The following is a 93,349-nucleotide window of genomic DNA, read 5'->3' as shown; positions in this document are numbered from 1 at the left end:
AATCGTCTCATCCGACGCCGCCAGACCGTCCGCCAGACTCAACTGACCCAAAACACGATCCGCCATCCCGAATCTCCCTGCTCCAACCTTCACCACAGAATCACCGTTCGGCTTCTGTGCAAAGGTCTCCTTGTGGGAGAAGGTGTCGCCGAAGGCGACGGATGAGGGGTGTTCCAGCTTGGCAACGACGGCGCTCCGTCCAACACCCCTCAACCGTCTTGGCGCTGCGCGCCAATCCACCTTCTCCCACAAGGGGAGAAGGGAGAAGGAAGTCTACGCAGCCCTCACTTCGCGTCGTGGAAGATGATGCCGACGGTATGGCGCATGCCGGAGCGAAGCCTACTGACGGCTTGAGGAACGCGGCATGCTCGTCCGGATAGCGCTGGGCGATGCTCATGCGCTGGTTCCAGTCGTTGGCGACCGCGGCGAGGCGCGGATAGAGCGCGGTGCGCAAGCCGCCGATCAGCTCGGGCAAGGGATAGCGGAAATAGCGGTACTCGCCCTTGCCGAAGCCGTGCCGCGCCATATGGACATGGCTGCGGAAATGGCTCTCGTCCGGGTAAAGCCCGGCGACCTCCCGGCATTCTTGCGGCGTCAGCAGCTTTTCCATCACCGCGCAGCCATAGCCGCTCATCTCCCCGGCCAACGCCTGCCAATCATATGCGGCGACGCGCGTCTCCGCCGATCGGACCGCTGCCCTCGAACCTATCGAATGAATGGTCATGGCTTTGCCTCCTCTGGCTTCGTCCTGCCCATCAGATGGGTGACACAGCGCGAGCAAACCACCCGTTTCCTGCCAATGGGTTGCGCATAGTTCGGTGTGTCGCGTCTCACAATCTCAAGCACCGGTGGCGCCGTTTTCGGGCGCTGACCTGATCGCTCCGCTCCCCGAAGTAGCGAGGTAGAGGGCGGCGGCCAGCATGATCGTTGCCCCAAGCATGCCGACGAACGATGTCCGCTCGCCCAGGAAAAGTGCCGCGCCCAGGGCGCCGAACACGCTTTCGGCGCTGACGATTACCGCCGCGTGGCTGGCCGAGGTGAAACGCTGGGCAATCGTCTGGATGCCGAAGCAGACGGCTGTAGAGAATACGCCGAGCACAAGCAGTTGCGGCCAGGCATCGAACGCATTGGCAGGCGACAGATTGCCATGGAAGAAGCCGAGCGGCAGGCTGATCACCGCCGCGCCAAGGAACTGCGCCGCCATGGCGGTGAACGGGCGTCCATAGGTCTGCGCATGACGACCGAGCTCGACCATCCAGTGCGCGTAGCAGCCCGCCGACAGCATGATCGCCACATCGCCCTGGTTGAAGCTGGCGATGCCGCCGGACAAGAGCAGCGCGCCGACCAGCGTCAGGCCGGCGGCGAGGCCGACGGCCGCTGTCAGCCGCTCGCCGATCAGCAGCCACGCCGCGAAGGGCGTCATCACAGTCGCCGTGCTGACCAGAAAGCTGGCATTCGTCACCGACGTGCCGAGATAGCCGATCTGCTGCAGGACGATCGCGATTGCAAACAGCACGCTGACCCTTGCCAAGCTCGCGCGATAGAGGCCGCCTGGCGGTCGCCGGGGTTCGGTGGCGATCAGCGGAAGCACCAGGATCCAGCCGATCAGGCAGCGCATGCCGACCGCGCTCAACGGGTCGAGATGGTCCAGAATGATCTTCTGCGGAACATTGCCGAGACCCCACAGTGCCGCGGCGAACAGAAGCAGAAGATTGGCATGCAGCTTCGACATCGGTCTTCCCCTCGCTTTGGACGTCGAGGGAAGGCTGGCTGAACCCCGCTTACGGATCGCCTACGCGTTGGAAATCGGACGGGGCGTTGCCCTGGATCAGCTTACCCCGCCGCGAAGTGTCATGGATTTCGGCAAAATCCAGCCCATATCCTTGATATGGAGCTTTGAGCGTGAAACTCGCGCGTGTAGCCCTGATTGCCGCGGCTTTTGTAGCCGCTGTGTTCGTTTGTTTTTCTTCCGCAACCGGAGAGGCGAACGGCCAGGAGAGGATTGCGCTGCGCGTCGAGATAGACGGCGCCATCGGTCCGGCGAGCGCCATGCAGCTCGAGGAAGCGCTGGCGGTAGCCGCGCAGCGGAACGCCGAGGTTCTCATCCTGCAGATGAACACGCCCGGCGGGTTGGTCACCAGCATGCGCGAGATCATCGCCGATATGCTCGCCTCGCCGGTTCCCGTCATCGGCTATGTCGCGCCCGCCGGCGGTCATGCGGCGAGCGCCGGAACCTACATCCTCTACGCAACCCATGTGGCGGCGATGGCGCCCGGCACCAATCTGGGTGCGGCAACGCCGATCGAGATGGGCGGACCGCTGCCATCCTTTCCCGGTGGCGACGACAAGAACAATGGCCCAGGAGCCGGCAAAGACCAGAAGAACCCGCCAGCGGGCGATGCGATGATCGCCAAGGCGACAAACGACGCGGTTGCGTTGATCCGCAGCCTGGCTGAGCTGCGCGGGCGCAATGCCGAATGGGGTGAAAAGGCCGTGCGCGAGGCGGCCAGCCTGTCGGCCAACGCGGCACTGCAGGAGCATGTCGTCGACTTCGTCGCCCGCGACACCACCGAGCTGCTTCAGCTGGCTGACGGCCGCACGGTGGAAATGGCCGGCAGGAAAGAGGTGCTGGCGACGAAAGGGCTGCCGGTTGAAACGCTGGAGCCCGGCTGGCTCATCCGGCTTCTCGCTGTCATCACCGACCCGAACATCGCCGTGATCCTGATGCTGATCGGCGTTTATGGCCTCGTCTTCGAGTTCACGAGCCCGGGCGCGGTCGCGCCCGGCGTGATCGGCACGATCTGCCTTCTGCTCGGACTCTATGCGCTCAATCTCCTGCCGATCAGCTATGCCGGCCTTGCCTTGATGCTGCTTGGCATCATCTTCCTCGTCGTCGAGGCCTTCAACCCCACAGTGGTGCTTGGGCTGGGAGGCGTGGCTGCCTTTCTGCTGGGCGCTGCCATGCTGCTCAGGATCGAGGGGCCCGGCTTCGAGATGTCGTGGGCCGTCATCGGCACCGCCGCCGCCCTGACGCTCGGCCTGGCGCTGTTGACCGGCAGCTATCTGTGGACGGCCCGCAAGAACGTTCCGCGTGTTGGCGCACAGGCCATGCAAGGGCTGCCGGCCAAGGTCCTCGACTGGGAGGGCCGCGAGGGCCATGTGCTCGCCCGGGGCGAGCGCTGGCGGGCGAAGGCCGACGAACCCTTTGCAGTGGGCGACAACGTCGAGGTGGCTAATGTCAGGGGTCTCGTGCTGACGATACGGCGCCGCAATGCGGGAAGCGATGGAGCAAGGCAATGATCATCGGTTATGTGGCCTATCTGGTAGCAGCGCTCGTCGTGCTCATGTTCCTGTCCGCGGCCGTTCGCATCTTGAGGGAATATCAGCGCGGCGTGGTCTTCACGCTCGGCCGCTTCACCGGGGTCAAGGGTCCCGGCCTGATCATCCTCATCCCCTTCGTGCAGCAGATGGTGCGGGTCGATTTGCGGGTGGTGGTTCAGGACGTGCCGCCGCAGGACGTGATCTCGCGCGACAACGTCTCGGTGAAGGTCAACGCGGTGCTGTATTTTCGTATCGTCGACGCCGAGCGGGCGGTGATCCAGGTCGAGGACTTCATGGCCGCGACCAACCAGTTGGCGCAGACCACATTGCGCTCGGTGCTCGGCAAGCATGAGCTCGATGAAATGCTGGCCGAGCGTGACAAGCTCAACAGCGACATCCAGGAGATCCTCGATCAGCGAACCGATGCCTGGGGCATCAAGGTCTCCGATGTCGAGATCAAGCATGTCGACCTCAACGAGAACATGGTCCGCGCCATCGCCAAGCAGGCCGAGGCCGAACGGCTGCGGCGTGCCAAAGTGATCAATGCCGACGGCGAACAGCAGGCGGCGGCAAAACTCGTCGAGGCCGGCAAGATGCTGGCCGAGGCACCGCAGGCCATGCAGCTGCGCTATTTCGAGGCGCTCCACGACATCGCCGGTGAGCGCTCGTCGACGGTCGTGTTTCCGGTGCCGATGGATCTCCTCGCTCATTTCATCAAGCAGCAAGGTGGAGGCGGAGGCGGCTGAGCGCGTAATCTCCCCCCTCGAGGGGGAGATGGCCGCGAAGCGGCCAGAGGGGGTCGTCTCACATAAATCGCCGACGCCTTCCTCTACGAGAGACGGCGCTGACGCCCCACGCGCGGCGACCCCCTCTGTCGCCTTCGGCGACATCTCCCCCTCAAGGGGGGAGATTAGCACCCTCTCCGCCACGGCGGCTCTGGCGCAAAGCGCTTGCCGATCCAGTCGGCGAAGGCGCGCGTCTTGGCCGCTTGCCCCTTGGCTGAAGGCATCACGATATAGACCGCGCCCTCGTCGGCGAGCGTCCAGTCCTCCAGAACAGGCACCAGCCGTCCGTCGGCGAGTTCGCGTCCGACCAGCCAATCCGTGCTCATCATCAGCCCGACGCCCTGCACGGCGGCTTCGACCAGCACCTCGGCATCGTCGGTGACCAGCGGCCCGGAAACCTCGATACGGACGCGACGGCCCGTGCTGTCGGTCATCTCCCAGGCGGGAAAGGTCTGGAATCCGGTGAAACCCAGGCAAGCATGCTCGACAAGCGCCTGCGGCGTGGCCGGCGTGCCCGCGCGAGCAAGGTAGGACGGTGCGGCGCACAGCAGCCGGCGCCGCGTCGCCACCTTGCGTGCCACCAGGCGCGAATCCTCCAGCGCGCCGAGACGGACGGCGACATCGAAATTCTCGGCGACGAGGTCGACGAAACGGTTGGAGAACTCGGCCTCGATGCGAACGTCTGGAAATTCGGCGAGAAATTCTGGCAGCAGCGGGCCGATCCACATGCGCCCGAACGATCCGGGCAGCGCCAGCCGCAACACGCCGCGCGGCCCGCCGCCGGCATGCGCCGACGCAGCCGCCTCGGCTTCGTCGACCGCGGCCAGGATGGCGCGGACGCGGACGAGGAACTCGGCTCCGGCCTCGGTCAGCGATACGCTGCGCGTCGTCCGGTGCAGCAACCGCACGCCGAGCCGCTCTTCCAGCGACGCGAGGCGCCGCGACAGGATCGTCGCATCGCGCCCCACCCGCGCCGCCGCTTTGGTGAAGGAGCGTGCCTCGGCGATCGCCGCAAAGGCGGCCATTTCGGCGAGTGCTGCCGGTTCACTGGATTGCTGCATCATACGCAGGACTCAAATGCAAAAGCCAAGGATTATGCAGGAATAGCGCAGCAGCTAGTTTCACTCAATCCCCATCAACCGGGCCATCGAACGGAGTGAGACCATGAAAGCCATCGAACTGACTGCACCCCGACTGGACGCCTTTCGCGCGGCAACCGTTGCCACACCTGAGCCGCAGCGCGGCGAAGTGCTGATCCGCCTGCGCGCCGCGAGCCTCAATTTCGTCGATGTCGCGGTGGCGAGCGGCAATTATCCTGGTCCGAGCTTTCCGCTCATTCCGGTCGTCGACGGCGCCGGCGAGATCGTTGGCATCGGCGAAGGCGTGTCGAGGCTCGCCGTTAACGACCGCGTCATCGCTCATGCAAAACCGCGCTGGATCGGCGGCCGTCCGCGCCCCTACGAGACGACCGAGATGCGCGGCGTGACGCTGCCCGGATCGCTCGCCGAATATGTCGCGCTGCCGGCCAATGCGGTGGTGCCGGTGCCGGCGCATCTGTCCTTCGAAGCGGCGGCGACGCTGCCGATCGCCGGGACCACCGCGTGGAACGCGATCCGCGCCGCCGATGTCGGGCCGGGGTCGGTCGTCGTCCTGCTCGGCACTGGCGGTGTCTCGATCCTGACCCTGCAGCTTGCCAAGGCGGCCGGCGCCACCGTCGTCATCACCTCGTCGTCGGACGACAAGCTGGAGCGCGCCAAGGCACTCGGCGCCGATCATCTGATCAACTACCGCACGACGCCGGACTGGGACGCCAAAGTGCTCGAATTGACCGACGGCATCGGCGCCGACCTGATCGTCGAGACCGGCGGATCGGCCACCTTCGCCCGCTCGATCAACGCCGCCGCTTCGGGCGGCACGGTGTTCACCATCGGCTTCGTCACCGGCACCGAGGCCACCGCAAACCTGCTGCCGATCATCGTCAAGGCGCTCAAGGTGGTGGGCAACAATACCGGTTCGGTATCCGACCTGCGCGACGCCGCCCGCGCCATCGCCGCTGCCCGTATCGAGCCGGTCATCGACACGGTGTACAGCCAGGACCAGGCAGCCGAAGCCTACGCACACATGGCGGCCGGCGGCCGGCATTTCGGCAAGCTTGCCTTCACACTGTCGTGGTGAGTCTGGACAGGGCGCCGTAGTTGAAGCTGCCAATCTCCCCACGACGGGGAGATCGACAACTTCACGGCCTCCGCTAAATCAGCTTCTCCAGCGTGATCGGCAGATCCCGCACCCGCTTGCCGGTGGCGTGGAACACCGCGTTGGCGATCGCCGGCGCCACGCCGACGATGCCCAGTTCGCCAACGCCCTTGCCACCGAGCAGCGAGGAATGCAGGTCGGGGATGCCGACCGAGATCACCTCGATGTCGGGGATGTCGGCATTGGTCGCGATGAGATAGTCGGCCAGATTGTTGTTGACGATGCGGCCATGGCGGCGGTCGACGATGCCTTCTTCCAGCAACGCCTGGCCGATGCCCATGATGATGCCGCCCTTCCATTGGCTTTCGGCGAGCTTGGGATTGTAGAGCCGGCCCGAATCCAAAGCCGACACCACGCGCGACACGCGGACCGTGCCAAAGTCCTCGTCGACGCGCACCTCGATGAAATGCGCGCACCAGCTGTGGCGGGAATAGTCGCCCTCGGTATGCGGCAGCGCCATCGTTATGGTCGTATTGTTCTTGTAGCGATCCTCCGCCGTCCAAGTGGCCGGCGTGGTATCGCCCATCGCCTCGATCTGCTCGCGTCTGACGCTGCCGAGCAGCTCGGCGATCGAGACATCAGGGCCATCGCCGCGCGGCGACTTTATGCGGCCATTGGCGACCACCAGCGTGTTGGCCTGCAGGGCATGGAACGGCGAATTTGGATCGCTGATCGCCAGCCCGACCAGCTCATCGAGCGCGGCAGTCGCCGCCTTGTGCACCGCGCCCGTCATCACGCCGGCCAGCCGCGACCCGCCGGTGACGCCGGCGCGGGCGTAGCGCGAGTCACCCAGCTTCACCACGACGTTCTCAGCCGGCACGCCCACCACTTCGGCGGCAGTCTGCGCCAGGATCGTATAGGTGCCCTGCCCCATGTCGATGCTCGAGCTTTCGACCTCGACGGAGCCGTCGGTGAGGATGCGCACCATCGCCTCGCCATAGGCGCGCCGCACCGGATAGGTGCCGGCGGCAACACCCCAGCCGATCAGCTGATTGCCGTCGCGCATCGAGCGCGGCTCGCGTGGACGCTTCGACCAGCCGAAGGCTGCCGCGCCAACCGCGAAGGCCTCCCGCAACTGCCGCGTCGACCACGGCTTCTTCACCTCCGGATCCTGCTCGGCATAGTTCCTGAGCCGGATTTCCAGCGGATCGATGCCGACCTCATAGGCGAGCTCGTCGATCGCGCTTTCGATGCCGAAGGCGCTCGGGTTCTCGCCCGGCGCGCGCAAAGCGCCCGGCATCACGGTGTTGACCCGCACGACATTCTGCCGCGACGAGAAATTCGGCGTCGCATACATGATCGAGGTGACCGAGCCGAGCGGCTCGACCCACATGCCGTCGACCGAGGTCTCGTTGACGCCGCGATGCACGACCGACTGGATCCGTCCCTCCGCGTCGGCACCGAGCGCCACCGTCTGGCGCGTTGCCGCCCGTCCGCCATAGGCGGTGAAGGTCTGCGGCCTGGTGACCGCCAGTTTCACCGGCCGCCCCAGCATCTTCGCGGCCGTCGCCGCCACCGCGCCGTGGCCGTAGGCGAACGCCTTGGAGCCGAAGCCGCCGCCGATATAGGGCGAGACCAGGCGCACATTCTCGAACGGCACGCCGAACCATTCGGCATAGGTCCGCGCCATGCCGTCGAGCCATTGGCTGGGCTCCCACACCGTCAGCCGGTCGCCTTGCCAATGCGCGATCAGGCCATGCGGCTCCATCGGCGCCTGGTATTCGCGCGGCGTGTTGTAGGCGGCGCAGATGCGCACCGGGGCGGCAGTGAAAGCCGCTTGTGCATCGCCCCATTCCTTGGTCATCGTGTCGACCGGAATGCCGTCGCCGGCCTTTGGATCGTCGAGATCAACGATGGCCGGCGTCTCGTCATAGCTGACCTTGACCAGCGCCGCGGCCGCGACCGCCTGCTCGAAACTCTCGGCAACCACCGCCGCGACATGCTGGCCGCTGAAGGTGATGTCGCGCGCCAGCGGGCAATAGGGAACATCCGGCGGCGGCGTGCCCAGCCAGTCCGTCGCGGTGTTGAGGCGCAACACATTGTCCGGCGTCAGCACCAGAAGCACGCCGGGTGCGCTTTCAGCGGCGGCGGTGTCGATCGACCGCACCTTGCCGGCGGCAATCGTGCTCTCGACGAGAACGGCGTGGCTGAGCCCTTCGAACTGCTGCTCGACCGCGTATTTCGCGGCACCGGTGATCTTGGCCGGGCCATCGACGCGCGACAGCCGCCCGCCCACTGCCTCTGCAAAGATGGCGCCGTCCGATGCGTCGCCCCTCTTCGATTCACTTTGTCGGGTTCTGATCTCGTGAACGGTCATGCCGTTTCTCCAACTTTAAGGATGGCGCGGGCGACGATGCGCGGCGCCAGTTCGATCTTGTAATGGTTGGCGCCGTGGTCGACGGCGCCCTCGATGGCGAGCAGGCTGGCTTGCTTGACGATATCAGCCTCCAGCAACTTGCCTTTCAGCGCCTCTTCCACGGCGCGTGCCCGCCACGGCTTGGTGGCGACACCGCCAAGCGCCACACGCAAATCTCTGATCGTGCGGCCGTCGGCCTCGAATTCGACGCCGACAGCAGCGCTCGCCGCGGCAAATTCGTACGACTGGCGGTCACGGACTTTCAGATAGGTCGAACGTCCCGCAGCGGCGGAAGCAGGAATGCTGATCGCGGTGATCACCTCGCCTGGCTCGATCGCATGCTCTCTGTCGGGCGTAGCGCCCGGCAGGAGAAAAAAGTCGTCGGCCGCGATCTGGCGGTCGCCGAGATGGACTGTTGCGTCGAAGGCGACCAGCGCCGTCGCCAGATCGCCCGGATAGGTGGCGATGCAGGCCTCGCTGGTGCCGAGCACGGCATGGCCGCGGGTGACGCCGCCGATCGCCGAGCAGCCACTGCCGGGCGTGCGCTTGTTGCAGGCGGGAAAGTTCGCCGGATCGCGGAAATACGGGCAACGCGTGCGCTGCATCAGATTGCCGCCGATCGTCGCCATGTTGCGCAGCTGCGCCGAGGCCGCTTGCCACAGCGCTTCCGAGACAGCAGGGAATCGGCTTTTTATCTCGGCATGGTCGGCGACGCTGCTCATCCTTGCCAGCGCGCCGATCGTGACGCCCCGGTCATCGACCGTGATCACGTCCAGTCCCTTGAGATGGGTGATATCGACCACGGTTTCGGGTTCGGTGACGCCGCATTTGGCGAGATCGATGAGCGTGGTGCCGCCGGCAAGCAGCATGGCGCCCGGCAGCGCCGCCGCCTGGCGTGCCGCATCGACGGAATTGGCGCGCAGATACGAAAAGTCCCTCATGACGCGACCTCCAGTGCCGCTTGGCGCACGGCGGCGACAATGTGCGGATAGGCGCCGCAGCGGCAGAGATTGCCGGCCATGTATTCGCGGATCTCGTCATCCGAACCGGCATGGCCCTCGCGGATGCAGGCGACCGCCGACATGATTTGGCCCGGCGTGCAGTAGCCGCACTGGAAGGCGTCCTGTTCGAGGAAGGCGGCCTGCACCGCGTGCAGCGTGCCGTCGCCGGCAGCAAGCCCTTCGATGGTGGTGATCGACCGGCCCTCAGCTTGGGCAGCAAGCGTCAGGCAGGCCAGCACGCGCTGGCCGTCGACATGCACGGTGCAGGCGCCGCATTGGCCCTGGTCGCAGCCTTTCTTGGTGCCGGTCAGGCCGAGATGATCGCGCAAGGCGTCGAGCAGTGTGACGCGCGGCTCGACCTCCAGTTCATGGCGATGTCCGTTGATGTGAAGTTGGATGGGAATTCGGGTTTTGCTTGTCATGGGGCGTCTGGCTCCATTTGCTTGACGCGGAGGGGGTGATCTGGTTCCCAGCCGGCGAGCGGCAAGGTCACCAGGTGGCTAGGTCTGGCGGCTCCCCGGTGATTGGCGAAAGCGGCGGAGCGCATAATCTCCCCCCTTGAGGGGGAGATGGCCGCGAAGCGGCCAGAGGGGGTCGCCTCGCATAGAGCGCCAACCTCCATCTGCCGTAGGAGGCCGCGCCCGGTCGAACCGACCCCCTCTGTCGCCTTCGGCGACATCTCCCCCTCGAGGGGGGAGATCACGCTTTTGCCGGCTTGCAAGCTTTCAACACGTGACATACCGGTTCCCCTGATTATATGATAAGGGCGCTCCACTAAAACGGAGGCGCCTCCGTTTATTACGTGGGGGCTGACCCGGTCGGGTTCAAGCCCCGTATTCGAGAGTGGAGAAAAAATTGGCTTCGCAGCCGCCCGCAACCGCCAGAGACAAGCCCGACGCGACAGCGGCAAAACCGTTGCGCGCCGATGCGCAGCGCAACCGCGACGCGCTGGTCGAGGTTGCGGCAGTGGCCTTTGCCGCGCACGGCGTCGATGCCTCGCTGGAGGAGATCGCGCGCCAGGCCGGCGTCGGCATCGGCACGCTCTACCGGCATTTTCCGACGCGCGAGCATCTGGTCGAGGTGGTCTACCGGCGCGAGGTGGAAAGCCTGTGCCACGCCGCCGACGAGCTTGCCCTTCACCATCCGCCTGATATCGCGCTGGAACAATGGATGCAGCGCTTCGTCGACTACATCGCCACCAAGCGCGGCCTGGCGACCAGCCTGCGCATCCTGCTCAACACCAATTCAACCCTGTTCTCGGACATGTCCGGCCGGGTGTCACTCGCCTTGCGCCAGCTGATCGAAGCGGCGGTGGCCGACGGCTCGATCCGCGGCGACGTCGACGCTTCCGACGTGCTGCACGCGCTGGGCGGCATCTATTCGGCGCCCGACACCGACGACTGGCGCGACCGCTCGCGTCGGCTGGTATCGCTGCTGATGGATGGGCTGAGGTTTGGGGCGGGCAGGTCGGCGAAGGATAGCGGGTGAAGGCTGGGCCGCCGAAAGCGCGGCGCTGGGACGAAGTCCGCTTTGCGCCGGCAGCTGCCTCACCCAAGGACTATAAATACTCGCGGACAAACATGCCCGCGCTCTGAAGAGCGCGCCTACCGGCACTCAACCCCGCATTCCAAACCGGCCAAGCGTGAATCATATGCGGCCAAATTTCGAGACGTGCTTTGACGTCAGCCGCGCCAGTGGCTTCCGCGAGCCGAGTTGCGTCCGACAACAGCGTCTCGGCCGAACCGACTTGTATCAGCATTGGTGGAAATCCGCTCAGATCGGCGAACAACGGCGAGATCAGGGGATCGCGCCGACCAACGCCATAGGGAACATAGGCGGTTGCCAGTTCCTCCAAATACGCCCGGTGGATGATAGGGTCGATCGCGTCCTTAGTTGATAGTGTCGCGCCGGACATCGAAAGGTCCGTCCAGGGCGAAACCAGCCAAAGACATCGCGGCAGCCGCTCCCCTGCCGCGCGCAATATACCGGCCAAGCACAGGGTGAGGTTGCCGCCCGCACTGTCTCCGCCGATCACGATGCGATCCGGCGCGATCCCTTGCCGGCTCAGAAAGCGCCATGCGGTGAGTGCATCTTCATGTTGCGCTGGGAAAGGATGTTCCGGTGCGCGCCGATAATCGATCGCGAGGGTGCGCATTCCCATTGCTCGACCTGCCTCGGTCACCATTCGACGATGACTTTTGAGCGAGCCTGAGCAGTAGCCACCACCGTGGAAAAAGAGCAGAACCTTATCCCTGTCGCTCTCAGGCGCTAGGGACCACTCTCCCTCGAGGCCATCGAAAACCGCATCCTCGCATCGGATGTCGTCCGCAATCGGCCACACCGAACCAACCTCGTCGAGCCGTGCCCGGCGTCCGTCCCAGCTCATCGGTCGCGGCTTTGACGTCAACAACCTGCGGACGGCGTTGATCTCCGTCAGATCGAGGTGTTCGTCCACATCGCTCATTTTGCTTCCCTAGCCTCATCAAGCGTAGAAAACCGGCGGACGGCAGCAGCCATACGCATCCAACAAAGCGCCAATGCCAGCGCTGGAAATTTTTCGTTACAATTGAATACATGGGACGACAGTTCGCCCGCAAACCCGCTCGTCGTCTTTTAGCACTGACCCACCTTTTAGCACTGACCACCCCCGCACATGGTCGAATATTTCCATCTGATACTCGGCCGCTTCGGTCACAAAGCTGTCGTTCAAGATGAAACATGGTACTCGGGCGGCGCGCGAGAGGCTGGTGTTCGAAAGCGACGCCTAAGGGGCCTAATCGAAACGCCAGCCTGTCGCCTTGCGCGGACGGCCGATGCGGTTCGCCGAAGGCATTATCGGGTCGAGGCTCGGATCGTCGATATTGCCGAAAAAGGGCATCGGCTCTATCTGCATCTGGAGTCCAAATACTGGAGGACAGCACAATGAAGCACGTTCTCGCATTTGCACTCTTCATCGGCGCCGGATCGCTGTTTGCCACGGCAGCCTATGCCGAACCGCCGGACCATGCCCGCAACGATGACGCATCGCTCCATCCCGGTCATCAAGGGCACCTGTCGAGCGGCCGGGAATACCCAGGAAGACCTGCCACTGAGTTCCACGAGAGCCTAGAGGCGGAAGGAGAGCCGAGCTTTCCGACCGGTCCGGGTGGGTGGGCCGAGCAACAGAGCGACGGCGCTAACGCCCAGCGTAGCAGCGCCGACGCAACGGCCGAGGGCAGGTAAACACAGGTCCTGACGGGTAAATCGGCAATGGCCGGTGCATGCACCGGCCGTGATCCCGATCGCGGGAGAGCAGGAAGAAAATGACTGCGGCATGGATCGCAGGTCCATGAGGCCTAAACGGTGCTGATCGTTGATCGTGCGAAGGTGATCGATGACCGGCTGACGGTCGTACATGAGAGCCGCGCGCTTGCCGCGCCGCGATGACATCCTCAACCTCGGCTGAATGCGGCTGTTGCCCTTATCGATAACGGAATGCCAGCGGAGCAAGAACGAGTAACTCCGGCCTGAATTGCGTCAGATGCGAAATCCTATGCGAACAAGCCGACTGCTCGATCGTAAAAATGGTCGAGAGCGCAGCGCCTGGCGGCAATCCGGGCGGCTTCAAGCAATTCCTCGCGACCCGAGGCGCCGTCCTTGTAGGTTGCGATCACCGCGCGCGCGATCATTTCGGCGTCCTCGTTGTCAAGCTCCGCTTCGCCGGACCGCAAAATTTCGCGAACCACACCCCTCAAGAGATCCAGTTCAATGGTTGAAAAGACGCCCATATGGGGCGCGGATGTGCACTCCACCGCCATCTGAATTCCTCCCGTCGTCACGATATCAAACGCGTGAGAGATTACAACTAAAGTATTAGGCGGGCGCTTCGGAGATCGTTCGGCCGCTGCAACCTTGCTATGCCGCATTTGCCCGAACTGCCGCGAAATGCTTTTGTCACGTTGGGCTAACAGAAATGGTGCCATCTCATTGCCGAAGCGTCCGCAGACAACAATCGACGTCGAGGAGATGGACGGTCGCTGGTATATTAAAGTGAACGTCGAGGGTCGCGATAGGCGGCCCTGGCCCCTTCAAATCACGTGAAGATGCACGGCGAACGAGCAGCGCGATCGATTGAGAGATGAAGGCAAGTATTAGCGTTTGAGGCGGTTGCCGGACGCAACGCCTGACTGAAACACGTTGCGCCGCATGACGTGCAAACGTCGCTAATGCGATCAGACCGGCTATCGGTGGAGTACTCATGAAGAAGACTGTCGTTAGGGTTGTCTGTGCCATCGGCCAGGCAGGGCAGCTCGGCCTCAAAGGCGGCCTCCCATGGGAAGGCAACCGGTCGCCGGAGTTCGTGGCCGACGTTGCACGGTTTTTCGACCTCACCAGAGGACACGTCTTGCTCGCCGGCCCCAAGACGATCGCGAGCGTTCCGGATTTTGCTCGCGCGGATCGGGAACTTGTCGTTGTTCGCTCCAGCATGGATCCCGAGGACACGCTCCAGCGCTTTGCCGGCCGTGTCGTTTTCATCGGCGGCGGTCCACCGGTGTGGGACGCCTACGCGCGCTTCGTCAGCCACCGGGATGTCACCCGGCTGCCTTATGACGGGCCGGCGGACCGCTGGTTCGATGCCAGATGGCTTACCGGAGGTGGCGAGGTTGCCAGAAATCACCGCGACCAATGAAGGCTCGGCTCGTTTCGATCCGGGGAACATTTAGACCACGTCGCGACCCAAGTTCCAGTCCGCGTTTTCTGCGACTTTGACCCTAGGGTGATTTCCAGTCGTTGACGCCCCTACGAAAACGTAGGTGTTGAAGCGGAATGGTATTAATCTGCGCGGTCTGGGGCTTCAGGGACGCGGCAAAAGAATGGATTTCAACTCAGGGCAAAGCTATTTCCTCATCGGCGGCCTCATCCTGGTCGGTGCTGGGCTTCTGATCCTTTCGCTGATCGTCAATCTTCGTGTGGCACACAGCGTGCGCCACGATATGCGCCATCGTGAAAAGCTGCTGGAATATTATCGCAACATCTTTTCCCAGCTTGGCGTGATCCTGATCGGTATTGGCGTTTCTCTGTTCATCTTCTTTTTTCAGCAGAATTATCAGGACCAGCGCAAACGCGAAACGGAGCTCCAGCTGGTTCTCGCCAAATTGGCCGCGCGCATTGCTCGCGGCGCCGCCGTCGTCGAATACCTTGGCGAATTCGATGCGTTGCTGGATGATGGCGGGCCCTACGTCAGCCCGGAACTCGGTGGAACGAACACTGCGATCAGCGCACACGGGGCGGAACTCGGCAAGCAGGTCGCCAGTATCTTTTTGGTTGAGCGCGACGTTGAGGTTCAAGCGTTCGAGATCCTGAATTTGTCGCGCGATTTCGAAGCATCGTTCGTCGTCAACGAACTTGATCCCTCGCTGTGGTTCAACATCGTCCGGGATGAGAGCGAGATCAAATATGCCACCACGCAGCTCGCCCTCGACTACAAGGACCTGCAGGATGCGATCGGCGGAGACTCAATCGCGGTTGCGATCGCAAATCCTGGAAAGGAGGCAAAGATCAAGCAGGAGGTGCTCGACATCTTTTATGATGCCGACCTCTTGCGCCAGCGCAGCAGGAGACTTCTCGGCCGTGCGTGCTGGCTTTTCAGCGAGGGGCGGAACTTCGTCAACCTTGGACCGGTCAACGAGATCGAAGCCGATGCCAAGTCGCACCAGGAGTGGATCGACCGGTCGAAACCCTTCCTGACGCAGTTGAAATCGGGAAGCGGCGATTGCTTCAAATTGCTCCAGTTCGGCCCGGCGTCCTGAGTTGAGACCAGCGGTCATTCTCCACCGAACATCGATAACCATTGGAGCCCGAGAAAATGATCTCATCCGGATACTGCCGACTTATGGCCCGTTACAACACTTGGCAGAATACCTCTTTGGTAACCGCCGCTGATGGGCTCACGAATGTGGATCGCTGGAAGGATCGAGGTGCGTTCTTCCAATCGATCGCAGCTACGTTGAACCATCTTTATTGGGCTGATGCCCTGATTCTACAGCGAATAAAGGGGAACGAGCGCCCAGAGGAAATCATCAAGCACTCCCTCACAAGCCCATCGGATTGGGATGACTTCAAGACGCTTCGTTTGCAACGGAACGAGGAAATCGAAGAGTGGGCAGCACGATTGCTCGACGCGGACCTCAACGGGATGGTTGTTTGGTATCCTGGGGGAGGTTCAACGCGGATCGAGAAGCCAAAGGCTCTCTGTGTTGTTGAACTCTTCAACCATCAGACCCAACACCGGGGTCAGGTCCACGCGATGTTAACAGCAGCGGGTGCAGAACCAGAGCCAACTGACCTTTCGATGCTGGCATAGCTTGTCCGCTATGGGCTGATTGCGGGCGAGTGCTTTGTCGCGAAACTCCCGATTAAAACGACAGTTCTGCACCCGACTTCTGCGACAGATATGATCCATGACGACGGCCACCTGCAAGGTCAGCTTTCAGAGCCGTCACTTCCTGACATGAACGGCCGAGATGGGATCGAACTCGGTCGTTCAGATTGATCGGGTTTTGACCCTAATCTCCCACGCGCCGCAGTGTGCCGAGATGATTGTCGTCGAGAAACTCTATGGTCATGGCCGACGCCTTGCCGTCGGGGCCGACGACAAAGCCTACGCCGGCGGGCCTGTCCGGCGTCTCGGCGTCCGGGAAGGTCAGGAAGAGGTCGCCGTCGAAATGCTTCAATGAATAGGACCGGGCGCCGGCTGGCCCGACCTTGAGCACAAGAGCGTCTCCCGCACTCGACACGACCGCATCGCCGATGAAGTCGTTGGAATAACGGCCTGCATAGGCGCTGGCCGGTCCGGCTGGCCTTGCCGGAGACGGTGGCGCGGCATAGGTGGCCTTGGCCCTCGCGACCGCCGGGCCGAACAGGCTCGCATAGGTGTCATCCCATGCCTTGACCCAATCCTTCTCGACCGTTCCGTCAAAGGCGAGATCGGCGAAGCTGTCGGACAGCCCTTCCGGCACGCCTGTCGAAAAGGCATTGGCGACGATGACGATGCCAAGCTTCTCCTCCGGAAAAAGTGTCACCAGGGTGCGGGCGCCGACGCTGAAGGCGCCGGCATGGCCCCAGCTCAGGCCATGCCGGCCGAATTCGACATTCCAGCCGAGGCCGTAGAAGGACGTGCCGCCTGAGACGGGGTTCTTGCCGCGGGCCATCAGGGGAACATGCGTCTGGTCCAGCGCGTCGGCTTTAATGAGTGTCTCACCGGCATAGACCCCATTGCCGAGCACGAGGCGCACCCATTGCGAGAGATCGCGTGCCGTGGAGCTGACGCCGCCTGCGGGCGCCTGCGCATCCGGGTCGCGCTTTACCTTCGCGGTCCAGACGCCGTCGATCTTGACGTGGAGCGCGGCGCGATTGGCGTGCTTGATGAAGTCCGCATGACGGGAGCTGGTCGAGGCCATTCCAAGCGGTCGGTAGAGCTTCTCCTCGGCGATCTCCTCCCAAGGCTTGCCCGTTGGCTTCGCGGCCGCGACGGCACCCTCGGTCAGTCCGAAATTGCTGTAGGAGTAGCCGGCACGAAAGCTCGACGATGGTGACACGAACCGCAGACGACGCAGGATCTCCGCGCGGTCGTAGCCAATGTCCTCGAGGTCGTCGCCGGCGGTGCCGGGAAGTCCGCTGCGGTGGGCGAACAGGTCGCGGACCGTGAGCTCACTGGTCGGATAGGGCTCGGCGAGCCGGAAGGCCAGATCGAGATCGGCGATCTTCGCATCCCAGGAAACGATTTCCCCGCTGACCAGCGCCGCCACTATCGTTGCGGAGACCGGCTTGGAGAGGGAGGCGATCTGGAACACCGTGTCGGCGTCGACGGCCTCCGGCTTGCCGGCCTCGCGATGCCCGAACCCCTTGAGGAAGACCACCTTGTCGCCGTGGACGACCCCGATGGCGAGACCAGGCACCCCACCATCCGCGACGACGCCTTCGGCAAGCGCCTCGAGCTTCGACAGGGCTGCCGCGATCCGGTCTGGCGTAATGGTGTCGGCCGACGCCGCATGCGGCGAAAGCATCATGACGGCGATGAAGGCCCACATCCCCCAACGGCGGAGAGTCCGATCCGGTCGCACGCTCCAGCTCCTCCCCTGCATTCACCGTTCATAGTACAGGCCCGCGCAGGAAAGGCCAACACTCAGGATGATCCAATGTGGCAAAGCTCCGCGATGGTCCGGATTGTGTCACGACCGGACCTTTGCCGGCGCGAAGCTCGCCCCGAGCCTTTGCGGTCGTTCAGTTTCAACGGCAGGTTTCGCTCCTGATGGACGGCCTGCGCCTCGGCGCTGCGAAGTCTGCGAAGACCGTTAGCCAATTCCATAGACCAGGCTCACGCGCCCATCCGAAAGCTGCCCGACCTTCCGCAATTCGAGCCCACGACGATTTTGCGTCGTCGCAAACAGCGCCTTCCCGTCGCCGACGAGCAGCGGATAGACGATCAGCCGGAGCTCATCCACCAGCCCGGCATCAATGAGGCTCGCCGCAATTTGGGCGCCGCCCATGAGATAGATGTCCTTGCCGGGCTGCTGCTTGAGGGCAGCGATGTCGTCGAAGGTGCGCACGAAGCGCGTCTTCGGCCAAAGCGCCGAAGTCATCGTGTTCGACAGCACATAATGCGGGGTCCGTTCGGCAAAGCGGGCCCATTCGAGCTCGGCCGGCGTCGGCAATTTGCCGGTCATCGGCAGCGGCGTGTCCGGCTCGTTCTGTATCGCGGTCCAATAGCGCTCGTAGCCGGCATACATGGCCCTACCGAGCAGGCAGGCGTCGATTTGCGGCATCAGGCCGTATTCCTCCGACCATGCGTCGACCCAATCCGCGTATCCCTCGGGTCCCTCCATCTTGCCGTCGAGGGAAATCTTCATTCCGGTGATCAATTTGCGCATGACTTCCTCCATCGGGCTTGCGAAATGCAAGCACGTCTCATCGTCGGTTCGTTGCTGGTGTGCGAGCTTTCCAGGGGCGGATGCCGGTAGAGGCTCGGCGGTGACTTCAGGGCTGGCCGACGCGATCGTGTCAGGCCGGCAGGCGGCGGTCGTATTCTTCGCGCAGGCGGCTCCAGCCATCCCAAAACGAGGTCGGCGTCTTGCCCGCGAGGCGGGCGGCCAGCATGTCGAGGTGCATGTGCCAGCCGGCGGTGACGTTGAGCTGGGTTGCGCGTTCCGGCAGCCGGCGATGGATGACGGTGAGCAGCACATCATTGCCCTCCGGCTCCAGCAAGAAGGAAACCCCGCCGGTGTTTCCCCAGGTGATCGCGAGCTTGCGCGGCGCATCGAGTTCGGTAATGCGGCCCTCCATCCGATGCTCTTCGGGAAAACCTGCGGGGCGCTGGCCAGGCGGATCGGTCAGCTCGTCGTTACGCCAGACGAGCTCGAACGACGTGCCGGCCTTCATTTCCATCTGGCCCGCAGCCATCCACTGCCGACGCAAGTCACTCTCGGTGAGATAAGCCCAGACGCGCTCGATGGGACCGGGCAAAAGGCGTTGAATGGTGAACGTGACGGGCTCGGTCAGCTCGCCATAGGCTTCGATGCTTTTCATCTGGTTCACTGGTCGTCTCCTTCTTTTGAGTTGGGCGATTTCTTGGAACGATCCTGGGCTTTGCGTGCGTCCTCCTCGCGAAGGAGGCGTTCGAGAACGTCGAGACGGCTGGTCCAGAAGCGCTCGTAGAAGCCTAGCCACTGATGGGCGCTGGCCAGCGGTCCGGGTTCGAGCCGGCAGACATGCGTCCGGCCCCTCACCTCTCGGCGGATAAGCCCTGCGTTCTCCAACGCCTTGATGTGCTTGGAGGCGGCGGCAAGCGACATGGCGAAGGGTTGCGCCAACTGGCTCACCGTTCGCTCGCCGCCGGCGAGATCGCGAAGCATGTGCCGGCGGGTGGCGTCGCCAAGCGCGTGAAAGACCGAGTCCATCTGGGGTGTCTCTAATTCAACCATGTAGTTGAATATAGACGCGCGCTTTCAGACAGTCAACCATTTGGTTGAATGATTTTGGAAGAGGACTCCACAGGCGACCTGCGGCGATCGAGGACTCGGCTAGCGCAAGACCACGGACAGGGTCACTGCGGCGGAAGCGGTGCGAAACCTTCACTTACCTTCGAAGAAAGTATGAATCGAGGTTTCCAGCTTTTCGATGAGTTGAGGGTTATGGCAGCTTCCAGCCCAGATCAGGGCGTTCAGTCTCATATCCTTGTTGAGAAAGTTCATTTTCCGAGAATCAAGCAGGTATCCCGCGACGTCGTAGTGCCGTCCCTTGATAGCCTCGATAAGCGCGTTGTTTCTTCCGGTCTTATCACTCAGATTCACGTCGGCGCCATTCTCGACAAGCAGCTTAACGACATCCAGATGCCCGTTCTTTGCTGCTTCGATAAGGGCCGTCCTGCCGTAGTATTCGGCTCTTGCATTGATCTCTATTTCGGGATGTTTCACGAGAGCTAGAATGGATGCGTAGTGGCCCTTGGCCGAAGCGAGGCTCAAAGGCGTGCTCTTCCATGTGTTTCTGGAGTTCACATCGACAGCTGGGTGTTCGATCAACGCCTCGACCGCCGCGGTGCGGGCGTTGAGGGCTGCGAGATGAAGTGCTGACCAGCCGCCGCCGTCCGCCTCGTTGATATTGGCGCCGGCCGCCAACTCCGCTCGAACAGCCTGCGCATCGCCCCGTTCTGCCGCGAGCAGCAGATTCGACCAACCTCTCGCCCCTTCGGCTTCCAAGCTCTCGGTCAATGCAGTCGCCTCTCCGAATGCTCCCGCAGAATATCATTGTTCCGGTTCGGCCGACATCCATCGAATGACAGGCTTCCAGCGAAAAGTCTTCTCATTCGACAGCCCTATCGGATAAGGTGAGAAGCAAGATGCGAATTGGACGTCGGCGATTTCTGGTCCTGTCGCTCGGAGCGGCGGCCTTCGGCAAGGCACAAGCCTCCGAGCCACTTTGGGCAGCCCTGCGATCCGGAAAAGCTATCGCCTTGTTGCGCCATGCTGCCGCCCCGGGCTCCGGCGATCCCCCTGGCTTCAGGCTCGGTGATTGCAGCACACGGCGGAATCTGTCGGCAGAAGGTCGTGCGCAGTCCCGCGCGATCGGCGATCTGTTCCGTGCAAATGGTATCTCGTCGGCAGCCGTCTATTCGAGCCAGTGGTGTCGTTGCCTCGACACTGCTCGCCTGCTCGGTTTGGGCAAAGTTGTGCCTCTTGAGTTGCTCAATTCGTTCTTCGGCGACAGTGCGGCCGCAAAGGAGCACACCGCTGCCCTTTCGGCCCGGCTCCGCGGGCAGCGTTTCGGTGGACCAGCCGTTCTTGTCACGCATCAGGTCAACATCACCGGCTTGACCGGCGAGGTGCCGGATAGCGGCGAAATGATCATCGCCCGTATTCATGAAGCTGACCCCGTGCAGGTCATCGGGCATGTTGCCACGCCAGCTTGAGCATCATGGCCTTCGACCCCATCTCGTGCAGCGTCGCTTCAGTCGTGGAACAACGACGCGCGAGGAGAGATCAAAGGGAGTGATGGCATGGCTATCGATTTCAACCACACGATACTGTCGGCCCGCGACAGCGAGACGTCGGCAAAATTCCTGGCGGAAATGCTCGGCCTTCCAGCCCCGAGGCGCTGGGGACCTTTCCAGATGGTCACGACCGAAAACGGTGCCAACCTCGACTACATGGATACCTCAGGCGAAATCACGCCGCAGCATTATGCGTTCCTGGTCAGCGAAGCCGAATTCGACGCGATATTCGGTAGGATTCGTGAACGGGCGCTCCCCTACTGGGCTGACCCTGGCCGGGCGCAGCTGGGCGAGATCAATCACCACGACGGCGGCCGCGGTGTTTATTTCGAGGACCCGAGCGGTCACCTTCTCGAGATCATTACCCGTCAATACGGCAGCGGCGGATGGAACCCGTGATCGCTCGGTGACGTAGCCAGGCGGCGGACGCACTCAACTAGGTCATCATTTGATCGAACGGCCGATGCCGAACGCGCTCGTTTCGCGTGGGCACCTTGTGTTCACTCCAAGCCTGCGAAATCCGCGACAACAGTAGTATCAGACCGATTGGTGCTCCAATATGGACAAGTAGAGTTGCCTTCGAACGTCCCGTGAGAAATGGCATCCAGGCAATGATAGGCCGCCGGAGGGCAGCCCGCCAGAGGGGGGAATAAATGCGTCGCATCGCTCGGACCTCGCTTGCCATCATCCTTTCGCTAGCCGTCGCAATCCTGACTGCCTGGGCCGGACTTGCCATGTGGTATCGCCTGCCCGTGGCCGAGCTTGGACGGGCTGTGGGCGGCGTCCTTTTCATCTTGTTCGGCCTCGCCACCGTCATTGCGCTCTTCAGCCGATTTCGCATCAGGGCGCTTGTCCTGTTTGTGGCTGCGCTTGCTGTGGTTCTGGTTTGGTGGAGCACCATCAGACCTTTCGACCACGCGGACTGGGCGCCCGATGTCGCCCGTCAGGTGACCGGCACCCGCGACGGGAATCTGTTGACGCTGACGGACGTGCGCGACTTCGAATGGCGTAGCGACACTGATTTCACCGAACGCTGGACAACGCGGACCTACGACATCTCCAACGTTCAGACGGTCGACCTATTCATGTCTTATTGGTCCGGGACCAAAATCGCCCATGTCATCATAAGCTTCGGCTTTGCAGGAGGTGACTACCTTGCCTGGTCGATTGAGGTGCGGCGCCGTGCAGGCGGCAAGTTTTCACCCATGGCAGACCTGTTCAAGAGCAATCCCCTGGTCATTATTGCGGCTGACGAGCGAGACGTCGTCGGCGTCAGGTCAAACGTTCGGGGAGAGGATGTTCAAATTTATCGGCTAAAAGTGTCACCGGACGCGGCCCGGGCGCTCTTGCTGGAATACGTCATGGACGCAAATGCACTTTCCACGACGCCGGAGTTCTATAATTCCATCACGACGAACTGCACGACCACGATCGTCAAGATGATGCGAGCCGTCGGTGACGTGGTCCCGCTTGACTGGCGCCTGATCGTTAATGGCTATCTTCCCGAATATGCGTATGCACGGGGTGCGCTCGATAGCCGCTTGCCGATGTCGGCTTTGAGGGAGTTGGCCCACATTGACGGCCGTGCGCGGGAGTCAGGCCTTTCGCCAGATTTTTCAAGATTGATCCGGATTGGCGTGCCATCTCCCGTTCCAATTTATTGATCTCCAGGACCGTGTCACGGCGCATTTCCACTTTCTCCGCCTGTCGACTCGCCTTGGCGGACACCGAGCCTAGATAAGCACTGCGCTGGGGCGAAGCGATGCAGAAGGACCTGAGCATGCCTGAACAAAATACCCTGAATAAGCCTGAACAGATCACATTGAACGATGGCTCAGCCATTCCCCAGATCGGCCTTGGCGTGTGGCAGGTCGATCCAGCCATCACGAGCAAGGTGGTGAGTTGGGGAATCGAGGCCGGCTACAGGTTGATCGACACCGCCGAAGGCTACCAGAACGAGGAAGGCGTCGGGCAGGCGATCCGCACGGCTGGCGTGCCGAGAGGCGAGTTGTTCATCACCTCCAAGCTGCGCAATGGCGCGCATCAGCGTGACGCCGCCCTTCGGGCTTTCGACGAGACGATGAGCAAGCTCGGGATCGAAAAGATCGACCTGTTTCTGATCCACTGGCCAGTGCCCAGCCAGGATAAATATGTCGAGGCGTGGAAGACCCTGATCGAACTCAGGCAATCTGGCCGAATCAAGTCGATCGGCGTTTCGAATTTCAACCAGGACCATCTGGAGCGGATCATCGGCGAGACCGGGGTCACGCCCTCGGTCAACCAGATCGAGCTTCATCCCCGGTTTCAACAGCGCGGCATCAGAGATTTTCATAGCACGCACGACATCCGCATCGAAAGCTGGAGCCCGCTGGGCAGCGGCCGGCTATTGAGCGACCCGACCCTTGAAAAGCTCGCCGGAAAACATCGCAAGTCCGTGGCGCAGGTGATCATCAGATGGCACCTTCAGGAAGGGCTGATCGTCATACCAAAGTCGGTCCACCAGAACCGGATCGCCGCCAATTTCGATGTCTTCGATTTCGAGCTGGACGCGGCAGACCTTGCGCTCATTCGAGGCATGGACTCATCAGACGGTCGCACCGGGCCGAACCCCACCACGGCAGCGTTCCTGTTCTGAGGGAGCCGACGGCGAAGCTGCCAATCTCCCCCTCGTGGGGGAGATGCCAAGTTGGCAAAGAGGGCAGGACAGAGGGGGCGCTGTCCCGCCGGCCCGTTGAAATTGGCCCTTCCCGCTCACCTCATATCCCCGATCCATCCAGCAGCGGGACATCTTCTTCGTCCCAGGGGCTCGGCAATGAACCCTTGCTCAGATTGGCTGTCGGCAGCGGCATCCAGCATTTCAGCTCGGGTTCGGCGTATTCAACCACGCGTCCCGGGGACGAGTCGGAAGCACGCCACCCTTCGCTGCCGAACTGGTCGGCTCGAGACCAGTAAGCCAGGTCGACTTCGGCCGGTCCCTGCTCGGACGGCCGAACCGTGACAAGGATTCGGCTGCCATCCCTTGGCGCGTTCGACATGTGACGCCACCGATCGGGCTCGTCCATCGTATCTCCTCCTGACGCCGGCATGACGACCTCTTCTGTCCAGGCGAATAGTCGCTTCGCGTGCAAGGCCGGTCAACCCGAACTTTGCGCAGGACAGTCTATAGTTGGCAGCCTGCCGGTCCGTCGCGACATGGACTCGCGATCATCAGCGAACCTTGGCCTTGACCGCCCAGGCTCTGGTTTTCAGGGGAATGGACCCGTCCTCGCCGCGCGGCAAACTATCGCGGAGCCTCTCCATCAATTTCTGGCGAGCTGCGGGGGCGAGGCTCATGCAATAGCCGGGTGCGGGTCCCGCACCCAGGGTGAAGGGGTGCCAGTAGTCGTCAAAATCCTTGAATACGGCCGGCATTTCAAGCCGGGTGGAGTCGACGGAAACCAGACCGGCCTTCCTGGCGAGATCGGTCAATCCGTCTTGTGTGCAGAACGGAAAGCGCCTGTCCTCGGTAAGGTCGACAGCACCGGGGTCAAGCGCCGCCGCAGCGGTCCAGAAGGCCCGCATGAATTCCACCCCGCCGCCAGGATAATCCCAGACATAGAACCCAATCGTCGCGTCGCGGCGGGCCACCCGCCCCATCTCCGCGAGCGCCTTTTCCTTGTCGGGGATGAAGTTGAGAACAAGCGCCGACACGACCATGTCCTTGCTGCCCGATTCGGCAGACAGCGCCTGCGCATCGCCTGCGAGAAATTCGACGCGTTTGTCCGGCACGTTCGCCCGCGCCTTGGCGAGAAAACCCTCCGATGGGTCTATGGACACCAAGCCCCTGGGGTTGCAGCGCGCCAGGATGGCTGCCGACAGCGCTCCGGTTCCGCAACCCACCTCCAGCCAATCCAGCCCCTCCGTCGGATCGAGCCAATCCAGGAACAGTGGAGCGATCTGACGGCTCCATCGCCCCATATAGAGGTCGTAGCTATCCCCCGCCTGCCAGGCGTCGTGACGCGTTGCCTGAGCCATCGCAATCTCCTCCCCGAGATAATTTCAGAGCATTGGTCGGCAGCAAGAATACGCCCGCCGCAATCCCAGGAACAGAGGCGCAAGAGTGCGACTTGAGCTCGAAATGCATAATCAGAAGGATCGGACGCTGGACCTCTCCGGTCCCGAGGGAAATCGCCTGCTGACGCAGGCGATCGGTCGGCTGGTTTCGTGCGGCTCTCTGGACCGCTCGCCGACTATCGCCGCGTTGCCGTTCTGGGAAATTCCACCACGTCTGCGGGCGGACGCTTGTACTGGGCTGCAACAATTGCATCGATCAGAACATCCAGAGCCGCACGAGCCGTGCTGCTCGTCTCGTCATCGCCGCGCAAATAGTGGCAGGCTCGCTCAAGATGGAGGTGGGCGGCGGCAAAGTCGCTAGTCATGGATTCTCCTTTTGCCCGCCGTTCGACAAGGATGGCCCATTTCGATTTACCCAAAGGCGAATATCCACAGGTGGATTTGAATCAATTTTGGCCGGTTAACCAGATCTTCAGCATCTCAAGGCGACCTTGCTGTGCGGACATGTGTTGAGTTCCGCCTCAGGCAACAGACCCGCTCCGGAGGCCGGGGCGGGTTTTTGCTTGAATGTCGCCTGGGCAGAACTTGACATGGCGCGACGGCTGGAGGTCCGCCATTCGTCCAGGTTGGGCCAACCGGAGCAAGCATGCCTGACGTGGAAACCAGCCGCTACGCGCGCGCTCTCTTTCGCCCGACACCAGCAGATCGACGAGGGCGCGCACCCGGTCGGCCTAAAGCGCGCCGCATCAGCCGTAGTATCGATGCTACACATGCGTGCCAGGCTAGGGCAGCCGGGCCCGGCATGGCCCTAGCCTGGGTTACTGTTATAGCTACAGGTATATTAGTGATTTCTTGACAATCGCTTGGAGCTCTGCTTTCCTTGATTCATTGATAATTAAGTAAATCGTGCGTTTTTTTGGGGACGGTGTTCGCATGTCAACCTTGGTTGTTGCGGACCCGCGGGGAGTCTATCTCGCCGGTCTGGAGTGGGTTCTGCGGAAGGCTGGCCACAGCGTTGTGGCAAACTGCCATCGCATAATTGACGTTGTCCCGCATGTGGAGCGCCATCGGCCTGATATTGTCGTCATAGGCGTGGACATCGCCAGTCAGCAGACGGCCAGTCTCTCCTCTCGACTGAGAACTATGAACAGCGCGCTGGGCATAATTTTCATCCTGCAACCAAACGGCGGGTTCGGCGTCAAGGACATACAGGAGCTCGACGCCGACGGCTTGCTGCTGGACGGCATCAGCCATAGCTATCTTGTCGAATGCGTAAATGTCGTGGCGGCCGGTCGAAAATGGGTCGACAACAACATCCTCCAGCATCTCCTGATGCCGCGATCGCTGCCCCAGGCCGCACACAAGCTCACAGGGCGCGAGAAGGAAGTCGCCGACCTGGTTTCGCGTGGCTTGCGCAACAAGACCATCGCGCAACGGCTGCATGTTTCCGAAGGCACGGTGAAGATGCACTTGCACCACGTCTACGAGAAGCTCCACCTCGGCAGCAGGGCAGAGCTGGCCTGGGCGGCACATGGCAAAGGCGCTCGGGAATAGGCCACAAGAGCGGCCTTTGATCTTCACTTTCGGTCAGGCGGCGAGGCTGCCTGCGTCAGCGCGATACCGGCAGCAGGCCGGGAAACCCCCGCATATCGATCGCCCGTACGCCAACACGGTCATCCGCAAGCGCCTGTCGCGGCTCAATCTATCGAAGGATGTATATCGTTCGATCAGGTAGGGGCATTGACCATAACACTATCAAACCGCGAATGGACGCGTCCTCTTCATCGGCGGCACAGTGAAGTTGGAGGGCTGCATTTCAGTACGCGATCTTCCTTACAGAGGGGAAGGGGTCTTCCCAAAACAAACAGTGAACGTGGACTCCGCGTGAGTCCGAGCCGTGTGCATAACTGCTGCTACGGTGAATACGATGTGTAGAACTAGTCAACCATCCGGAAAGGATGAACATTATGGCTACCACTATCATCAACGGCGATTTGATACTTGACCAGACTTCCGGTCTACAGACCGGCTTGGACGGCGACGACGTCCAGATTGACGTCGTAGGCACCAGCATATCAGGCGGACTCTCCGCTGCCTTTCTCACTTACCTCAACGATCTCGGGCTCGACGCGGCTCAGTTGGCTTACGCCGACGACGTGGAGGCGGCGAGCCAGCCCGATCTAGTCAGTGTGATCCACGGTGCGGACGAAACTATCGCCCTCATGGAGTTCGGTTCCGTCGACGGTTCGCAGGTCTTCCTTGATGACCTCAACACTATCCCGATGACGACGGTCGACGGGGACAACGTCTTTTTGTGGCGTGACCCTAACAACCATAACGTCGTGCTCGCCACCTCCGGTGCTATCACCGACCCGGTTATCGCGGCCTTCTACCTCGACCCCAACGCCACCAACACATCGGCCGCGGTGCAGTCGATCACCTTCGAGGCGCTGGCTCACCCGGCCAACCCCAACCCCGACGATACAGTAGACTTCGGTGACATCCTCAAAATCCGTGTGTTGGCCGAAACCAACACGCCGATCGGCGATGACGTCAACGTGGACGACGATGGCCCGTCGGTCGACACGACCGGTTCTGCGCCGACTCTCGAGGTCGACGAAACTATCCTGAGCACCGACGCCAACGGCAGCATCGCCGACAATTTCACGCCTAGTTTTGGCACCGACGGCGCGGGCAGTTTCGCCTACGCACTCGGCATCAGCGCTGACGGCGTGGACAGCGGTATTGACGACACGGCGACCGGCGACAACATCCTGCTGCGCATCGACGGCGACGGCAACGTCGAGGGTTATCTGGCGAACCACACCACAGATGTGGCGTTCGAGATCACCCTTGACGAAGCCACTGGTGCTATAACTCTCAACCAACTGCGGGCAGTGGTCCACCCGACCAACGACCCGAACGAGCCGATCAACCTGAGTGGTTCCGATCTCATCACCGTGACGGCGAACATCACCGACGCGGATGGCGACCCGGACTCGGCCACCCTCGACGTTACCCAGAGCTTCGTGTTCCGAGACGACGGCCCGAGCATCTCGGCAAACGGCACACCGCCGACGCTCACGGTGGACGAAACCAACTTCGGTACCGACGACGGTCCGACGAGCTTTGCCGGCATCTTTACGCCGCATAGCGGTGGTGCTGACGGTGCGGCAAGCCCTGTCGAGATCACATACGCACTGGCCGCGTCCGGCGCATCCGGTTTGACTGACACTCTCACCGGTCTGTCAGTCGGCCTGTCGGTCGATGCTAACGGCGTCGTCCTCGGCACAATCACCGGTGGAATCGAAGTGTTCCGGATCAGCATCGACGCTGACGGTCTCGTGACATTCAACCAGTCCCGTGCGGTGCTTCACGCGAACGCTGCCGATCCGAACGACACCAGGACGTTGACCAGCGCCAGCCTTATCCAGCTGACGGCGACCATCACCGACGGCGACGGCGACACGGCTCAGGCCACCGCCAATATCGGCACGAGCTTCGTCTTCACCGACGACGGCCCAACGATCACGGCACCGTTCGACGGTGACCCGGCAGCCGGCATCCAGCGCGAGACGTTGCACAACGTAGTGTCCCCGCCGGCCGCCGCAGCTACCGGTATCTTCGGGTACAGTATCGGTAACGACATCCCGGACTATAACGGTGCCGATAACATCGCCGGCAACTCCGACGACAAGTCGGACTTCGTGGACGGCAATCTTAACGTGGCTGGGGTGCAGCTTGCTCTCTCCGGTTTTGTCGGTACCGCGACACCGCCGATCACGGGGTCTAACGGCACCGCGATCTTTGCGAACGTTAACAATGTGCCCGCCGCCCCGGCGTACGCTACGCTCGTGTCGGAGGACGCCAACTCTGCGACGTTCAACTTCTCGTTCCATTACGACAAGGATCCGATCACGGCGGGTGTGCAGGACGCGACGGCGGGTGGTCAGCTGATCTTTAACAAGGTCGACGACACCTACTCGATTGCCCTGAACGACGTTATCGACGGGTTCGCCTTTGATGTCGTCCACACCAGTCAAGACTTCGCTCGGAACCCGAACACTAACTCGGGCCACCCGGAAGTCGTCGTGGCGCAGTTGACGCCGAATGGTGATCCAAACCCGTTCCTCGTGCAGTTCACGGCCAATAATTCGCCGTTTAGCTTCTCGCAGAACGGCGAAGGGTCTACCGCTGACATCGCGTTTAACGGTGCCAACCACGACATGGCCACCAGTGCCGTCACGACTTGGGTTTCTGCAACCCAAGGCGAGAATGGTGTCGCCGGTGATACGATCCAGAAGGGCGAACTGTTGACGATACGGTTCTTCAAAGAGCCGGCAGTGCTCAACGACCCGAACCCCGGCGTCGATGTTGATCCCGTCACACCGGGCATCCAACACGAACGGACCGAGCCGACAACGACAGCTAGCGGTATCGTGCTGAAGTTCGACGGCATCGGCAACGCCGAGGACCTCGTCTTGATCCTTGACTTGGTCGACACCAAGGGCACGGCCTCCACGGGGGACGACACCGAGACTACCGTCGCCTTGAACATCCAGAACTCGGACTTCCTCAAGGGCGGTGCTGTTGTACCGTCCCCGTACACTACCGAGTTCTCCCTGTCAGGGTATTCGGGTTCCAACAACGACGCGTTGATCATTATCGAGCAGAACGACTACACTGCCAATGCCAACGTCCTTATTCAGGGCGTGCAGATCATGCAGTCCGCGAACGGTCTGACCGGCACGGGTATCAACTTTGTCAATACGACCGGCGCGCTCGGCGGTAGCTTGGCGGGTACCCAGCAAAATCTCGACCCGACCGACAACGACGTCCTCAAGATCGTGGACATCGGGTTTGTGCAAAGCACTTCCGGTACGTTGAACGCCAGCCTTGACTTTGCCGTTCAGCTTGCCGACGCGGACGGCGACGCAACGCCGACCCCGGCGGCCCACATTCTAGTGGACGTGGTCGCCTGACACCTGAGCAATGGGAGGCGGCTCATGCCGCCTCCCATCTCCCATGTGGAGATAAAAACCGGCACAAACCAAGGCGTCAACCCCGCATACAGGGCAGATATATCATGATGAAACCCCCACGCCCCTCTGCCCTGCAGGCGGTGATGAAAGAAGCCAGACGCGCCATAAAACCGCTTATCTGGTTCAGCGCCGGCATCAACATTCTGATGCTGACCGGCGCGTTCTACATGCTCCAGGTCTACCACCGCGTATTGGGCAGCCACAGCTTGGAAACGCTTGTGATGTTGTCGCTGATGGCGGCGGCGGCGCTCGTGACAATGGCGTCGTTGGAGGTCGTGCGCGCGCGTCTTCTGGCTAAAGTCGGGACGTGGCTGAACGGTCGGCTGGCACCGGTTCTCCTGACCGCATCGGTTGAATACGCCGCCTCGGCTCCCGGTCAGGTCAACGCCCGCGCGCTGCGTGACCTCGATCAGGTGCGGAACTTCTTCACCAGCCCGAGTATCTACCCGATCCTCGACGCACCCTGGGCACCGATTTTCTTAGGCGCTATCTTCCTCATGCACCCTTGGTTGGGCTGGCTGGCAACCTGCGGCGGTATCGCGCTGTTCGCGTTGGCGTTGCTTACCGAGTACCTGACCCGCAAGCCACTGGCGGAAGCCGCAATCGCCCAGACGCGGGCTTACATGCAGGCCGAGCAAACGATCCGCAACGCCGAGGTCGTCCAGGCCATGGGCATGTTGAATCCCCTGCTCGAGAGCTGGAAGGCGCAGCAGGACGAGGCAAATAATGCTCAGTCTAGCGCCAGTAGCCGATCCAGCGTCATCTCGGCCCTCGCGCGTTCTTTCCGGCTGGCCCTGCAGATGGCCGTGCTCGGCCTCGGCGCCTATCTGGTGCTGAAGAACGAGGCTTCGCCCGGTATCATGATCGCCGCCTCGATCCTGATGGGTCGCGCATTGGCCCCGGTCGAGCAAGCGATCGGTACATGGAAGGCGACGATCGGGGCACGGGCTGCTTACAAGCGTCTGGTTGCAGTAGCTGGTCAGCGGCCGGAGGCCACACCGGCCCTGCCATTGCCGCGCCCGAAAGGCAAGTTTGTGGCCGAGAACCTTGTGCTTGCCCGACAGGGTGGCGAACATATCCTGAAAGGGGTCAACTTCCACCTCGAGCCGGGTGAAGCAATGGCGTTGATCGGCCCAAGCGGGGCCGGCAAGACGAGCCTGGCGCGAATACTGGCTGGTACCTGGCGCCCATCCGGGGGGCGTGCGTTGCTTGACGGAATGAACGTTGTCGAATGGGCGGCCGAGGATCGGGGTCGACATGTCGGCTACCTGCCACAGGATATCGAGCTCTTCGCCGGCACCGTCTCCGAGAACATCGCCCGTTTTGCGTCGCTCAATCCCGCAACTTTCAACAACGTGGTCAAGGCCGCGCAATTGGCGGGAGTCCATGAACTGATCAAGGGGTTACCGAAGGGCTACGCCACCGAGATCGGTCAAGGTGGCGCGGCACTGTCCGGAGGGCAACGCCAGCGCATCGGATTGGCGCGGGCGCTCTACGGCGACCCGGCGTTCCTTATCCTTGACGAGCCTAATTCCAACCTCGACCACGAGGGCGAGCAAGCACTGGCCACGGTCATCGGTGGGCTCAAGGAGGCAGGTACGACCCTGATCTTGATCTCGCACCGCCCGAGCATTTTGGAAAAGGTTGACAAGGTGTTGGTGCTTAACCACGGCGCACAAGATCTATTCGGGCCGCGTGACCATGTCTTCAACGAACTCGCCACCCGCGCCCGCAAGGTGACCCAGATGCCAAAGGCAGCCCAGCTGCCAGCCCTCGAAGTGGTCAAGGAAGTCAAAGAAATCAAAGAGGTCAAAGAAGCATGAGCCGTTCCCCGGAATTGAACGTCGTGCCGTTACCCCTTCCTCCACCCTCCCTGGTGGAACCGGTACCCCTGCGTCTGATGGGCGTGACGTGCACCGGGGTCGCGATCATGTTCCTGTTCTTCGGCGTAGCCGGGGGTTGGGCGGCGCTGGCACCGTTGGACAGCGCCGCGGTGGCGCCGGGCGTTGTCAAGGTCGCCGGCGACCGCAAGCTCATCCAGCACCTCGAGGGCGGCATCATCGCGGAGCTGAACGCCGCCAATGGCGATATCGTCAAGGCGGGCAAGGTTCTCATCCGGCTCGACAACACACAGGCGAAGGCGCAGCTTGACCTGCTCCAGAACCGGATCGCAACGCGTGACGCACTGGCCGCGCGCCTCAGGACCGAGCGCGACGGCAAGGCCGAAATCACATTTGACCCAGCGCTGCTCGCAAATCCCTCTACCGCCGTCAAGGACTCGGTGGCCGCGCAGCGCGACGTGTTCGCGGCGAAGCACCACAACCTGACGGACGAGCGGGAAATTCTCAGCCAGCGCCGTCACCAGACCGAGGAAGAGATAACGGGACTGGAGGAGCTTATCGTCACCAAGGACAAGCAGATCGAGGCGATCGAGGGGGAAAGCAAAGACCTTGAGAGCCTGCTCAAGAAGGGGCTGACCACCCGCGAGCGGAACCTGTTGCTCAGACGACAACAGCGGGCGATCGAGGGGGAGCGCGCTACCAACGTCGCGGCAATCGCTCGTGCCAGAAGCGCCATGGCCGAGATTGAGATGCAAATTTTGAACCTCAACACAGTGCGGCTGAACGAGGCCGTCGAGGAGTTGAGCAAGGTCGAGGCGGAGTTGTTTGACCTCAGACAGGAGGAGCGTTCCGCCAAGGACGTGCTTACCCGTACCAATGTCGTCGCACCAGTTGACGGCATCGTCATGGACCTGAAGGTCCACACGGCGGGCGGTGTCGTGAAATCCGGTGAGACATTGATGACAGTCGTGCCGCTCGGACAACAACTCGTGGTCGAGGCTATGGTCAAACCAGAGGATGTCGAGACGATCGCCCCCGGACAGCCCGCGCGCGTCAGCTTCCCGGCCTTCGCCCGCTACAACCTGCCGCCACTCGACGGCGTCGTGGAGATCGTGTCGGCTGACCGCATGGTGGAGGAGCGCAGCGGCGCACCGTATTTCGCCGCAACCGTGTTGATCGACAAGAGCGAACTCGCCAAGCTGGAGGGCCGTAAACTGCTGCCGGGCATGTCGAGCGAGGCGCTGATCCGGACAGGTGCTCGCACCGTGCTTTCTTACCTCGCCGAGCCGATCACGCAGAACTTCCGCCGAGCCATGCGGGAAAAATAGGCCGCCAACGTCTTCTTCATCTGACCAGATAAAAAACCGGCCCCGCGCTCGTGCATGGCCTTGCAATTAAGTGCCTGAATTGGGCATTAAGTTATGAGGTGGATTCATGAATGGCGCGCAGCAACGTCAACGACCTTCTTGCCTTCCTGGCTGTGGCGAAGGAGCGAAGCTTCACCAGGGCGGCCGCGCAACTCGGCGTTTCGCAGTCTGCGCTCAGCCATACGATCCGGGGGCTTGAAGAACGGCTCGGGCTCCGGCTGCTGACCCGCACCACACGCAGCGTCTCTCCGACGGAAGCGGGCGAACGCCTGCTGCAAAATGTCGGTCCGCGGTTTGAAGAGATCGAGACGGAGCTTGCCTCGCTGAGCGAGCTGCGCGACAAGCCCGCCGGCACCATCCGCATCACGGCTGGCGAATATGCGGCCGACACGGTCCTCTGGCCCGCTCTGGCCAGGCTGCTGCCGGACTATCCCGACATCAAGGTCGAGATCGTCGTCGACTACGGCCTCACCGACATCGTCGCGGAGCGCTACGACGCCGGCGTTCGTCTCGGCGAGCAGGTGGCAAAGGACATGATCGCCGTGCGCATCGGGCCCGATATGCGCATGGCGGTCGTCGGCGCGCCGTCCTATTTCGCCAGGCGCAAGCCACCAAAGACACCGCAGGATCTGATGGCGCACGACTGCATCAATCTGCGTCTGCCGACCTATGGCGGACTCTACGCCTGGGAGTTCGAGAAAAACGGGCGCGAGCTCAAAGTGCGGGTGGAAGGGCAGTTTGTCTTCAACACCTCTGCGCTCAGGCTGAACGCGGTGCTGGCCGGGTTTGGGCTGGCGTACCTGCCCGAGGATCTGGCGCGGGCTCACATTGCGGAAGGGCGCCTTGTCCGTGTGCTCGCCGACTGGTGCCCGCCCTTCTCGGGCTGTCACCTCTACTATCCGAGCCGAAGGCAGAACTCGCCGGCCTTCGCCGTGCTCGTCGACGCGCTGCGCTTTCGCGACTGAAAGGAGAGGCCGCCGCTCGCGCGGTTGATACTAAACCGACGCGACGCCGATGCCCGCGTCAGGCCGCTTTACGCTGGGATTTCCATGTCTCGTGGTGCTTGCCCCAGGCCGACATGACAGTCACCGCATCGTTCAGACTAAAGCCGAGCGGCGTGATCGAGTATTCCACGCGCGGCGGCACCTCGTCATAAGCGCGCCGGCTGATGAGCCCGTCGGCTTCCATCTGCCGCAATTGCTGCGTGAGAACCTTCTCGCTGACGCCAGGCAACAACCGGCGCAATTCTGCAAAGCGGTATGGCCGCAGGTGCAGTTCCCATAGCAGCGAGGTTTTCCACTTTCCGCCGATGGCCTGCAACGCGGCAGCAAAACCGCAGCTGTCTGGTTCCTTGCGCCTCATTTGGCAGCTCCTGTCATGATGGCGATAGCTTACCTCGAGGTGCGTACTTCTCAACGCAGCAAGAATTTATATCTTCGGATCGAGCGCGCCAAACATAAAACGGACCCTCGTCGAGAGGGCCATCAGTCTATCGGAGAAGTTATTATGACATCAAATGTCTGCGTGCTCGGCGCGGGCCGAATGGGCTCGTCCATTGCTCGAACGCTGCTCGATCGCGGCTACACAACGTGGGTCTGGAATCGGACCGCGGCAAAATGCGAGCCATTGGCGGCCCTTGGCGCCAAGGTCGTCCCTTCCGTGGAGGCTGGCATCCAGGCGGCCGAAATCGTGATCATCAATGTTCTCGACTATACCGCCAGCGATGCTTTGCTGAAGCGGGATGGCATCGCTTCGGCATTGGCCGGCAAAGCCGTTGTGCAACTCACCTCCGGCTCGCCGCGTCTGGCACGGGAAGAAGCGCGCTGGGTGGAGGCGCATGATGCCGGCTATCTGGACGGGGCGATCATGGCCACTCCGGATTTCATAGGCAAACCAGAGACCGCGCTGCTTTATTCGGGTTCCCGCGACGTTTACGAGAAGCACAAGCCGCTGCTTTTCGCGCTCGGCGGCGGCACGAGCTATGTCGGCGAGCTGCCTGGCCAGGCCTCTGCGCTCGATACCGCTCTGCTCACCCAGATGTGGGGCGGGCTCTTCGGGGCACTCCAGGGCATGGCCGTCGCCGAGGCCGAAGGTCTCGACCTGGAGACGTTCAGGAGCCATCTTTCCGCATTCAAGCCGGTCGTCGATGCCGCTCTGTTCGACGTGGTGGATAGAACAAATGCGCGCCGTTTTGCCGGCGACGACGCAACCCTCGCCTCATTGGGTGCCCACTACAGCGCCTTCCAGCACCTGCTTGAGGCATGCGAGGAGCGAGGTCTCGACGCGGCTATGCCGCGCGCCATGGATATGATCTTTCGACAGTCGCTTTCGCGCGGGCGCATGGAAGATGATTTCGCATCTCTCGCGCCCCTGTTTCGAAACGGCTCGCCGCGCCTGAGCCGGGAGCCAGCGAATGCATAGCGGCAAGACGAGAAGAACCGCGACCTGCTCGTGCCGGGGCGTGGAGCTTGTCCTCGCCGGAGAGCCGCGACGCGTCTATGCGTGCAGTTGCCTGGAGTGCCAGCGATGTACCGAACGGCGTTCTCGTATCGGGCGATCTACGCCGACTCCGCCCTTGTCGGCCTGAAAGGCGAGACCAGATCCTGGCGCAGAACCGGCTCGTCGGGGCAATGGTTGGAGCAGACATTCTGCACCACGTGCGGGTCGGTCGTTTTCATGCGGGCAGAAGGGCTGAAGGATGCGCTGTCGGTATCGGTCGGCTGTCTGGAGGACCCGGAATTCCCGCCCCCGATCATGCTCCATTGGCCTGCCCGAAAGCATAAATGGCTTTGTTTGGAAGGCGTGCCCGAAGCAGCCGCCTCTTGAGGAGCGGATCACCCAGAGCAGCGCGACACTTGGCTTGCGGCAGGGCGGAAAGCTGCCGCGGACGACTGCGACCCGAAGGCTCCCTTGCAACACTTTGCACTCCTCGACGTTCTCCCTCGGCTTCGCCCGGTGGGCTGCGGAAAACCGGCAGGCCGATCATAGTCGCCTTTGGTCGCGTTGTGGTTGGGCCGGCCAAGGAGGACGCAATGACGAAAGAGAGCAACAACACGCAGCAAGTTCTGCAGTGCATGACAACCGAGCACTTCGTGCTGCAGACCGCCCGCGCAGCCACGATTCAAGAAGCGAACCAGCGCGCCAATCTGTTCCTCACGTCGGTCTCCAGCGTAACGATCGCGCTGTCATTCGTCGCGCAAGTCACGGAAATGGGTATGCCTTTCGTGCTGTTCAGCCTGATCCTGCTGCCTTGCCTGTTCTTCATCGGTCTGGTCACCTTCGTGCGCGCCGTGCAGGTTGCGATCGAGGATATGGTGCACGCTCGTGGCATGGCGCGGATCCGGCACTATTACGTCGAAATCGCGCCAATCATGCAAAAGTACCTCATCCATTCCACGCATGATGACCGCTCGGCGGTGCTCGTCGACAAGGGCTTCAACCCGTCGCCCCTGCAGTATTTCATGACGACCGCAGGCATGGTGAGTACGATCAGCGGCGCGATCGCAGGCGTCTTTACGGGCATAGTGGCAACATCGGTAATCGGCTCGGGAATGTCGCTCGGGGTTATTTCCGGAATTTTGGCTTTCGTTACAAGCATCCTGCTGCTGCGGCATTACCACGCCCGAGCCTGGGCGGCGGCCGAGCAGAAATTGATGACACTTTTCCCGGGCGTGCCCGGCAAATGACGTCACTCAGCCCTGCTCGCCCCTACGCCGGTTGCAGCTGGCCGCGGCAAGGCGCGACCGCGCCAGGCAGAATCGCAGCCCTCGTCAGTCGAGCGGTTCATGCTGATAGAGCTCATCCATGCTGAGCGATGCCAGCGCAGCAAAGGGCGCCTGCTTTTTCACACGGCCGCCGCTCAGGATCACCACGTCGTCGCAGAACGAGATGGTGCTGTGATGATGGCTGATGACTATGGTCGTGCGGCGGCCTGCCCTCGATTTCAAGGTTTCGACGATTGCCGCTTCCGACAGTCCGTCCACCGCATTGGTGGCTTCGTCCAGGATGAGGATGTCGGGATCGCGCACCAGGGCTCTCGCCAGTGCGATCCGCTGCCGCTGGCCCGCTGAAAGATTGACGCCCCTGTAGCCGACGACCGTCTTGTAGCCCTGGGGCAGATGTTCAATGAACTCATGCGCCTCGGCCAGCCTTGCAGCGCGCTCGGCATCGCCGGCCGAGGCTGCGTCCTGCCCGTAGATTATGTTGTCGAAAATGGTGCCGTCCACCAGTTCGAGGTCCTGGCTGGCAAGCGCGATATGCCTTCGCCATTGGCTGGGATCGATCTGGTCGAGGGGTGATCCATCGACCAAAATTCTACCGGTATCAGGCTCGACAAAGCGGCACAGGAGATTGACGATTGTCGTCTTGCCCGCGCCTGACCGGCCGATGAGCGCCGTCGAGCGGCCGCTGCGGATTTCGAAAGCCGCCGAATGCAGCACCACGGCACGCCGGTCCTTGCCGGAATAGGTAAAGGTCACGTCATCGAACTTGATTCCCTGGCCCAGGCCGCGAAAGGGTCCGCTGCCTTGTGGAGGCTCGGGCTTGTCGGATGGATCCAGCATCCAGACCACCTCTTCAAGCGATCCGCTCAGGCCCTGCAACTGGCTCCAGGCCATTTGCAAGGCCCGCATATACGGCTGCAGCCTGTAGAGCAGGATGACGAACGCGACGATCAGCGGGAAACTCACGCCCACGAACCAGGCGCCGATCACCACCGCCAGAAAGAGCATCGCGTGGAGAACCTCGGTCAGCGGCGGCAACGCGCCCTGGCGTGTAAGCAGGACGAAAGCAGCGCGGCGAACCCCATCCGATGCCTGATCGAATACCGCCTTCTCGCGCGCCTCCTGTCCGAAAATGCGGATCAGACGCCCGGCATGCACGAGGTGGAGCATCTGCGATGCGAGATCGCTGTTGCGCGAGGCGACGCTGCGGCTGGGCGCCTTCAAATTGGCTGACAGCACAGCGTGCGCGATCTGAACGAGAACCAGCCCCAGCGTGACCAACAGCGTCATCTGCCAGGAAAGCAGGAGCAGAAAGACCAGCAGGATGATTGCAGCCGAGGCGCTGACGATGGCCGCCAGCATGATCTGGATCGCATCCGATGCCCGCCAGGATTCGTTGGATATGATGTTGAGCAGCCGTCCGGGACTTTGCTGGAGGAAGAATGGGTAACCCACCCTCAGCAACTGCTCCGACAGCGCACTGCGGATCGAATGGCTGGCTTTGCCATAGATGAAAGTCGTCAGCAGCGTGTTTGCGAAGGCGAAGATGTTCTTCAGGACGATCGAGCCGAGGATGGCGGCCGAGATGACGATCAGCCGGTCGCGCTCGCTCAAGCTCGATCCGACGTGCTGGAACACGGCGGAAAAGCCGGCCATACCAGCTTGATCCCCCTGCCCCATGATGATGCCCAGCAAGGGGATGATCAAACCTATGCCGAAGCCTTCAAGGGCGGCGCTGACAAGGCCGAGAAGCACCACGGCGGGAAGCAGCCGCAACTGCTTCCTTCCAAGCGCGCGGCGCAGCATCGGCAGGCTCGGCGGTACCAGTCGCATTATGGCGTATTCACCCTCGCCTCGGCATTTGCCTGTTGATCCTGTGCTTGCTGATCCTGCCGCACTTGCGGCGCCTCTGGCCGTCTCGCCAGCAAAAGCACCGCGAACTTGGCCGCGCCGAGCATATTCATGGCGACGATCGGCCAGTGCGACAGCTTGAGTTCGCAATCGAACGCAGGACCCTTCACCAATTCCCGGAAAGCCGATCTGACTGCCCAGTAGAAATGGCGAAGCAGCCAGGGCGCACGGCGAACATGTTTCAGGCACAGCCCGCCATTGCCCATGCTGTAGTCGCGGTGGAGTTTTTCGATGGCTTTGCGATCTCGCCGGCCGTGATGGTGGAAGATCGTCATATCAGGCACATACTCGACCGGGATGCCGAGCAGCACCGCTCGCACGAGGTAATCCGTATCCTCCGCGGAGCGCAGCGGGCCGCCTGCGCCGAACCGCTCGTCGAAAAGCCCGATACGGGCCGCAACATCGCGGTGCATCGTCATGTTGCATCCCAGGACAAAGCCGCCGGGATGAACATCCGATGTAAGCCGCTCGCGGACCGGCGACCGCTTGATCGTGAACGGCAGATCCCTGGCATCGCCGATCTCGACGCGGCCTCCCCGGACGACCCGTTCCCCGGTCGCATAGTGTCGCTGCAAATCGCTGAGGTAGTCACCATGGACCTGACAATCATCATCGACGAAGACCAGCACACGGCCTCGTGCGCGCGCCAGGCCGGCGTTGCGGGCCGCAGCCAATCCGGGTCGTGCCTCGCAAATAGCCTTCAATGGAATGTCCGACAGTTCGGCGATGCTGGCCAGGCGCTCTGCCGTGCGGTCGGTCGAGCCGTTGTCGACAACCACGAGTTCGGCCGCGAAGGCAGGATGGGCACGGCACGCGGCCTGGATCGACTTGATGCAAGGCTCAAGCACCGCAACGCGGTTGCGTGTGCAGACGATGAAGCTGACCTCGGGCGCTGGTCCATGCTGCGATCCGACCGAAATGGGCGCAGGCATCGTCGCGCGGTTGTGCTGCAGAAGCTGGTGGGATTTGACTGTCATTCTAGCTCGACCCGAGGGAAGGCAGAACCGCTGCGGCCGGCACGGACTGCAAGTACCGCGACAAGGCGTCGACCTGCCTGGTCGCCGACATCGAGACGAGACTGAACCGCGGCGCGTAAGCGCCAGCACGCAATGCGTACCGCTCGCGACGCCGAATGAGGTCCCATTTCGCGGTCCGCGTCAGGAACTCGTGCGTCAGCAGCGGTTGCATCTCATCTGATATGAGTTGGTAGAGGAAATAGAACAGGTTCAGCGTGCCGGCCTCATAGCTAGGCCTCGTGTCTGCCGGCAGTCCGGAAATTCTCGCTTCCAGTGCCAGAAGCCATTCGGCGGCACGGCCTACCGTATCCGTCGAGACAGCATCGCCGATGTCGCGCAGGTCCCGCGTGTTTTGCGCGAGGCCTTCCCGCTCAAGGGTCTCGGCCACGATCTTCAAATGTGTCCTCCGCATTTCCCCCTTGTGCCGGTTCGTCACGCTATCGCCATGGATACGATAGGCAATCAGGTTTTCGGGGATCATTGCGGCCGGGTAACGGTCGGTAAGCCGTCTGAATAGATCGAAATCTTCGGCGTGCCTGTAGCTCTCGTCGTAATATAGATCGCCGCCCTTTATGACGTTCCTATTATAGACCACTGTCGGATGCATGAATATCGTGAAGAACCTCGACAATATCCGAAGGAGATTTTCTTGGAGCGCCGGATCGGGCAAGCCCTTGACGATGCGGTTGCCAAGCAGGAAATCGACGCCTGCGCCACACAGAGCAAGGTCGGGCCGCTGATTGAAGAGCGCTACCTGACGCGACAGGCGCCAGGGATAGGCGATATCGTCCGCATCCATCCTGGCGACCAGATCGCCCCGTGCCACAGACAGCCCTTCATTCAGGGTTGCGATCAGGCCGCGGTTTTCTCGTGAGATGATGGAGATGCGATCGTCAGATTTGCGGTAATTCTGCAGGATCTGCAGGGAATTATCCGTCGATCCGTCGTTGATCGCAATGATCTCCAGGCGATCGTAATCCTGCCGCAGGATGCTGCCGAGCGCGGCAGCCAGATAAGGTCCGGCATTATAGATCGGCAGCAGAACGGACACCAAGGGAGCGGCCATGGTCAGCTCCGATCCGTTCGCGGGAGGTCGCGTGCCAAGGATGATGTGCGGCCATCAAGCGGGCCACTGAAACGGGCTCCTGCTGTCCTCCCGAGCCACCCGCCACCGTTCGTTTTGACGCCTGTCGGGATGACGGCGCCGGCTCTTGGCGCAACATAGGGAAAATGGCGCTTGAGGCTGTTGAGCGGCTTTTCGAAAACCAGCCATGAGACTGAAGCCACGATGAGGGTCGCCGTTCCCGCAACCAGGAATCGCCCCGGTCCTTGCTCCGAGACGTTGAGCGGGATCCAAGGCTGGGACATGACGGCGAGCGACAGGACGAGGGGATGGTACAGGTAAACGCCATAGCTGACGCGGCCAAGCGCCAGTAGTGGCGGCAGTTCGAGAAGCCTCCCCCGATAACCGCCAAGGCCGGACGAGCAGCTCGCCACGACCACTACAAGCGGCGCGAGAGGCAGGACTTCCAGCAGCACCCAGCGGCCCCATTCCTGCACGGGATTTGCCGGCGTCGGCGCAAGCCACTGCAAGACGAAAAACGCGGCCGCGAGTGCCGGCCAGCCAAGTCGCAGCCACTGCGGCAAGGCTGCGGTTCTGGTTCGGTAGACTGCAAGCAGCGCGCCTGACGCCAGCGCGTCCATCGATGCCGGCGGAAGCAGGTCGCGGGCAAGGTCGGGACTTCCAGCGATCGGCCAGTAAAAGCGATACGACAGCGACAGCAGGATGACGCCGATACAGATCGATTGAAGACGCCGGCGCGGCGCCAGCAACACGATCAATGGCCAGACGATATAGAACTGCTCCTCGATGCTCAGGCTCCAAAGATGGGCAAGGACCCAAGGCGTCCATTCGTTGCGCAGCGCGAACCAGAAATTCGACAGATAAAGCGCATGCCAGACCAGCGATCCCCTCGACTGCTCCAGATCGACCAGCCAAACGAAACCCAGCACGGCAAAGTAGGGAGGGAATATGCGCAGCGCCCGCCTGATGTAGAAGGATTTGAGTGCTGGCGCCGTTTCGAATTCAGCGGCCGAGCGCGCGTCCAGAAGAAGGCGCGTGATCAGAAACCCGCTCAGCACGAAGAACAATCGCACGCCGATGTGGCCCCAGAAGGAAGAACCTCCCGCCGCAAAGAAATGCGAATACATCACCATCGTCACCGCGATGGCCCTCAGCGCGTCCAATTGCGTGTCGCGTCTCATCGGCCGCGCCCGCCAGTTGGATGTCTCCGCCGAAATTGCCGCCGCCGCACGCGTTCGCCGCGGGCCACTTTGCGGATGACGGCGCAACATGGCTGATCGTTTTTGCTCGAAGCGCAGCGTCTTGCGCGTGCTCCAGAGGTCCGGGCGGGGCGACCGAATGGCTCTGCGCCAATCCCCGCCAGTGGGTCCACCAGATTGCAGATTGCCTCAACACCACGCTTCACCGGGCCTCCAGGGAGAATTGCCAAGGAGAGTCTCTTCACGCCATCGAATGCCCCAAGCCCGACGATAGGAAAAAAATGCTGCGCCGCAACACAAAATGTTAACGTGACTGAAATAGTCGCGTGAGGTACGCCTGCGAAATGCGCGAAAACCGCCCGAAATTGCCTATTTTGGCAGTTTTGCGTCCGAATCCCCGACTTATCCACACTTCGTATTGGCGTGAGCGCGCTGCAATGCAGCATGATCGATCGCTAATCAAGAGGAAACGGGCCCACAGACCTGACCTAAACAGAGCACAAAGCTCCCATCGTTGCCGATCGGGTCTCGTAGTTGGGGGACAAAAGCCGGCATAGTTTATGTCCACTTTTGACCCCCTGCGCCCACTCTCGGCCAATCCTTACGCCGGTTGCAACTCCCTGCGCGGCAGCCGCGGGAGGGCGATCGCCACCGCCACCGCGCCGAGCCCGACAAGGGCCGAGCCGATGAACAGCCAGGAATAGCTGGCATAGGCATCGAACACCATGCCGCCGGCGAGCGGGCCGAAGGCCATGCCGATGCTGGACAGCATGGTGACGGCACCAAACACCGTGCCGAGGATGCGCTGGCCGAAATATTCGCGCGCCAGCACCGCATAGAGCGGCATCACGCCGCCATAGGTGGCGCCGAAGATGATGGCGAGCGTGTAGAATTGACCAAGCTCGCTGACGGCGAGATAGGCTGCGATGACCACGGACTGTATCGCCAGACCGGTAATCAGCACCGGCTTGACCCCCAGCCGGTCGGCAAGCACGCCGTATAGAAGCCTGCCGCCTAAGCCGGCCAGGCCCTCGATGCTGTAGATGCTGACCGCCGCCATCGGCGCTATGCCGCACAGCATCGCATAGCTCACCATGTGGAAGATTGGCCCGGAATGCGCCGCGCAGCAGGCAAAGAAGGTCAGTGCCAGAACGATGAATTGCGGCGAGCGGAACGCTTGTGGAACTGACATGCCGGTATCGTTGGCGGCAATATCGGCGGCTGCGCCGTCGGCGGCAGGCTTGGGCGGCTGGCGCACCAGCAATGCGGCCGGCACCAGCAGCGCCCATGCCGCGACGCCGATGACGAACATGGCGGTGCGCCAGTCATAGGCCGTGATCAGCCATTGCGCGAAGGGCGAGATCGTCATCGGCGCCACGCCCATGCCCGCCGAGACCAGGGAAACGGCCAAGCTGCGATTGGTGTCGAACCAAGCGGCGGTCAGCGCGATCATCGGCGCGAAGAAGGCGCTTGCCGCCAGGCCGACGAGCACGCCATAGGTGATCTGGAAGACAAGCAGCGAGCCGGTGCGGCTGGCCAGCACCAGCGCCAGCCCGAGCAGCAACGCACCTGTCATCACCACGATGCGGGCGCCGTAGCGATCGTAAATGGCGCCCCAGGCGAAGCCGCCGAGGCCCATTACCAGGAAGTTCAGCGTCATAGCGCTCGATATGCCGGCGCGCGACCAATCTGTGTCGAGCGCCATCGGTTCGAGGAAAATCGCCAGCGAGAACATCGCCCCGAGGGCGACACAGGTCATCACAGCACCTGCCGCGACGATGACCCAACGATAGGAAAGGCTCATGTTTTTCTCCCGAGATCGTTTGGACACGGCGCGACTTCTTTCGAGCTTCGTCACACCGCTTGCGTCCGAAGGACGATGGCGACATTTCGAATCCTACAATCCGGTTGCGTTTTTTATCCAGTCGGGAAATCGCCCCACTCAATTGCTCCATTGCATTGACCGTGCACTGTCCTGAGCTAGATTTCCAACCTGGCGATCAGGAGCTAACAGGCATGGAACTTCATCGCGGCCGTCTCATCGACCACGTCCAGCTGGTGGTCAGGGATCTCAAGGCCAGCCGCCGCTTCTACGAGGCGGTTTTCAAGGTGCTCGACGTTCCCATCGGCGGCAGCGCCGAGGATTATTTCTGGGCCGACGAGCTGTTCGTCTCCAGCATCGACAGCCGGGCGGCCAACGGGCAACTGACCGGGCGCCACCACCTTGCCTTCCAGGCAAAGGACCGCGCGATGGTCGACGCCTTCTACAAGGCCGGCCTCGATGGCGGCGGCACGGACAATGGCGCACCGGGCGAGCGGCAGCACTACCATCCCGGCTACTATGCCGCCTTCCTGCTCGATCCCGACGGCAACAACATCGAGGCCGTCTTTCACGGGCCGGCGAACCGCAGCGCCGCTTCGGTGAAGATTACGTTTTAGCTCGATGGACAGGGATTCTCGTTACGTCGCGCCGCGCCAGGGCTTGATATTAAACTTCAACGCAGCGACGCTCAAAGGCTACCGCATGGCCATCGAGGAAGCGCCGCTGTCTTTGCCACGGAGCGCCTGCCCTATCGCGTCAGCGCCGCCATCTGGCTCGCCAGGAAGTCGACGAACAGCCGGGCGCGGACCGGTAGCTGCCGCCCATACGCATGGACGATGTGCACCGGCATGGTCGGCATCGCCACCTCGGGCAGGATGCGGACCAGACGGCCGGTGTCGAGATCGTCCTGCACGGCAAACTGCATCAGATGCGCGATGCCGGCTCCGGCAAGCGCCGCTTGCCGGATGGCGCCGCCGTCATCGGTGTCGAGTCGCCCGTTCGGCACGATCACCGTGCCGTCGGCCAAGGTGACGGGATAAGGCCGGCCGGCCATCTGGTAGCGGACGAAGTCGTGGTTCTGCAAATCCTCGATCGAGGCCGGCCGGCCGCGCCGTTCGACATAGGCGGGCGACGCCACCAGCACGATCGGCAGATTGGCGATCTTGCGAGCGATGAGCCCGGTGTCCGACAGCGCCCCCATGCGCACCGCGACGTCATAGCCTTCGCGGATCAGGTCGGCGTGGCGGTCGGTGACGCTGAGCTCGAGCTTCACCTCGCCGTGCTGAGCCAGGAACGCTTGCGCCCATGCGGCGATCAGGCCGCGCCCGAGTTCGACGGATGCCGTGACGCGCAGCAGGCCGCGCGCCGTATCGGCCATCTGGACGATGTCCTCGGCATCGTCGAGCGCTCTCAGCAAAGGCGCGACCCGCTCGTAATAGGCGAGGCCTTCGCTGGTCAGTGCCAGGCGGCGCGTCGAGCGCTGGATCAGCCTGACGCCCAGCCGCCGCTCGAGCCGCGCTACGCTCTTCGACACCGCCGACGGGCTGGAGCCGACCAGCCGGCTGGCGGCATGGAACGAACCGGCATCGACCGTGCGCACGAAGGCGACGAGACCGGCGGTCTTTTCGAGGATGGTGGTCATTCAAGAATTCCAGGCACGAAAGAACCGATCGAGGCGATCCTAATACGCTATCCCATCACTATTAAATACCGCTCATCGTCAACGAAGGAGAGATTTGATGAGCAAGCTGAACGGCAAGGTGGCCATCGTCACCGGCGCCTCCAAGGGTATCGGCGCCGGCATCGCCAAGGGTCTTGCGGCGGCCGGTGCCGCCGTGGTCGTCAACTATGCTTCGTCGCGGGAAGGTGCGGACCGCGTCGTTGCCGCGATCAAGGCCGCAGGCGGCCGAGCCATTGCCGTCCACGGTGACGTGTCGCAAGCGGCCGACGTGCGCCGCCTGTTCGAAGCCGCCAAATCGTCGTTCGGCGCGGTGGACATCCTGGTCAACAATGCCGGCGTCTTTGCGTTCGAGCCGCTGGAAGCGGTGACCGAGGCCGAATTCCACCGTGAGTTCGACACCAATGTGCTGGGCACCATCCTGACCATCCGGGAAGCGGTGAGCCATTTCGGCGCCGGAGGCGGCAGCGTCATCAACATAAGCTCGGTCGCCAGCCTCAACCCGCAGCCGAACTCGCTGGTCTACGCCGCCACCAAGGGCGCGGTGGATTCGATCACGCTGTCGATGTCGAGAGAACTGGGCGCCCGCAACATCCGCGTCAACGCCATCGCGCCCGGCGGCGTCGACACCGAAGGCCTGCAGCGGATCGGCATCGTCGGCAGCGAGTTCGAGAAGCAGGTCATCGCCATGACCCCGCTCGGCCGCTTCGGCCAGCCCGACGACATCGCCCGAATCGCGGTGTTCCTCGCCTCAGACGACGCGTCCTGGCTGACCGGCGAGCGCATCACCGCCTCGGGGGGCTGGCGATAGGCATCGAGCGCGGACTGCGCCGTTTCACGGACCCAAGCAGCGACATTGATCACCGGCAATCGATGACGGGGGCGATCTGTGCCCTATGTTGCGACGAGGGAGGAGCGCCGTTCGGTACCGATGACGGCGAGGAACCAGGAAGATGACGGACGACGAAAGAGCAATCCGAAAGCTGGTCGAGACGTGGATTGATGCGAGCAAGCGTGGAGACACCGCAACCGTCCTCAGCCTGATGACGGACGACGCGATCTTCATGGTTCCCGGCCGGGAGCCTTTCGACAAGGAGATCTTCGCAGCGGCCGCGCAGGAGATGGCCGGCGTTCACATCGACGGCACGAGCGATATCGTGGAACTACAGCTTCTCGGCAGTTGGGCCTTCATCCGCAGCCGCATCGACATGACCGCGACGCCGCCGAACGGGAAGCCGGTGCGTCAATCGGGATATACGCTGACGCTCCTGCGCAAGGAGGCTGATGGCGCGTGGCGGCTGGCCCGCGATGCGAACCTGCTGACCGCGCAAGACTAGAGCCGGTCTCCGGCATCTCTGCACCGGAAGGTGCGCCAGGGGAGCGATAAGATGGCAAAGAAGCGATGCAGCTCGCCCTGAACAGCGTTCCCCTCCTCCACCTGATCACACCGGCAACAGGGCGTTCGGCTTGACATCGGCGATGGAGGCGAAAGTGTGCGTTTCGCGCACGCCGGGCAGTGGCAGGATGACCCGCTGCAGGAAATCCTGGAACACCGCCATATCGGCGATCCGCGCCTTCACCAGATAATCGAAACCGCCAACCACCATATGGCACTCCAGAACCTCCGGAGCTTTCGCCACGGCTTCGGCGAAACGGTCAAAGACATGCGGCGCCGTGTGGTCAAGCCGGACCTCGATGAACACCAGCGTTCCCCGGCCGACCTTGCGCGGATCGAGCACGGCCCTGACCGCGGTGATGAACCCGTCGCGGAACAGCCGCTTCACCCGCTGGCTGGTTCCGGTCGGCGAAAGCCCGACACGCCCGGCAAGATCAAGCGTCGTCCGGCGCCCGTCCTCCTGCAGCAGCCGGAGCAGGCTGCGGTCTATCTGGTCGAGATCGCCCATCTCACAATCCACGCTATCTCAGGGATTTATATGCTAATTTCACGCAGAGATGTCAAAATCAACGTATTTCATCACATAAAACCCCGCAATAGCCTGCGCTTCCCTCACCCACTCAAAGCGAACGTGGTGAGCCAATTCGACGAACACAGGAGTGCAGGATGACCAAGGAAGCGTTCAGCCCAACCCGCAAGAGTGCGGCGGAAATCAGCAAGGGAGCGACCGAGATCCTGGTGCTGAGCGAAGCCGACGTGATGGCGTGCATCGACCTCAGCCAGCTTCTCGATGTTCTGGAAGACGGCTTCAAGGCGCTGTCACAAGGCAAGGTCGTCAATCCACCCCGACCACAACTCGACATCCCCGGGGCCGGCTACAGCCTCGCCATGCCGGCCTGGATGGAGGGCATGAACCTGACCGTCAAGATCGTCAATGTCTTCGAAGGCAACCTGGCCAAGAACTTGCCCAGCCACCTCGCCACCATCAGCCTGTTCGATCCGCTGTCCGGCCTGCCGGTCTGCATCATGGACGGCACCTTCATAACAGCGGTGCGAACCTCCGGCTCCGCCGTGCTGTCGGTGCGCGCGCTTGCCCGCCGGGACGCCAGGATTGCGACCGTGGTCGGCGCCGGCGTGCAGGCCAACCAGCACCTGCATCTGTTGCCGCTGGTGCGCGACTTTGCCGAAATCCGTGTCGCTTCAAAGAGCTTCGACGATGCGGCAGCGCTTGCCCGGCTGCATCCGTCGGTGGTGGCGGTCGCCGACATCGAGGCGGCAGTGCGCAGTTCCGACGTGGTGTGCCTGGCGACCCACTCCTACGAGCCGGTGATCGACGCAGGCTGGGTCCAGCCGGGCACGCATATCTCGTCGGTCGGGGTGGCGCCGCCCGGCGGTGAAATGCCGATCGAGCTCATCGGCAAATCCAGTCTTTTTGTCGAGACCAAGGATGCATTCAAACCGACCCCGGTCGGCTCTTGCGAGCTTGCCGACTTCGACCCGGATTTCGGCACCGAGCTTGGAGCCATGCTGCTCGACCGCGCGCCGGGCCGCGTTTCGGATCAACAGATCACCACCTACAAGGCGATGGGCATTGCCATGGAAGACATGGTCGCCGCCGACCTCGCCTATCGTTGCGCCAGGCGTCTGCGCAAGGGAAAGCTCATCGTGCTGTAGGCGCGTGCCGCGAGCCAGGCGGGATCGACGTTGCTGACGATGGCGCTCAGGCCGGCCCGCGCTTCAGCGCCTGCGCCATGCAGTGGATGCCGCCGCCGGTCTTCGAGATCTCGCTCATGTCGACCGCCGCCACCTCGAAGCCGCGCGCCTTGAGCTGGCCGATCAGCGTCTGGCTGGACGTCGGCGCGATCACCCTGTCCTTGCCCAGCGACATGAAGTTGCAGCCGAGCGCCATCGTATCCTGGAACGGCACGTCGATGATCTCGTGGCCCTTGCCCTTCAGCCAGTCGACGATGCCCGGCTCCGTGCAGGCGAGGCAGACGGCGGTCAGCTTTTCGGCGATCGGCACCACCATCAGATCGATATGGACATAATATTCGTCGATGAAGGCGATGCGGGTCTCCCAGCCCTCCTTGTCGAACCAGGCCTGGACCTGGCGCGCGCCCTCCTCCTGCGTGCGAGCGCCGCCGCAGCCGATCAGCACCACGCCGTCCTCGATGACGTTGAAGTCGCCGCCCTCGAACGTGCCCGCCGTGACCATGTCGTAGATCGGAATGCCGAGCTTCTCATACGTGCGGATCGCCGCGTAATTCTCGCCGCGCCGCCACCAGTTGGCCATCGCGGTGATGATGACGCCATACGGCGTCATGACACTGGAATCGCGCGAATAGACCTGCATCGGCAATTCCGGCGTCGGCTCGTGCCAGTGGATGTTGACGCCGAAATGCTCGTAGGCGGCGACCAGGTCCTTGTGCTGCGCCTGCGCGATCTGGACGTTGCACGGCGCCTCGCGCAGATGCTTGCGCGACAGCGAGCTGGTCGAGAGGTGGCGCAGGAAATTCGGCGAGCCGAGCAGCACGTCGGTCAGCACATCGGTCTCGTTGGCAAAGCCCCAACCGGTCAGCGGCTTGGTGCCTCCGGCCGGGTTGCGGCGCTGCAGCGAAAACGGTTCTGCTACGATGCGGTCATGAACGGTCATGGGGTTCTCCTGGCTTGGGTGATCACGCGGCTTGCGGGTTGCTTGGTATCCACCAGTCCCGTCCGCGCGGGGTGGTGACATATTCCGGCCAGCGGAAATGGATCGGCGGCTCATAGTCGCAGAGCGGCGCCAGCCATTTGCTGCCGCCGATGCCGCCACCGGTGCGGGCGACGAATTCGTCCATCGCCGCATCGCGGGCGGCCTTGTCTTCCAGCAGGCGAAGTGCTGCCAGCGCGATCGTCTTCGCGGCACAAGTGACCATCGGATCGATCGTCGCAGAAATGCCGCCCAGCGCGTTCATCGCCCAGGACGGATAGGCGTGGCCATTCCCGGAACGCAGCGCCGGGCGGGCGACGTAGAACCGCGCCGTCGGCGTGTGCCACGACATGTCAGTGTAGTCGTCGGAGGTCGAATTGAGCTGCGACGGCGGCAGGTCGCGGCGCAGGATTGCTTCTGCATCCTGCGGCGCAATCAGCTGCTCCAGCTCGGCGATTAACGGCTCGTCGGTCGCCGTGCCGCCGGCATTGACCTGGATTTCGCGGGCGATCGCCTTGGCCGTCTCGTCCCAGCGCGGCGGCCCGACCGTCGACAGCGCCTCATAGGCGATGCCTGACATTGCGTGATTGGCCAGCCCCGGCCGCGATTTCGACACCCAGTGCCGCTCATGGCGGCAGCCGCTCATTTTCGCGGCGGCTTCCGCATTGCGGTCGAGCACGGCGGTCACCTGCTCGGCCATGGCAAGCGTCGGCACGCGGATCATGTACTGGATCTCGGCCAGCCCCGCCGGCAGATTGTCAGCGGTCGCCTGTCCTGCCGTCAGGATCGCCTCGCTGATCGACCAGCCGCCCTGATGCGGCAGCATGGAATCGCGCAGCGCCTTGGACGCCATGTACATCATCATGAGCGCGTCGTTGGCGCCAGGAGCCCTGACCGCCGAATGCGCCTGCGGGATCGGCGCGCCATCGCTTGCGCGAACCCAATTTTCGGGTTCGTCGCACGCAAAGCGGTAGATCATCGCATAGGCCGCGCCGCAATGCGTGTCCCAGCGCGCCGTGTTGCAGAGCGGCAGCATGTAGAAGGGATGGAAGGAGATCATGCCGGCGAGCCCGTCATAATAGCCCTTCGCCGCATGGATCGGCTTCGACCCCCGCACTTTCTCCGCCGGCTCGCCGGTGAAGCGCAGCGTGCCCGATATGCCGTGCCGCTGCATCGCCGCCTTGGTCGCCAAAAGCCCGCCGAGGCTGGCGATACCGAGCCCGGAATGCGGATCGGTGTGGCCGCCGGCCTCAGCGCCGAGGCCCGCGCGCGGTCGCTTGACGGTCGCCGCGTCCTGGCAATTGCCCGGCACAGCGTCGTATTCGGCGTACATGCCGATGGTCGGCCCGTCGCCGTTGGTCCAGTGGGCGCAGAAGGCGGTGGGCATGCCGCCGGAGCCTTCCTCGACGGAAAAACCTTCGTATTTCAGCCGCTCGACATACCAGGCGGCCGACTGGTATTCGCGCCAGGCGGTCTCGCCGAAATCGAAGATCGTCCGCGTCCACGCCGACAGCGACGGCTGGACGTCGTCCAGACAGGCAAGCGCGGTCGCTTGGGCTGAGGTGGTCACCGGTTCCTCCATCGGTCAAAGAAAGCAGTGAAGCGCCTCGCCAAAAAGTGATATGTTTTCCCGGCTCATGCAAATTCGGTTCACCTCTTGAGAATTCCATCGACGCAGGCGCTGCGCGCGCTCGACAGTTTTGCCCGCCACGGCAGCGTCTGGCGCGCCGCTGACGAACTGCATCTGACCCGCAGCGCGGTCAGCCACCAATTGCGCCTGCTCGAACGCGATCTCGGCTTCGACCTGCTCGAGCGCATCGGCAAGGGCGTGGCGCTCACCTCGCGCGGCCAGCGCTACGCCAGCGACGTGCGCAAGGCGCTGACGGTGCTGGGCGATGCGGTGACGCGCCATGCCGGCACCGGCGTCGGCGGCTCGTTCAGCGTCAGTTGCACCCCGGGCTTCGCCTCGCTGTTCCTGTGCACTCACATTGGCGAATTCCGGCAGATGTACCCCGATGTCGCGCTGCGCATCCTGACGCCGCGGCGGCTGGACGATGTCAGCAATGCCGAGGCCGACGCCTTTATCGCCTTCGGCGTCGGCAACTGGCCGAACCGCGCGGTCGAGCTGTTGTGCGAGATCTCATTCACGCCTCTGTGCAGTCCGACGCTGCTCAACAAGATCGGCGGCTTTTCCAAGCCCGCCGACGTGCTGCGCGCCAATCTCCTGCATCTCGGCGACACCGAGGACTGGGCGCGCTGGCTGGCGCTGTCGAAGGTCGAGAATCCCGACATCGAGGGCGGCATCTTCTTTTCCGACATGAACCTGGTTTTCTCGGCGGCGATCGCCGGCCAGGGCATCGCCATGGGCGACGAGCTGACCAGCCGCCGGGCGCTGAGCGAAGGCCGGCTGGTGCGCCCGTTCGACATCGCGATCAAATCACCGCGGTCGTATTTTCTCGTGTCAGAGCATGCGAAGGCCGGGCATCCGGTGCTGAATGTTTTTAGTGGATGGTTGCGGTCGAAGCTGTCGGAGAACCAGCGTTAATCTCCCCCCTTGAGGGGGAGATGGCCGCGAAGCGGCCAGAGGGGGTTGGTCCGACTGGGCTCGGCCCGATCTGCTTTCAAAGAAAGAGGAAGTCGCCACTCCACGCGCAGCGACCCCCTCTGTCGCCTTCGGCGACATCTCCCCCTCGAGGGGGGAGATTAGCTGCATAGATGAATCAAATTTGCCGGTCAGGCGAAAACTATTCGGTTGCGGTAAGCCGCCGCCCTGCCTACGATTTCAATCAGCATTGAGGACAAAGGCAGGATGCAGCAACCCGGCCGGGCCGCAGAGATCAAGGCAATCGGGATCGGCAAGAGCTTCGGCTCATTCCGTGCGCTGGACGATCTGACGCTCGATATCGGCCGCGGTGAGTTCCTGACCCTGCTCGGTCCGTCAGGCTCGGGCAAGACCACCTTCCTGATGATCCTTGCCGGCTTCATTCAGCCCACCGACGGCCGCCTTTACAGCGACGGCGTCGACATCACCGAGCGACCGGCCGAGCAGCGCGCCGCCGGCATGGTGTTCCAGGGCTACGCGCTGTTCCCACATATGAGTGTCGAGGCCAACATCGCCTTCCCGCTCAAGGTGCGCAAGAAATCGTCGGCCGAGATCAAGCGACGCGTCAGTGAGATGATCGAGCGCGTCGGGCTGAAGGGCCACGAGAAGAAACTGCCGTCGCAATTGTCCGGCGGTCAGCAGCAGCGCGTGGCGCTGGCACGCGCCCTGGTATTCGAGCCGGGCGTGCTTTTGCTCGACGAGCCGTTCTCAGCGCTCGACAAGGGCCTGCGCGGCCAGATGCAGGCCGAGATGAAGCGGCTGCACCAGGAGACGGGCACCACCTTCGTCTTCGTCACCCACGACCAGAGCGAGGCGCTGGCGCTGTCGTCGCGCGTCGCCATCTTCAACCACGGCAAATTGCTGCAGGTCGGCGCGCCGGACGAGGTCTACGACCGGCCGGCCAACCGTTTCGTCGCCGAGTTCCTCGGCGAGATCAACATGCTGCCGCTGAAGGGCGTGCGCAACGCCGACAATGGCGCCACCGGCCTGTGCGAAGACCGCACCATCAACCTGCGCGGCAATGCCAACGCGGTCGGCAGCAACGCCATCCTGGCGATCCGGCCAGAATACATGTCAATCGCGCCCGAAGCGGCAGCGGGCGAGAACGGCATCGCCGCCACCGCGGTCGCCTCGACCTATCTTGGCGCTGCGACGCGGCTCGATCTGACGACACGCCAGGGCGCCAAGGTGACGGTCTCCGTGCCGAACGAGGTTGCCGCCTCGGCGCTCAGCAAGGGCAATTCCGTGTGGCTGACATGGCCGGCGGAAAAGGGTTTCCTCCTTCCGGACGGAGGACAATGACGATCGGCGTGGCGAAGCTGAAATTCGCCAAGCCTACTTTCGGGAAATATCAACGACAAAAAAAGGGGAACTGACATGACAAATGAAACCAAGAAACATTCCATCGAGACGCTGTCCGCCAGGGCGGCGCGCGGCGAAATCTCGCGTCGGCAGTTCACGCAGCTGGCTGCACTCGTGCTGGCCGGCACGCCGATGCTGCTGCGCTCGACCGGTGCCTTCGCGCAAGCCAAGCAACTGGTGCTGGTCAACTGGGGCGGCGACGCCATCACTGCCTATGATGCGGCCTATGGCCAGGCTTTCACCAAGGAGACCGGCATCACCGTCAAGATGGACGGCTCCGGCCCAACCGAAGGCGCTATCGCCGCGCAGTTCAAGAGCGGCGCTCCGACCTGGGACCTGGTCGACGTCGATCCGTTCTCGGCCATCACGCTCGGTGCGCAGGGCATGCTCGAGCCGATCGACTATTCGATCGTCGACAAGAAGAAGATGCGCGAGGGCTTCGGCTGGGAGCACGCCGCCTCGACCTATTTCTTCTCCTATGTCATCGCCTACGATTCCGAGAAATTCGGCAGCCAGGCGCCGACCGGCATGGCCGATTTCTTCGACGTGGCGAAATTCCCCGGCAAGCGCTCGCTCTACAAATGGGGCGTGTCGAGCTGGGAAGCCGCTCTTTTGGCCGACGGCATCGCACCGGCCTCGCTCTACCCGCTCGACCTCAAGCGCGCGCATGACAAGATCGCCGCCTTCAAGGAGAATGTCGTCGCCTATTGGGGCGGCGGCGCCGAAAGCCAGAGCGTGCTGCTCGACGGCGAGGCCTCGATGGCGATCGTCTGGTCGACCCGGGCCTCGCTGATCGAGCAGGATTCCGGCGGCAAGATCAAGTTCATCTGGGACCAGGGCCTGATCTCGCCCGGCGCGCTCGCAGTGCTCAAGGGCAATCCCGGCGGCAAGGACGCGGCGATGAAGTTCATCGCCAGCGCCCAGGATCCGGAAAAGCAGCTCATTATGTTCGACAAGCTCGGCCAGGGTCCGGCCAATCCGGCGACCGACGCGCTGATCCCCGCCGACAAGAAGCGTATCAACCCGGTCGACCCCGAAAACATGAAAAAGCAGATCGCGCTCGACATGGAGTGGTACGCCAAGAACTACGGGGCCGCGCTCGACGAGTACACGAAGATCATCTCCGCCTGATAGGCCTGGGGAAACCGGGCCGAGATGAAAGCATACTTCTCCGACAGGATGGGCGCGGCGCTATTGATGGCGCCGCTGCTCCTATTCCTTGGCGCCGCCTATGCCTGGCCATTCTTCGGCGTCGTGAACTGGAGCTTCACGCTGCCCGAGCCGGGGCTCGGCCAGTATGGCACGCTGCTTAGCGACCCGCTGGTGCAGTCGGTATTTGTCCGCACGCTGCGCATCGCGGCGATCGTCACGATTGTTTCGGTTGCCGCCGCCTACGCCATCACCGTGGTGTGGGTGCGCGGCACGCCGGCGCAGCGCGTGGTCGCCGAGTTCTGCATACTGGTGCCGTTCTGGATCTCGGTGCTGACGCGCGCCTTCGGCTGGGTGGCGCTGCTTTCCAATCGCGGCCTGTTCAACACCTGGCTGCAGGCGATCGGCTTCATCTCAGAACCGCTGACGCTGGTGCGCAACGAGTTCGGCGTCATCGTCGGCATGACGCATTTCCTCATTCCCTTCGCTGTGTTTCCGCTGGCGTCTTCCATGCGCAGCCTCGACGACCGCGTGCTGCTGGCGGCGCGCGGGCTCGGCTCCAGCCGCATGCGCACCTTCTGGTCGGTTTTCGTGCCGATGACCCGCTCCGGCATCATCGGCTCGGCGCTGATCGTCTTCGTCTTTTCACTCGGCTTCTTCGTGACGCCGGCGATCCTCGGCGGCGGCCGCAGCGTGATGATCGCCGAGCTGATTTACCTCCGCATCTTCCAGAGCCCGGACTGGGGGCTGGGGGCGGCGATCAGTGTCGTGCTGGTGCTGTTCGTCGGCGCGCTGATGGCGCTGCTGTTCCGCTATGTCAGACCGAAGCAGCTGATCTGATGCCGACTTACCGCCCCGGCCCCGTCTCGCTGATCCTCGCCGCCCTGGTTGCGCTGTTCCTGCTGTTGCCGCTGCTTGCCGTCATCCCGGTGTCGCTGACGCCGACCCGCATGCTGGCGATGCCGTCGGGCGAATTGTCGCTGCGCCACTACCGGGCGCTGATCGAGGATCCGCGCTGGATCAACTCGATCCTGCTCTCGATCAGGATCGGCGTCGTCAGCAGCGCCTTCTCCACCGTGCTGGCGCTCTGCTTCAGCCTTGGCGTGTGGATGTTCCAGCCGCGCTTCACTGCCGCACTGGTCGGCTTCGTGCTGCTGCCGATGGTGGTGCCGCCGGTGGTCTCGGCGATCACGCTCTACTTCCTGCTGACCTCGATTTCCGGCGCCAGCTCGTTCTTCGGCTATGACACCTGGCTCGGTGTCGCCATGGCGCATGCGGTGATGACGGTGCCCTTCGCCACGGTGCTGATCCTGGTGTCGCTCAGCCAGCTCGACCGGCGCATCGATCTTGCCGCGCGCGGCCTCGGCGCCACGGTGTGGGAGCGCGCCACCCGCATCATCATGCCCAACATCAAGTTCGGCATCGTCACCGCAGCCCTGCTGTCCTTCGTGCTCTCATGGGAAGAGATCGGCGTCACCCTGTTCATCACCTCGGTCAACGCCATCACGCTGCCGCGCCTGATGTGGATGGGCCTGCGCGACAACATCGACCCGGCGATCGCCGCGCTCTCGGTGATCCTGATTATCATCACGGTTCTGGTGCTTGTGGTGCGCAGTGTTGTGGTCAGGCTGCGCGGGGCGCCTTAGACAAAACTCACCGAGACGCGGCCAAACCTGCCTAAATCGCCGGTGACTTTGTCACCGGCCTCGACGCTTATCGGCGTCACACAGGTGCCGGTTATCACCATCTGTCCCGGCTGGAGTGCTATGCCCAGGCCCGACAGTTCATTGACGATCCATGTGAGCGCAATCCGAGGATCGCCCAATACAGCTGCCCCCGTTCCGTTATGCTGCGACTTTCCAGAAACGAAAGCGACCACCGGGTGCTTCGCGAGATCCACGTCGCGCCAATCGTCTTCTACAGCTTGGCCGATGACGAACAGATTGGCACAGGCGTTGTCCGCTATGAGCTGCGGCGCCCCGACTGCGCAGAAATCATCGTATCGTGAGTCCGGTATTTCGATCGCAGGGTGCAATGCCGCTACGGCATCCATCACCTCAGCGATTTCATAGGGTGCTGGACGAGGCGGCAGCTGGCGGCCGAAACGGAAAGCGAATTCGATCTCGGCCACGCGCATCTTGCTCGTCGCCAGGGAAATGGCCCCACCGACCTCAATCTCTTTTTCAGCCAGGAGACGCCCGGCCATCGGGCCGTCGACGTTGATGTGCCTTTGTCCGGCCAGACTGGTTGCGGCAATCTTCCAACCGAAAAGCGGAGCCGCCGAACGATCCATCACATGCGACTGGATAGCGTAACCTTCGATCCGCGTTTGTGGCCGTAACTCCTGGGGTATGGCGTCGAGACGGGTGCCCTTCTCCCAATGGCTCACCAACAACTGGGACGCGGCCCTGGCCTTTTCTGGATCGAGCATCGTCAGCTCCGGAAATCAAAGAAGACGCCTCACTACCCGTCGCTTCGTGGATCAGGAGCCGGCAAGGAACATTCTGCTAATGGACCCGTCCACACATGGGGCAAGGATAGATGACCAGGAATCGCGAGTCCACATTCACGCTCCGCATACCAGGCATCATAGCCGGCCTGCCCCTGTCAGATCGCAGTGCCGTCGCCGATTGTCTTTCCGAGATGGAACAGCGGGCGACGTCTCCATCACCGGGTTCACGCCGTGGTGATTGGTGACAAGGAAACCTTGTGCCATCGGATGCGTTTTAGGGTGTTCGACAGCAGGGGCTTCACCATGAATCAAGGATGGTTTTCCAGGCCGGTGTCAGTTTCGGTCGGCATTGCCGGCGCGACCCGACACATCTTGAGCGCACAGCAGGCAGTAGAACTACTGGCGGGCCATTGGCGGGATGCGGGCAGTCTGCAACACAGCTCAGCGCTGCGCGCATGCCGCCGGGCCATGAGCGGCGATGTTTCAGCCGAAATCGCCAGGGATGCGTTTGTCGGAGCCGCGCGGGAGGCGCATGTTCTGGTCGAGTGAGCCGCCGAACAGAGCCGGATAGTTGGCGGCTATATCAAGGCAAGCTATCCCATGGCGTGGCGGATAGTCTTGGACAGACGGCTGAGGAATGCCGGCCTGGACGATGCGTCAAGCTTCCACGATAGGACCGCCGTCGCCATTTTCCGCGGCAACACCCCGACCGACAGGAACCACGCGGCAAGCACGGCGCGCCGGCGCAGGGACGCGGTCATTTCGAGGCTGGCGACGGCGCCGGCCGCCCCAAGCGCCAGCCGGGAATCGTCGGCCACGGGGTGCTGGCGCCTGTCTGCGCACAGCGACGCCAGCCGCTCTTCCAGGTGGACCGGATCGTGGCGGACAGCCTCCGACGGCACGATGGTCAGGCCGATCTCGGAGGCCTGGTCCGACAACGCCTGCATGCGGCGGAAATCGTGGATTACCCTCCAGCGCGCCCGCTCGGCGAGCTTTTCACCGAAGACCGAATGGTTGGCGCCGTGGATCCGGTATGCGCCGACGCATTCCTCGATGGACTGGACGTGCCCATACATGGGCGCCAGCGTTGCAAGATAGCCGTCGGCGCCCTGACGGAACTCCGGCTCCGGAATCGGCATGATCGATTCCAGGGTTGCGCGGTCAAAGGCCAGCCCGCTGGTCACGGTTGTTTGATAGCGGCCCTTGTGCAGCAGTTTCGGCATGACGTCGCCGCTGTCGAAGGGCAATTCGGGCGGCGGAAAGACGTCCTTGATGCGTTGCCGCTCGTCGACGATATGCAGCCTGGACTGCACCTGGGCCGTTGCCGCATCCCAGGTGTCGACGATCGTGGAAACGGCGGTCGGATAGAGATAGTCGTCGGCGTCGAGGAAGAGGACGATCTTGCCGGAGCTTGCCGCAAAGCCGGTGTTGAATGCCGCCGCATGCCCGCCATTTTGCGCTCGCGGACACGCGACGATCTCGCCGCGATATGATTCTATGATTGTCGTGGAATTGTCCTGCGATGCATCGTCGACGACGATGACTTCGACGTCCGCGTAGTCCTGCTCCAGGGCGCTGTCGATGCTGCGTTTGAGGAAACGCGCGTAATTGTAGTTCGGAATGATGATGGATACCGGAATCCTCGGTGCAGACTGCATCGCGTTTGACCTCGCATCTTGCTTTGGTTTCGGCAAAAGCCCGCTCACGGGCCTGCCCCCTCTTCAAGCGCGACGAGTTCCTGAGAGGAAAGCCTGCGCCTTCCATCAGGAGACGAGTCACGTCTCTTGCGACTTCGTATTGAGGCCGCCATTGCCTTCGAGGCTGCCGCCTTGGTCAAGGTTGCGGTTGGCGGCAGCAAAAGCTCCGACGGTTTCGGCCGGTCGCAACCGAGCCCGACGGAAATGTCTCGCCTTCGGTCGCGATCAGGTCGGGATCGAAGTGGACGAGCGCCTTGAAGGCATGGCGGATACTGGCCTTCAAATGCGGCTGGGACAAGCCCCGCGCCAAGAACAAGGCTCACAAGCCTGTTACATTGAGGCAGGCGCGCAGCGGCGTGGCCTGTGGATAATCGCAGATGTTGGAGATGGGCAGCGGCTAGCCCGAAGCCGGCGGGGAGCCGGCTCCGGGCCTTGCGTGCTGATAGCCTGAACGATCAGGCGGGCTGCAGCCCGGGCAGCGACAGGTCGGCTTCCTCGGGCAAGTCGCCGGCCATTGCGGCAGCGAACTTGGTCTGGTCGAGTTCCCCTTCCCAGCGCGCCACGACCACCGTCGCCACCGCGTTGCCGATGAAGTTGGTCAGCGCCCGGCATTCCGACATGAAGCGGTCGACGCCGAGGATCAGCGCCATGCCGGCGACCGGCACGGTGGGGACCACCGAAAGCGTCGCGGCCAGCGTGATGAAGCCGGCGCCGGTGATGCCGGCGGCACCCTTGGAGCTCAGCATGGCGACGGCGAGCAGCAGGATCTGGTCGCCGAAGGTGAGCGGCGTGTCGGTCGCCTGCGCGATGAACAGCGCGGCCAGCGTCATGTAGATGTTGGTGCCGTCGAGGTTGAAGGAATAGCCGGTCGGGATGACCAACCCGACCACCGAGCGGTTGCAGCCGGCACGCTCCATCTTGGCCATCAGGCCCGGCAATGCCGCTTCCGAGGACGAGGTGCCGAGAACCAGCAGCAGCTCCTCCTTGATGTAGCGGATCAGCGCCAGGACCGAGAAGCCGTTGTAGCGGGCAACTGCGCCAAGCACCACCAGCACGAACAGCAGCGCGGTGAGGTAGAATGTGCCGATCAGCATGGCGAGGTTGGCGATCGAGCCGATGCCGTATTTGCCGATGGTGAAGGCCATGGCGCCGAAGGCGCCGATCGGCGCGGCCTTCATCAGGATGGCGACGAGGCGAAAGATCGGCGTGGTCAGCGCCTGCAGGAAATCGACGACCGGACGGCCGCGATCGCCGACCATGGCCAAGGCAACGCCGAACAGCACCGAGAAGAACAGCACCTGCAGGATGTCGCCCTTTGCGAAAGCGCCGGTGATGGTGTCGGGGATGATGTTCATCAGGAAGCCGACGATGGTGGTGTCATGCGCCTTCTCGGCGTAGCCCGTCACCTTCGTGGCGTCGAGCGTGGCCGGATTGATGTGCATGCCGGCGCCGGGCTGGACGACATTGGAGACGACGAGACCGACGACAAGCGCCAGCGTCGAGAACACCAGGAAATAGATCATCGCCTTGCCGGCGACGCGGCCGACCTTCTGCAGGTCGGAAACGCCGGCAATGCCGGTCGCCACCGTCAGGAAGATCACCGGCGCGATCACCATCTTCACCAGCTTGATGAAGGCGTCGCCGAAGGGTTTCATCGCTTCACCGGTTTCGGGGTAGAAGTGGCCGAGAAGCACGCCGGCGGCGATCGCCGCCAGCACCTGCACATAGAGATGCCGGTAGAAGGGAAGTTTGCCGCGCGGCTCGGCGGCAGCGAATGCTGTCTGCATGACGTCCTCCATTGTGCTCCGATCGAAAGCTCGACCTCCCGGAGCAATTGCATTGACCACCCCCAGCAGCCTCACGACCGCTGAATTCGTGTTTTGCAACTGCCGTGCCAAGTGCGCGGAAAAGAGCCTACCGTTTGATTTTATTGAATACTCTCGGACCCAAGGTTTCGTCTCGCGCACAGAAAGTGCGGATATTCGCGTAGCCGAATTGTGCTTTGTGCGAAATCATGCACAAATGTGTGATGCTGCAACGCCCCGCCGCCGCCTTGCCGTCGACGCCCGAGCAACTCGGCAGGCGGGCGCGCCGTGCCTGGCTGCTGTTTGCGGCCATCGCTCTTGCGATCGCCACGGCCGCACTTCACGGCGCCGGTCTCTATGGCCGCACCACCGAACTCGGGACACTGGCGGCGCAAGGCCGCACCGACGCCAATCTGAAGGTCGCGCTGCTACGCGCCGTGCTGGAAAGCCCGCGCGCCCTGCCCCTGCTTTTGTCGGAAGACCAGCAGGTGCGCGATGCGCTGTCACAGAAAAGTGCTGCTGCAATCGATGTGCTGAACCGCAAGCTCGAAGGGCTGGTCTCCGGCACCAAGGCTTCGGTGCTCTATGTCATCGGCACCGACGGGCTGGCGATCGCCTCCAGCAACTGGCGCGAGCCGATCAGCTTCGTCGGCAACGACTACCGGTTCCGCGATTATTTCTCCGGCGCGATGCAGGCCGGCACTGCCGAATATTTCGCGCTCGGCAATGTCAGCAAGCGTCCCGGCCTCTACATCTCGCGCCGCGTCGGCGACGCTGCCGCCCGGCTCGGCGTCGTCGTCGTCAAGGCGGAATTCGATCAGCTCGAAACCGACTGGCACGAGGCAAACCGCCCGGCCTATGTCAGCGACGAGAAGGGCGTCGTCCTGATCACCAGCGTGCCGTCCTGGCGCTTCATGACGGCGACGCCGCTGGCCGGGCCTGATCTTGCCGCCATTCAGAACAGCCAGCAGTTCGGCGACGCACCGCTGATGCCGCTGCCGATCACGCGCCCCCAGGCACTCAGCCCGGACGTCTCGATCGTCCACGCGGTGACGCCCGGCGGCAGCGACGCGGAATATCTCAGGCTTTCCACACCGGTCCCTTCGACCCCCTGGCGGCTCGATTATCTCGTTCCGGCTGAAGCGCCGATCGCCGCCGCGGTCCGTGAAATGCGGCTCCTTGCACTCGGCGTCGTTGTCCCGTTGCTCGGCCTTGCTGCGTATCTGTTGTGGCGTCGGCAGTCGGGACAAATGCGGGTCGCCGCCGAACAGGCGGCGCGCACCGAGCTCGAACGCCGCGTCGTCGAACGGACCGAGGATCTGAGCCGCGCCCGCGACCGGCTGCAGGCCGAGATATCAGGTCACCGCAGCACCGAAGCCAAGCTGCAGGTGGTGCAGCAGGATCTCGTCCAGGCGAACCGCCTCGCCATCCTCGGCCAGGTTGCCGCGGGCGTCGCGCATGAGATCAACCAGCCGGTTGCCACCATACGCGCCTATGCCGACAACGCCCGCACCTTCCTCGACCGCAAGCAGACAGCGCCGGCCGAGGAAAACCTCGGCGCCATAGCCGCGCTGACCGAACGCATCGGCACCATCACCGAAGAATTGAAGGCCTTTGCCCGCAAGGGCCGCACCGCCGCCGAACCTGTCGAATTGCGCGACGTCATCGAAGGCGCCGTCGTGCTCTTGAAAAGCCGCTTTGCCGGCCGGCTGGACGCACTGGCCATCGACCTGCCGCCGCCTGCCCTCAAGGTCATGGGCAACCGGGTCAGGCTCGAACAGGTGCTGATCAACCTCTTCCAGAACGCGCTGGAGGCGCTGGAGGGCCGCGACGACGCAAAGGTGCGGGTTTCGGTCGAGGAGACGGCGGACGGCGTGACGGTCGGCGTGTCCGACAACGGACCGGGCATTCCGCCCGCAATCCTTAGATCGCTGTTCACGCCATTCAACACATCCAAGGAAAAAGGCCTCGGCCTCGGCCTCGTCATCTCGAAGGATATCGTCGCCGATTATGGCGGACGCATCGAGGTTTCGAGCGACGACAGCGGCACCCGCTTCACCATCCATCTCTTGAAAGCAGCGTAATGGCCAACGACAACGCAGCGCCGGTCATTCTGATCGATGACGACAGCGATCTCTTGAGGGCCACCGCGCAGACGCTGGAGCTTGCCGGCTTTTCGGTATCGGCTTTTTCGGTGGCGGCCGAGGCGCTGGCCAGGCTCGACGCCGGTTTTGCCGGCGTGGTGGTGTCGGATATTAGGATGCCGGAAATCGACGGCTTGCTGCTTTTCGACCGCGTCCTGCGGCTGGACGCGGACATTCCGGTCATCCTGGTCACCGGGCATGGCGACATCGCCATGGCGGTCAAGGCGATCAAGGACGGCGCCTACGACTTCATCACAAAACCCTTCGCCGCCGACCGGCTGGTGCAGAGCGTGCGCCGCGCGGTGGAAAAGCGCCGCCTGGTGATGGAAAACCGCGCCTTGCGCGAGGCGGCCGGAGAAGCGCAGGACGGCTTGCCGCTGATCGGCCAGACGCCGGCGATGGAAAGGCTGCGCCGCACGCTGCGCCAGATCGCCGACACCGATGTCGACGTGCTGGTGACCGGCGAAACCGGCTCCGGCAAGGAGGTGGTGGCGAGCCTTCTGCATCGCTGGAGCCGCCGCGCCAGGGGCAATTTTGTTGCGCTGAATTGCGGCACGCTGCCGGAGACGGTCATCGAGAGCGAATTGTTCGGCCACGAGGCCGGCGCCTTCACCGGCGCGCAGAAGAAGCGGATCGGCCGCATCGAGCACGCCAGCGGCGGCACGCTGTTCCTCGACGAGATCGAAAGCATGCCGGTCTCGACACAGGTGCAGATGCTGCGCGTGCTGGAAATGCGCGAGGTCACCCCGCTCGGCACCAATGAGTTGCGGCCAGTGGATTTGCGCGTGGTTGCGGCCGCCAAGGTCGATCTCGGCGATCCGCGCCAGCGCGGCACGTTCCGCGAGGACCTCTACTACCGGCTCAACGTTGTGACGATCTCCATTCCGCCGCTGCGCGAGCGCCGCGACGACGTCGCCCTGCTGTTCTTCTATTTCGCCGAGCGCGCCGCCGCCCGCTTCCGGCGCCCGGTGCCGACTGTCCCGGCCGCGGTGCACCGCCATCTCAGGGAGCATGACTGGCCGGGCAATGTGCGCGAGCTCGCGCATTTCGCCGAGCGGCTTGTGCTTGGATTGGAGGAAGACGCTGCGACGCCATCCCCTGCCCCAGCTGAGCCGGATGCCGCCATGAAGCTGCCGGAGCGGTTGGAGCGCTACGAGGCCGACATCATTCGCGAGACGCTTGGCCGCAACGAGGGCGACGTCAGGCGCACGATCGAAGCGCTGGGGATTCCGCGCAAGACCTTCTACGACAAGCTCCAGCGCCACGGCATCGTGCGCAGCGAGTTTTCCCGATAAAGGTCGCCCAGCGCGGCGGCTTCGATTGCCTCAGGCCTTCTTGCGGTAAGCCTCAAGCTCCGGATCGAGATCGACGCTCACCGCATTGGTGAACACGGTCGTCGCCACCATGATGCCGGCGAAGGCGACCAGGTTGACGAGCCGCGGCTCATCGTAGCGGGCCTTCAGTTCGGCCCAGATCTCATCGGGAATGGCATTGGCGTCAGTCGCGATGGCCTTGCCGAAGGCAATCAGCAGCGCTTCATCGGCTGTCGGCTCGATGCTGTCGGGATCGAGCCCCATATCGATCAGCGCGCGGCGAAAGAAGGTCACCGGCACCTCGGCCCGGCACGCCGCGGAAATCGTCAGCGAAAACAGCCAGATGGCGCGATCGTCGAGATCCGGTCGCAGCAGGTCGCGCAAGGTGAACCACTCGGCATAGATGCGATGGGCGGCCGGCGAATGCAGCAGGATGCGCTTCATGTTCGTCATCCGGCCGCGCAAGCGCAGTTCCTCGTCGTGCGCCGCACGGATTTCAGGCGAGGCGGTGTCATAGTCGATCGGGGAAATGCGTGCCATGGGCGGCCTCGGAGGATGCGTGAAATTGGGCAATCAGGATGCGATCAGCCGGCGAGCGTGGTGACAAGCTCGGGCGTCTCACGCAGCGTGTTGCTGACCGTGCAGATCGTTTCGGCGTCCTCGACGATCCGCTTTTTCGTGGCCTCGTCGAGATCGCCCGATATGTCGAGTGTGATCGTGAGCTGGCCGATGCGGGAAACGTCGCCCGCCGCCTTTTCGCCGCTCACATCGGCGCGGACCTCGCCGAGGCTGGCAGCGACACCCATGCGCGTGGCAGCGATGCGCGCGCTCAGCACCATGCAGGCGGCCACGGAGGCATAGAGAAGGTCGAGCGGATTGAAGCCCGGCGCGCTGGCACCGGTCACGACGTCGACCATGCCGCCGGTTGGCGTGGTGACGACGGGCAAGCTGCCCGGCGACAGCACGGCAACCGCGCCGGTCGGTCGGGTCCTGACCTTGAGCTCACTCATTCGCAAATATCCTTTCGGCCGGCCGGGCATGGGGCCGGATACCGCAGCATTCGCCAACGATCGTCAAGCTAGCCGGTCCCAGCAGTGCTGCTTGAGTTCCCAATATGCGTCAAATACCCATATCTCGCCTGCCAACAAGATCGTGACTGAACAAGATGATAGAGGCATATCCTGCCGGATTGCATTGGGTCAGGCCGTATCCGTCTGTCAGGAATGCGCGCCGGACCCGATTCCGGTTTTCAGGGTCATGCGCTAGACTGGCTGCAACCGCAACCGGGCCACTCGCATGATCGTCCAGACCTGCATCAATGGCGCGCGCAGCACCGACTTCCACCCGCAGCTGCCGCTTGACGTAGACGCCATGGCGCGCGACGGCGCCGCCTGCGTGGCCGCTGGTGCCGCCGAGCTGCATGTCCATGCGCGCGGGCTCGATGGCCGCGAAAGCCTCGCGCCTGAGGCTATGGATCCGACCATGCTGGCGCTGCGCCGCGCCTGCCCAGGAACGCTGATCGGCGTATCGACCGGCGCCTGGATCGAGAACGACGATGAGCGCACGCTGGCGGCGATCGCCGGCTGGACCGAGTTGCCCGACTATGCCTCCGTCAATCTGAGCGAGAAGGCCGCGCCCGAGGTCATGCAGAGACTGCGCCAGCGCGGCATCGGCATCGAGGCCGGGCTCGCCTCCGTCGCTGACGCCGAGCGCCTGGTCCGCCTCGACCATGGCAGCCAGGTGCTGCGCATCCTGATCGAGATATCGGAGCAGGAACTGGACGTGGCACTGGAGGTCAGCGACGGTATCGCGGCGGTGCTCGACCGCGCCGGGCTGCGTCGCGCCATCTTGCTGCACGGCGCCGACGCCACGGTGTGGCCGTTCGTGCGCAGGGCGGCGGAGCGGAACTGGTCGACGCGTGTCGGGCTGGAAGACGGCAAGGCGCTTCCGGACGGCACTACGGCATCAGGCAACGCCGCACTGACGGCCGCGGCGGTGGCGATCTTCCGGGCCGGTCGCTGATTCATCCCATAGGTTTCGGGCGCCTTGCCCGATTTTTTCGGGACCTTGCGTCAGGCCACGTCCCGCAAAGTCGAACGCGGCGTCGCCGACTTGGCGGTGGCGCCGGCACGGTCCTCATGAAGCGCGAAACCCGCGGCGCCCGGATCGCCCAGTTCGGGGCGGAGCTGCATGCTCGGGATGTGATAGTCCCCGCCATTCTGCTGCCGATAGGGAATCGGCCGGGTTGTCTCGAGCGTCCGCATCCTTTCGCGCAGGCGCTCCGCGACAGGCTCGAAATCGGCCTCCCCGAAACGATCCACTCTGTAGACCACGAACGGCGGAAGCACGTCGTAGCCCGGATAATAGAGAATCCCGTGATTGATCGGGAACAGCAGGTCGTCGATCGGGCCGTTGACGCCGCGGGCGGAGTAATGCTCTTCCCAGCCGCCAGTGGTCACGATCAGCATCGCGCGCTTGCCGGCGAGCGTTCCCTCACCAAAGCGGTCACCCCACCGCTTGTCGCTATGCTCGCCGACGCCATAGGCGAAGCCGTAGGCGTACACCCGATCGACCCAGCCCTTGAGGATCGCCGGCATGGCGTACCACCACAGCGGGAACTGGAGGATCAGCGTGTCGGCCCACAGCAGCTTGTCGATCTCCGCCTTAACGTCATCGGTCAGAGTGTTGGTCGCAAAAGCTTTTTTGGAGGCCCCAGCCGGCAGGAAGCGTGCTTCGGGCGGCCACGACGGAAAATCGGCACGGTCCACCTCGGATTTCCAGCCATCGGCATATAGGTCCGATATGCGCACCTCGTGGCCCTTGGCCTCGAGTTCCCTGATGGCGACGTCACGCAGTGCGCCGTTGAGCGAACGCGGTTCAGGATGAGCAAAAACAAGCAGGACTTTCATGGGTCAACTCCGAAGAAGGACAATGAACGCGAAAGGTAGCCAGCCCCGGGCTAATCCGCTATGTCTAGGTAATACATAAGATTATGCCGAATAATGGATAGATCCGATGTGACCCTCGAGCGCATGCGCACCTTCGTTCGCGTCGCCGAGCGCGGCAGCCTCTCGGCGGTGGCGCGCGAGCTCGGAGTTGGGCAGTCGACGGTCACACGGCATCTGCGCGAGCTCGAGGAGGCCATCGGCGTGCCCTTGCTCAGCAGGACCACCCGGCGTGTCACGATGACCGATGAAGGCAGCCGTTACTATGCCGACAGCATCCAGATCCTGCGCCTCGTTGAGCAAGCCGGCGATGAAGCGCGGGGCACGCGTGGCGCGTCGGCCGGCACGATCCGGATATCCTGCACGGCGGCACTCGGGGTCTTGCACATCAGCCGGCTGATCTTCGCCTTTCAGGACCGCTATCCCGACATCGGCATCGATCTCAGCCTCACCGACGAACGCATCGACCTTGTGCGGGAGGGCGTCGACATCGCGCTTCGCCTCGGTCCGCTCACCGACAGCTCGATGAAACTACGGGCGCTCGGGCAGTCCCGGCGTCTGCTGGTGGCCGCGCCAGCCTATCTGGCGGCGCGGGGCAGACCGGCTGGCCCGCAGGATCTGCCTGGCCATGAAGGCATCCGGATGTCGAACATCGCGGGAAGCGACACGCTCGCCCTGCAGGGGCCGGAGGGCGAACGCCATGCGGTGCCTTTTGGCGGCCGATTTCGTGTCGACCATGGACTTGCCGCGCGCGAGGCCCTCATCGCCGGACGCGGTATCGCGCCCGCCCATCACTGGCTTGTCGACGATCTTCTGGGGGCCGGCCGGCTGGAAGTGGTCTTGCCGGACTACGCCCCGCCTCCCGTACCGCTGAGCATGCTGATCGTCCCGGAGCGCGCGGGCATTGCCCGGGTCCGGCTGCTGGTCGACTTTCTCGCCGAGCGGATCGGCGGCATTCCCGGTATCCAGAAGCCGCGTTAATGCCCTCGGTCGGCTGCGGCACTGGCAGAACCCCCGACTTCCGGGATACCGGCCTCGTCAAGGCCGCCACCAAAACGGCGCTCAACGTTGCGCCGCGACAATCAGCATCATCGGCCGCTCCAGTTCGTCGGCAAGATCAGGAGCCTGCGCGACCTGATCGGCCGTTGGGCGCCATTCCTCGACCCGGCGTATGGTGAAACCCGCTTCGATCAGCGCGTTCAGCGTCGTTGCGAGCATGCGATGCTGCTTGAGCACGCCCTTGGCGAGCCAGTCGGTGGTACGCGGACCTTCCACGCTATAGCGATTGACCGGCCACGTCTTGCGGCCGTCGACATCGACCGACCAGCCTGGGTGAGACGGTGCCATGTAGATCGGGTGCTCGATGGTGAAGACGAAGTGCGCGCCTGGAAGGAGCGCATCATGCACTGTCTTCACCAGCCGGTCGAAATCCTCGATGTAGTGGAAGGCAAGCGAGCTGTAGGCGAAGTCGAACGATGCCTGGGGCAGTTCGAGGCGGTCGAGGTCGGCGATGACATAGTCGACATCCGGGTCGCTGGTGTCGGCCCTGGCCCGTTCTATCATGTTGCGGGAAAGGTCCAGCCCAAGGACATGCCTTGCGCCACGCGCCTTTGCCCAGCGGGCAAACCAGCCAAACCCACAACCGAGATCGACAAGGCGCTTGCCGTCGAGATCGGGAAGCAATGCGCGTATTGCCGGCCATTCCGGTGCGCCGTCCAAGCCGTGAACCGAGCGCGCCATCTGGCTGTAACCGGCGAAGAATTCAGGCCTGTCATAGATATTCTGTGCCATTGAGCTTCCGTTTCGGGGCTTGGAGGACCTTTGGTTCAGGTTGAGGCTTAGTGCCGATGGGCGAGACACAGCAAGGGGAAGCCCGTGCCTCGGTAATGTCCACCTGGGCTGCCCGGCTTTGCAAGTTTCCTGCCATCCTGCCTTGTTGACAAGCGGTTGAACGCACTTGCAGTTTCGAAAAATAGTCCCTAGGCTATTTTCATATCAGAAAGAAAACTTCTTCGATAATTCCATTTTATGAAAGCCTAGGCGTTTGCGGGAACATCTCGATCAGACCGACCGGCGACTGGTCAAGCTGCTGTCGCAGGATGCGCAGCTTGGCGTCAATCGCCTCGCCGAGAAGATGGCTGTCTCCGTCCCGACCGTGCGCATGCGGCTGCGCAACCTCTTGGACCGCAACCTGCTCAAGATCGTCGGGCTGCTCAACCTGACCGAGCGCCCCGAGCTGATCTCGGCGATCGTCGGCATCAATGCGCAGGGGCGCGGCCGGGCGCGGGAACTGGCGCAGCGTATCTGCGAGCTGCCTTTCGTGAACTCGGCCTCGGTGGTCACCGGGCGCTTCGACATCATCGTCGACGTGACGGTGGCCGGCGATGTCGCCGACCTCTACCGCGTCACCAGCGAGCTGATCCCCGGCGCGGGCGAGCCGGGCGAAGTCGTGCGCAGCGAGACCTTCGTCGTCATGGCCTCCTGCAACAAATGGGTCAGCCTGCCGGAAGGCTGCTGGTCGGACGAGAACAAGCGCGACGAAACTGGCCGAAAGGAAATGCCATGAAGATCGCGGTTCTCGGCGGCCTCGGCCTGCAAGGCCGGGCGGCGATCGCCGATCTCGTCGCCAGCGCTGGTGTCGAAGAAGTCGTCTGCATCGATACCGCGCCGGATGGGGCAGCCCGACTTGGCGGCCTGACCAACCTTGACCGCGTGCGCTTCGTCGTGCCCGAAGGCGCGATCGGTCCAGTATTGGCGGAGGTGCTGGTGGGTGTCGACGCCGCCATCGACCTGTTGCCGCAGCCGCTGATGCGCGAGGCGGTGCAGGCGGCGATCGCGACGCGCACGCCGCTGGTCACCACCAATTACGGCAAGACGATCGCCGACCTTGCCCCGGCGGCACAAAAGGCCGGCGTCTCGATCATGACCGAATGCGGGCTCGACCCCGGCATCGACCTCGTGCTCTACGCGCGCGCCGCAAAGCAGTTCGACGCCATCACCGCGATCGATTCCTATTGCGGTGGCATCCCCGAGCCGAAGGCGATGGCCAAGCCGCTATGCTACAAGGTGAGCTGGAACTTCGACATGGTTCTGATGAGCCAGAACCGCGACAGCGTGGTGGTCGAGGACGGCCAACGGGTCGAGGTGCCGGCCGGCCGCCAGCACGACAATCCTTTCATCCATCAGATCGAGGTCGAAGGACTGGGCAGCCTAGAAGCCTTCCCCAATGGCGACGCACCGCATTATGCCGGCATGCTTGCCGCCGCCAAGGGGTTGCAGCGCTCCGGCCGCTATTCGCTGCGCTGGCCGGGCTGGTCGGCGTTCTGGGCGCCTCTGAAGGAGCTTGGCTTCCTCTCTGAAGACAAGGTGCCCGGCGTCGGCGCCAGCCCACGCGAATTTCTTGGCCGGCTGCTCGGGCCGCAACTGCAATATGGCGCCGACGAAAAGGACCTTTGCGTGATGCGCAACGTCTTTACCGGCAGTGAAGGCGGCCGCCGCAAGACGGTGACATCGGACCTGATCATCGAACGCGATCTCGCCTCCGGCCTGTTCGGCATGAGCCTCGGCGTCGGCTATCCCGCAAGCATCGTGGCGCAGATGCTGGCGCGGGGCGAAATCACCGAGCCCGGCCTGCTCAACCCGCTGCTGCATGTGCCTGATGGCCGCTTCCTCGACGAATTGGCCCGGCGCGGTATACGGGTATCCGAAACGATCGACTGGGACTGAAGGATTTTCGAACGGTGGCCGCCGCCGGCAACGGCGCTGCCGCTCAAAAAGCACCCCAAGGGGTGGAACAACAAAGTGGAACAACAACGACAACAAGGAGGAATGCCCAATGAAGATTGCCAAGCTTTTCATAGCAGGCCTTGCGCTCGCCGGCCTCACTGCCGCAGCCAGCGCCGGAACGCTCGACGAGATCACCAAGCGCGGCGAGTTGCGCGTCGCCGTGCAGACGCAGGGACCGCCCTTCTCGCTCGTCGGTGCTGCCGGCGAACGCACCGGCAGTTCGGTCGAGCTCGCCGAGCTGATGGCCAAGGAGATGGGCGTCAAGATCACCTTCCTTGACTTCGACTGGGATGGGCTGATCCCGGCACTTTTGTCGGGCAAGGCCGATCTTCTGGTCGCCGACATGACGCCGACGCTGGCGCGTGGCATGAAGGTCGCCTTCACCAAACCTTACATGTATACGGGCAGCACCGTCTTCACCAAGGCTGACAGCAAGTTCAAGACCACCGAGGACTGCAAGGCCAAGGGCACCAAGATCGCCGTGCTGCTCGGCGCCACCGGCGAGAAGGAAGCCAAGAACGCCTTCCCTGATGCCGACATCAAGAGCTACAAGGGCGGCGGTCCGCTGCTGCTCGACGCCGTCAACAACGGCCAAGCCGATTGCGGCGTCAATGACGTCTCGGCGGTGAAAGGCCAGTCGACCGCCTATCCGGCCGGCAGCTTCACCATCATGCCGGACCTGCTGTCGAAGGAACCGCTTGCCTTCGCCACCCGCTATGACGAGCCGGACCTGCTGGTCTGGATGAACCTGTTCCTCGACCAGGTCAGCGTCGACGGCCGCCTGCAGAAGAACCTCGACTACTGGGTCAATTCCGAAGATTGGAAGAAAGACCACTAAGCAGCGATAGATCCGAGCGGTTTCGCGCGCGCCCCGGCGCCGCGAAGCCGCCCGGAATCCGTTTCGCCCGGGGGAAATCCGTCCAGCGATGCTCGAAAACTTCAGCTTCCGCACCATCGTCGAATATCTGCCCTTGTTCGGGCAGGGCCTCGTCACGACCGTGTGGCTGTCTGTCCTCTCCTTTGCCGGGGCGCTCGCCGTCGGCATTGGGCTCGCCGCCATGAACCTGCAGCGCGGGCGGCTGTTCCGAATCCCGGCCAAAGCCTATATCGACGCGGTGCGCGCCACCCCCTTGCTGGCGCAGCTCTACTTCCTCTATTTCGGCCTGCCGCGGCTCGGCATCATCCTGCCTGAGCTCGTCGTCGGCATCCTCGCTCTGTCGCTGAACAGCGGCGCCTATGTCGCCGAGATCATCCGCGCCGGCATCCTGTCGATCCCGCGCGGTCAGGTCGAGGCCGGCGTCGCTTCGGGGATGACCTATGTCCAGCGCATGCGCCTGGTCATCCTGCCGCAGGCGTTCAAGGTGACGATCCCGCCGCTGCTCGGACAGGCGATCGTGCTGGTCAAGGATTCCGCACTGCTGTCGCTGATCGCGGTCGCCGAGCTGACGCGCGCCGGACAATTGCTCGCCTCCGACCGCTTCATGCCGGCGGAGGGCTTTATCACCATCGCCGCCTTCTACCTCCTGCTCAATTACGGGCTGAAGGGACTGGCGGCGCTGTCCGGGCGCTGGCTCGGCCTAGCGGGGGCACGGACATGATCTGGCAGCAGCTGCAAAGCATCGCCGGCAGCTATCCCCTCGCCCTGCGCGGCCTCGGCATGACCGTGATGCTGTCGCTGATCAGCCTGGTGCTGGGCACGCTGATCGGCTTTGGCCTCGGCATCCTGCGGACCGGCGGCAACCGGCTGATCAGCGGGGCGATCGGCGCCTGGGTCGACCTGATCCGCGGCACGCCGTTCCTGGTGCAGATCTTCCTGATCTTCTTCATCCTGCCGGAACTCGGCATCGAGCTCGACGCCTTCACCGCCGGCATCATCGCGCTGACCAATCTGGCCGCCTGCTTCATCTGCGAGATCGTCGTCGCCGGCATCCGCTCGGTGCCGACCGGCCAGGTCGAGGCGGCGCTGGCGTCCGGCCTGTCGCGCTGGCAGCGCATGCGCCAGGTGGTGCTGCCGCAGGCGATGCGCATCGTGCTGCCGCCGCTGGTCGGGCAGTATGTGCTGCTGATCAAGGATTCTTCGGTCGTTTCAGCCATCGGGCTCACCGACCTCACCCGCGTCGGCTGGCTGGTGGTGCAGCGTGTGCCGAACGGCCTCCTAGTCTTCTTCCTCGTCGGCCTCGGCTATTTCATCGTTTGCTATCCGCTGATCATGCTGGCCCGCCGGCTGGAGCAGCGCATGGGTGCGGCCCATGGCGAGGTGCAGTTATGACGTCGAACCGCAGCAAAAATGGTACCGGCATGATCGAGTTTCGCGGCGTCAACAAATGGTTCGGCACGCTCAATGTGCTGAGGGATATCACGCTCAGCGTCGAGCCGCGCGAGGTGGTCGTCGTCTGCGGCCCGAGCGGCTCGGGCAAGAGCACGCTGATCCGCTGCATCAACGGGCTGGAGACGATCCGCGATGGCGACCTGGTGGTCGACGGCCAGCGCCTCGGCGACCCCACCACCAACATGACGCGGCTGCGCACCGAGATCGGCTTCGTCTTCCAGTCGTTCAACCTATACCCGCACAAGACGGCGCTCGAAAACGTGACGCTGGCGCCTATCCATGTGCGCAAGATTCCGCGCGCTGAAGCCGAGAAGGCCGGGCGCGAGCTGCTTGCCAAGGTCGGCCTTGCCGACAAGGTCAACGCCTATCCGGCGCAACTCTCCGGCGGCCAGCAGCAGCGCGTGGCGATCGCCCGCTGCCTCGGCATGCGCCCCAAGATCATGCTGTTCGACGAGCCGACCTCGGCGCTCGACCCCGAGATGATCTCGGAAGTGCTCGACGTCATGGTCGCGGTGGCCGAGGAAGGCATGACCATGATGGTGGTGACGCACGAAATGGGCTTTGCCCGCAAGGTCGCCCAGCGCGTGGTGTTCATGGATGCCGGCGCCATCGTTGAGAGCGGCACGCCGGAGGAATTCTTCTCGCATCCCAAGACCGACCGCAGCCGCGCTTTCCTGAGCAAGATCCTGCGGCATTAGGGTTCTTGCCTGCGTCCCTCAGAGCGTCGCCAGCCGTGAATTTGTAATGGTCGTTCCATAGGCTCGGCGCAGCGTCCGCTTCTCCTCCAGCGCAACGATGACACTTGCGGCAAAATCCGTCTTGTACATGACGGCGAGCCGTGTCAGCCCGCCTGGCGTGAAGACGTTGATCTCCAGAAGTCTGTCCCCGACGATGTCGAGCCCAACCAGAAACATGCCGTCATTGATCAGTTTGGGGCGCACCATCTCGGCAATGCCCAACATCGTGCCGGTTACCTTGACCTTGCGGGCTGTTCCGGCGGCATGGATGTTGGACCGGACGTCGCCCTTGGCTGGAACGCGGCGAAAGGCTGCGTAATTGCCGTCGCGCACCAGCGGCAGGCCGTTCATCAGGAAAAGACGCACGTCACCAGCCTTGGCCTCCGGAATGTAGACCTGCGCGATGAGATAGCCGTCACCGCTGGCCGCTTCGAAAATCTGGTTGAGGTTGGAATCGGTAGGTGTCGCTATATGGAAGACGTTCTTGCCACCCGATCCTTGGAGTGGTTTGACGACGCAGCCCTTCGAGTGTTTGTCGATAAATGCGCGGATCTCGGTAATACTGCGCGATATCAGGGTAGCCGGCCTAACCGCCTCGGGAAAAGACTGAAGGTAGAGCTTGCTCTGTGCTTGCCCGAGACCGTCCGGATCGTTCACGACAATCACGCCGCGTTCCGCTGCGAGCCGCCCGAACATAACGCCTGCGTTGGCGGCCCATGGCCGATCGCTGGCATCCAGCGATGGGTCATTGCGCAGAAACACAATGTCGATATCGCTGATCGCGGAGGTCTTTTTCTGCTTCGCTGCATCCTTCAGGGCAGCATACAATCGGTCGGACGTCTTGTAGGGAGCGTCCGGCAGAACCGCGACGCTGACGGCCAGACTGTCGTCCGGACGCAGTATGAAGTCGCCAGGTTCAACATAGACGACTGAATGGCCGCGCTGGACAGCGGCCAGCGCCAACGCTGTCGTCGTGTAGGCGGGCCTCTCGCTCTCAATGGAATTGACAAAGAACGCAATGCGCATCGAGGAGACTCCGCTTACGTTTCAACCATATCGATCGGACCCATTCCCGCCATCGCTTTCTTGAGGCGCGGACGCGCCGCGTCGGAAGAGAGGAACGCAGGCTCGAGGCGCGGCGCCCGCAGCAAGCCGCGCGCGTTGAGTTCCTGGATCGCTCCGAAATGCGCGGCGGAGATTTTGCCGATCCAGAACGGCGTGAGGCTGCCGCCGTCCTTCAGATGATCGAGGACCTGCCCCATGCCCCGCAGATAGATGGCGTCTTTGGCAAGGCCACCGCCTCGAAAGACACGCAGCACGACGTTGAAGGCGCTGCGATCGTCGAGACCGAAATCCTTGTGGACGATGCGGAAGGTCTCCTCGAATGTTGCGCCGTCGAGCATCGCCTGACAGGCGATAACCCTGGCCGCGATCAGCCTCAACCGCGCTGCGGTCATGCCGCCGACCAGATATTCCGCTAGCACGGCCAGCCCCTCCTGCATGCCCTCATAGCCGGCGAGCCCGTTGCGGAAAATGGCGAGCCCCTGCGCATCGCCGTTGAAATAGGTCAGCAGATGGACACCGATCTCGTGACTAAGCAGCGCAGTCAGACGCTCCGGTGGAAGATTGGTATCGCGTGAAACCAGCAGCCGGTTTCGAGAGACGAGGAGGCCGGCCGGCAGGTCGCCGCGGATCTCCACGGAGGCATCGAATTCGGGATAGGCTGCCCGGTAGCCGGCGATCATGTCTCGCGCGGCCGCAGCGACAGCGTCGGCGCCCATGCCCTTCTGCCGGGCCGCCGACGCAACGCTGGGCGCCTTTTCGAGAATGGCGCGTGCTCGCGCCGCCAGGCTCGGCTCGACGCTACCATAGAGTGCTCGTCCGAGTTCGACGAAGCGGGGCGTTTCGCGCGCCGCGAGCATCGACAGTTGGAGATCGAGTTCCTGCTGCTTTTGCGAGAGCAGCGTGGTCAGCAGCGGATCTTCCAGATGATCGAGCGAGACCGAATAGAGCTTCCGTTTCTGGCCGGCGACCTCGAACTCGAGCGGCCGGTAGAGCAGTACGGGCACACGCTCGAAGGCGCCTGCCTGGAATTCCAGCCAGGCTGGTTCGGCATTGATCGGTGTGACGGCAAGCAGAAAATCGAATGTCGACGCGACGTTGTCGATCGCCCGATCAGCGCGCACCACTGCGTCGATATAGGCGCGCCGCCCCAGCGAACGATGGGTTGCCGGCTGTTCCAGCCTTGATGCCTTCAGGAAGGCGCTGACGGCCTGAAGCGCGGAATCGACGATATTGGCGACGACGAGGTCGTGGAGTTCGGGGTAGACGCGCTTGGTGCCAGGCACCCGGTAAATCGGTGCGAAGCGTACCGTCAAGTACGCCGCATCACTGAGATCATCCAGAAACCGTGCTTCGGCGCGTGTCGTGGGGTTGAGTTCGTCCACGCGGGGCGTGCGGTATTTTGCTTCGCGTGCGGACGCAGCGGTGGCGAAGCGCTTGAGGGCCGACTTCTCCGCCGCCGTGTCGCCGCAGGCCAGCGCAATCTCGAAAGGCGGCAGGAACGGCACATCCTCGGTCAGGAACCGGTCTTCGGCCAACTCGCCGATGTCCAGCATGAGGAATGCGCCGCAGTGATCGCGCAGCCTTCGCGCCACCAGCCGCGCAACCTCGCCGGCGAGGCCGATGTCGGCCGCGATCAGATAGGACGCGTTGGCAGAGACGGCATGGAATGCCGCATCCTGATGCGACCCAACATGGACACACAGAAAGGGCAGCGGCCGATCCATGTGCAAACGGTTGCCATTGCCGAAATCGCGGCGGATTGGCTTGCCGTCCCGCAAAAGCGCGTCCAGGTCCGATTCGATTTGCGCCAATGGAGGCGCGGGCTCAACGAGCTTGGGCTTCATGGCATGGCCCGCAGCGCCGACTCCAGGACGGGCACCGTAGACGCCAGCATGGCGCGCAGCCGCTCGATTGTTCCCCAGTCGGGTTCGCCACTCCATTCGTCCATAAAAATCTTCTTGAACTCGACGGCGATGGCGCACCCGGTTTCCGGAAAATTGGCATGGACGAAACGGGTCTGTTCCCCCTTGCCCTGGAAGGACACATTCTCGCGCACGTCGATCGGCTCGCCGTCGAGACGCTGGCCGCGAAGCGTCTCGATGAAAGCGTCGACGACCGGTGCCCAGCGCTCGCGGTCCATGGAAGACGTACCGATGTTGATGTCGGGCGCGACGTCACGTGACGTAGGCATAGCCTCCGGTCCGTCGCGCCGGTGATTATAACTATGGACGTCGACGAGAACGAACGTGCCATGGCGCTTCTCGATACCGGCAAGGACACGGTTCAGCTCACTGTAGAAGGCGTCGTGAAAGGAGAGAGCCCCCTTTACGATGTCCTCATCCGGCTGCTCTCGCCAGACTTTCAGGCCCCAGGACTGGTCCGGCGACCGGTAGACCGCAGCGTCTCGCGCACGGTTCAGATCCACTTGGAAGCGTGACTGATGAACGATGATCTGGGTAGGAAAATCGGCGATGAAACGCTCGGTGAACGGGTCCTCTTCTCGACGCCGGTCGGGATCGGAGAGACACATGAGCGATCGACAAGCCCTGCCAACGTCGGTGCCGCTGTGGATAGCTGTACCTACTATTGGCGACTCTCCGAGCTTGATCGTCCAGCCCGCCAGTGGTCCGCCCGGATCATTGTTGCCCGAATCATTGTTGGAAGTCATCGCGTTCACAGTCCATCGAATGCATGGAGAGTGTGGATGGTTCCGGTTCATCGAACAAGCGATCGTCAGCCCGCCCTGGATCAGCAGACTGCACCGTCCAAAACGTCACCGAAAGGTGGCCGGCGTCTTCAGCCGAACGTCGCCAGAGGCTCAGTGCGGACCTCGAGAGCGGCACGCCCGACGAGTTCTTCTCGCACCCCAAGACCGACCGCAGCCGCGTCTTCCTGAGCAAGATCCTGCGGCATTAGAGCAATTCCAGGAAAAGTGTGAAACGGTTTTCCGCCCGGAATTGCGCAAAAACAAAGAGATAGAGCGGTTCGGTTTTTCCTTGAAACGATGAAGCGCTCTAGCGTTCAGGCTCAACTCAGTTGGCCGGCTGCCGATGGCCGAGTTGAGTGGATAGTGTCGAAAAGTCCGTACTATGCCCGTTGGGACGCTTGGGTAGAACATCGTTTGGCGATGCCGGAAGCGAAGGTTCGCCGCCTGAAGCCTTGCAAAGCTATTTCACCTTGATGACAACCTTGCCCTTGGCGCGGCCCTGCTCGATGTAGGCCAAGGCCTGATTGGTCTGCTCGAACGGGAAAACCCGATCTATGACCGGGCGGATGACGCCCGACTCGACGAGAGACGTGATTTTGGTCAACTGCTCCCCATTGGCCGCCATGAACAGGAACGAATATCGGACATCTGCGCGTTTGGCCCGCCTCCTGATGCCGGCGCTCAAAACGCGCATGACCAGGTTCAGCACCACACTTAGACCCTTCTCCCTGGCAAACCCAGAATCGGGCGGACCGGAGATCGAAACGGCGAGACCACCTGGCTTCAACACACGCAGGGACTTGTCGGGGGTCTTGTTGTCTTGGCTGTTCAGGACGACGTCGTAGCCCGAAAGGACTTTCTCGAAGTCATCCTTCTTGTAGTCGATGATGACATCGGCGCCCAGATTCCTGACCATATCCGTGTTGGACGCGCTGGTTGTCGTGGCGACCGTCGCTCCGAGGTGCTTTGCCAATTGAATGGCGAATGTTCCCACTCCGCCGGAACCAGCCTGAATGAAGATTTTCTGTCCTTTCTTCAGCTTCGCCCTTTCAACCAGCGCCTGCCAAGCGGTTAGCCCCACCAGGGGAATGGACGCAGCCTCTTCCATGCTGAGGTTCTTCGGCTTCAGGGCCACGTCCGCATCATTAATGGCGATGTATTCAGCGAAAGTCCCGACCCGACCGTCGCGCGGTCGCGCATAGACCTCGTCGCCCGGTTTGAACTGTCGGACTTTCGAGCCGACGCGAATGACCGTTCCGGCCACGTCGTGGCCTGCAACGAATGGCCGGCGATAGGGCAGAATGAGTTTGAATTCTCCGTCCCTGATCTTGGAGTCCAGCAGATTGAGGCTGGCGGCATGGATCTGCACCAGCACGTCATTCTCCCCTACTTCCGGCTCCGGAACCTCTCCAAGCCGCAGGGGAGCGTTCTTTGCGTATCGATCGACGATGAAGGCCTTCATTGTTGCTTTCCCAAATTGAGGAGACCCGGAGCGACGTGTCCCTATTGCATTACGATCATTTAGTGATAATATGACTGTAATGCAATAGCTGATCGAAGGAGAAAAAACATGCGTTACGAGAAGGGCAGGAAAGACGCATCGCGGCAGCGGATTATGGATGTTGCGACCGAACGGTTTCGTTCCGACGGCATCGCTGCATCAGGTATCGCCGGCATCATGGGCGAAGCGGGGCTGACCAATGGAGCTTTCTATCCCCATTTTCCGTCCAAGGCGGCGCTTGTGCGCGAGAGTGTGGCGGCGGCCCTGGAGGTTCAGGCGACCCAGATTCAAGAGCTGTTGGCCGCCGGCGGCTTGTCAATGGCCATTGACACGTATCTGTCGGCGGAACACCGGGACAATCCCGGCAAAGGTTGCGCTTCAGCCGCGCTGTTACCCGAAATTGCGCGTGAGCCGGCCGATACGCGCCAAGTCTACGCCGAACACCTGCTGAAGCTCGTACGCCAGGTGGCGGCCAAACTCACGCCCGACACCCGCAACCCCGAAGATGTCGCGTTCGGTGTCTATGCGACCCTGATCGGCACGCTTGAGCTGTCGCGCGCGGTGAACGGAACCGAACTGTCCGATCGCATTCTTGAGGCTGGCGCGGTAGCGGCGAAGGCGCTGCTCCAGCCCCGCGAGAACGGCAAGCCACAAGAAAGGAAGCCATCATGAACGTGCATCAGCTATCGCGACCTGCCGCGATCATCAAACACAGGGACGTGCCGACGACAACGGTCGACGTCGGCGGCACGAAATTCGCCTACCGGGAGCTCGGGCCCACAACCGGGGTACCGGTGATCTTTCTTACCCATCTGAGTGCGGTTCTCGACAATTGGGATCCCCGGGTGGTCGATGGCATTGCCGCAAAACGGCGTGTCATCACCTTCGACAACCGTGGTGTTGGCGCATCAGGCGGCTCCACTCCCAGCACGGTGGAGGCGATGGCCCGCGACGCGATCGCCTTCATCCGCGCCCTCGGTTTCGAGCAGGTCGATCTGCTCGGCCTATCTCTTGGCGGCTTCATCGCCCAGGCGATTGTTCAACTGGAACCCAATCTGGTTCGCAAGATCATCCTCGCGGGAACCGGCCCAGCCGGGGGTGCCGGCATCGACAGGGTGACGTTCGTCACCATCTTCGACATGATCCGCGCCGCGCTGACCATCAAGGACCCAAAGAACTACCTCTTCTTCACCCAAAGCCCGAACGGCAAGAAGGCAGCGCGCGCGTTTCTGCAGCGATTGAAGGAACGGACCAATGACCGCGACAAGCCCATCGCGCTCGGCGCCTTCAACCAGCAGCTCAAGGCAGTCCGTGCCTTTGGCCAGGAGCGCCCTGCCGACCTATCGCGTATCCGCCATCCGGTCCTCGTGGTGAATGGCGATCACGACAGAATGGTGCCCACCAGCAATTCCGTCGACCTGGCTCGGCGCATTCCCAATGCCGAGCTGGTCCTATACGAGGACGGCGGACATACCGCCATTTTCCAGTATCACGGCGCCTTCGTGGAAAAGGCCCTGGACTTCCTCGAGGCCTAGCGCATCGGCCCGAAAATCGGAATCGATTTTCGGTAAGCACGATGCGCAGATTCAAAAGTGCTAGAGCGGGCTTTGTGCGTCCAAATGGACGCACGTCGCTCTAGCGGCGGCCCGCTTGGTCCGATCAATCGGGGGACGACCAGCTGCAATGCAAATGCTAGGTTGAACGACGCTTAGCCTGCCGTGGCCGGCGTCTTCAGCCGAACGTCGCCAGAGGCTCAGTGCGAACCTCGACCCACTGGCAGCGCCGGCTGTCGTGATAGAAGGACAGGAAGGGCGGCGGGAACGATGGGTCGGCGAAAGCACCCACCGGGATGGCAATCAGACCGGACTGGACATCGATCCGGTAATGGACGGTGGTGCCGCAATCCGGGCAGAAGTTGTAGATGACGCGGCCGCCCTCCTCGCCAATACGCGTGAACTCCGCCGATCGCCCCTCGATCGACACTTTGTCCTCGGGAAACCGCGCATTGAAGCTGAACGCACTGCCGGTGCGCCGCTTGCAGGCCAGGCAATGGCATACGGAGACGCGTACCGGCTCGCCCGAACAGGTGGCTGACAGCTGACCGCAGGAACATTCGGCGCGGCGCGTGACCATGGCTGGCCCCTTTCAGCGAACGACATCAATGGGTTTCGGCATGGGCCCTGAGCTCAGCCCTCTTCTCGTCGGAGACGACGGCAAGGTCGAGCACCTTCTGCAATTCGGCCGCATGGCGGAACGACGGCTCGGCCTGAACGCCGCTGCGCACCGCATCGACAAAGCGCTGGTAGTTGGTCGGCACCGTTCCGGCATCGACGACCTGCCATTTGGCGTTCTCGATGTTCTCGCCCATGCACACTTTCAGCTCCGAGCCGTTCAGATTGTGCACGACTTCGATGCCGCCCTTGTCGCCATAGATGCGCAGCCGCAATTCGTTGAGATGACCGGTTGCCCAGCGGCTGGCATGGACGACGCCGAAAGCGCCGTTGCTGAAATCCAGCGCCATGGTGAAGCTGTCATTGGCGTCGAGCTCGTACTCGCCGATCCGGTTGCCGGGCGCCTTGTCGAAGGACCTAAGGCGGCAGAACACATGGTCGATGTCGAGCGCCGCGCCATAGCTGGCGAAATCGAGTATGTGGATGCCGACATCGCCCAGCACGCCATTGGAGCCGTGGCCGCGCGACAGCCGCCACAGCCATTTCGGATCCGTGCGCCAGTCGCCCCAGAACTTGGAGACCAGCCAGCTCTGCAGATAGGATGCTTCGACATGCCTGATCTGGCCGATCTCGCCGGCAAGCACCATGGTGCGCGCCTTCTGCAGCGGGGCGACGTTGCGATAGGTCAGGTTGACCATGTTGACGATGCCGGCTTGCTCGGCGGCATCGGCCATTTCGTTGGCCCTCTGGTAATTTTCGGCCAGCGGTTTTTCGCACAGCACCGGCTTGCCCGCCGCGACCAGCATCATGGTGGTCGGATGGTGGATGCGATCCGGCGTCACGTTCGCCACCGCGTCGAACTTGTCCCATGCGAGCGCGTCTTCCAGCGACGCGAACCGGTTGGGGATGTTGTTGATGTCCGAAAACTTGTCGACACGCGCGCGGTCGACATCGACGGCGCCGATCAGTTCGACGCCCTCGATCTTGCTGAACTGCCTGGCGTGCTCCTCCGCCATCCAGCCGGTGCCAAGTATCAGGAGACGCATGATTCTTATCCTTAGGATGAGGCTTTATCTTGTTGTTCGACCGTGGATTTCCCGAATCATGGTCTAGCGGTAGCCGGCTTCATCCTCGGCATGGAGTTTTCCGCCGCGCTCGACGATCGGCTCAAGCGCCTTTTCAACCGGCACGTTCGGCGCGTCGAGGATGGCTGGATTTGACCCCTGCGGGTTGTGCGCCCATTTCACGGCGTTGCGCAGCACTTTCTGGACGGTGGCGTCGTGATAGGTCGGATAGGTCTCGTGGCCGGGCCTGAAATAGAAGATGTTGCCGGCGCCGCGGCGATAGGTCAGCCCAGACCGGAACACTTCGCCGCCTTGGAACCACGAGATGAAAACCGTTTCCAGCGGCTCCGGCACGGCGAACTGCTCGCCATACATCTCCTCGTTCTCCAGCTCGAAATACTCGCCGATCCCGGCAGCGATCGGGTGGTTGGGGCTCGTCACCCAGAGCCGCTCGCGCTCGCCGGCCTCGCGCCATTTCAGCGTGCAGGGCGTGCCCATCAACTTCTTGAAGATCTTCGAGAAATGGCCGGAGTGAAGGACGATCAGCCCCATGCCTTCCCAGACGCGGCGCGCAACGCGCTCGACGACTTCGTCGGCGACGGCGCCATGGTCCTTGTGTCCCCACCATAGCAGGACATCGGTTTGCGCCAGACGGTCGGCCGGCAGACCATGCTCCGGCTGCTCCAGCGTCGCCCAGGACACGGAAATTTCGGGGTCGAGCTTGAGCGCGTTGGCGATCGTCGCGTGCATGCCCTCGGGGTAGATCCCCGCCACCACCTCATTGGTCCGTTCATGGATATTCTCGCCCCAAACGACAGCGCGTATAGTCATGACATCCTCTTTGATTGGTTGAAGCCGCCGCCCCGGTCCGGTCAGTCATAGTATCCTCGGCCGGGAATGAAAACCTTCGAGATTGGCCGAAATCTCCCCACAGCTTCGTCATCCCAGGGCGGAGCAGGAGCGAAGCGACGTCGAGAAGACCCTGGGATGACGAAGCCATGAAGGACCGCCGCCGCGACGACCTACGCGCCGCGCCCCTTCCGAGGCGACCTGCAGCAGCGGCTTGGTTAGCCGCGCACGACGAGGCGTTTGATCTTGCCCTTCTTGAAGGCGGCGAGGAAGCGGGCATAGTCCTTGAAAACGACGCAGCCGCTCGATTCTCCGCGGCGGCCGCGCAGCAGGTAGGTGTGCGCAAGAAAGCCGTCCCGACCAAATTTGTTCTTGCCGTCGATAGGAGTGAGACGCAGCGCCTCGACGCCATGGAAGCGCGATTCACGCAGCCTCAGATCGTAGGTGTGGGGCGGCGTCGGGCCGGCATTCTTCCGGTTGGCGTAGCGCGGCTGGTCGACCATTGAGCCCAGTCCCGAATGCGCCTCGAGCCGCGAGCCGTCCGGCATATAGACGGTTTTCGCCGAGATGTCGTAGACGGCGACGCCGCTGCCGATGCCGGGCTTGGTGAACAGGTTGCGGAAGGCCCCGCCGCCCGCCGGGCTATCGGGTTTGGCATAGGCCAGCATGTCTGCGGCCTTCGACCGCTTGGCCGGCTTGACCGGGCTGCCCTGCATGACCGGGCTGCCCTGCATGCCCGGGCTGGCTTGCATGCCCTGCTTGGCTTGCATGCTTGGCATCGCCGCCGGTGACGAACTCCTCGGTGACAAGGCTGGCGCCCGTGGCATCTCGACCTGCGGAGCGTCGGCGATCTGCGCCTTGTTGGCTTTGGATGGCCGAGACTGGGCCTTGGCGGCCTTTGATGACTGGACCTTGGGCGCTTTGGCCTTGGGTGCCTCGACCTTGGGTGCCTCGACCTTGGGCGCCTCGACATGGGGCGCCTCGTCTGACTGGTCGACTTCCGCCCGCGGGCGGAAGGTCGGCAAGGGAACGCTGTCGGGCATCTCGTCCTGCGGCGGCAGCGAGGCCATCTGAACCTCGCCCTCCGGCGGCGCAGCAGTGTCGGCCGTCGCCACCTCCGGCAGCACATCGATCATCTGTTCCGGCAACGCATTCGCCAGCGCGAGCGCCAGACGGGAGGATCGTTCGATCTCAGCGATCTCCGGCCCGAAGCGCACCGCGGCCGGGCCGTTCTGGTCGGGCAGGCGCGCCGGCTCCGCAACGCCCGCGGCCGCCGGCAGGCTGGCAAGCATAGGAGGTGCTGCGTGGGCAAAGGCAGCAGCAAGCTTTTGCGGCGACAGCGCGGCTTTCGCCACCACGCTGTCGAAGCGCGCTTGCGGCGAGATTTCTGCGACAAGCGGCACAGTATCCGGCTGCGCCAGCGGTTTGAGACGCGCCGCCTTGCCTTCATGCACGAAGTTCGCGGCGGCCTGTGCGCAACCGGCATCGCATCGGCTGAGCAGCGACGCCTGACGCTGCCGGCTTGCCGGTAACGGCGCCCACGAATTGGCCCATGAATTGGCAAGCGTGCGATCGGCGAGCGCGATGGTGCGCGGCGCGCGCAGGCTTTGCGGAAGACTGTTGGAGGCAGCGGTGAGCGAGGTTCCCACCGAATAGAGGCCGGCCATGGTCGCCACCGACCACAGAGCGACCGCAACGCCAATAACGGGAACCGCGACCCAGCGCAGGCCGGGCCTCATCGAAGTCAATCCAGAGTCAGGATTGTCACCCCGGTTTTTCAAACGCACAAACGCCATACACCAACCTCAATCGGCCTTGCGGCATGCGGGGCTCGCAGCCGTCACAATCACAGTCGCCTGGTGCCCCCTGCACGCTTCGCGTCTGTTGCCGATTGATTCAAAAGATGGACAAACTTGGTTAACCAATCCCTCTACCGATCGCCGATTGGGCGAAGGTCGATAACAAAAAAGCCCCCTCCACGACTAAGAAAATGGCGGGAATGCCCTCCGTATCAGGCTTTGCTGCCCGTTTTTGCCGACCGAGTCAAGAAACCGAAAGGACTAGACCTTGCCTGGGCGGGCGACAGCTGAAGCTTTCTCGGATCAAAAGCGTCGCATCACCCATGATCGTCTGCGCGCAGGCTGCGTTGCCGGCCCGGCTTTGCATACAGGTAAATTCGCTTATGCTAATATACCTTGGTCATGCACATTTGTGCGCGACCAACAAAAGGGAGGATGCGATGGAAACCATGAATCGCAGGTCTGCAATTGCTCTCGGCGTCACCGCCGCCGCCGTAACGCCTCTATTCGCCTTGGCGACGCCTGCAAGGGCCGCCAAGCAATACGGCCCGACGGAGGGCAAAGAGGTTGCGCCCGGCATCAGAGTGGTGGAGGTCGGCATTGGCAACTCCGACATTCCCGCTTACAAGAGCATCTCAATCGTCGATATAGTCTTCCAGCCTGGAGCAGTCTTTCCTGAAACCGTGATGGACAACGACATGGTATGCACGATTGCTGCCGGCGAATTCACGATCAAGAAGGCGGACAAGGAATTCAAACTTAAGGAAGGCGAGATGTACACTTGCGCCAAGGGCAAGACCGACGGTGCCACGAATACAAGTAGCGTGGTCGGCGTGCATCGCATTGCGATCTTGATGCCTGCCTAGACCAATTCCAGGAAAAGTGTGCAGCGGTTTCTGCCCGGAAACTGCACAAAGAAATAGCCAGAGCGGTTCAGCGAACCGCTCTGGCGCATGACCGAAATGAGGCCCGCGACCTCCGCCGGAGGTGCGGGCCTTGTCGTTGCGTGCGCACGCCTATGCAGCGCGCAGGTTTTCCACCGGGCGCAGGTTCTGGTTCATGCGGAACAGGTTCAGCGGGTCATAACGCTGCTTGATTTCCAAAAGTCGCCGATAGTTGCCGCCATAGGCTGCTTCGACCCGGTCGACCTCGTCCTCGGGCATGAAGTTCACATAGGCCGTGCCGGCGGCATATGGCCTGATCGCCTCGTAAACACCGCGCGCCCAGTCGATGCAGGCGCGGTCCATTTGCGGTTCGCGCCAGCGGGCGTGGACATTCATGACGAAATGCGCGCTGCGTTGCGGAAACGCCGTTGCATCCGCTGTCACGCGGCCTGCGGCACCGCCGATATGGGCGAAGAATATCTCGCATTCAGGCCCCGGAAGCCTGGGTATCGCGGCCGTGACGACCTCGATCGCGCTGTCGGAAAGCTCGGTGAAGTCATGGCTCTTCCAGTAGTTTCGGGCGCCGGGCGTCAGCAACGGATCGAATGCCTGCTCCCAGCCGGTGAACGGGTTGGGGCCGACCACATCGGCAATCGGTGTGCCGATGGCGCGAAGCCTTTGCGTCGCTTTCTCGCCCTCCTGAAGATCGCCGCAATAGCACATGGCCAGGACCAGCACCTCCTTGCCATGCCATTCGGCCGGCAGGAACGGCAGCGGCGGCGCCTGCCGCATAACCACCCAGCAGGTCAGCTCATTGGGCGCTGCTTCGAGCGCCGCTCGGTATTCCCGCAACACATTTTCGGCATCGGCGAAAGGATGAACGACAAGCCCCGCCAGCACCTGCGGACCAACGTGGTGGAGCTTGAACTCGAAGGCCGTGACGACGCCGAAATTGCCGCCGCCACCGCGCAGCGCCCAGAACAGGTCGGGATTTTCGGTCTGGCTGGCGCGCAACAGCTTGCCGTCGGCCGTAACCACATCGGCGCCGAGAAGATTGTCGATGGTCAGGCCGAATTTCCGGGTGATCCAGCCGAAGCCGCCGCCCAACGTCAGGCCTGAAATGCCGGTGGTCGAGTTGATCCCGATCGGCACTGCCAGTTCGAAGGCCTGTGTTTCCGCGTCGACGTCGGCGAGCGTCGCTCCAGGTTCCACCCATGCCCGCCGCGTCGCTGGATCGACCCGCACCGACTTCATCGGCGACAGATCGATCATCAGGCCGCCATCGCAGACGGCACTGCCGGCGATGTTGTGGCCACCGCCGCGAACCGCGAGGAGGAGCCCATTTTCCCTGGCAAAATTCACCGAGGCGATGACGTCGGCGGCACCGGCGCAGCGCACGATCAGCCCGGGCCGCCGGTCGATCATGGCATTCCAGATGCTGCGGGCGTCGTCATAGGCGGCGTCGCCTTCCCTCAGCACGGTGCCGCGCAACTGTGCCGAAAGCGCTTCAAGGGCCGCGGCTTCGACCGTCGTCTTGCCGCGTTCAAGCGTGGTGAGGCTCATGCTGTTCATGGCTTTCCTCCCGATTGCTTTTTCTGAGCTGTTTCCCCCCACCCGGTTTTGAAGTGTGCTCTTATATTAGATATCACGCAAGTTCAAAGCCGCTTGCTGGCCGGTCTTGCGGCACGCGGCGGTGGCCGCGCCCAATCGGACGAGATCTGACGCAGGCCGCCGGTTTGCGAGGATGCAGAATGACATTGTTGGCAGCTTGCTAGTCGGCATGCCGCCGGATTTCACCTTCAGCCCGTCCGTGAAGGCGATGGGGCCTAACGGCCCGCCGCCCAGGCGAGGGCGGACTGCACGTCTTCCTCGATCCGGTGCCGCGCTGACGGGCTCACGCCGTCCCCTTCTGCATAGACGATGCTGGGCGAGCCATAGGCCGGCAATTCCGGCCTATGGCGATTTGCCGATCAACACTCTTCGGTAGTCTTCTTCATTTGACCGGGGGCGGCGGTCTTGGTGTCGGTGTCCTGCTGACCAGGAGCGGCCTCTCGCGCGCTGCCGGTCTGCTGGCCAGGTGCGCAATCTTTGGCCGAATTCGGATTCGTGCCGCTGGTGGTGGTCGAGTCAGTTTCCTGATCGGTTGTGGTGGTGGAGTTGGTTCCCTGATCGGTGGTGCTGGGCATGGTTGTGGTCGTCGAGGTTCCGCTCGTCGAGCTTCCGCTTGTCGTCTGGGCAAGTGAAAGCCCGGACGATACTGCCAGCATGACCGACGCCAGAAGGATGCGTTTCATCGTCGTTCTCCTGTTCTGAATGCGCGGGATGCGCTGGAAAACCAACAGTGAGACCGAAGGACTGTTCCTCGACCATGTTCAACTTTTGTAACTCCGGCCTAACGGTCAGCTCTCATTGAGACCAAAGGCCGGAGACTAAAGGCCCGGCAAAAAGCCCGTCGGCAGGCCAAACCGACATGGCTGCTGGATCGACGTGAAACGATCCCGCCGGTTCGGCCGAGGAACTACGCAGCGGTCCGCGGAGTTAGGCATGTGATCCACATAAGCACAGGAGAGCTCTGATGGCACCGCGCAGAAAATCCGACGATCCGTCCGAAGGCCCGACAATCGAACAGCAGGATTGGGACGCGATCAAAGGCGGCAAAATTCTACCAGACAGCGTGCCGGGAAACGGCGACATCCGTTATGACCTCGAGAAAGAGGGTGAACTGCCCGAGGAAGACGACGACAATCCGTACCAGGACAGCGACGAGGCGCTGCCGGACGATGAGGAGGAACGCGCTCTCGCGCGTAATCCTTCGAAACAAGACATCGACGAGCCATGACGGCAGCATTTAATAGGCCCGGCTAGCCCGCCCGGTTCGGGTGCGCTCCAAATTCCGTAAAAATTCCTGCAGCGACAGAAAAGGCCCCGTGGGGAGGAAGCGCGGGGCCTTTGTCCGAATGCCGTCCGAACGGCCTTCATAGTCGCTGGAGTAGAACGACTGCGCTTCCAACCGTGGCGGGCGGATGTTGTTCCATCGAAACCGAAAAAAAGACGGTGCCCGTTTGTTGTTTGCGCCAGCATTGCTGCCGCAGAGCTAACGCTTGTCGAGGACGCTGTGGCACTTGGTTTGCGCCTGACGCGTCGCACCACTTGTCAGACAAAGCCGGGAACCGGCTTTGTCTTGCCGCTTAGTTGCGCGCCCAATGTCAGTGTCTGCGGGAAATTCCGGACAATTGCCGCCATCAAGGTGGCGCTGCCGGGGCGAAGGGCAATTCCGGCAAGTGCTGCAGCGGCGTGGACCCGTGTCGAAAACAGTCTTTTCCAGGCCGCCTCATAGCGTCTGCCGGCAGCCTCGCGCCCCACCCGGCCGCTTGGCGCGCATGCGAGTTCGCAAGCCAGCAGCCAGCCGGACTGAAGCGCCATCGAGATGCCCTCGGCGATAACAGGATGAGACTCTCCGGCTGCATTGCCGACGCGGAAGATGTCCCGTTCGTAGCAGGAGCGAATGCCCGGCCGGATCGGGCCTGCGGCAAGCCACGGACCGTCGCGGTGAGCTGCCCCAAGGGCATCCCTGACACCCCGGCACGATTCCATCAGATAGCGGGAGACCGCATCGGCGGCCGATACATGGCTGTGGTTTGGGCCACGGTGTTTACGCAACCGCGCCAGCATATCGCGCCGAATGCAGCACGAGATCGACAACCGGCCATGATCCGCCGAGACCATGCCGCCATAACCGCCCGGAAACGCCAGCAGAGGCATCAAATCAGGCGCCAGGGACGACCCGGTGAAATGCGCCTTGAAGCCGAGCAGGTCCGACGGGCGGTTGGTCTTTTCGGGCTGGCTGGGCAGCGGTCCTGGTTCCCAGGAGCCGTGCGCGGCTACAATCACCGGCGCACGCAATACCGTCGTTTCGTTCCCGGCTTGAATTCGCACCATTTGCATCTCGCCATCCCGCTCGATGGCGACGGCGCGATAGGGCTGAAAGATTTCGACTCCCGCCAATCGCGCCGCCTGCAAAAGCAGACAGTCGAGAATGTCCCGGCCAAGCGCCCGGCCGAAACCATCGTTTGCAGCGGGCCGATCTTTTGCACGGGGCCCATTTTTTGCAGGAGGCATGGGCGCCTCGACACTAGCTTCGCCGGAAAAGAAGCCGACGCGGCGGATTTCGGGGCCGGCATTGGCACGCCAGGCATCGCCGATCTCCAGCTGGTCCAGAAGCGCGAGATTGCTTGCCGATATATATTCGCCGCAGACCTTGCGGCGCGGGAACGCGCTCTTCTCCACGATAGCCACGGCCCACCCGCGCCGGGCCAGCGTGAGCGCGACGGATGTGCCCGCCGGGCCGGCGCCTATGATGATCGCGTCATGGGTCCGCGTCATAGGTCATCATCGGTGCTGGCGCCGACGAAAATGTGGGAAAAAAGGCCGGCGCGCCGTTCCTCGACCGGTTTGCCTTTTGCCGCAAGCCAGAGACCAGAAAGCTCGCTGCCGCGAAAACCGGCGCGCACGCTTTGAGCCGCGTCGTTTCGTGTGACATCATTGGCGCCGATTGCCGGGAGAAGACGGATTGCGGCCAGCGCCAGTTTCGCCCGCAACGGCTCTGTCGCCAACATCAGCGGGGCCTTCGGCACCATCAGTGCAAACAGGCGCACGAGCTCGGCGTCGTCGAAATGATGCAGAAACAGATTGACGGTGATCGCGTCGAACCGCCTGCCCTCATTCTTTCTTGCCCAGTCGAAGACATCGGCGGTGATGCCTTCGGCCGTCCACCCCAGCCTGTCGAAATCACCACGCAATTGCGCGGTGATGAGGTCGACGCGGTCGAGCATCACCAGCTCGACCTGAGGCCATTGCCCGGCCATGCGCCGCGCTACCGCCAGCATGAAGGAGCCATCGCCGGCGCCGATCTCCAGAATCCGGCGTGGCGGCTTTGGCACAAATTTCCCGAGCAGCGACGCCATGATCTTTGCCTGAAACATCAGCGCGTTGATGTGACGAAGGTCGCGGCGCGTGGCAAGCGCTCGCGGATCGTCGGCCGCAAGTCCGTCAAGGATTTCCGGCGCAAGCTTACGGTGCTCCAGGCCACTCATGACACGGTTCGAAAAAGCATGGTTTCGGCCGTCAGCCCGGGTCCGAACGACATGCCGCAGCCGAGCAGGCCCGGCGGCGCCTTCAGCATCTCCTTCATCACGAACATGACAGTCGCTGACGACATGTTTCCGTATCGGCGCAACACCTCGCGCGATGGCTCCAGCGCGGTGGGCGCGAGTTTCAGAGCCCTTTCGACGGCGTCGAGAACCGACCGTCCACCCGGGTGCACGGCCCAAAGGTCGACCGCTTCCGCTGTCCGGCCGCTGAGGATGGCGTCCTGGTTGCTCCGCAACGCTTCATGAATCGCTGCCGGGACCTGGCCGGAAAGAACCATCTCGAAGCCGTGGTCGCGAATGCTCCAGCTCATCAGGTCACGCCGCTCACGCGCCACGATACAATGAAAGCTCTCGAGCTCGACGCCGGCCGGCTCTGCGGTGACGAGCGCGGCCGCGCAGCCGTCGCCCCAGAGGCAGAACGACAGCAGCTTTTCCAGTTCGGTCGTTTCGCGCAGATGCAGCGTGCAGAGTTCGATATTGACCAGGAGGACCTTGGCGCGAGGGTCGGAGCGGACGATGTGGCGGGCAAGCTTGAGACCGTTGATCGCCGCGTAGCATCCCATGAAACCAATCATCGTGCGTTCGACCCTGTCCGGCAGGCCGCATCGCGCAACCAGATCCAGGTCGATGCCCGGCGCCGAAAAACCGGTGCAGGTGGTAACGACGAGATGAGTGATGCGGCGAGCGTCATCGCCAAGCTCCAATCCGTCGACGCCTTTTTGCGCCAGAACAGGCGCGGCATCTCCGAACATTGCCATTCTCTCGGCCGTTCCAGGAAAGGCGCCCCGGATAAAAGTCCCAGCCAGATCTGCTGATGGTCCTTCGGGGTCGCCAGCGGGTGCAAAGCAGGAATAGCGGCGCTCGATGCCGGCGAGATCAGCCATGCGTTCGAAAATTCTTCGGCGATCGGCCACAAGCATGGAGGCCGCGAAACGCAGATAGAATTGATGAACCTCGTGCTCCGGCACCGCTGTCGCGATCTGGTTGATATAGGCTTTGGCCGGCATATTCTGTCTCCTCGGCGTATGCACGGTGTAACGTGAGGCCACCGCCGGAGGGTCTTTGCTCACCAAGGATGGAGCGTTGTTCGATAAACGTTTCCGAAAACTGATTTCATCCCGAGATTCGGCACACGCTGTTGCAAAGCGATGCTGCGGTTCGCCGGCACTAGCAATATAGGCTCCATCGCCGAGGCGTCGACGGGAGAGCCCGCGCTTCTGGCAGATGCGAGCCGCGGGCCGAGGCGCCTTGCGTCCGGCACTCACCGGGCACCGTCTTTTTCCTGCATCGACGGAACATTAGCGCATACTAACAGTTGTAGGATGACAGCGGGTATCTCCCGGATATTGGCTGCTGGATCGGGCCCGGTCGGCCCGCGCTCCTCCAGAGGCGCGGGCCTCCCGGTCCTGAGGGCGGCTATTGGAACAAGAATGCCGAGCAGGCGTTCCACAAATTATGTCCAGCTGCCCGGGATTCGCGGAAAAGACAAAGGAGAGCTGTCATGAACAATATCATCTGGCTGGTTGGGGCCGTCGTTATCGTAATAGCGATACTCAGCTTCCTTGGCCTTCGTTAACATTCGCCTTTAGCGAAAAGGCGACGCAGGACTAAGTAGTCACTTGGATCTACTCCGAAACCCATACCGCAGCGCTAGAGTCTTTCACGTTTTGACGGAAGCGTACCCGGCGTTTGCGAAGTAGTTCTTGCATTCGCCGGGTTCGATCGTTGCGACGAGATGGCCGATGTGTCGCCAAGTGTCCTCGATGGTGCGTTTCTGA

Annotated in this window: 90 protein-coding genes and 2 pseudogenes; 45 read left to right on the top strand and 47 right to left on the bottom strand. The window is 62.8% G+C overall.

What is annotated here, in order from left to right; genetic code table 11:
• Window positions 1-100 precede the first annotated feature (100 nt).
• The gene (locus EN885_RS34340) at window positions 101-724 is read right to left on the bottom strand and encodes a 2OG-Fe(II) oxygenase (protein WP_245493151.1); all 624 of its coding nucleotides are present in this window, start codon (window positions 722-724) and stop codon (window positions 101-103) included.
• Window positions 725-838: 114 nt separating this feature from the next.
• Window positions 839-1,732: a DMT family transporter gene (locus EN885_RS27075; protein ID WP_128244277.1), complete on the bottom strand. Its 894-nt coding sequence runs from the start codon at window positions 1,730-1,732 to the stop codon at window positions 839-841.
• Window positions 1,733-1,902: 170 nt separating this feature from the next.
• Between EN885_RS27075 and EN885_RS27070 the strand changes: the two genes are divergently transcribed.
• The gene (locus EN885_RS27070; protein ID WP_128244278.1) at window positions 1,903-3,300 is read left to right on the top strand and encodes a nodulation protein NfeD; all 1,398 of its coding nucleotides are present in this window, start codon (window positions 1,903-1,905) and stop codon (window positions 3,298-3,300) included.
• Window positions 3,297-4,067, top strand: coding sequence for a slipin family protein (locus EN885_RS27065; protein WP_128244279.1), 771 nt, complete (start codon window positions 3,297-3,299; stop codon window positions 4,065-4,067). The genes EN885_RS27070 and EN885_RS27065 overlap by 4 nt, the downstream gene beginning before the upstream one ends.
• A gap of 164 nt (window positions 4,068-4,231) precedes the next feature.
• On the opposite strand, the gene EN885_RS27060 is transcribed toward EN885_RS27065, so the two are convergent.
• Entirely contained in the window at window positions 4,232-5,167 is a 936-nt protein-coding gene (locus tag EN885_RS27060; RefSeq protein ID WP_095489355.1) for a LysR family transcriptional regulator, read from the bottom strand.
• Window positions 5,168-5,270: 103 nt separating this feature from the next.
• Here EN885_RS27060 and EN885_RS27055 point away from each other — a divergent pair, with 103 nt between their 5' ends.
• Window positions 5,271-6,281 carry an NAD(P)-dependent alcohol dehydrogenase gene (locus EN885_RS27055; protein ID WP_095489346.1) on the top strand — a complete coding sequence of 337 codons (1,011 nt, stop codon included), beginning with the start codon at window positions 5,271-5,273 and terminating at the stop codon, window positions 6,279-6,281.
• 73 nt (window positions 6,282-6,354) lie between these two features.
• On the opposite strand, the gene EN885_RS27050 is transcribed toward EN885_RS27055, so the two are convergent.
• The 3 genes from EN885_RS27050 to EN885_RS27040 are packed head-to-tail and all read right to left on the bottom strand — an operon-like array spanning window position 6,355 to window position 10,138.
• Window positions 6,355-8,676 (bottom strand): xanthine dehydrogenase family protein molybdopterin-binding subunit, encoded by a 2,322-nt coding sequence (locus EN885_RS27050; protein ID WP_128244280.1) that lies wholly within the window; start codon window positions 8,674-8,676, stop codon window positions 6,355-6,357.
• Window positions 8,673-9,656, bottom strand: a complete 984-nt coding sequence (locus tag EN885_RS27045) for a xanthine dehydrogenase family protein subunit M (protein WP_128244281.1) — start codon at window positions 9,654-9,656, stop codon at window positions 8,673-8,675. Before EN885_RS27045 ends, EN885_RS27050 begins: the two co-directional genes overlap by 4 nt.
• The gene (locus EN885_RS27040) at window positions 9,653-10,138 is read right to left on the bottom strand and encodes a (2Fe-2S)-binding protein (protein WP_128244282.1); all 486 of its coding nucleotides are present in this window, start codon (window positions 10,136-10,138) and stop codon (window positions 9,653-9,655) included. Before EN885_RS27040 ends, EN885_RS27045 begins: the two co-directional genes overlap by 4 nt.
• Before the next feature lie 433 nt (window positions 10,139-10,571).
• On the opposite strand from EN885_RS27040, the gene EN885_RS27035 reads away from it, so the two are divergent.
• Window positions 10,572-11,204 (top strand): TetR/AcrR family transcriptional regulator, encoded by a 633-nt coding sequence (locus EN885_RS27035; RefSeq protein WP_128244283.1) that lies wholly within the window; start codon window positions 10,572-10,574, stop codon window positions 11,202-11,204.
• A gap of 70 nt (window positions 11,205-11,274) precedes the next feature.
• On the opposite strand, the gene EN885_RS27030 is transcribed toward EN885_RS27035, so the two are convergent.
• Window positions 11,275-12,180, bottom strand: coding sequence for an alpha/beta hydrolase (locus tag EN885_RS27030; RefSeq protein ID WP_128244284.1), 906 nt, complete (start codon window positions 12,178-12,180; stop codon window positions 11,275-11,277).
• A 458-nt stretch (window positions 12,181-12,638) separates the two neighbouring features.
• Here EN885_RS27030 and EN885_RS33690 point away from each other — a divergent pair, with 458 nt between their 5' ends.
• Entirely contained in the window at window positions 12,639-12,938 is a 300-nt protein-coding gene (locus tag EN885_RS33690) for a hypothetical protein (protein WP_164897921.1), read from the top strand.
• A gap of 308 nt (window positions 12,939-13,246) precedes the next feature.
• Here EN885_RS33690 and EN885_RS27020 read toward each other — a convergent pair whose 3' ends face one another.
• The gene (locus tag EN885_RS27020) at window positions 13,247-13,678 is read right to left on the bottom strand and encodes a hypothetical protein (RefSeq protein ID WP_128244286.1); all 432 of its coding nucleotides are present in this window, start codon (window positions 13,676-13,678) and stop codon (window positions 13,247-13,249) included.
• Window positions 13,679-13,953: 275 nt separating this feature from the next.
• Here EN885_RS27020 and EN885_RS27015 point away from each other — a divergent pair, with 275 nt between their 5' ends.
• The 3 genes from EN885_RS27015 to EN885_RS27005 all read left to right on the top strand — a co-directional run bounded on the left by EN885_RS27015 (window position 13,954) and on the right by EN885_RS27005 (window position 16,059).
• Complete coding sequence (locus EN885_RS27015) at window positions 13,954-14,385, top strand: dihydrofolate reductase (RefSeq protein WP_128244287.1); 432 nt, start codon at window positions 13,954-13,956, stop codon at window positions 14,383-14,385.
• Window positions 14,386-14,569: 184 nt separating this feature from the next.
• The gene (locus tag EN885_RS27010) at window positions 14,570-15,505 is read left to right on the top strand and encodes a hypothetical protein (RefSeq protein WP_128244288.1); all 936 of its coding nucleotides are present in this window, start codon (window positions 14,570-14,572) and stop codon (window positions 15,503-15,505) included.
• A 56-nt stretch (window positions 15,506-15,561) separates the two neighbouring features.
• Complete coding sequence (locus tag EN885_RS27005; RefSeq protein ID WP_128244289.1) at window positions 15,562-16,059, top strand: DinB family protein; 498 nt, start codon at window positions 15,562-15,564, stop codon at window positions 16,057-16,059.
• A 202-nt stretch (window positions 16,060-16,261) separates the two neighbouring features.
• Here EN885_RS27005 and EN885_RS27000 read toward each other — a convergent pair whose 3' ends face one another.
• The 5 genes from EN885_RS27000 to EN885_RS26980 all read right to left on the bottom strand — a co-directional run bounded on the left by EN885_RS27000 (window position 16,262) and on the right by EN885_RS26980 (window position 20,461).
• Complete coding sequence (locus tag EN885_RS27000) at window positions 16,262-17,785, bottom strand: serine hydrolase (protein ID WP_245493153.1); 1,524 nt, start codon at window positions 17,783-17,785, stop codon at window positions 16,262-16,264.
• Between the two features lie 264 nt (window positions 17,786-18,049).
• Window positions 18,050-18,625: a dihydrofolate reductase family protein gene (locus tag EN885_RS26995; protein ID WP_128244291.1), complete on the bottom strand. Its 576-nt coding sequence runs from the start codon at window positions 18,623-18,625 to the stop codon at window positions 18,050-18,052.
• A gap of 130 nt (window positions 18,626-18,755) precedes the next feature.
• Window positions 18,756-19,280: an SRPBCC family protein gene (locus EN885_RS26990; protein ID WP_128244294.1), complete on the bottom strand. Its 525-nt coding sequence runs from the start codon at window positions 19,278-19,280 to the stop codon at window positions 18,756-18,758.
• Between the two features lie 5 nt (window positions 19,281-19,285).
• Window positions 19,286-19,675, bottom strand: a complete 390-nt coding sequence (locus tag EN885_RS26985) for a metalloregulator ArsR/SmtB family transcription factor (protein ID WP_127203975.1) — start codon at window positions 19,673-19,675, stop codon at window positions 19,286-19,288.
• 150 nt (window positions 19,676-19,825) lie between these two features.
• On the bottom strand, window positions 19,826-20,461 hold the full coding sequence (locus tag EN885_RS26980) for an ankyrin repeat domain-containing protein (protein WP_127203974.1): 636 nt from the start codon (window positions 20,459-20,461) through the stop codon (window positions 19,826-19,828).
• Window positions 20,462-20,589: 128 nt separating this feature from the next.
• On the opposite strand from EN885_RS26980, the gene EN885_RS26975 reads away from it, so the two are divergent.
• From EN885_RS26975 to EN885_RS26960, 4 genes are all read left to right on the top strand, one after another.
• Window positions 20,590-21,159 (top strand): histidine phosphatase family protein, encoded by a 570-nt coding sequence (locus tag EN885_RS26975; RefSeq protein ID WP_128244292.1) that lies wholly within the window; start codon window positions 20,590-20,592, stop codon window positions 21,157-21,159.
• An 87-nt stretch (window positions 21,160-21,246) separates the two neighbouring features.
• Complete coding sequence (locus EN885_RS26970) at window positions 21,247-21,639, top strand: VOC family protein (protein ID WP_128244293.1); 393 nt, start codon at window positions 21,247-21,249, stop codon at window positions 21,637-21,639.
• A gap of 254 nt (window positions 21,640-21,893) precedes the next feature.
• On the top strand, window positions 21,894-22,904 hold the full coding sequence (locus tag EN885_RS26965) for a DUF4105 domain-containing protein (RefSeq protein ID WP_128335235.1): 1,011 nt from the start codon (window positions 21,894-21,896) through the stop codon (window positions 22,902-22,904).
• Window positions 22,905-23,020: 116 nt separating this feature from the next.
• Window positions 23,021-23,875 (top strand): aldo/keto reductase, encoded by an 855-nt coding sequence (locus EN885_RS26960; protein ID WP_128242227.1) that lies wholly within the window; start codon window positions 23,021-23,023, stop codon window positions 23,873-23,875.
• A gap of 121 nt (window positions 23,876-23,996) precedes the next feature.
• On the opposite strand, the gene EN885_RS26955 is transcribed toward EN885_RS26960, so the two are convergent.
• The 3 genes from EN885_RS26955 to EN885_RS26945 form a co-directional block, all read right to left on the bottom strand.
• Window positions 23,997-24,302, bottom strand: coding sequence for a hypothetical protein (locus EN885_RS26955; protein WP_128242226.1), 306 nt, complete (start codon window positions 24,300-24,302; stop codon window positions 23,997-23,999).
• Window positions 24,303-24,447: 145 nt separating this feature from the next.
• The gene (locus tag EN885_RS26950; RefSeq protein WP_128242225.1) at window positions 24,448-25,254 is read right to left on the bottom strand and encodes a class I SAM-dependent methyltransferase; all 807 of its coding nucleotides are present in this window, start codon (window positions 25,252-25,254) and stop codon (window positions 24,448-24,450) included.
• Window positions 25,255-25,469: 215 nt separating this feature from the next.
• The gene (locus EN885_RS26945; protein ID WP_348631652.1) at window positions 25,470-25,712 is read right to left on the bottom strand and encodes a hypothetical protein; all 243 of its coding nucleotides are present in this window, start codon (window positions 25,710-25,712) and stop codon (window positions 25,470-25,472) included.
• A gap of 724 nt (window positions 25,713-26,436) precedes the next feature.
• Between EN885_RS26945 and EN885_RS26940 the strand changes: the two genes are divergently transcribed.
• The 5 genes from EN885_RS26940 (at window position 26,437) to EN885_RS26920 (ending at window position 34,508) form a co-directional block, all read left to right on the top strand.
• Window positions 26,437-26,847 carry a response regulator transcription factor gene (locus EN885_RS26940; RefSeq protein WP_245493149.1) on the top strand — a complete coding sequence of 137 codons (411 nt, stop codon included), beginning with the start codon at window positions 26,437-26,439 and terminating at the stop codon, window positions 26,845-26,847.
• 413 nt (window positions 26,848-27,260) lie between these two features.
• Entirely contained in the window at window positions 27,261-30,275 is a 3,015-nt protein-coding gene (locus EN885_RS26935) for a DUF5801 repeats-in-toxin domain-containing protein (protein ID WP_128242223.1), read from the top strand.
• Window positions 30,276-30,379: 104 nt separating this feature from the next.
• Complete coding sequence (locus EN885_RS26930) at window positions 30,380-32,158, top strand: type I secretion system permease/ATPase (protein WP_128242222.1); 1,779 nt, start codon at window positions 30,380-30,382, stop codon at window positions 32,156-32,158.
• A complete protein-coding gene (locus EN885_RS26925) occupies window positions 32,155-33,504 on the top strand; it encodes an HlyD family type I secretion periplasmic adaptor subunit (RefSeq protein WP_128242221.1) in 1,350 nt (449 codons plus the stop codon). Before EN885_RS26930 ends, EN885_RS26925 begins: the two co-directional genes overlap by 4 nt.
• Before the next feature lie 110 nt (window positions 33,505-33,614).
• The gene (locus tag EN885_RS26920; RefSeq protein ID WP_128242220.1) at window positions 33,615-34,508 is read left to right on the top strand and encodes a LysR family transcriptional regulator; all 894 of its coding nucleotides are present in this window, start codon (window positions 33,615-33,617) and stop codon (window positions 34,506-34,508) included.
• A 58-nt stretch (window positions 34,509-34,566) separates the two neighbouring features.
• Here the strand turns inward: EN885_RS26920 and EN885_RS26915 are convergent, their stop codons facing one another.
• Complete coding sequence (locus EN885_RS26915) at window positions 34,567-34,905, bottom strand: helix-turn-helix domain-containing protein (protein ID WP_065008584.1); 339 nt, start codon at window positions 34,903-34,905, stop codon at window positions 34,567-34,569.
• 15 nt (window positions 34,906-34,920) lie between these two features.
• Here EN885_RS26915 and EN885_RS26910 point away from each other — a divergent pair, with 15 nt between their 5' ends.
• The 3 genes from EN885_RS26910 to EN885_RS26900 all read left to right on the top strand — a co-directional run bounded on the left by EN885_RS26910 (window position 34,921) and on the right by EN885_RS26900 (window position 37,229).
• Window positions 34,921-35,964, top strand: a complete 1,044-nt coding sequence (locus tag EN885_RS26910; protein WP_245493148.1) for an NAD(P)-dependent oxidoreductase — start codon at window positions 34,921-34,923, stop codon at window positions 35,962-35,964.
• Between the two features lie 105 nt (window positions 35,965-36,069).
• A complete protein-coding gene (locus EN885_RS26905; protein ID WP_245493147.1) occupies window positions 36,070-36,369 on the top strand; it encodes a GFA family protein in 300 nt (99 codons plus the stop codon).
• Window positions 36,370-36,575: 206 nt separating this feature from the next.
• Window positions 36,576-37,229, top strand: a complete 654-nt coding sequence (locus EN885_RS26900; RefSeq protein WP_095489208.1) for a hypothetical protein — start codon at window positions 36,576-36,578, stop codon at window positions 37,227-37,229.
• An 84-nt stretch (window positions 37,230-37,313) separates the two neighbouring features.
• Here EN885_RS26900 and EN885_RS26895 read toward each other — a convergent pair whose 3' ends face one another.
• The 5 genes from EN885_RS26895 to EN885_RS26875 form a co-directional block, all read right to left on the bottom strand.
• On the bottom strand, window positions 37,314-39,101 hold the full coding sequence (locus EN885_RS26895) for an ABC transporter ATP-binding protein (protein ID WP_164897924.1): 1,788 nt from the start codon (window positions 39,099-39,101) through the stop codon (window positions 37,314-37,316).
• Window positions 39,098-40,108, bottom strand: a complete 1,011-nt coding sequence (locus EN885_RS26890; RefSeq protein WP_245493152.1) for a glycosyltransferase — start codon at window positions 40,106-40,108, stop codon at window positions 39,098-39,100. The genes EN885_RS26895 and EN885_RS26890 overlap by 4 nt, the downstream gene beginning before the upstream one ends.
• A 46-nt stretch (window positions 40,109-40,154) precedes the next feature.
• Complete coding sequence (locus tag EN885_RS26885; RefSeq protein WP_128242217.1) at window positions 40,155-41,258, bottom strand: glycosyltransferase; 1,104 nt, start codon at window positions 41,256-41,258, stop codon at window positions 40,155-40,157.
• 2 nt (window positions 41,259-41,260) lie between these two features.
• Complete coding sequence (locus tag EN885_RS26880; RefSeq protein WP_128242216.1) at window positions 41,261-42,457, bottom strand: acyltransferase; 1,197 nt, start codon at window positions 42,455-42,457, stop codon at window positions 41,261-41,263.
• Window positions 42,458-43,076: 619 nt separating this feature from the next.
• Entirely contained in the window at window positions 43,077-44,279 is a 1,203-nt protein-coding gene (locus EN885_RS26875) for an MFS transporter (protein WP_128335234.1), read from the bottom strand.
• 212 nt (window positions 44,280-44,491) lie between these two features.
• Here EN885_RS26875 and EN885_RS26870 point away from each other — a divergent pair, with 212 nt between their 5' ends.
• Window positions 44,492-44,914, top strand: coding sequence for a VOC family protein (locus EN885_RS26870; protein WP_126105590.1), 423 nt, complete (start codon window positions 44,492-44,494; stop codon window positions 44,912-44,914).
• Between the two features lie 131 nt (window positions 44,915-45,045).
• Here the strand turns inward: EN885_RS26870 and EN885_RS26865 are convergent, their stop codons facing one another.
• On the bottom strand, window positions 45,046-45,939 hold the full coding sequence (locus tag EN885_RS26865; protein ID WP_095489201.1) for a LysR family transcriptional regulator: 894 nt from the start codon (window positions 45,937-45,939) through the stop codon (window positions 45,046-45,048).
• Between the two features lie 97 nt (window positions 45,940-46,036).
• Here EN885_RS26865 and EN885_RS26860 point away from each other — a divergent pair, with 97 nt between their 5' ends.
• Window positions 46,037-46,786: a glucose 1-dehydrogenase gene (locus tag EN885_RS26860; RefSeq protein WP_128242215.1), complete on the top strand. Its 750-nt coding sequence runs from the start codon at window positions 46,037-46,039 to the stop codon at window positions 46,784-46,786.
• A gap of 142 nt (window positions 46,787-46,928) precedes the next feature.
• Window positions 46,929-47,312 (top strand): SgcJ/EcaC family oxidoreductase, encoded by a 384-nt coding sequence (locus EN885_RS26855; RefSeq protein ID WP_128242214.1) that lies wholly within the window; start codon window positions 46,929-46,931, stop codon window positions 47,310-47,312.
• 105 nt (window positions 47,313-47,417) lie between these two features.
• On the opposite strand, the gene EN885_RS26850 is transcribed toward EN885_RS26855, so the two are convergent.
• Entirely contained in the window at window positions 47,418-47,879 is a 462-nt protein-coding gene (locus EN885_RS26850) for an Lrp/AsnC ligand binding domain-containing protein (protein ID WP_095489198.1), read from the bottom strand.
• A gap of 158 nt (window positions 47,880-48,037) precedes the next feature.
• Between EN885_RS26850 and EN885_RS26845 the strand changes: the two genes are divergently transcribed.
• Window positions 48,038-49,045, top strand: coding sequence for an ornithine cyclodeaminase family protein (locus EN885_RS26845; protein ID WP_128242213.1), 1,008 nt, complete (start codon window positions 48,038-48,040; stop codon window positions 49,043-49,045).
• 46 nt (window positions 49,046-49,091) lie between these two features.
• Here the strand turns inward: EN885_RS26845 and EN885_RS26840 are convergent, their stop codons facing one another.
• Both EN885_RS26840 and EN885_RS26835 read right to left on the bottom strand, forming a co-directional pair.
• Window positions 49,092-50,024 (bottom strand): dimethylarginine dimethylaminohydrolase family protein, encoded by a 933-nt coding sequence (locus tag EN885_RS26840; protein ID WP_128242212.1) that lies wholly within the window; start codon window positions 50,022-50,024, stop codon window positions 49,092-49,094.
• Between the two features lie 22 nt (window positions 50,025-50,046).
• On the bottom strand, window positions 50,047-51,642 hold the full coding sequence (locus EN885_RS26835) for an amidohydrolase (protein ID WP_164897922.1): 1,596 nt from the start codon (window positions 51,640-51,642) through the stop codon (window positions 50,047-50,049).
• A 75-nt stretch (window positions 51,643-51,717) separates the two neighbouring features.
• Here EN885_RS26835 and EN885_RS26830 point away from each other — a divergent pair, with 75 nt between their 5' ends.
• The 5 genes from EN885_RS26830 to EN885_RS26810 all read left to right on the top strand — a co-directional run bounded on the left by EN885_RS26830 (window position 51,718) and on the right by EN885_RS26810 (window position 56,819).
• Window positions 51,718-52,605: a LysR substrate-binding domain-containing protein gene (locus EN885_RS26830; RefSeq protein WP_127203955.1), complete on the top strand. Its 888-nt coding sequence runs from the start codon at window positions 51,718-51,720 to the stop codon at window positions 52,603-52,605.
• 264 nt (window positions 52,606-52,869) lie between these two features.
• Complete coding sequence (locus tag EN885_RS26825; RefSeq protein WP_126105583.1) at window positions 52,870-53,964, top strand: ABC transporter ATP-binding protein; 1,095 nt, start codon at window positions 52,870-52,872, stop codon at window positions 53,962-53,964.
• 75 nt (window positions 53,965-54,039) lie between these two features.
• Window positions 54,040-55,155 carry an ABC transporter substrate-binding protein gene (locus EN885_RS26820; RefSeq protein ID WP_127292974.1) on the top strand — a complete coding sequence of 372 codons (1,116 nt, stop codon included), beginning with the start codon at window positions 54,040-54,042 and terminating at the stop codon, window positions 55,153-55,155.
• A gap of 24 nt (window positions 55,156-55,179) precedes the next feature.
• Window positions 55,180-56,013, top strand: coding sequence for an ABC transporter permease (locus tag EN885_RS26815; RefSeq protein WP_127292976.1), 834 nt, complete (start codon window positions 55,180-55,182; stop codon window positions 56,011-56,013).
• Window positions 56,013-56,819: an ABC transporter permease gene (locus EN885_RS26810; protein WP_128242210.1), complete on the top strand. Its 807-nt coding sequence runs from the start codon at window positions 56,013-56,015 to the stop codon at window positions 56,817-56,819. Before EN885_RS26815 ends, EN885_RS26810 begins: the two co-directional genes overlap by 1 nt.
• On the opposite strand, the gene EN885_RS26805 is transcribed toward EN885_RS26810, so the two are convergent.
• Window positions 56,816-57,604: a fumarylacetoacetate hydrolase family protein gene (locus EN885_RS26805; protein ID WP_128242209.1), complete on the bottom strand. Its 789-nt coding sequence runs from the start codon at window positions 57,602-57,604 to the stop codon at window positions 56,816-56,818. The genes EN885_RS26810 and EN885_RS26805 overlap by 4 nt on opposite strands.
• A 324-nt stretch (window positions 57,605-57,928) precedes the next feature.
• Here EN885_RS26805 and EN885_RS26800 point away from each other — a divergent pair, with 324 nt between their 5' ends.
• Window positions 57,929-58,174 (top strand): DUF982 domain-containing protein, encoded by a 246-nt coding sequence (locus EN885_RS26800; RefSeq protein WP_126107400.1) that lies wholly within the window; start codon window positions 57,929-57,931, stop codon window positions 58,172-58,174.
• A gap of 44 nt (window positions 58,175-58,218) precedes the next feature.
• Here the strand turns inward: EN885_RS26800 and EN885_RS26795 are convergent, their stop codons facing one another.
• Window positions 58,219-59,283 (bottom strand): glycosyltransferase family 2 protein, encoded by a 1,065-nt coding sequence (locus tag EN885_RS26795; protein WP_128242208.1) that lies wholly within the window; start codon window positions 59,281-59,283, stop codon window positions 58,219-58,221.
• A 494-nt stretch (window positions 59,284-59,777) separates the two neighbouring features.
• The gene (locus tag EN885_RS26785) at window positions 59,778-61,121 is read right to left on the bottom strand and encodes a dicarboxylate/amino acid:cation symporter (protein WP_095489190.1); all 1,344 of its coding nucleotides are present in this window, start codon (window positions 61,119-61,121) and stop codon (window positions 59,778-59,780) included.
• A 230-nt stretch (window positions 61,122-61,351) separates the two neighbouring features.
• Between EN885_RS26785 and EN885_RS26780 the strand changes: the two genes are divergently transcribed.
• The gene (locus EN885_RS26780) at window positions 61,352-63,211 is read left to right on the top strand and encodes an ATP-binding protein (RefSeq protein WP_206616852.1); all 1,860 of its coding nucleotides are present in this window, start codon (window positions 61,352-61,354) and stop codon (window positions 63,209-63,211) included.
• Complete coding sequence (locus tag EN885_RS26775) at window positions 63,211-64,566, top strand: sigma-54 dependent transcriptional regulator (protein WP_128242206.1); 1,356 nt, start codon at window positions 63,211-63,213, stop codon at window positions 64,564-64,566. The genes EN885_RS26780 and EN885_RS26775 overlap by 1 nt, the downstream gene beginning before the upstream one ends.
• Window positions 64,567-64,596: 30 nt before the next feature.
• On the opposite strand, the gene EN885_RS26770 is transcribed toward EN885_RS26775, so the two are convergent.
• Both EN885_RS26770 and EN885_RS26765 read right to left on the bottom strand, forming a co-directional pair.
• Entirely contained in the window at window positions 64,597-65,124 is a 528-nt protein-coding gene (locus tag EN885_RS26770; RefSeq protein ID WP_128242205.1) for a hypothetical protein, read from the bottom strand.
• 44 nt (window positions 65,125-65,168) lie between these two features.
• Window positions 65,169-65,594 (bottom strand): OsmC family protein, encoded by a 426-nt coding sequence (locus tag EN885_RS26765; RefSeq protein WP_128242204.1) that lies wholly within the window; start codon window positions 65,592-65,594, stop codon window positions 65,169-65,171.
• A gap of 286 nt (window positions 65,595-65,880) precedes the next feature.
• On the opposite strand from EN885_RS26765, the gene EN885_RS26760 reads away from it, so the two are divergent.
• Window positions 65,881-66,606 carry a 3-keto-5-aminohexanoate cleavage protein gene (locus EN885_RS26760; protein WP_128242203.1) on the top strand — a complete coding sequence of 242 codons (726 nt, stop codon included), beginning with the start codon at window positions 65,881-65,883 and terminating at the stop codon, window positions 66,604-66,606.
• A gap of 50 nt (window positions 66,607-66,656) precedes the next feature.
• Here the strand turns inward: EN885_RS26760 and EN885_RS26755 are convergent, their stop codons facing one another.
• Window positions 66,657-67,493, bottom strand: coding sequence for an NAD(P)H-dependent oxidoreductase (locus EN885_RS26755; RefSeq protein WP_128242202.1), 837 nt, complete (start codon window positions 67,491-67,493; stop codon window positions 66,657-66,659).
• Window positions 67,494-67,586: 93 nt separating this feature from the next.
• Here EN885_RS26755 and EN885_RS26750 point away from each other — a divergent pair, with 93 nt between their 5' ends.
• Complete coding sequence (locus EN885_RS26750; RefSeq protein WP_127203947.1) at window positions 67,587-68,510, top strand: LysR family transcriptional regulator; 924 nt, start codon at window positions 67,587-67,589, stop codon at window positions 68,508-68,510.
• Between the two features lie 81 nt (window positions 68,511-68,591).
• On the opposite strand, the gene EN885_RS26745 is transcribed toward EN885_RS26750, so the two are convergent.
• Window positions 68,592-69,320 (bottom strand): class I SAM-dependent methyltransferase, encoded by a 729-nt coding sequence (locus tag EN885_RS26745; protein ID WP_128242201.1) that lies wholly within the window; start codon window positions 69,318-69,320, stop codon window positions 68,592-68,594.
• 253 nt (window positions 69,321-69,573) lie between these two features.
• Here EN885_RS26745 and EN885_RS26740 point away from each other — a divergent pair, with 253 nt between their 5' ends.
• The 6 genes from EN885_RS26740 (at window position 69,574) to EN885_RS26715 (ending at window position 74,342) form a co-directional block, all read left to right on the top strand.
• The gene (locus EN885_RS26740) at window positions 69,574-70,095 is read left to right on the top strand and encodes an Lrp/AsnC family transcriptional regulator (protein WP_095489182.1); all 522 of its coding nucleotides are present in this window, start codon (window positions 69,574-69,576) and stop codon (window positions 70,093-70,095) included.
• Window positions 70,092-71,255 carry a saccharopine dehydrogenase family protein gene (locus EN885_RS26735; RefSeq protein ID WP_095489181.1) on the top strand — a complete coding sequence of 388 codons (1,164 nt, stop codon included), beginning with the start codon at window positions 70,092-70,094 and terminating at the stop codon, window positions 71,253-71,255. The genes EN885_RS26740 and EN885_RS26735 overlap by 4 nt, the downstream gene beginning before the upstream one ends.
• A 109-nt stretch (window positions 71,256-71,364) precedes the next feature.
• Window positions 71,365-72,153, top strand: a complete 789-nt coding sequence (locus EN885_RS26730; RefSeq protein ID WP_127203944.1) for an ABC transporter substrate-binding protein — start codon at window positions 71,365-71,367, stop codon at window positions 72,151-72,153.
• Between the two features lie 88 nt (window positions 72,154-72,241).
• Window positions 72,242-72,913 carry an amino acid ABC transporter permease gene (locus tag EN885_RS26725; protein ID WP_128242200.1) on the top strand — a complete coding sequence of 224 codons (672 nt, stop codon included), beginning with the start codon at window positions 72,242-72,244 and terminating at the stop codon, window positions 72,911-72,913.
• Window positions 72,910-73,584, top strand: a complete 675-nt coding sequence (locus tag EN885_RS26720; protein WP_095489178.1) for an amino acid ABC transporter permease — start codon at window positions 72,910-72,912, stop codon at window positions 73,582-73,584. The genes EN885_RS26725 and EN885_RS26720 overlap by 4 nt, the downstream gene beginning before the upstream one ends.
• Before the next feature lie 29 nt (window positions 73,585-73,613).
• Window positions 73,614-74,342: an amino acid ABC transporter ATP-binding protein gene (locus tag EN885_RS26715; protein WP_128242199.1), complete on the top strand. Its 729-nt coding sequence runs from the start codon at window positions 73,614-73,616 to the stop codon at window positions 74,340-74,342.
• Window positions 74,343-74,360: 18 nt separating this feature from the next.
• Here EN885_RS26715 and EN885_RS26710 read toward each other — a convergent pair whose 3' ends face one another.
• The 3 genes from EN885_RS26710 to EN885_RS26700 are packed head-to-tail and all read right to left on the bottom strand — an operon-like array spanning window position 74,361 to window position 78,165.
• Window positions 74,361-75,407, bottom strand: a complete 1,047-nt coding sequence (locus tag EN885_RS26710) for a glutathione synthetase (protein WP_128242198.1) — start codon at window positions 75,405-75,407, stop codon at window positions 74,361-74,363.
• A gap of 14 nt (window positions 75,408-75,421) precedes the next feature.
• The gene (locus tag EN885_RS26705; RefSeq protein WP_128335233.1) at window positions 75,422-77,290 is read right to left on the bottom strand and encodes a flavohemoglobin expression-modulating QEGLA motif protein; all 1,869 of its coding nucleotides are present in this window, start codon (window positions 77,288-77,290) and stop codon (window positions 75,422-75,424) included.
• Entirely contained in the window at window positions 77,287-78,165 is an 879-nt protein-coding gene (locus EN885_RS26700) for an N-formylglutamate amidohydrolase (RefSeq protein ID WP_245493146.1), read from the bottom strand. Before EN885_RS26700 ends, EN885_RS26705 begins: the two co-directional genes overlap by 4 nt.
• A 110-nt stretch (window positions 78,166-78,275) precedes the next feature.
• Here EN885_RS26700 and EN885_RS34880 point away from each other — a divergent pair.
• Window positions 78,276-78,362 (top strand): annotated as a pseudogene (locus EN885_RS34880) (polar amino acid ABC transporter ATP-binding protein); the annotation flags it as partial.
• Between the two features lie 251 nt (window positions 78,363-78,613).
• Here the strand turns inward: EN885_RS34880 and EN885_RS26690 are convergent.
• The gene (locus EN885_RS26690) at window positions 78,614-79,615 is read right to left on the bottom strand and encodes an NADP-dependent oxidoreductase (RefSeq protein ID WP_128242196.1); all 1,002 of its coding nucleotides are present in this window, start codon (window positions 79,613-79,615) and stop codon (window positions 78,614-78,616) included.
• 108 nt (window positions 79,616-79,723) lie between these two features.
• On the opposite strand from EN885_RS26690, the gene EN885_RS26685 reads away from it, so the two are divergent.
• Together EN885_RS26685 and EN885_RS26680 are read left to right on the top strand one after the other, a co-directional pair.
• Window positions 79,724-80,326, top strand: coding sequence for a TetR/AcrR family transcriptional regulator (locus EN885_RS26685; protein ID WP_128242195.1), 603 nt, complete (start codon window positions 79,724-79,726; stop codon window positions 80,324-80,326).
• Window positions 80,323-81,189 carry an alpha/beta hydrolase gene (locus tag EN885_RS26680; protein ID WP_128242194.1) on the top strand — a complete coding sequence of 289 codons (867 nt, stop codon included), beginning with the start codon at window positions 80,323-80,325 and terminating at the stop codon, window positions 81,187-81,189. The genes EN885_RS26685 and EN885_RS26680 overlap by 4 nt, the downstream gene beginning before the upstream one ends.
• Before the next feature lie 196 nt (window positions 81,190-81,385).
• Here the strand turns inward: EN885_RS26680 and EN885_RS26675 are convergent, their stop codons facing one another.
• From EN885_RS26675 to EN885_RS26660, 4 genes are all read right to left on the bottom strand, one after another.
• Window positions 81,386-81,787 carry a GFA family protein gene (locus tag EN885_RS26675; protein ID WP_128242193.1) on the bottom strand — a complete coding sequence of 134 codons (402 nt, stop codon included), beginning with the start codon at window positions 81,785-81,787 and terminating at the stop codon, window positions 81,386-81,388.
• Window positions 81,788-81,812: 25 nt separating this feature from the next.
• Window positions 81,813-82,871 (bottom strand): Gfo/Idh/MocA family oxidoreductase, encoded by a 1,059-nt coding sequence (locus EN885_RS26670; protein ID WP_128242192.1) that lies wholly within the window; start codon window positions 82,869-82,871, stop codon window positions 81,813-81,815.
• 63 nt (window positions 82,872-82,934) lie between these two features.
• Window positions 82,935-83,720: a ThuA domain-containing protein gene (locus EN885_RS26665; protein WP_128242191.1), complete on the bottom strand. Its 786-nt coding sequence runs from the start codon at window positions 83,718-83,720 to the stop codon at window positions 82,935-82,937.
• A 236-nt stretch (window positions 83,721-83,956) separates the two neighbouring features.
• Window positions 83,957-85,477 carry a tlde1 domain-containing protein gene (locus EN885_RS26660; RefSeq protein ID WP_128242190.1) on the bottom strand — a complete coding sequence of 507 codons (1,521 nt, stop codon included), beginning with the start codon at window positions 85,475-85,477 and terminating at the stop codon, window positions 83,957-83,959.
• A gap of 500 nt (window positions 85,478-85,977) precedes the next feature.
• Here EN885_RS26660 and EN885_RS26655 point away from each other — a divergent pair, with 500 nt between their 5' ends.
• Window positions 85,978-86,403 carry a hypothetical protein gene (locus tag EN885_RS26655; protein WP_128242283.1) on the top strand — a complete coding sequence of 142 codons (426 nt, stop codon included), beginning with the start codon at window positions 85,978-85,980 and terminating at the stop codon, window positions 86,401-86,403.
• Between the two features lie 150 nt (window positions 86,404-86,553).
• Here EN885_RS26655 and EN885_RS26650 read toward each other — a convergent pair whose 3' ends face one another.
• Both EN885_RS26650 and EN885_RS26645 read right to left on the bottom strand, forming a co-directional pair.
• Window positions 86,554-87,993 (bottom strand): FAD-binding oxidoreductase, encoded by a 1,440-nt coding sequence (locus tag EN885_RS26650; protein ID WP_128242189.1) that lies wholly within the window; start codon window positions 87,991-87,993, stop codon window positions 86,554-86,556.
• Window positions 87,994-88,391: 398 nt separating this feature from the next.
• Window positions 88,392-88,715 (bottom strand): hypothetical protein, encoded by a 324-nt coding sequence (locus EN885_RS26645; RefSeq protein WP_126105556.1) that lies wholly within the window; start codon window positions 88,713-88,715, stop codon window positions 88,392-88,394.
• A gap of 281 nt (window positions 88,716-88,996) precedes the next feature.
• Between EN885_RS26645 and EN885_RS26640 the strand changes: the two genes are divergently transcribed.
• Window positions 88,997-89,260: a hypothetical protein gene (locus EN885_RS26640; protein WP_095489169.1), complete on the top strand. Its 264-nt coding sequence runs from the start codon at window positions 88,997-88,999 to the stop codon at window positions 89,258-89,260.
• A gap of 314 nt (window positions 89,261-89,574) precedes the next feature.
• On the opposite strand, the gene EN885_RS26635 is transcribed toward EN885_RS26640, so the two are convergent.
• The 4 genes and pseudogenes from EN885_RS26635 to EN885_RS26620 all read right to left on the bottom strand — a co-directional run.
• Window positions 89,575-90,804, bottom strand: coding sequence for an FAD-dependent oxidoreductase (locus EN885_RS26635; protein ID WP_128242188.1), 1,230 nt, complete (start codon window positions 90,802-90,804; stop codon window positions 89,575-89,577).
• Window positions 90,801-91,514: a methyltransferase domain-containing protein gene (locus EN885_RS26630; RefSeq protein ID WP_128242187.1), complete on the bottom strand. Its 714-nt coding sequence runs from the start codon at window positions 91,512-91,514 to the stop codon at window positions 90,801-90,803. The genes EN885_RS26635 and EN885_RS26630 overlap by 4 nt, the downstream gene beginning before the upstream one ends.
• Complete coding sequence (locus tag EN885_RS26625; protein WP_128242186.1) at window positions 91,511-92,578, bottom strand: type III polyketide synthase; 1,068 nt, start codon at window positions 92,576-92,578, stop codon at window positions 91,511-91,513. The genes EN885_RS26630 and EN885_RS26625 overlap by 4 nt, the downstream gene beginning before the upstream one ends.
• Before the next feature lie 653 nt (window positions 92,579-93,231).
• Window positions 93,232-93,349 (bottom strand): annotated as a pseudogene (locus tag EN885_RS26620) (IS630 family transposase); the annotation flags it as partial.

Origin of the sequence: Mesorhizobium sp. M6A.T.Cr.TU.014.01.1.1 (assembly GCF_004022765.1) — a bacterium.
GTDB classification, from domain to species: Bacteria; Pseudomonadota; Alphaproteobacteria; order Rhizobiales; family Rhizobiaceae; genus Mesorhizobium; species Mesorhizobium mediterraneum.
This window is presented reverse-complemented; position numbering and strand designations above follow the sequence as displayed.

Coding starts and splice junctions, on each gene's coding strand:
- EN885_RS34340 (WP_245493151.1), bottom strand. CDS start 724: ATGACCATTCATTCGATAGGTTCGAGGGCAGCGGTCCGATCGGCGGAG.
- EN885_RS27075 (WP_128244277.1), bottom strand. CDS start 1,732: ATGTCGAAGCTGCATGCCAATCTTCTGCTTCTGTTCGCCGCGGCACTG.
- EN885_RS27065 (WP_128244279.1), top strand. CDS start 3,297: ATGATCATCGGTTATGTGGCCTATCTGGTAGCAGCGCTCGTCGTGCTC.
- EN885_RS27060 (WP_095489355.1), bottom strand. CDS start 5,167: ATGCAGCAATCCAGTGAACCGGCAGCACTCGCCGAAATGGCCGCCTTT.
- EN885_RS27055 (WP_095489346.1), top strand. CDS start 5,271: ATGAAAGCCATCGAACTGACTGCACCCCGACTGGACGCCTTTCGCGCG.
- EN885_RS27050 (WP_128244280.1), bottom strand. CDS start 8,676: ATGACCGTTCACGAGATCAGAACCCGACAAAGTGAATCGAAGAGGGGC.
- EN885_RS27045 (WP_128244281.1), bottom strand. CDS start 9,656: ATGAGGGACTTTTCGTATCTGCGCGCCAATTCCGTCGATGCGGCACGC.
- EN885_RS27040 (WP_128244282.1), bottom strand. CDS start 10,138: ATGACAAGCAAAACCCGAATTCCCATCCAACTTCACATCAACGGACAT.
- EN885_RS27030 (WP_128244284.1), bottom strand. CDS start 12,180: ATGAGCGATGTGGACGAACACCTCGATCTGACGGAGATCAACGCCGTC.
- EN885_RS33690 (WP_164897921.1), top strand. CDS start 12,639: ATGAAGCACGTTCTCGCATTTGCACTCTTCATCGGCGCCGGATCGCTG.
- EN885_RS27020 (WP_128244286.1), bottom strand. CDS start 13,678: ATGGCACCATTTCTGTTAGCCCAACGTGACAAAAGCATTTCGCGGCAG.
- EN885_RS27015 (WP_128244287.1), top strand. CDS start 13,954: ATGAAGAAGACTGTCGTTAGGGTTGTCTGTGCCATCGGCCAGGCAGGG.
- EN885_RS27010 (WP_128244288.1), top strand. CDS start 14,570: ATGGATTTCAACTCAGGGCAAAGCTATTTCCTCATCGGCGGCCTCATC.
- EN885_RS27005 (WP_128244289.1), top strand. CDS start 15,562: ATGATCTCATCCGGATACTGCCGACTTATGGCCCGTTACAACACTTGG.
- EN885_RS27000 (WP_245493153.1), bottom strand. CDS start 17,785: ATGTGGGCCTTCATCGCCGTCATGATGCTTTCGCCGCATGCGGCGTCG.
- EN885_RS26995 (WP_128244291.1), bottom strand. CDS start 18,625: ATGCGCAAATTGATCACCGGAATGAAGATTTCCCTCGACGGCAAGATG.
- EN885_RS26990 (WP_128244294.1), bottom strand. CDS start 19,280: ATGAAAAGCATCGAAGCCTATGGCGAGCTGACCGAGCCCGTCACGTTC.
- EN885_RS26985 (WP_127203975.1), bottom strand. CDS start 19,675: ATGGTTGAATTAGAGACACCCCAGATGGACTCGGTCTTTCACGCGCTT.
- EN885_RS26975 (WP_128244292.1), top strand. CDS start 20,590: ATGCGAATTGGACGTCGGCGATTTCTGGTCCTGTCGCTCGGAGCGGCG.
- EN885_RS26970 (WP_128244293.1), top strand. CDS start 21,247: ATGGCTATCGATTTCAACCACACGATACTGTCGGCCCGCGACAGCGAG.
- EN885_RS26965 (WP_128335235.1), top strand. CDS start 21,894: ATGCGTCGCATCGCTCGGACCTCGCTTGCCATCATCCTTTCGCTAGCC.
- EN885_RS26960 (WP_128242227.1), top strand. CDS start 23,021: ATGCCTGAACAAAATACCCTGAATAAGCCTGAACAGATCACATTGAAC.
- EN885_RS26955 (WP_128242226.1), bottom strand. CDS start 24,302: ATGGACGAGCCCGATCGGTGGCGTCACATGTCGAACGCGCCAAGGGAT.
- EN885_RS26950 (WP_128242225.1), bottom strand. CDS start 25,254: ATGGCTCAGGCAACGCGTCACGACGCCTGGCAGGCGGGGGATAGCTAC.
- EN885_RS26940 (WP_245493149.1), top strand. CDS start 26,437: ATGAACAGCGCGCTGGGCATAATTTTCATCCTGCAACCAAACGGCGGG.
- EN885_RS26935 (WP_128242223.1), top strand. CDS start 27,261: ATGGCTACCACTATCATCAACGGCGATTTGATACTTGACCAGACTTCC.
- EN885_RS26930 (WP_128242222.1), top strand. CDS start 30,380: ATGATGAAACCCCCACGCCCCTCTGCCCTGCAGGCGGTGATGAAAGAA.
- EN885_RS26925 (WP_128242221.1), top strand. CDS start 32,155: ATGAGCCGTTCCCCGGAATTGAACGTCGTGCCGTTACCCCTTCCTCCA.
- EN885_RS26920 (WP_128242220.1), top strand. CDS start 33,615: ATGGCGCGCAGCAACGTCAACGACCTTCTTGCCTTCCTGGCTGTGGCG.
- EN885_RS26915 (WP_065008584.1), bottom strand. CDS start 34,905: ATGAGGCGCAAGGAACCAGACAGCTGCGGTTTTGCTGCCGCGTTGCAG.
- EN885_RS26910 (WP_245493148.1), top strand. CDS start 34,921: ATGATGGCGATAGCTTACCTCGAGGTGCGTACTTCTCAACGCAGCAAG.
- EN885_RS26905 (WP_245493147.1), top strand. CDS start 36,070: ATGTACCGAACGGCGTTCTCGTATCGGGCGATCTACGCCGACTCCGCC.
- EN885_RS26900 (WP_095489208.1), top strand. CDS start 36,576: ATGACGAAAGAGAGCAACAACACGCAGCAAGTTCTGCAGTGCATGACA.
- EN885_RS26890 (WP_245493152.1), bottom strand. CDS start 40,108: ATGCCTGCGCCCATTTCGGTCGGATCGCAGCATGGACCAGCGCCCGAG.
- EN885_RS26885 (WP_128242217.1), bottom strand. CDS start 41,258: ATGGCCGCTCCCTTGGTGTCCGTTCTGCTGCCGATCTATAATGCCGGA.
- EN885_RS26880 (WP_128242216.1), bottom strand. CDS start 42,457: ATGAGACGCGACACGCAATTGGACGCGCTGAGGGCCATCGCGGTGACG.
- EN885_RS26875 (WP_128335234.1), bottom strand. CDS start 44,279: ATGAGCCTTTCCTATCGTTGGGTCATCGTCGCGGCAGGTGCTGTGATG.
- EN885_RS26870 (WP_126105590.1), top strand. CDS start 44,492: ATGGAACTTCATCGCGGCCGTCTCATCGACCACGTCCAGCTGGTGGTC.
- EN885_RS26865 (WP_095489201.1), bottom strand. CDS start 45,939: ATGACCACCATCCTCGAAAAGACCGCCGGTCTCGTCGCCTTCGTGCGC.
- EN885_RS26860 (WP_128242215.1), top strand. CDS start 46,037: ATGAGCAAGCTGAACGGCAAGGTGGCCATCGTCACCGGCGCCTCCAAG.
- EN885_RS26855 (WP_128242214.1), top strand. CDS start 46,929: ATGACGGACGACGAAAGAGCAATCCGAAAGCTGGTCGAGACGTGGATT.
- EN885_RS26850 (WP_095489198.1), bottom strand. CDS start 47,879: ATGGGCGATCTCGACCAGATAGACCGCAGCCTGCTCCGGCTGCTGCAG.
- EN885_RS26845 (WP_128242213.1), top strand. CDS start 48,038: ATGACCAAGGAAGCGTTCAGCCCAACCCGCAAGAGTGCGGCGGAAATC.
- EN885_RS26840 (WP_128242212.1), bottom strand. CDS start 50,024: ATGACCGTTCATGACCGCATCGTAGCAGAACCGTTTTCGCTGCAGCGC.
- EN885_RS26835 (WP_164897922.1), bottom strand. CDS start 51,642: ATGGAGGAACCGGTGACCACCTCAGCCCAAGCGACCGCGCTTGCCTGT.
- EN885_RS26825 (WP_126105583.1), top strand. CDS start 52,870: ATGCAGCAACCCGGCCGGGCCGCAGAGATCAAGGCAATCGGGATCGGC.
- EN885_RS26820 (WP_127292974.1), top strand. CDS start 54,040: ATGACAAATGAAACCAAGAAACATTCCATCGAGACGCTGTCCGCCAGG.
- EN885_RS26815 (WP_127292976.1), top strand. CDS start 55,180: ATGAAAGCATACTTCTCCGACAGGATGGGCGCGGCGCTATTGATGGCG.
- EN885_RS26810 (WP_128242210.1), top strand. CDS start 56,013: ATGCCGACTTACCGCCCCGGCCCCGTCTCGCTGATCCTCGCCGCCCTG.
- EN885_RS26805 (WP_128242209.1), bottom strand. CDS start 57,604: ATGCTCGATCCAGAAAAGGCCAGGGCCGCGTCCCAGTTGTTGGTGAGC.
- EN885_RS26800 (WP_126107400.1), top strand. CDS start 57,929: ATGAATCAAGGATGGTTTTCCAGGCCGGTGTCAGTTTCGGTCGGCATT.
- EN885_RS26795 (WP_128242208.1), bottom strand. CDS start 59,283: ATGCAGTCTGCACCGAGGATTCCGGTATCCATCATCATTCCGAACTAC.
- EN885_RS26785 (WP_095489190.1), bottom strand. CDS start 61,121: ATGGAGGACGTCATGCAGACAGCATTCGCTGCCGCCGAGCCGCGCGGC.
- EN885_RS26780 (WP_206616852.1), top strand. CDS start 61,352: ATGCTGCAACGCCCCGCCGCCGCCTTGCCGTCGACGCCCGAGCAACTC.
- EN885_RS26775 (WP_128242206.1), top strand. CDS start 63,211: ATGGCCAACGACAACGCAGCGCCGGTCATTCTGATCGATGACGACAGC.
- EN885_RS26770 (WP_128242205.1), bottom strand. CDS start 65,124: ATGGCACGCATTTCCCCGATCGACTATGACACCGCCTCGCCTGAAATC.
- EN885_RS26765 (WP_128242204.1), bottom strand. CDS start 65,594: ATGAGTGAGCTCAAGGTCAGGACCCGACCGACCGGCGCGGTTGCCGTG.
- EN885_RS26760 (WP_128242203.1), top strand. CDS start 65,881: ATGATCGTCCAGACCTGCATCAATGGCGCGCGCAGCACCGACTTCCAC.
- EN885_RS26755 (WP_128242202.1), bottom strand. CDS start 67,493: ATGAAAGTCCTGCTTGTTTTTGCTCATCCTGAACCGCGTTCGCTCAAC.
- EN885_RS26750 (WP_127203947.1), top strand. CDS start 67,587: ATGGATAGATCCGATGTGACCCTCGAGCGCATGCGCACCTTCGTTCGC.
- EN885_RS26745 (WP_128242201.1), bottom strand. CDS start 69,320: ATGGCACAGAATATCTATGACAGGCCTGAATTCTTCGCCGGTTACAGC.
- EN885_RS26735 (WP_095489181.1), top strand. CDS start 70,092: ATGAAGATCGCGGTTCTCGGCGGCCTCGGCCTGCAAGGCCGGGCGGCG.
- EN885_RS26730 (WP_127203944.1), top strand. CDS start 71,365: ATGAAGATTGCCAAGCTTTTCATAGCAGGCCTTGCGCTCGCCGGCCTC.
- EN885_RS26725 (WP_128242200.1), top strand. CDS start 72,242: ATGCTCGAAAACTTCAGCTTCCGCACCATCGTCGAATATCTGCCCTTG.
- EN885_RS26720 (WP_095489178.1), top strand. CDS start 72,910: ATGATCTGGCAGCAGCTGCAAAGCATCGCCGGCAGCTATCCCCTCGCC.
- EN885_RS26715 (WP_128242199.1), top strand. CDS start 73,614: ATGATCGAGTTTCGCGGCGTCAACAAATGGTTCGGCACGCTCAATGTG.
- EN885_RS26710 (WP_128242198.1), bottom strand. CDS start 75,407: ATGCGCATTGCGTTCTTTGTCAATTCCATTGAGAGCGAGAGGCCCGCC.
- EN885_RS26705 (WP_128335233.1), bottom strand. CDS start 77,290: ATGAAGCCCAAGCTCGTTGAGCCCGCGCCTCCATTGGCGCAAATCGAA.
- EN885_RS26700 (WP_245493146.1), bottom strand. CDS start 78,165: ATGAACCGGAACCATCCACACTCTCCATGCATTCGATGGACTGTGAAC.
- EN885_RS26690 (WP_128242196.1), bottom strand. CDS start 79,615: ATGAAGGCCTTCATCGTCGATCGATACGCAAAGAACGCTCCCCTGCGG.
- EN885_RS26685 (WP_128242195.1), top strand. CDS start 79,724: ATGCGTTACGAGAAGGGCAGGAAAGACGCATCGCGGCAGCGGATTATG.
- EN885_RS26680 (WP_128242194.1), top strand. CDS start 80,323: ATGAACGTGCATCAGCTATCGCGACCTGCCGCGATCATCAAACACAGG.
- EN885_RS26675 (WP_128242193.1), bottom strand. CDS start 81,787: ATGGTCACGCGCCGCGCCGAATGTTCCTGCGGTCAGCTGTCAGCCACC.
- EN885_RS26670 (WP_128242192.1), bottom strand. CDS start 82,871: ATGCGTCTCCTGATACTTGGCACCGGCTGGATGGCGGAGGAGCACGCC.
- EN885_RS26665 (WP_128242191.1), bottom strand. CDS start 83,720: ATGACTATACGCGCTGTCGTTTGGGGCGAGAATATCCATGAACGGACC.
- EN885_RS26660 (WP_128242190.1), bottom strand. CDS start 85,477: ATGAGGCCCGGCCTGCGCTGGGTCGCGGTTCCCGTTATTGGCGTTGCG.
- EN885_RS26655 (WP_128242283.1), top strand. CDS start 85,978: ATGGAAACCATGAATCGCAGGTCTGCAATTGCTCTCGGCGTCACCGCC.
- EN885_RS26650 (WP_128242189.1), bottom strand. CDS start 87,993: ATGAACAGCATGAGCCTCACCACGCTTGAACGCGGCAAGACGACGGTC.
- EN885_RS26645 (WP_126105556.1), bottom strand. CDS start 88,715: ATGAAACGCATCCTTCTGGCGTCGGTCATGCTGGCAGTATCGTCCGGG.
- EN885_RS26640 (WP_095489169.1), top strand. CDS start 88,997: ATGGCACCGCGCAGAAAATCCGACGATCCGTCCGAAGGCCCGACAATC.
- EN885_RS26635 (WP_128242188.1), bottom strand. CDS start 90,804: ATGACGCGGACCCATGACGCGATCATCATAGGCGCCGGCCCGGCGGGC.
- EN885_RS26630 (WP_128242187.1), bottom strand. CDS start 91,514: ATGAGTGGCCTGGAGCACCGTAAGCTTGCGCCGGAAATCCTTGACGGA.
- EN885_RS26625 (WP_128242186.1), bottom strand. CDS start 92,578: ATGCCGGCCAAAGCCTATATCAACCAGATCGCGACAGCGGTGCCGGAG.